At 69.8% G+C, this 113,061-nt stretch carries 107 protein-coding genes, 3 tRNA genes, 1 pseudogene and 1 riboswitch (1 of these 112 only partly in view); of the genes and pseudogenes, 48 read left to right on the top strand and 63 right to left on the bottom strand.

The window, feature by feature from the left end:
- Positions 1-588: the 3' end of a helix-turn-helix domain-containing protein gene (locus CLV71_RS25920; RefSeq protein ID WP_133905449.1), read on the top strand. The gene continues 1,395 nt to the left of window position 1, outside the view; 588 of the gene's 1,983 nt are visible here — the last part of the coding sequence; the start codon falls outside the window, past its left edge; the stop codon is at positions 586-588.
- Positions 589-596: 8 nt separating this feature from the next.
- Here the strand turns inward: CLV71_RS25920 and CLV71_RS25915 are convergent, their stop codons facing one another.
- Positions 597-830 carry a hypothetical protein gene (locus CLV71_RS25915; protein WP_133905448.1) on the bottom strand — a complete coding sequence of 78 codons (234 nt, stop codon included), beginning with the start codon at positions 828-830 and terminating at the stop codon, positions 597-599.
- A 9-nt stretch (positions 831-839) separates the two neighbouring features.
- On the opposite strand from CLV71_RS25915, the gene CLV71_RS25910 reads away from it, so the two are divergent.
- On the top strand, positions 840-2,003 hold the full coding sequence (locus CLV71_RS25910) for an MFS transporter (RefSeq protein WP_133905447.1): 1,164 nt from the start codon (positions 840-842) through the stop codon (positions 2,001-2,003).
- On the opposite strand, the gene CLV71_RS25905 is transcribed toward CLV71_RS25910, so the two are convergent.
- Positions 1,975-3,231: a 3-hydroxybutyrate oligomer hydrolase family protein gene (locus CLV71_RS25905; RefSeq protein WP_133905446.1), complete on the bottom strand. Its 1,257-nt coding sequence runs from the start codon at positions 3,229-3,231 to the stop codon at positions 1,975-1,977. The two genes, CLV71_RS25910 and CLV71_RS25905, sit on opposite strands and share 29 nt — an antisense overlap.
- A 161-nt stretch (positions 3,232-3,392) precedes the next feature.
- Here CLV71_RS25905 and CLV71_RS25900 point away from each other — a divergent pair, with 161 nt between their 5' ends.
- Entirely contained in the window at positions 3,393-4,277 is an 885-nt protein-coding gene (locus CLV71_RS25900) for an extracellular catalytic domain type 1 short-chain-length polyhydroxyalkanoate depolymerase (RefSeq protein ID WP_243866709.1), read from the top strand.
- Between the two features lie 51 nt (positions 4,278-4,328).
- Here CLV71_RS25900 and CLV71_RS25895 read toward each other — a convergent pair whose 3' ends face one another.
- The 4 genes from CLV71_RS25895 to CLV71_RS25880 all read right to left on the bottom strand — a co-directional run bounded on the left by CLV71_RS25895 (position 4,329) and on the right by CLV71_RS25880 (position 9,402).
- On the bottom strand, positions 4,329-6,644 hold the full coding sequence (locus CLV71_RS25895; protein ID WP_133905444.1) for an ABC transporter permease: 2,316 nt from the start codon (positions 6,642-6,644) through the stop codon (positions 4,329-4,331).
- A complete protein-coding gene (locus CLV71_RS25890; RefSeq protein ID WP_133905443.1) occupies positions 6,641-7,318 on the bottom strand; it encodes an ABC transporter ATP-binding protein in 678 nt (225 codons plus the stop codon). The genes CLV71_RS25895 and CLV71_RS25890 overlap by 4 nt, the downstream gene beginning before the upstream one ends.
- A gap of 184 nt (positions 7,319-7,502) precedes the next feature.
- Complete coding sequence (locus CLV71_RS25885; RefSeq protein WP_133905442.1) at positions 7,503-8,027, bottom strand: PadR family transcriptional regulator; 525 nt, start codon at positions 8,025-8,027, stop codon at positions 7,503-7,505.
- Positions 8,028-8,121: 94 nt separating this feature from the next.
- Entirely contained in the window at positions 8,122-9,402 is a 1,281-nt protein-coding gene (locus tag CLV71_RS25880) for a DUF445 domain-containing protein (protein WP_424923906.1), read from the bottom strand.
- Between the two features lie 29 nt (positions 9,403-9,431).
- Here CLV71_RS25880 and CLV71_RS25875 point away from each other — a divergent pair, with 29 nt between their 5' ends.
- The gene (locus CLV71_RS25875) at positions 9,432-10,598 is read left to right on the top strand and encodes a pyridoxal phosphate-dependent aminotransferase (RefSeq protein WP_133905441.1); all 1,167 of its coding nucleotides are present in this window, start codon (positions 9,432-9,434) and stop codon (positions 10,596-10,598) included.
- 61 nt (positions 10,599-10,659) lie between these two features.
- Here the strand turns inward: CLV71_RS25875 and CLV71_RS47915 are convergent, their stop codons facing one another.
- Together CLV71_RS47915 and CLV71_RS25870 are read right to left on the bottom strand one after the other, a co-directional pair.
- Positions 10,660-10,836 (bottom strand): hypothetical protein, encoded by a 177-nt coding sequence (locus tag CLV71_RS47915; protein ID WP_166664255.1) that lies wholly within the window; start codon positions 10,834-10,836, stop codon positions 10,660-10,662.
- Positions 10,833-11,384: an RNA polymerase sigma factor gene (locus CLV71_RS25870; protein ID WP_133905440.1), complete on the bottom strand. Its 552-nt coding sequence runs from the start codon at positions 11,382-11,384 to the stop codon at positions 10,833-10,835. The genes CLV71_RS47915 and CLV71_RS25870 overlap by 4 nt, the downstream gene beginning before the upstream one ends.
- 238 nt (positions 11,385-11,622) lie before the next feature.
- Between CLV71_RS25870 and CLV71_RS25865 the strand changes: the two genes are divergently transcribed.
- A complete protein-coding gene (locus CLV71_RS25865; RefSeq protein WP_133905439.1) occupies positions 11,623-12,405 on the top strand; it encodes a hypothetical protein in 783 nt (260 codons plus the stop codon).
- 361 nt (positions 12,406-12,766) lie between these two features.
- Here the strand turns inward: CLV71_RS25865 and yczR are convergent, their stop codons facing one another.
- Positions 12,767-14,182, bottom strand: coding sequence for a MocR-like transcription factor YczR (yczR, locus tag CLV71_RS25860; RefSeq protein WP_133905438.1), 1,416 nt, complete (start codon positions 14,180-14,182; stop codon positions 12,767-12,769).
- 61 nt (positions 14,183-14,243) lie between these two features.
- On the opposite strand from yczR, the gene yczE reads away from it, so the two are divergent.
- On the top strand, positions 14,244-14,867 hold the full coding sequence (gene yczE / locus CLV71_RS25855) for a membrane protein YczE (protein WP_133905437.1): 624 nt from the start codon (positions 14,244-14,246) through the stop codon (positions 14,865-14,867).
- Positions 14,864-15,277, top strand: coding sequence for a DUF5655 domain-containing protein (locus CLV71_RS25850; protein ID WP_133905436.1), 414 nt, complete (start codon positions 14,864-14,866; stop codon positions 15,275-15,277). Before yczE ends, CLV71_RS25850 begins: the two co-directional genes overlap by 4 nt.
- Here the strand turns inward: CLV71_RS25850 and CLV71_RS25845 are convergent.
- Positions 15,256-16,104 carry a SpoIIE family protein phosphatase gene (locus tag CLV71_RS25845; protein ID WP_133905435.1) on the bottom strand — a complete coding sequence of 283 codons (849 nt, stop codon included), beginning with the start codon at positions 16,102-16,104 and terminating at the stop codon, positions 15,256-15,258. The genes CLV71_RS25850 and CLV71_RS25845 overlap by 22 nt on opposite strands.
- 64 nt (positions 16,105-16,168) lie before the next feature.
- On the opposite strand from CLV71_RS25845, the gene CLV71_RS25840 reads away from it, so the two are divergent.
- Both CLV71_RS25840 and CLV71_RS25835 read left to right on the top strand, forming a co-directional pair.
- Positions 16,169-16,378, top strand: a complete 210-nt coding sequence (locus tag CLV71_RS25840; protein ID WP_133905434.1) for a helix-turn-helix domain-containing protein — start codon at positions 16,169-16,171, stop codon at positions 16,376-16,378.
- Complete coding sequence (locus CLV71_RS25835; RefSeq protein ID WP_133905433.1) at positions 16,378-16,887, top strand: Clp protease N-terminal domain-containing protein; 510 nt, start codon at positions 16,378-16,380, stop codon at positions 16,885-16,887. Before CLV71_RS25840 ends, CLV71_RS25835 begins: the two co-directional genes overlap by 1 nt.
- Before the next feature lie 66 nt (positions 16,888-16,953).
- Here CLV71_RS25835 and CLV71_RS25830 read toward each other — a convergent pair whose 3' ends face one another.
- The gene (locus CLV71_RS25830) at positions 16,954-18,258 is read right to left on the bottom strand and encodes a UDP-glucose dehydrogenase family protein (RefSeq protein ID WP_133905432.1); all 1,305 of its coding nucleotides are present in this window, start codon (positions 18,256-18,258) and stop codon (positions 16,954-16,956) included.
- Between the two features lie 192 nt (positions 18,259-18,450).
- On the opposite strand from CLV71_RS25830, the gene CLV71_RS25825 reads away from it, so the two are divergent.
- The 12 genes from CLV71_RS25825 to CLV71_RS25770 all read left to right on the top strand — a co-directional run bounded on the left by CLV71_RS25825 (position 18,451) and on the right by CLV71_RS25770 (position 35,935).
- Positions 18,451-19,767 (top strand): nucleotide sugar dehydrogenase, encoded by a 1,317-nt coding sequence (locus CLV71_RS25825; RefSeq protein ID WP_133905431.1) that lies wholly within the window; start codon positions 18,451-18,453, stop codon positions 19,765-19,767.
- On the top strand, positions 19,757-20,935 hold the full coding sequence (locus CLV71_RS25820; protein WP_133905430.1) for a glycosyltransferase family 4 protein: 1,179 nt from the start codon (positions 19,757-19,759) through the stop codon (positions 20,933-20,935). The genes CLV71_RS25825 and CLV71_RS25820 overlap by 11 nt, the downstream gene beginning before the upstream one ends.
- Before the next feature lie 127 nt (positions 20,936-21,062).
- The gene (locus tag CLV71_RS25815) at positions 21,063-22,400 is read left to right on the top strand and encodes a YveK family protein (RefSeq protein WP_133905429.1); all 1,338 of its coding nucleotides are present in this window, start codon (positions 21,063-21,065) and stop codon (positions 22,398-22,400) included.
- A 2-nt stretch (positions 22,401-22,402) separates the two neighbouring features.
- The gene (locus CLV71_RS25810) at positions 22,403-23,956 is read left to right on the top strand and encodes a Wzz/FepE/Etk N-terminal domain-containing protein (protein WP_208297766.1); all 1,554 of its coding nucleotides are present in this window, start codon (positions 22,403-22,405) and stop codon (positions 23,954-23,956) included.
- A gap of 3 nt (positions 23,957-23,959) precedes the next feature.
- Positions 23,960-25,852: an asparagine synthase (glutamine-hydrolyzing) gene (gene asnB / locus CLV71_RS25805; RefSeq protein ID WP_133905427.1), complete on the top strand. Its 1,893-nt coding sequence runs from the start codon at positions 23,960-23,962 to the stop codon at positions 25,850-25,852.
- 12 nt (positions 25,853-25,864) lie between these two features.
- On the top strand, positions 25,865-28,069 hold the full coding sequence (locus CLV71_RS25800; RefSeq protein ID WP_133905426.1) for a bi-domain-containing oxidoreductase: 2,205 nt from the start codon (positions 25,865-25,867) through the stop codon (positions 28,067-28,069).
- A complete protein-coding gene (locus CLV71_RS25795; RefSeq protein WP_133905425.1) occupies positions 28,066-30,033 on the top strand; it encodes an alginate lyase family protein in 1,968 nt (655 codons plus the stop codon). Before CLV71_RS25800 ends, CLV71_RS25795 begins: the two co-directional genes overlap by 4 nt.
- The gene (locus tag CLV71_RS25790) at positions 30,033-31,541 is read left to right on the top strand and encodes a right-handed parallel beta-helix repeat-containing protein (protein ID WP_133905690.1); all 1,509 of its coding nucleotides are present in this window, start codon (positions 30,033-30,035) and stop codon (positions 31,539-31,541) included. The genes CLV71_RS25795 and CLV71_RS25790 overlap by 1 nt, the downstream gene beginning before the upstream one ends.
- A 42-nt stretch (positions 31,542-31,583) precedes the next feature.
- On the top strand, positions 31,584-32,441 hold the full coding sequence (locus CLV71_RS25785; RefSeq protein WP_133905424.1) for a class I SAM-dependent methyltransferase: 858 nt from the start codon (positions 31,584-31,586) through the stop codon (positions 32,439-32,441).
- Entirely contained in the window at positions 32,438-33,637 is a 1,200-nt protein-coding gene (locus tag CLV71_RS25780) for an O-antigen ligase domain-containing protein (protein WP_133905423.1), read from the top strand. Before CLV71_RS25785 ends, CLV71_RS25780 begins: the two co-directional genes overlap by 4 nt.
- Before the next feature lie 8 nt (positions 33,638-33,645).
- Entirely contained in the window at positions 33,646-34,842 is a 1,197-nt protein-coding gene (locus CLV71_RS25775) for a glycosyltransferase (RefSeq protein ID WP_133905689.1), read from the top strand.
- The gene (locus CLV71_RS25770) at positions 34,823-35,935 is read left to right on the top strand and encodes a nucleotidyltransferase family protein (RefSeq protein ID WP_133905422.1); all 1,113 of its coding nucleotides are present in this window, start codon (positions 34,823-34,825) and stop codon (positions 35,933-35,935) included. The genes CLV71_RS25775 and CLV71_RS25770 overlap by 20 nt, the downstream gene beginning before the upstream one ends.
- A gap of 90 nt (positions 35,936-36,025) precedes the next feature.
- On the opposite strand, the gene CLV71_RS25765 is transcribed toward CLV71_RS25770, so the two are convergent.
- Positions 36,026-37,162 carry an asparagine synthase-related protein gene (locus CLV71_RS25765; protein ID WP_133905421.1) on the bottom strand — a complete coding sequence of 379 codons (1,137 nt, stop codon included), beginning with the start codon at positions 37,160-37,162 and terminating at the stop codon, positions 36,026-36,028.
- Between the two features lie 52 nt (positions 37,163-37,214).
- Positions 37,215-37,355 (bottom strand): lasso RiPP family leader peptide-containing protein, encoded by a 141-nt coding sequence (locus tag CLV71_RS25760; protein ID WP_133905420.1) that lies wholly within the window; start codon positions 37,353-37,355, stop codon positions 37,215-37,217.
- Between the two features lie 100 nt (positions 37,356-37,455).
- Between CLV71_RS25760 and CLV71_RS25755 the strand changes: the two genes are divergently transcribed.
- Entirely contained in the window at positions 37,456-39,201 is a 1,746-nt protein-coding gene (locus CLV71_RS25755; RefSeq protein WP_133905419.1) for an ABC transporter ATP-binding protein, read from the top strand.
- A 94-nt stretch (positions 39,202-39,295) separates the two neighbouring features.
- Here the strand turns inward: CLV71_RS25755 and CLV71_RS25750 are convergent, their stop codons facing one another.
- Genes CLV71_RS25750 through CLV71_RS25740 form a run of 3 tightly spaced genes read right to left on the bottom strand, consistent with a single transcriptional unit; the run spans position 39,296 to position 40,895 of the window.
- Positions 39,296-40,216 carry a hypothetical protein gene (locus CLV71_RS25750; RefSeq protein WP_133905418.1) on the bottom strand — a complete coding sequence of 307 codons (921 nt, stop codon included), beginning with the start codon at positions 40,214-40,216 and terminating at the stop codon, positions 39,296-39,298.
- Positions 40,216-40,647 (bottom strand): lasso peptide biosynthesis B2 protein, encoded by a 432-nt coding sequence (locus CLV71_RS25745; RefSeq protein WP_243866708.1) that lies wholly within the window; start codon positions 40,645-40,647, stop codon positions 40,216-40,218. The genes CLV71_RS25750 and CLV71_RS25745 overlap by 1 nt, the downstream gene beginning before the upstream one ends.
- The gene (locus tag CLV71_RS25740) at positions 40,644-40,895 is read right to left on the bottom strand and encodes a PqqD family protein (protein WP_133905417.1); all 252 of its coding nucleotides are present in this window, start codon (positions 40,893-40,895) and stop codon (positions 40,644-40,646) included. Before CLV71_RS25740 ends, CLV71_RS25745 begins: the two co-directional genes overlap by 4 nt.
- Positions 40,896-41,015: 120 nt before the next feature.
- On the opposite strand from CLV71_RS25740, the gene CLV71_RS25735 reads away from it, so the two are divergent.
- Positions 41,016-41,639 (top strand): phosphatase PAP2 family protein, encoded by a 624-nt coding sequence (locus CLV71_RS25735; protein ID WP_133905416.1) that lies wholly within the window; start codon positions 41,016-41,018, stop codon positions 41,637-41,639.
- On the opposite strand, the gene CLV71_RS25730 is transcribed toward CLV71_RS25735, so the two are convergent.
- The 21 genes from CLV71_RS25730 to CLV71_RS25630 all read right to left on the bottom strand — a co-directional run bounded on the left by CLV71_RS25730 (position 41,636) and on the right by CLV71_RS25630 (position 59,811).
- Positions 41,636-42,934 carry a glutamate-1-semialdehyde 2,1-aminomutase gene (locus tag CLV71_RS25730; protein ID WP_133905415.1) on the bottom strand — a complete coding sequence of 433 codons (1,299 nt, stop codon included), beginning with the start codon at positions 42,932-42,934 and terminating at the stop codon, positions 41,636-41,638. The genes CLV71_RS25735 and CLV71_RS25730 overlap by 4 nt on opposite strands.
- A 6-nt stretch (positions 42,935-42,940) precedes the next feature.
- Complete coding sequence (locus tag CLV71_RS25725) at positions 42,941-43,486, bottom strand: dTDP-4-dehydrorhamnose 3,5-epimerase family protein (RefSeq protein ID WP_133905414.1); 546 nt, start codon at positions 43,484-43,486, stop codon at positions 42,941-42,943.
- A complete protein-coding gene (locus CLV71_RS25720) occupies positions 43,483-44,655 on the bottom strand; it encodes a polysaccharide pyruvyl transferase family protein (protein ID WP_133905413.1) in 1,173 nt (390 codons plus the stop codon). The genes CLV71_RS25725 and CLV71_RS25720 overlap by 4 nt, the downstream gene beginning before the upstream one ends.
- Positions 44,652-45,587 (bottom strand): glycosyltransferase family 2 protein, encoded by a 936-nt coding sequence (locus CLV71_RS25715; RefSeq protein WP_133905412.1) that lies wholly within the window; start codon positions 45,585-45,587, stop codon positions 44,652-44,654. The genes CLV71_RS25720 and CLV71_RS25715 overlap by 4 nt, the downstream gene beginning before the upstream one ends.
- Entirely contained in the window at positions 45,584-46,879 is a 1,296-nt protein-coding gene (locus tag CLV71_RS25710; RefSeq protein ID WP_133905411.1) for an MATE family efflux transporter, read from the bottom strand. Before CLV71_RS25710 ends, CLV71_RS25715 begins: the two co-directional genes overlap by 4 nt.
- 3 nt (positions 46,880-46,882) lie before the next feature.
- A complete protein-coding gene (locus tag CLV71_RS25705; protein ID WP_208297765.1) occupies positions 46,883-48,142 on the bottom strand; it encodes a DUF4910 domain-containing protein in 1,260 nt (419 codons plus the stop codon).
- Complete coding sequence (locus CLV71_RS25700; protein ID WP_133905410.1) at positions 48,142-49,164, bottom strand: NAD-dependent epimerase/dehydratase family protein; 1,023 nt, start codon at positions 49,162-49,164, stop codon at positions 48,142-48,144. The genes CLV71_RS25705 and CLV71_RS25700 overlap by 1 nt, the downstream gene beginning before the upstream one ends.
- A gap of 4 nt (positions 49,165-49,168) precedes the next feature.
- A complete protein-coding gene (locus tag CLV71_RS25695; RefSeq protein ID WP_133905409.1) occupies positions 49,169-49,813 on the bottom strand; it encodes a PIG-L deacetylase family protein in 645 nt (214 codons plus the stop codon).
- On the bottom strand, positions 49,810-50,592 hold the full coding sequence (locus CLV71_RS25690; RefSeq protein WP_133905408.1) for a sugar phosphate nucleotidyltransferase: 783 nt from the start codon (positions 50,590-50,592) through the stop codon (positions 49,810-49,812). The genes CLV71_RS25695 and CLV71_RS25690 overlap by 4 nt, the downstream gene beginning before the upstream one ends.
- A 58-nt stretch (positions 50,593-50,650) precedes the next feature.
- Positions 50,651-51,877 (bottom strand): class I SAM-dependent methyltransferase, encoded by a 1,227-nt coding sequence (locus CLV71_RS25685; RefSeq protein WP_133905407.1) that lies wholly within the window; start codon positions 51,875-51,877, stop codon positions 50,651-50,653.
- Positions 51,878-53,368, bottom strand: coding sequence for a sugar transferase (locus CLV71_RS25680; protein ID WP_133905406.1), 1,491 nt, complete (start codon positions 53,366-53,368; stop codon positions 51,878-51,880).
- Between the two features lie 434 nt (positions 53,369-53,802).
- Positions 53,803-54,705, bottom strand: coding sequence for a hypothetical protein (locus CLV71_RS25675; protein ID WP_133905405.1), 903 nt, complete (start codon positions 54,703-54,705; stop codon positions 53,803-53,805).
- Positions 54,706-54,824: 119 nt separating this feature from the next.
- Positions 54,825-54,898 (bottom strand) — tRNA-Phe (locus CLV71_RS25670).
- 61 nt (positions 54,899-54,959) lie between these two features.
- Positions 54,960-55,033 (bottom strand) — tRNA-Asp (locus CLV71_RS25665).
- A gap of 87 nt (positions 55,034-55,120) precedes the next feature.
- The gene (locus CLV71_RS25660; protein WP_133905404.1) at positions 55,121-56,131 is read right to left on the bottom strand and encodes a serine hydrolase domain-containing protein; all 1,011 of its coding nucleotides are present in this window, start codon (positions 56,129-56,131) and stop codon (positions 55,121-55,123) included.
- Entirely contained in the window at positions 56,128-57,051 is a 924-nt protein-coding gene (locus tag CLV71_RS25655) for a DUF6895 family protein (protein ID WP_133905403.1), read from the bottom strand. Before CLV71_RS25655 ends, CLV71_RS25660 begins: the two co-directional genes overlap by 4 nt.
- On the bottom strand, positions 57,048-57,968 hold the full coding sequence (locus CLV71_RS25650; protein WP_133905402.1) for a DUF6895 family protein: 921 nt from the start codon (positions 57,966-57,968) through the stop codon (positions 57,048-57,050). Before CLV71_RS25650 ends, CLV71_RS25655 begins: the two co-directional genes overlap by 4 nt.
- Positions 57,965-58,630, bottom strand: a complete 666-nt coding sequence (locus tag CLV71_RS25645; protein WP_133905401.1) for a hypothetical protein — start codon at positions 58,628-58,630, stop codon at positions 57,965-57,967. Before CLV71_RS25645 ends, CLV71_RS25650 begins: the two co-directional genes overlap by 4 nt.
- A gap of 2 nt (positions 58,631-58,632) precedes the next feature.
- Positions 58,633-58,818, bottom strand: coding sequence for a hypothetical protein (locus CLV71_RS25640; protein WP_133905400.1), 186 nt, complete (start codon positions 58,816-58,818; stop codon positions 58,633-58,635).
- A 540-nt stretch (positions 58,819-59,358) separates the two neighbouring features.
- Positions 59,359-59,431 (bottom strand) — tRNA-Glu (locus tag CLV71_RS25635).
- 131 nt (positions 59,432-59,562) lie between these two features.
- Complete coding sequence (locus CLV71_RS25630) at positions 59,563-59,811, bottom strand: hypothetical protein (protein ID WP_133905399.1); 249 nt, start codon at positions 59,809-59,811, stop codon at positions 59,563-59,565.
- Between the two features lie 1,317 nt (positions 59,812-61,128).
- Here CLV71_RS25630 and CLV71_RS25625 point away from each other — a divergent pair.
- The gene (locus CLV71_RS25625; protein WP_243866707.1) at positions 61,129-61,380 is read left to right on the top strand and encodes a hypothetical protein; all 252 of its coding nucleotides are present in this window, start codon (positions 61,129-61,131) and stop codon (positions 61,378-61,380) included.
- 78 nt (positions 61,381-61,458) lie between these two features.
- On the opposite strand, the gene CLV71_RS25620 is transcribed toward CLV71_RS25625, so the two are convergent.
- Positions 61,459-61,662 carry a cold-shock protein gene (locus CLV71_RS25620; RefSeq protein ID WP_133905397.1) on the bottom strand — a complete coding sequence of 68 codons (204 nt, stop codon included), beginning with the start codon at positions 61,660-61,662 and terminating at the stop codon, positions 61,459-61,461.
- Positions 61,663-62,012: 350 nt separating this feature from the next.
- Here CLV71_RS25620 and CLV71_RS25615 point away from each other — a divergent pair, with 350 nt between their 5' ends.
- From CLV71_RS25615 to CLV71_RS25605, 3 genes are all read left to right on the top strand, one after another.
- Entirely contained in the window at positions 62,013-63,215 is a 1,203-nt protein-coding gene (locus tag CLV71_RS25615; RefSeq protein WP_208297764.1) for a L,D-transpeptidase, read from the top strand.
- 88 nt (positions 63,216-63,303) lie between these two features.
- Complete coding sequence (locus CLV71_RS25610) at positions 63,304-63,852, top strand: PaaI family thioesterase (RefSeq protein WP_133905396.1); 549 nt, start codon at positions 63,304-63,306, stop codon at positions 63,850-63,852.
- An 8-nt stretch (positions 63,853-63,860) separates the two neighbouring features.
- Positions 63,861-65,057 carry a metallophosphoesterase gene (locus CLV71_RS25605; protein ID WP_341771669.1) on the top strand — a complete coding sequence of 399 codons (1,197 nt, stop codon included), beginning with the start codon at positions 63,861-63,863 and terminating at the stop codon, positions 65,055-65,057.
- A gap of 2 nt (positions 65,058-65,059) precedes the next feature.
- On the opposite strand, the gene CLV71_RS49475 is transcribed toward CLV71_RS25605, so the two are convergent.
- The 4 genes from CLV71_RS49475 to CLV71_RS25585 all read right to left on the bottom strand — a co-directional run bounded on the left by CLV71_RS49475 (position 65,060) and on the right by CLV71_RS25585 (position 72,196).
- Positions 65,060-67,336, bottom strand: coding sequence for a serine/threonine-protein kinase (locus tag CLV71_RS49475; RefSeq protein ID WP_243866706.1), 2,277 nt, complete (start codon positions 67,334-67,336; stop codon positions 65,060-65,062).
- Between the two features lie 1,735 nt (positions 67,337-69,071).
- Positions 69,072-70,052 (bottom strand): glutamate ABC transporter substrate-binding protein, encoded by a 981-nt coding sequence (locus tag CLV71_RS25595; protein ID WP_133905394.1) that lies wholly within the window; start codon positions 70,050-70,052, stop codon positions 69,072-69,074.
- Positions 70,049-71,407, bottom strand: a complete 1,359-nt coding sequence (locus CLV71_RS25590; RefSeq protein ID WP_133905393.1) for a hypothetical protein — start codon at positions 71,405-71,407, stop codon at positions 70,049-70,051. Before CLV71_RS25590 ends, CLV71_RS25595 begins: the two co-directional genes overlap by 4 nt.
- Before the next feature lie 186 nt (positions 71,408-71,593).
- A complete protein-coding gene (locus CLV71_RS25585; protein WP_133905392.1) occupies positions 71,594-72,196 on the bottom strand; it encodes a PadR family transcriptional regulator in 603 nt (200 codons plus the stop codon).
- 54 nt (positions 72,197-72,250) lie between these two features.
- Here CLV71_RS25585 and CLV71_RS25580 point away from each other — a divergent pair, with 54 nt between their 5' ends.
- The 3 genes from CLV71_RS25580 (at position 72,251) to CLV71_RS25570 (ending at position 74,773) form a co-directional block, all read left to right on the top strand.
- Positions 72,251-73,435 carry an FAD-dependent oxidoreductase gene (locus tag CLV71_RS25580; protein WP_133905391.1) on the top strand — a complete coding sequence of 395 codons (1,185 nt, stop codon included), beginning with the start codon at positions 72,251-72,253 and terminating at the stop codon, positions 73,433-73,435.
- 119 nt (positions 73,436-73,554) lie between these two features.
- Positions 73,555-74,010 carry a hypothetical protein gene (locus CLV71_RS25575; protein ID WP_133905390.1) on the top strand — a complete coding sequence of 152 codons (456 nt, stop codon included), beginning with the start codon at positions 73,555-73,557 and terminating at the stop codon, positions 74,008-74,010.
- 130 nt (positions 74,011-74,140) lie between these two features.
- Positions 74,141-74,773 (top strand): hypothetical protein, encoded by a 633-nt coding sequence (locus tag CLV71_RS25570; RefSeq protein ID WP_133905389.1) that lies wholly within the window; start codon positions 74,141-74,143, stop codon positions 74,771-74,773.
- Positions 74,774-74,793: 20 nt separating this feature from the next.
- On the opposite strand, the gene CLV71_RS47910 is transcribed toward CLV71_RS25570, so the two are convergent.
- The gene (locus CLV71_RS47910; RefSeq protein ID WP_166664253.1) at positions 74,794-74,946 is read right to left on the bottom strand and encodes a hypothetical protein; all 153 of its coding nucleotides are present in this window, start codon (positions 74,944-74,946) and stop codon (positions 74,794-74,796) included.
- Between the two features lie 61 nt (positions 74,947-75,007).
- Between CLV71_RS47910 and CLV71_RS25565 the strand changes: the two genes are divergently transcribed.
- The gene (locus tag CLV71_RS25565; RefSeq protein ID WP_133905388.1) at positions 75,008-75,598 is read left to right on the top strand and encodes a phosphoribosylanthranilate isomerase; all 591 of its coding nucleotides are present in this window, start codon (positions 75,008-75,010) and stop codon (positions 75,596-75,598) included.
- 17 nt (positions 75,599-75,615) lie between these two features.
- Here the strand turns inward: CLV71_RS25565 and CLV71_RS25560 are convergent, their stop codons facing one another.
- Complete coding sequence (locus tag CLV71_RS25560; RefSeq protein ID WP_133905387.1) at positions 75,616-76,284, bottom strand: response regulator transcription factor; 669 nt, start codon at positions 76,282-76,284, stop codon at positions 75,616-75,618.
- On the bottom strand, positions 76,281-77,429 hold the full coding sequence (locus tag CLV71_RS25555; protein ID WP_133905386.1) for a sensor histidine kinase: 1,149 nt from the start codon (positions 77,427-77,429) through the stop codon (positions 76,281-76,283). Before CLV71_RS25555 ends, CLV71_RS25560 begins: the two co-directional genes overlap by 4 nt.
- Positions 77,430-77,582: 153 nt before the next feature.
- On the opposite strand from CLV71_RS25555, the gene CLV71_RS25550 reads away from it, so the two are divergent.
- From CLV71_RS25550 to CLV71_RS25540, 3 genes are read left to right on the top strand one after another with little or no spacing between them, the layout of a single operon-like run.
- The gene (locus tag CLV71_RS25550) at positions 77,583-77,999 is read left to right on the top strand and encodes a DUF1707 SHOCT-like domain-containing protein (RefSeq protein ID WP_133905385.1); all 417 of its coding nucleotides are present in this window, start codon (positions 77,583-77,585) and stop codon (positions 77,997-77,999) included.
- Positions 77,996-78,766 (top strand): ABC transporter ATP-binding protein, encoded by a 771-nt coding sequence (locus CLV71_RS25545; protein ID WP_133905384.1) that lies wholly within the window; start codon positions 77,996-77,998, stop codon positions 78,764-78,766. Before CLV71_RS25550 ends, CLV71_RS25545 begins: the two co-directional genes overlap by 4 nt.
- Positions 78,766-81,351, top strand: coding sequence for an FtsX-like permease family protein (locus CLV71_RS25540; RefSeq protein WP_133905383.1), 2,586 nt, complete (start codon positions 78,766-78,768; stop codon positions 81,349-81,351). Before CLV71_RS25545 ends, CLV71_RS25540 begins: the two co-directional genes overlap by 1 nt.
- On the opposite strand, the gene CLV71_RS25535 is transcribed toward CLV71_RS25540, so the two are convergent.
- Positions 81,342-82,445, bottom strand: a complete 1,104-nt coding sequence (locus CLV71_RS25535) for an alpha/beta hydrolase family protein (protein WP_133905382.1) — start codon at positions 82,443-82,445, stop codon at positions 81,342-81,344. The genes CLV71_RS25540 and CLV71_RS25535 overlap by 10 nt on opposite strands.
- Positions 82,446-82,563: 118 nt before the next feature.
- Between CLV71_RS25535 and CLV71_RS25530 the strand changes: the two genes are divergently transcribed.
- Positions 82,564-83,634: a sensor histidine kinase gene (locus CLV71_RS25530; protein WP_208297760.1), complete on the top strand. Its 1,071-nt coding sequence runs from the start codon at positions 82,564-82,566 to the stop codon at positions 83,632-83,634.
- The gene (locus CLV71_RS25525; protein WP_133905381.1) at positions 83,631-84,263 is read left to right on the top strand and encodes a response regulator; all 633 of its coding nucleotides are present in this window, start codon (positions 83,631-83,633) and stop codon (positions 84,261-84,263) included. The genes CLV71_RS25530 and CLV71_RS25525 overlap by 4 nt, the downstream gene beginning before the upstream one ends.
- 3 nt (positions 84,264-84,266) lie before the next feature.
- On the opposite strand, the gene CLV71_RS25520 is transcribed toward CLV71_RS25525, so the two are convergent.
- On the bottom strand, positions 84,267-84,908 hold the full coding sequence (locus tag CLV71_RS25520) for a TetR/AcrR family transcriptional regulator (protein WP_208297759.1): 642 nt from the start codon (positions 84,906-84,908) through the stop codon (positions 84,267-84,269).
- A gap of 54 nt (positions 84,909-84,962) precedes the next feature.
- On the opposite strand from CLV71_RS25520, the gene CLV71_RS25515 reads away from it, so the two are divergent.
- Complete coding sequence (locus CLV71_RS25515; RefSeq protein ID WP_133905379.1) at positions 84,963-85,406, top strand: VOC family protein; 444 nt, start codon at positions 84,963-84,965, stop codon at positions 85,404-85,406.
- A gap of 3 nt (positions 85,407-85,409) precedes the next feature.
- Entirely contained in the window at positions 85,410-85,604 is a 195-nt protein-coding gene (locus tag CLV71_RS25510) for a hypothetical protein (RefSeq protein ID WP_133905378.1), read from the top strand.
- Here CLV71_RS25510 and CLV71_RS25505 read toward each other — a convergent pair.
- The 3 genes from CLV71_RS25505 to CLV71_RS25495 all read right to left on the bottom strand — a co-directional run bounded on the left by CLV71_RS25505 (position 85,581) and on the right by CLV71_RS25495 (position 88,478).
- Entirely contained in the window at positions 85,581-86,219 is a 639-nt protein-coding gene (locus CLV71_RS25505) for an RloB family protein (RefSeq protein WP_133905377.1), read from the bottom strand. The two genes, CLV71_RS25510 and CLV71_RS25505, sit on opposite strands and share 24 nt — an antisense overlap.
- A gap of 5 nt (positions 86,220-86,224) precedes the next feature.
- Entirely contained in the window at positions 86,225-87,481 is a 1,257-nt protein-coding gene (locus CLV71_RS25500) for an AAA family ATPase (RefSeq protein ID WP_133905683.1), read from the bottom strand.
- Positions 87,482-87,587: 106 nt separating this feature from the next.
- The gene (locus CLV71_RS25495; protein WP_133905376.1) at positions 87,588-88,478 is read right to left on the bottom strand and encodes a LysR family transcriptional regulator; all 891 of its coding nucleotides are present in this window, start codon (positions 88,476-88,478) and stop codon (positions 87,588-87,590) included.
- Positions 88,479-88,538: 60 nt separating this feature from the next.
- Between CLV71_RS25495 and CLV71_RS25490 the strand changes: the two genes are divergently transcribed.
- A complete protein-coding gene (locus CLV71_RS25490) occupies positions 88,539-88,886 on the top strand; it encodes a DoxX family protein (RefSeq protein ID WP_133905375.1) in 348 nt (115 codons plus the stop codon).
- A gap of 33 nt (positions 88,887-88,919) precedes the next feature.
- Entirely contained in the window at positions 88,920-90,059 is a 1,140-nt protein-coding gene (locus tag CLV71_RS25485; protein ID WP_133905374.1) for a trans-sulfuration enzyme family protein, read from the top strand.
- A gap of 3 nt (positions 90,060-90,062) precedes the next feature.
- On the opposite strand, the gene CLV71_RS25480 is transcribed toward CLV71_RS25485, so the two are convergent.
- The 10 genes and pseudogenes from CLV71_RS25480 to CLV71_RS49465 form a co-directional block, all read right to left on the bottom strand.
- The gene (locus tag CLV71_RS25480; RefSeq protein ID WP_133905373.1) at positions 90,063-90,554 is read right to left on the bottom strand and encodes a response regulator; all 492 of its coding nucleotides are present in this window, start codon (positions 90,552-90,554) and stop codon (positions 90,063-90,065) included.
- Positions 90,555-90,670: 116 nt separating this feature from the next.
- Positions 90,671-95,560: a DNA repair ATPase gene (locus tag CLV71_RS25475; protein WP_133905372.1), complete on the bottom strand. Its 4,890-nt coding sequence runs from the start codon at positions 95,558-95,560 to the stop codon at positions 90,671-90,673.
- On the bottom strand, positions 95,557-97,623 hold the full coding sequence (locus CLV71_RS25470) for an SPFH domain-containing protein (protein WP_133905371.1): 2,067 nt from the start codon (positions 97,621-97,623) through the stop codon (positions 95,557-95,559). The genes CLV71_RS25475 and CLV71_RS25470 overlap by 4 nt, the downstream gene beginning before the upstream one ends.
- Positions 97,624-97,634: 11 nt before the next feature.
- Complete coding sequence (locus tag CLV71_RS25465; RefSeq protein WP_133905370.1) at positions 97,635-98,207, bottom strand: hypothetical protein; 573 nt, start codon at positions 98,205-98,207, stop codon at positions 97,635-97,637.
- Positions 98,208-98,304: 97 nt separating this feature from the next.
- A complete protein-coding gene (locus CLV71_RS25460; RefSeq protein ID WP_133905369.1) occupies positions 98,305-98,577 on the bottom strand; it encodes a GlsB/YeaQ/YmgE family stress response membrane protein in 273 nt (90 codons plus the stop codon).
- A gap of 116 nt (positions 98,578-98,693) precedes the next feature.
- Positions 98,694-99,008: a DMT family transporter gene (locus tag CLV71_RS25455; RefSeq protein ID WP_133905368.1), complete on the bottom strand. Its 315-nt coding sequence runs from the start codon at positions 99,006-99,008 to the stop codon at positions 98,694-98,696.
- A 30-nt stretch (positions 99,009-99,038) separates the two neighbouring features.
- Positions 99,039-99,096: riboswitch (guanidine-III (ykkC-III) riboswitch) on the bottom strand.
- Positions 99,097-99,107: 11 nt separating this feature from the next.
- Positions 99,108-100,325, bottom strand: coding sequence for an MFS transporter (locus CLV71_RS25450; RefSeq protein ID WP_133905367.1), 1,218 nt, complete (start codon positions 100,323-100,325; stop codon positions 99,108-99,110).
- Positions 100,322-101,665, bottom strand: a complete 1,344-nt coding sequence (locus CLV71_RS25445) for a GH1 family beta-glucosidase (protein ID WP_133905366.1) — start codon at positions 101,663-101,665, stop codon at positions 100,322-100,324. Before CLV71_RS25445 ends, CLV71_RS25450 begins: the two co-directional genes overlap by 4 nt.
- Before the next feature lie 97 nt (positions 101,666-101,762).
- Positions 101,763-102,401, bottom strand: coding sequence for an MFS transporter (locus CLV71_RS49470; protein ID WP_243866705.1), 639 nt, complete (start codon positions 102,399-102,401; stop codon positions 101,763-101,765).
- A gap of 79 nt (positions 102,402-102,480) precedes the next feature.
- A pseudogene (locus CLV71_RS49465) lies at positions 102,481-102,924 on the bottom strand (MFS transporter); the annotation flags it as partial.
- A 127-nt stretch (positions 102,925-103,051) separates the two neighbouring features.
- Here CLV71_RS49465 and CLV71_RS25435 point away from each other — a divergent pair.
- Complete coding sequence (locus tag CLV71_RS25435; RefSeq protein ID WP_133905365.1) at positions 103,052-103,438, top strand: winged helix-turn-helix transcriptional regulator; 387 nt, start codon at positions 103,052-103,054, stop codon at positions 103,436-103,438.
- On the opposite strand, the gene CLV71_RS25430 is transcribed toward CLV71_RS25435, so the two are convergent.
- Positions 103,425-103,973 (bottom strand): GNAT family N-acetyltransferase, encoded by a 549-nt coding sequence (locus CLV71_RS25430; RefSeq protein ID WP_133905364.1) that lies wholly within the window; start codon positions 103,971-103,973, stop codon positions 103,425-103,427. The genes CLV71_RS25435 and CLV71_RS25430 overlap by 14 nt on opposite strands.
- 43 nt (positions 103,974-104,016) lie before the next feature.
- Between CLV71_RS25430 and CLV71_RS25425 the strand changes: the two genes are divergently transcribed.
- Positions 104,017-104,607 (top strand): TetR/AcrR family transcriptional regulator, encoded by a 591-nt coding sequence (locus CLV71_RS25425; protein ID WP_208297758.1) that lies wholly within the window; start codon positions 104,017-104,019, stop codon positions 104,605-104,607.
- Here CLV71_RS25425 and CLV71_RS25420 read toward each other — a convergent pair.
- Complete coding sequence (locus CLV71_RS25420; RefSeq protein ID WP_243866704.1) at positions 104,564-105,091, bottom strand: hypothetical protein; 528 nt, start codon at positions 105,089-105,091, stop codon at positions 104,564-104,566. The genes CLV71_RS25425 and CLV71_RS25420 overlap by 44 nt on opposite strands.
- Positions 105,092-105,161: 70 nt before the next feature.
- Here CLV71_RS25420 and CLV71_RS25415 point away from each other — a divergent pair, with 70 nt between their 5' ends.
- Positions 105,162-106,007 (top strand): LysR family transcriptional regulator, encoded by an 846-nt coding sequence (locus tag CLV71_RS25415; protein ID WP_133905362.1) that lies wholly within the window; start codon positions 105,162-105,164, stop codon positions 106,005-106,007.
- Here the strand turns inward: CLV71_RS25415 and CLV71_RS25410 are convergent.
- Entirely contained in the window at positions 106,004-106,633 is a 630-nt protein-coding gene (locus CLV71_RS25410; RefSeq protein WP_133905361.1) for a siderophore-interacting protein, read from the bottom strand. The genes CLV71_RS25415 and CLV71_RS25410 overlap by 4 nt on opposite strands.
- Before the next feature lie 27 nt (positions 106,634-106,660).
- Between CLV71_RS25410 and CLV71_RS25405 the strand changes: the two genes are divergently transcribed.
- The 5 genes from CLV71_RS25405 to CLV71_RS25385 all read left to right on the top strand — a co-directional run bounded on the left by CLV71_RS25405 (position 106,661) and on the right by CLV71_RS25385 (position 111,567).
- Complete coding sequence (locus tag CLV71_RS25405; protein ID WP_133905360.1) at positions 106,661-107,086, top strand: MerR family transcriptional regulator; 426 nt, start codon at positions 106,661-106,663, stop codon at positions 107,084-107,086.
- Positions 107,087-107,112: 26 nt separating this feature from the next.
- Positions 107,113-107,685: a hypothetical protein gene (locus CLV71_RS25400; protein ID WP_133905359.1), complete on the top strand. Its 573-nt coding sequence runs from the start codon at positions 107,113-107,115 to the stop codon at positions 107,683-107,685.
- Positions 107,686-107,700: 15 nt separating this feature from the next.
- On the top strand, positions 107,701-108,771 hold the full coding sequence (locus tag CLV71_RS25395; RefSeq protein ID WP_208297757.1) for a histidine kinase: 1,071 nt from the start codon (positions 107,701-107,703) through the stop codon (positions 108,769-108,771).
- A complete protein-coding gene (locus tag CLV71_RS25390; protein WP_133905357.1) occupies positions 108,768-109,421 on the top strand; it encodes a response regulator in 654 nt (217 codons plus the stop codon). Before CLV71_RS25395 ends, CLV71_RS25390 begins: the two co-directional genes overlap by 4 nt.
- A 109-nt stretch (positions 109,422-109,530) precedes the next feature.
- A complete protein-coding gene (locus tag CLV71_RS25385) occupies positions 109,531-111,567 on the top strand; it encodes a hypothetical protein (RefSeq protein ID WP_133905356.1) in 2,037 nt (678 codons plus the stop codon).
- Positions 111,568-113,061: the final 1,494 nt, after the last annotated feature.

Raw genomic sequence — 113,061 nt, 5'->3', positions numbered from 1 at the left:
GTCGACGGCGTCCCTCGCAGGCGGTTGGCCATGGCCTGCGGGCGGCACGCCACCCTCGTGGGCCTGCACGCCGAACAGGTGGTGCTGCTGGCCCTGGACAGTGATCCGGTCGAGCTGGCCCCACGGCTGGCGGCTGTGCTGACGTCGGCGGTCGATGCCCCGGTGACGGTCGGCGCGTCCGGTCCCGCGGCCGGTCCCGACGCACTGGCCGCCGCGTTCGACGAGGCCCGCCGCTGTGTCCGGTCGCTGCTGGCCCTGGGGCGAACGGGCCACGGCGCGGCGCTGTCCGAGCTGGGTTTCGTCGGCCAGCTGATCGGCGACCGCACCGACCTGCCCGGCTACGTACACGCGACGCTCGGGCCGGTCCTCGACTACGACGACCGCCGCGGTACCGACCTGGTGGCCACCCTCCGCGCGTACTTCGAGTGCGGCACGAACCTGACCCGCGCGAAGGACGTGCTGCACGTCCACGTCAACACGGTCGTCCAACGCCTGGACCGCATCGCCTCCCTGCTCGGCGACGACTGGCAGTCCCCGGCCCGCGCGCTCGAGATCCAGATCGCCCTGCGCCTGCACCAGCTCCGCTGAGTGGCCGGTCAGGCCCGGGGTGCCGCGACAACCATCGGGGACGCGAGCAGCGCCGGCGGCCTCCCCCGGTCGGCGCCGACGCCGAGCACCGTCCAGACCGGCGAGGCGGTGCGTGTCGTGTCCATCGTGCCCTCGGGGGGTTCGACGATCCGGGGCAACGCCACGAACATGGCGTCCCCCGGCAGGTCAGCCGCCAGCGGACGATTCGGGTAGCTCGCACGCGGAACGGCGACCGATGACACAGTCGCGACATGGTCTTCCTGTTGGTGGCGCTCGGCATCGACAACGTCGGGTCCGGGTTGTTCCTGCCCATGACCATCGTCTATGCGACGCGGGTCGTCGGGCTGCCGCTCGCGGCGGCCGGGGTGACCGTCACCGTGGGGACGCTGGTCGGGCTGCTCGTGCCGCCACTCGCCGGGCGGCTCGTCGACCGGGTCGGTCCCCGGCCGGTGGTGATCGCCTCGCAGGTCCTGCAGGCCTGCGGGGCGCTCGGGTTCGTCGGTGCTGGCGGCGCGGGTGGGCTCGCCCTCACCGTGTGCCTGCTCGCCGCCGGGCAGCAGCTCTTCTACAGTTCCTTGTTCGCACTGCTTTCCGACGTCGTCGGGGACCGGCCCAAGGACCGTCCGTTCGCCGTGGTCGCCATGGTGCGGTCGGCCTGTTTCGGGCTCGGCGGGTTGCTCGCCGCGTGGTTGCTGTCCGTGGGGGCACTGCGTGTCGCGCCCCTTGTCAACGTGGTCAGTTTCGTGGTCTGCGCCGTGATCCTGGCGGTGTTCGTGCGTGCTCCGCACGCGGTCGTCGAGGCCGACCGCGGCGGTCGGGTGTCCGGGCAGTTCCTGAGGCTCGTCCTTCTCACCGGGCTGGTCGCGGTCGGGCTCGACTTCTTTCTCGTCGGCATCCCGGTCTTCGTGTTGGGACTCGGCGCACCCTCGTGGCTGCCTGGGGTGATCCTCGCGCTGAACACGGTCGTCACGAGCACATGTGGGACGCTGGCCGTGCGGCTCACGCAACGGTTCGCACGCACCACCGCCCTTGCCGTCGCGGCGGTGTTCCTCGTTGCGTGGTGCGGGTTGTGCCTTGCCGCGACCGCCGTGCCCCTCGGGTGGCGGCCTGCCTGGCTGCTCGGATCCGCTCTCGTGGTGGCGGTCAGCGGGGTGTTGTTCGGTTCTCGGGTCAACGCGTTGGCCGTCGCGCTCGCGCCTGCCGCGACGCGGGGCAGGCACCTCGCCGCGTTCCAGTACGCGTTCACCGTGGCAGGCGTGCTCGCGCCGGCCGTGGTCGCGTTGTTCGATCTCGGGGTCTGGGCGCCGTGGGTGGTCGTCGCCCTGTGCGCTTCCGTTGGGGCGTTCGGGCTTCAGGCCTTCGGGAGAGGACTGCCGGACGAGGTGGTCAGGCCGTCCACCGTGCCAGCTCGGTGACCGCCTTCTGGAACTCCGGCGCGAGCGGCACCAGGCGGTCCGGGTAGACGTCCACCAGGCCGTCCGTGTGGTTGCCGTTCACGATGCGGTGGTAGCGGTGCAGGTACGACCTGCCGCTCGCGTCGACCATCGCCGCGTACGCGTCACCACTGCGGCTGATGGGGAGCAATGTGTCCAGGGTGCCCTGCAACGTGATCAGCGGTCTGCCGATGCGGCCCGTCAGTCCGATCCCGCTCACCGCCCGTTTCACCTCCCGGGGGCGGGTGCCGTAGTCGTAGTCGGCGTCGCAGTTCGGTGTTCCGCTTGCGCAGTAGGGGATTCCCGCGTCGAGGTCGCCGTCGTACCCCGGGTCGAACTCCTCCCGGTACGTACGCTGGGTCGCGTCCCAGTACACCTGGTCGTGGTAGGGCCACAGGAACTCCGAGCCCGGCGCGAAGCCGGCGGCCAGCATGCGTTGGTGTGCCTGCTCGTCGCCCGCGGCGTAGGCGGGGTAGTCACGCAGCGCTGTCGGGAGGAACGTGAACAGGTTGGGGCCGTTCGTGCGCCACAGCGTGCCTTCCCAGTCCACACCGCCGTCGTACAGCCACGGACGGTTCTCCAGCTGCCAGCGCACCAGATAGCCGCCGTTCGAGATGCCTGCCGCGACCGTGTGCATCGGAAGGCGGCCGTAGCGTTGTGCCACCACGGTTTTCGCCGCGACGGTCAGCTGGGTCAGCCGGTGGTTCCACTCCGCGACGGCGTCACCGGGGTGGCGGCCGTCCCGGTAGAAGGTGGGGCCGGCGTTGCCTTTGTCGGTGGCCGCGAAGGCATAGCCCTGTGACAGCACGAAGTCCGCGACGGCTCGGTCGTTCGCGTACTGGCGCCGGTTGCCGGGGGAACCGGACACGACGAGGCCGCCGTTCCAGTGGTCGGGAAGGCGCAGGACGAACTGGGCGTCGTGGTTCCAGCCGTGGTTCGTGTTCGTGGTCGACGTGTCCGGGAAGTAGCCGTCGATCTGGATGCCAGGCACACCACTGGGTTGCGGCAGGCTCGCCTGGGTGAGCCCGGTCCAGTCGGCGGTGACCGTGTGTCCCGATGCGACCGTGCCCGCGGTGGTCAGCTCGGTCAGGCAGGACACCTCCTGATGTGCCGCCAACGGCACCAGAAGGTGTGCGCAGGCGGGGGTCGCCCCGGCCACGGCAGGAGTGAGCGCGGCGGCGAGCGCGAGAATGGTTGCCCTGACGAACATGCGTCGACGTTAGGAGTCGCGGCCCGTCGCTGGCCATGCGTTCCGCCGACACAATCCGGTCGGCGAATGTGGTGGCCCGCACCCTCCTGTGCGGTGTGCGGCGGTGTTTACCGTCGAAGGAAACAGCGAGCACGATGAGGTGCGGCATGTTTCGACTGGCCATGGCAATTGTGTTGACGCTCGTGGGTCCCGTTGCGGACAACCCGGGGAACCTCGGGATGGTGCGGTATGTGCCGTCCGGACTGCCTTCGGGCCGCCCGGTGGTGCTGGCGCTCCATGGCTGCACGCAGACGTCGGCGTACGGCACCGCGGCAGGGTGGCGTGAGTTGGCGGACCGCATGCGGTTCACGGTGTTGATGCCGGAACAGAAGACGGCGAACAACATCAACCGGTGCTTCAACTGGTTCGAACGCGGCGACACGACACGCGGCCAGGGTGAGGCCGAGTCGGTGGCGCAGATGGTGCGCCAGACGGTCGCGGACACGGGCGCGGACCCGAAACGGGTGTACGTGACCGGTCTGTCGGCCGGCGGCGCGATGACAGCCGTCATGCTGGCGACGTACCCGGAGCTGTTCGCGGGCGGCGGTGTCGTCGCGGGCCTCGCCTACCGTTGCGCGGCAAGCATGATCGACGCGTTCTCCTGTATGTACCCCGGGAAGAACCTGTCACCCGCCGCGCTGGGTGACGCCGTCCGGTCGGCGAACTCGTACACGGGCCCGTGGCCGACGGTGAGCGTGTGGCAGGGCAGCGCGGACTACACGGTGGCACCGGCGAACGCGACCGAACTGGTCGAACAGTGGACGAACGTGCACGGCATCCCGGCGACCCCCACGCGAACGGACACGGTCGCCGGCTATCCGCACGCGGTGTACGAGACGGGAGGCCGAGTGGCGGTCGAGCGGTACACGATCACCGGGATGGGACACGGGCAACCGGTCGACCCCGGCGCGGGCCCCTCCCAGTGCGGGCAGGCCGGCGCGTTCGTGCTCGATGTGAACGTCTGCGCCGCGTGGTACATGGCCACGGCCTGGCACCTGTCCGACTGACACGGACCTCGGCCCGGCGACTCGGAACACGTCGCCGGGCCGACCGCTGTCCTATTCCGTGCGGATCGTCGTCAGGCGGGTGGCGCTGTTCAGGAACGGCAGGGTCATCGCGCTCACCAGCAGACTCAGCGCGAGGGCGCCGCCGCAGAGCACGGTCACGCCCGGCCAGTCGATGGTCAGCGTCTCGTCCGTCAGGCGCATCATCATCGCCGCCAGACCGATGCCCGTCGCCAGGGCCATCACCACCCCCAGACCTATCGGCAGAGCCACCTGCCACAGCAGTGACCGGGCCAGCACGGCCCTGGGCACGCCACTCGCCGCCAGAATCGCCAGTGGGCGGCGGCGCTCCCTGATGTGTTCCAACGCCAGCACCAGCAGGCTCACCCCGGCCAGCAGCAACGTGAACACCGAGCCCGCGTAGAGGCCCGTGCGAATTGCCACGAAGGTCTTCTGGTCCGCGTTCAGCTCCGGAGTCGTGTTGTACGAGAACACCCGGCTCTGCCAGCGGTAGTCGGCCGCCGCGTTGCGGACCTCCTCCAGCTGGGTCGCTGTCACCTTCTTGCCCACCAGGGCTACCACGGTGCTCGTGCCGTCTACTTCCGCGTCCTTCATCGCTCCCGGGGTCGCGTAGGTCGCGGCGTACAGTCCGGCGGTGTACTCGGCCGCGTCCATGGCTTTCACCGTGGCCGGGACGGTCCAGCGGGACGTCACCTCGTAGCTGGCTGGATCGTGTTCCGCACCTGTGTCGCCGAAATCGCGGAACTCCAGCTCGGTTCCGGGGGCCGGCACCGGCTGGTACTGCCTCTCCGTCTGGAAGACGTCGCCGTCCGTGCACGTCTCCACATGCGCCAGTTGTCTCAGTGCTGTGCAGTCCAGTACGGCCAGGCTGAAGGCGGTGTACTCGTCGCCCACCTTGTACGCCGCCGTGTTGCGCACCACCGGAGCCGCTTCCACACCGTCGACGTTCCTCAGGTTCTCCTGGAGCTTCGGGGCCACGTCAGGCGACACCGTCATCTCCACCACGCCCGGGTCGGCGTTCGTCTGGCCGGGCAGGTCCAGTGCGCCGTCCACAGACAACAGGATCGTCTGCAGCGCGATCATGCCTGCCAGCACCACCGCGACCCCACCGATGACCCTCGCCGACGTGCCGCTGTCCAGCTGCAGCCGGCGGATGGCCAGCACCCACGACGGCGGGCCGCCCGAGATGCGGTTTGCCACCCGTTCCACGAGCCACGGCAACAGAACGAGCATGCCGACCAGCAGCAGCGTCGCGCCCGCCGAGATCGCGACCGCCCACGTGTCGGTGCCCTCCTGCGCGCCGAGCTGGGTGGTCATCATGACCACGCCCAGCGCCACAAGGGCCAGGCGCCACCAGCCCCTACGGCGGATCGGCCTGCTCTGGCGGACCACGCCCAGCGGTTCGATGATGGTGCGGCGTAGCGCGAACAACGCGGTCAGCACGGACAGCACGGGTACCAGAATCAACACCAGTACCGCGAGGACCGGGTCCGGCACCACGTCGGACGGGTACACACCAACGCCGAACAGGGGGAAGCTGTCCGCGTACTGCCGGCCCACCACGAAGAGCGCCGCGCCTGCCGCCAGGCCCACCACGGCACTCACCAGGGACTCGGCCGCGGCGATCCTGCGCACCTGCCATGAGCCGGCGCCCACCAGCCGCAACGCCGACAGCCTGCGGTCCCGTTCCGCGCCGGCTATCCGGCTCGCCGTGGTGATGAACGTGAAGATCGGCAGCAGCAGCACCACCGAGCCGACCAGTATCAGTGTGAGCAGGCGGTCGTCCATGGCGCCCGTGTCGGTCGGCTCGTCGAAGCCGTAGACCGGCGCCCCGTACTTCGAGTCCGCCAGCGAGCTGTCCGCGCCAACCCATGCTGTCAGGTCACCCGGGGTGATCACCAGGTCCTGGTCCAGGGTGGCAACGATCTTCTCCGGCAGGCGTGGGCGCAGGAGCCTGCCCTCGTCGGAGCGCAGCAGGTCGGCCAGCGCGGGTGACACGTACATCTCGCCGGTCTTCGGCAATGACGGCAGTGCGTTCGGCTTCACGGAGTCCGGCTGGTCCGACCACAGGTAGGTCACCATCACGTCGTCGTTGCCGAACTCGGTCGACGCGCGGTAGAAGTAGGTCGGAGTCACTCCCGCGATCGGCTCCGTGTGGGCCATGCTCGCGGCCAGACGGTGCGTGCGGTGGTCGGACATGGTGCCGACGCACGCGGCGATCAGCAGCACCGCCGACGCGATCGCGATCCCCAGTGCGCTGAGCGCGAGCCTCGCCATGGAGGTCCGGCCACCCCCGACGGCCAGCCGGACCCCCACGGAGAGATCACTCGCCCACCCCCGGACGTTCACGCGAACTCCACCTGCCTCGTGTGCCCGTCGCGCACGACCACCTCGCGGTCGGAGTACGCCGCGACCCTGGGCTCGTGCGTCACCAGGATCACCGCGGCGCCCGTGTCCTTCGCGGCGCTCGTGAGCAGGCGCATCACGTGCTCGCCGTTGAGCGAGTCGAGTGCGCCGGTCGGCTCGTCGGCGAACACCACGCTCGGGCCCGTCACCAGCGCACGGGCGACCGCGACGCGCTGGCCCTGCCCGCCGGACACCTCGCCGGGACGCTTGTCCGCGACGTCGCCGACCTCCAGACGGTCCAGCCACTCGCGTGCCTTGGCGTCGGCGACCTTCCTGCGGGTACCGCCGAGCCGCATGGGCAGCGCGACGTTCTCCAGGCACGTCAGCTCGGGCACCAGCTGCCCGAACTGGAACACGAAACCGAAGTCGGTGCGGCGCAGCGCGCTGCGCGGACCGTCCGGCATGGCGGACAGCTCCTGGCCCGCGTAGGTCACCGTGCCGGAGTCCGGCTGGATGATGCCCGCGATGCAGTGCAGCAGGGTCGACTTGCCGGACCCGGACGGCCCCATCACGGCCACGACCTCGCCACGACGGACGGACATGGAGGCGCCGTCCAGCGCCTTGGTCGGGCCGAACGACTTCACGACGTCGGTGGCGACGAGCAGGGGCTCGGTCATGCCGCCACCCCGCGGGCTCCGTGGCGCCGCTGCCCTCGACGGTTCGCTTCGCAAGCTCCGCTCACGGCCCCGCAGGCTCCGAGGCGGCCTGGACATCGATTGTTCACTCCGGAAGCTCCGCTCATCGGGAGCCGTCCGGTGGATCGAGTGGTGGTCATGGTCGTCGTCCTCGCGTCAGGGATGGTCAGGGCGTCACGCGTGTGCGCAGGTCGGCGAGCCGGGCCGCGGTCAGCTCGAGCCAGCGCAGGTCGGCCTCGAGGTGGAACAGCGCGTGGTCGCAGATCAGCTGGTCGGCCAGGTCGCCTGCCGTCTTGCGCGTGGTCAGCTCACGCATGGCGCGCAGGTGCGCGTGCCGTTGGGTGTCGAGCACGTCCTCGGCGTCACGCGCGGACATGAGCGCGATGATGACCTTCGTGTAGAGCGTGCTCTGCATGTACAGCTCGGGCTTCTCCGGCGTGGCGAGCCACTTCTCGACGTCGGTGACGCCCTCCGCGGTGACCGCGTAGCGCTTGCGGTCCGGCCCGCCGCCCTGCTCGACGCCCGTCTCCTCGATGAGGCCGTGCTTCAGCAGGCGCGACAGCGTCGCGTAGACCTGGCCGTACGCCAGCGGCCGGTCGTGCCCGAAGTGCTCGTCGTACGCCCGCTTGAGGTCGTAGCCGTGTCTCGGCCCGCGCTCAAGCAGGCCCAGGAGGGTGTGCCCGATTGACATGCCGACGACTGTACACGGGGTGTATAGAACGAGTCTATACATCCCGAGAATAGGCGCCTGAGCTGCACCGACTGGCCCGTAGAAGGATCTCGGGTCAGAAGAGCAGCTGGGCGACCGTGTAGATGAGCAGGCCGGCGAGCGAGCCGACGACCGTGCCGTTGATCCGGATGAACTGGAGGTCGCGGCCGACCTGGAGCTCGATCTTGCGGGAGGTCTCCTCCGCGTCCCAGCGCTGCACGGTGTCGGTGATCAGCGTGGTGATCTCGTCGCGGTAGTTGAGCACGACGTAGGCGGCCGCGCCCTCGACCCAGCTGTCCACCTTCTCACGCAGGCTGTCGTCCTCGGCCAGCTTGCGGCCGAGCGACGTCAGGCCGTCGTGGACACGCCTGCGCAGCTCGGAGGACGGGTCCTCGGCAGCGTCGAGCAGCAGCCGCTTGGCCGTCGTCCAGGTCGCGCCGATCACGTTCTGGACCTCGGGGTGCTCCAGGACCTGCTGCTTCACGGCCTCGGCACGCGCCATCGTGGCCGGGTCGGTCTGCATGTCGGAGGCGAACTCGGCGAGGAACTTGTCGACGGCGAGCCGCATCGGGTGGTTCGGGTCGGTCTTCACCAGCCACGCGAACGAGAGCACCTCGCCGTACACCTTGTCGGCGACCATCGAGTCGACGAACTTCGGCGACCAGGTCGGCGAACGGTCCGACACCACGCGCAGCACGGTCGTGTGGTTGTCCTTCACCCACTCGTAGGCGCGGTCGCACATGAGGTCGACGAGCTTGTGGTGCGAGCCGTCCGCGAACACGCCTGCCATCAGCTTGCCGAGCGGCGGCCCCCACGGCACCGCGAGCACACGCTTGACCACGGCCTGCTCCATGACCGCCTGGACGTCCTCGTCCCGGAGCACCGCCACCAGGCCGCGTACGACGGTCGCCAGTTCGGCGGTCACCCGATCGGCGTTCGCGGGCTCGGCCAGCCAGCCGCCGAGCCTGGACGCGACGCCGACCCGGCGTAACCGGTCCCGGACGACCTGCTCGGACAGGAAGTTGGCGCCGACGAACTCGCCGAGGCTGTCCCCGAGCGCGTCCTTGCGGGTCGGGATGATCGCCGTGTGCGGGATCGGGAGGCCCAGCGGATGGCGGAACAGGGCCGTCACCGCGAACCAGTCGGCCAGCGCGCCGACCATCCCCGCCTCGGCGGCGGCCTTCACGTAACCCGTCCAGGCGGGTGTGCCCGGCCACAGTGACATCACCAGGAAGACCACCGCAGCGCCCACCAGGAACGACAGGGCTACCAGCTTCATCTTGCGCAGAGCGCGCTTCTTCTCCGCTTCACCCGGGATGGGCGAGCTCATGGCCTTGCTCTCGGTCAGTTGCCGCACCCCACCATTGTCCGCGAGGATCGCTTCCCGTGCGCCGTCCTCCGCTCGTGTCCCGCCTGACCCCGTTCACCTCGACGATCTTCGCGGAGATGACCGCGCTCGCGACCAGGACCGGGGCGGTGAACCTCGGGCAGGGCTTCCCCGACACGGACGGCCCGGCAGACATGCTCGAGGCGGCCCAGCGGGCCATCGCGGAGGGCGTCAACCAGTACCCGCCGGGTCCCGGCCGCCAGGAGCTGCGGGAGGCCGTGGCCACGCAGCGTGCCCGTTACGGGGTGACGTTCGACCCGGACACCGAGGTCCTGGTGACGGTCGGGGCGACCGAGGCGATCGCGGCCACCCTGCTCGCGCTGGTCGAGCCGGGCGACGAGGTGATCCTGCTCGAGCCGTACTACGACTCCTACGCGGCGTCGGTCGCGCTCGCGGGCGCCACCCGGCGGGTCGTCCCGCTGGTGGACGGAGAACGTTTCAGTGTCGACCTCGACGCCGTGAAAGCAGCTGTCACACCCAAAACGCGAGCAATTCTCGTAAATTCGCCGCACAATCCGACCGGCACGGTATTCACGCACGACGAGCTGGCCGGAATTGCCGCGATCTGCGTCGAGCACGACCTGATCGCCATCACCGACGAGGTGTACGAGGCGATGACCTACGACGGCGTGGCGCACACGCCGCTGTGCACGTTCCCCGGCATGGCCGAGCGGACCGTCACGATCTCCAGCGCGGGCAAGATGTTCAACTGCACCGGCTGGAAGATCGGCTGGGTGTGCGCGCAGGCGCCGCTGGTCTCGGCAGTGCGCGCGGCCAAGCAGTTCCTCACCTTCGTCGGCGGCGCGCCGTTCCAGCCCGCGGTGGCGTACGCGCTGGACAACGAGGCGGCGTGGGTCTCCCGGCTGCGGGAGGACCTCGCGGCGAAGCGGGACCGGTTGTCCGCCGGGCTGGCCGCGGCCGGCTTCGGGGTGCGGCCCAGCGCCGGGACCTACTTCGTGTGCGCGGACGTGCGTCCGCTCGGCTTCGCGGACGGGGCCGAGCTGTGCTGGGCGCTGCCGGAGCGGATCGGCGTCGCGGCCGTGCCGGTGCAGGTGTTCACGGACAACCCGGACCGGTGGCGGCACATCGTCCGGTTCGCGTTCTGCAAGAAGGACGAGGTCATCGACGAGGCCGTGGAACGGCTGCACAAGCTCTCCCGAGACTAGTGCCGCGTCCAGGCGAGGAGGGCACGTTTCTCCGCGGCCCAGGCGGCCGCTGGACACGGCACTAGACGGGCACGAGCCACGCCGCGTCGAGCGCGTCGGCCAGGCGTGGCTCGCCCCGGGTCAGCCGGAGTCCCGCGGCCGCGGCGTCGGCGAGCACCTCGGGTGGCACCGGGTCGGCCCTGCCGAGGAGGTTCGCGAGTTCGCCGAGCAGGCGCAGGTCGGCGGCGGTGTGGGTCACCTCGGGTCGCCTCCCATGACGGCCAGCTTGTGGCGCAGCTGGTCCAGGCAGCGGCCCCGCGTCCGGCGGATGCTGTCGACCTTGATGCCGAGTGCCCTGGCGACCTGCACGTAGGTCAGGTCAGGGGCGTGGACGAACAGGCTGAGCAGCTCGCGGCACCGTTGCGGCAGCTGCCTGAGCGCCTCCCACAGCAGGGGCTCGCCGCAGGCGTGGAACTCGGGTGGGTCCTCGGTGATCTCGACGGTGTCGGCGAGGACCTCGCGGCGGGAGCCCCGCAGGACACGCAGGCACTCGCGGCGTGCGGTCGTGGCGAGCCACGCGGGAAGGCGGTCCGGCCTTCGCAGTCCGGCGATGTGCTGGGCCAGGGCGATCCAGGTGTTCTGCACGACGTCGTCGGCGTCGGCCTCGCGGAGGCGGTGCGCCCTGACCACGGCCCACACGACGGCGTTGTGCCGGTCGACGAGCTCGCGCCACGCGTCGCCGTCGCCCGCGCGGGCGCGGGTGACAAGTTGGGAGATCGGCATGCCGGTGTGACGGAGCGCGGACACGGCCGGACCCGGTGAACGCTCGAATTGAGTAGGACTACCGACAACCGGCGCAAAGAATCACCTGAAGTGATCAACATTGGCCCATCCGGCCGACACAGTGCGCCTTTCCAGTCTTTCCGGGTGGAATCGCCGCCATTGGGGTGCCATTGTCGGTGTCGTGCTAGATAGTGTGCACGTGCATGTCGGCACGGGAGGAACGTGTCGACGCCTACTGCGTTGACGAACGGTGGTGGTCGCGGTGGAGTCTTCCCGCCTGCTGCGCCGCGGGCTGCTCGTCGCCGCCGTCGCTTCCGCCGGTTGGCTACTGAGCGTGGTCTTCGCCGGGGTGGCAAGCGCGGAGGAGGCGCAGGCCGACCAGACGGTGGACGAGCCTCAGGCGCAGACGCTGAGGGATCCGTCCGGCGGGCTGCTCGGCGACCTCCTCGGTGGGCTGACCGACACGCTCGGCGGCGTCGCGGACAAGGTCGGGGACTTCACGGGGTCACTGGTCGACACTTCCGCGGACTTCCTGTCCCCGAGCCTGACCGCACCACAGGGACACGCACCCATCCTGGACGTGCCTTCGCTGCCGTCCTCCGGGTCGGCGGCCGACGGCTCGACCACCGACGAGAGCGACGGTTCGCTGCCGCGCGTCGACGTCGTCACCACGACCGCGCCGGCCGCACCGCCCGAACTGCCGCCTCCGCCGCTCCTGGTGATCCCGGACGCCCAACCGTTCCCGGTGACGCAGCCTGCCGTCGCGCAGGCCGCGGCACCCGGCCCGGCCGCCCAGCACACCGCTTCCGAACAGGCAGGCTCCGGCGACCACGAGCCCGCGCCGGTCAAGACACCCGCCGCGCCCTGTGGGACGGGCACGGCCGTGTCCGCTTCGCACGACAACCCGGGCAACGCCCGCGGCACGCACGGCGTGCTGCCGACGCAGGACACGCTCCACCCGGCCGACGCGGGCTTCACCACGCGGGGTCTCGCGGGTGGCGCCGCCGGACGGGTCGCCGGACTACCGGCGTCCTCGCCCGACTGAACGACCACCTTCCCGGCGGACACGTGTGTCCGCACCCGGTCCGACGTGGCCCGACCGGTTGAGACCGTTGGTCTGATCGACCGCCCTGGCATCCCCCGAACACCTCAACAGCTACCCGACCTGCCGACCGCGCCCGGTCAGGTCGGGACCTGGCCCCGGCGCCGCGATGCCCCCGCGGCGCCGGGGCTCCTCCTCTGGCAGCTCGTCCGGTCGGCACAACGAGGGGCTGTGCCGGCAGGCCCCTGCCGAGCGTCCAGAGGCGAACAGTGCGCTGGATGGCTTCGTCCCGACCAATCGGCCGACAGTGGACTAGGCCATCCAGCGCACTGCTTTTTACCTCGTGGACCGTCGACCGGTCCAGTCACGTGACCGGAATGAGGCCGTTGTCCGCGATCGGGGCGCCACATTCAGCCACTGACGCAGCCGCAGCCGCCAACCTGCGGGTCGCCTCCCGCAAAATGTCGCCTGGATGGGTGAACGGGACGCGCAGCCACCGTTCCATTCCCCCGTGTGGGGTAAAAAACGAGCCTGGCGCCACCCGAACACCGTAGTTCTGCGCGACGGCGGCGATGCGGCTGCTGACCGGTTGCGGCAGCAGGCACCACAGGCTCGTCCCGCCGTCCGGCACCGTGAACGTCCAGTCCGGGCAGCGGGCCCGCAGCTCCGTGACCAGCACGTCCCGCTGCCCGGCGAACAACGCGCGGCGTTCGAGCAGTGGCTCGGGCGGCCCGTCGAGCAGCTGGGCGAGGACGAGCTGCTCGAACACCGGCGAGCCGAGATCCATGCCGCGGCGGCCGACCACCAGTCGGGTGATGATGTCGGAAGGGGCGCGGATCCAGCCGAGACGCAGGCCGCCCCAGTGCGACTTGCTGGCCGAGCCCGCGGCGAGCACGACATCGCCGTGGAAGGCGCCGAACGGCAGCGGCGCGTTCGCGGCGTCGAAGTCCAGCTCGACGTGCGTCTCGTCCACCACCACCGGGGTGCGGGCGCGCCGGAACGCGGCGGCGAGCCGCTGTCGGCCGGGTTCGTCGAGTCGGTGGCCGGTGGGGTTCTGGAAGTCGACGATGAGGTACGCGAGCCGGGGCGCGGACTGGCGCAGCGCGGCCTCGACGCCCTCGACGTCCCACCCGTCGTCGACCATGGCGACCGGCACCGGGATGGTGTGTGCGGCACGGATGGCCTCGAGCGCGTTCGGGTACGTCGGCTGCTCGATCAGCACCCGGTCGCCGGGGCCGGTGAACAGCCGCAGCGCCATGGCGAAGGCGGCGTGTCCGCCGCTGGTGACGAGGATCTGGTCGGGCGTGGTGGCCAGGCCGCGCTCGGTGTAGCGGCGCGCGAGACGTTCACGCAGCTCAGGGTGGCCCTGTTCGTAGTAGCCGTGCGTGCCCAGCTCGGCCGCGAGGCGGGGCAGCGCGGCCTCCGCGGCGGCGGTGAGGCCGGGGAGCGCGTGGGACGCGGCGCGCGCGAGGTCGATCGTGGCCGCGTCCTCGGGCGGTTCCCTCGGCGTGACCCCGGCGGGGATGGCTGCCCACGAGCCCGCCCCGCGACGGCTGACCACCAGGCCGTCGGCCCTGAGCCGTTCCCAGGCCGCGGCGACCATGGTGCGGCTGACGTCGAGGGCGGCGGCCAGCTCGCGTTCGGGCGGGAGCGCGTCGCCAGCGGGGATGCGGCCGTCGAGGATCAGTAGACGAATGCCCGCGGCGAGGTCGACCGCGCCTTGACGGGCGCCATGACGACGCCAGTTTCCCAGCAGTTGTGTCACACGTCGCGCGTTCATGAAGCCAATTCTTGCAGATTGGCTCTTGATGCCAGGCCAATGTGGCCCGGAGCATGGACACATGGCCGTTCTCGATCTCCGTCCGGTGCCCGTCACGACGTCCCCCGTGCGCAGGCTGCCGCAGTTGCTCGGCGGGCTGGCGCTGTACGGCGTGAGCATGGGGCTGATGATCAGGTCCGGGCTCGGGCTGGACCCGTGGGACGTGCTGCACGACGCGCTGTCGAGGCGGACTGGCCTGTCGTTCGGCACGATCACGGCGATCGTCGGCGCACTGGTGCTGCTGTGCTGGATCCCCATCCGGCAGCGGCCCGGCGTGGGGACCGTGGCGAACATCGTGGTGATCGCGGTGGCCGTGGACGCGACACTGGCGCTGGTGACGCAGCCGTCCGCCCTGGCGCTGCGGATCCTGTCGCTGGTGGCCGGGGTGGTGCTGAACGGGCTCGCGACCGCGGCCTACATCGGGGTACGGCTGGGTCCCGGGCCGAGGGACGGGCTGATGACGGGTTTCACCACGCGGACCGGGTGGTCGATCCGGTTGGTGCGGACCGGGATCGAGATCACCGTGCTGGCCACGGGGTGGCTGCTCGGCGGGACGGTCGGGCTCGGCACGGTCGTGTACGCGCTGGCGATCGGACCGCTGACGCAGGCGTTCCTGCCGCTCGTGGTGTGGAAGATGAGGGCATGACGTGGACGTGTCCCCACTGCGCGCGCCGGTTCGGGCGGCGTAACCAGTCGCACGAGTGCGCGCCCGCGCTGACCGTCGAGGAGTACTTCTCGACCGGACCCGCCTTCGAGCGGCCGATCTTCGAGGTGGTGCGGGAGCACCTGGAGTCGCTCGGTCCGGTGGTGGTGGAGCCGGTGCAGGTGGGGGTGTTCTTCAAGCGCTCGCGGATGTTCGCCGAGCTGCGGCCGAGGACGCGGTGGGTGGTGCTGTCGTTCGTCGTGCCGGGGGTCGTGTCGTCCGACCGGGTCACCAGGCGGATGGCGGTGTCGTCGAACCGGACCTACCACCTGACGAGGCTGCGCTCGCCGTCCGATGTGGACGAGGAAGTGCGGTCGTGGCTGACCGAGGCCTACCTGTCCTCGCCGGTGTAGTCGACGCTGTAGTCGATCACCACGAGAGCCTGGTCGTCGTGGGGTTTGGGGCGGGGCCAGCGGGTGCCTGCCGGGTCGTCCAGCTCGGCGGCGCGGACCTGGTCGAGGACGGACTCCGGTCCGGAGGTGGTGGCGAGGTCGCGGAGGGCCTGCCAGTCGGCGAAGACGCCGTAGGGATCGATACCGCAGGTGACGCCGTCGGTGGCCATGAGGACGGTGGTCACGGTGTCGCGGGGCCATGTCGTGCGTTCTGCCTGGTGGGCGGCGTCGGGGTCGGCCTCCGCGACCCAGAAGCCGCCCTCGACGTTGCGACGTCTCGCCGTGGTCTGTCCCGCCTGTCTCAGCGCGATGACGTGGCGCTCGCCGTAGCCGCCGCCGGATCTCAGCTGGTCGCGGTAGCCGGAGCCGCGGGGTAACCGTTCGATGCGGGTGTCCGCGAGGAGCGACGGGCCTTCGCGGGTGAACGCCACGATCGGGCTGTCGGCGAGGACGAGTCCCTCGACGACGGTGTCGGTCCAGCGCAGGAGCGCGACCGTGCTCGACGGCGACCTGCCGGGCACGAGCCCGTTGTCCCGTGCGACGGACTTGATCGCACCGGCGAGCAGGTCGGCGAGGTCGGTGTCGGGGTAGCCGGCGAGGCGACCGGCCAGCTCGCCCGCGAGACGGGAGGCGTACCAGCCCCCGCTCGGCAGGCTGGGGTCCAAAGAGGTCGCGCCGTCGAGAAGCACGACCGCGTTCGGCAGTACGACGACGACGTCTTCGCTGGGCCGGATGGCCCCGTCCAGGCCCACTCCGGCCCGTTCGGCCACCTCGATGCGCGGCGTCATGATCGAGGATCATAGACCGTCAACCAAGGTTGACAAGCCCTTCGCGTCAACCTATGTTGACACCATGACGGAAGCGACGCAGCTCGCGGCGGCTGCCGGGGATCGGGACCCACGTGTCGGTCTGCAGGCGGTGGCCGCGTTACGGAAGCTCCTGGAGCGGCTGGAGGCCGTTCAGGTGCGCAACGCGAGGGCCAGGGGTTGGTCCTGGCAGGACATAGCGGCCGAGCTGGGGATCTCCCGGCAGGCGGTGCACAAGAAGCATGGGAGAGCGTGATGTTCGAGCGGTTCACGCCCGGTGCGCGGGCGGTGGTGGTGACGGCGGCGCGGTCGGCGTCACCGGTGACGGACGAGCACCTGTTGCTGGCGTTGGCCGGTCATGGGTCCTCGACGGCCGCCTGGCTGCGGTCGGCCGGAGTGAACGCCGAGGTGGTCTCGTCGGCGTTCCGCGCGGCGGAGCGGCGGGCAGGGTTGTCGGACGCGGAGGCCGCGGTGCTGTCACAGTCGTTCGGGATCGACCTCGACGACGTGGTGGCGCGGGTGGAGTCGGCGCTCGGGGAGAACGCGCTCGTGTCCCGCGGTTCCTCGCGTGGGTCGTTCTCGGTGGTGGCGAAGGAGATCCTGCGGGGAGCGCTCGACCAGGCTCGCGCGCTGCGACACCGGGAGCTTCGGGAGGAGCACCTGTTGTTGGCGTTGGCCGCCCACGAGGGAGTGGCCGGACAGTTGCTCGCCGCACACGGGATGGGATACCTGGAAGTCCGCGCGTCACTGGCCAAGGCGAGTTGAGTCGCGTTGGGACGGTCCGGTCCGGAGCGGTCGCGAGTCGACTGTCCGGACCGGACACGGGAAACGTCAGCGGCGGCCCAGGCCTGCCCAGGTGAAGCCGGCGCGGCGGAGGACGTCCGGGTCGAGGAGGTTGCGGGTGTCCACCACGACAGGGTTGGCCACCACGCCGGCGAGCTTCGACCAGTCGAGGCCCCTGAACTCGGGCCACTCGGTCAGCACCACCAGCGCCTCGGCGCCCTCGGCGGCACGGTACGGGTCGTCGACCACCGTGATGCCGTCCAGGTCCGGGCGGGTGTCGCCGGAGCGCAGGGCCGGGTCGTAGGCCACCAGCTTCGCGCCCGCCTGACGCAGCAGCGCCGACACCGCGAGAGCGGGCGAGTCACGCAGGTCGTCCGTGCCCGCCTTGAACGTCAGGCCGAGCACGCCCAAGCGCACCTTCGACAGCGAGCCGCCCCGCTTGCCGGTCACCGCGAGGCGCACCTTCTCCACCATGCGCTGGCGCTGGCGGTAGTTCGTGTCGATCGTGGCGCGGATCAGCCTGAACTCGAAGTCGGCCGCGTCGGCCAACTGCAGCATCGCCGAGGTGTCCTTCGGCAGGCACGAGCCGCCCCAGCCTGGGCCCGGCTGCAGGAAGGCCTGACCGATTCGCTTGTCGTAGCCCATTCCCTCCGTGACGTCCGAGATGTCGGCGCCGAGGCGGTCGCACAGCTCGGCGACGGCGTTCACGTACGAGAGCTTCATCGCCAGGAAGCAGTTCGCCGCGTACTTCACGAGTTCCGCGGACGCCGCGTCGGTCAGCACGGTAGGCGCGCCCAGGCGCGCGTACAGCGCCGCCACCCGTTCGGCCGCATCTTGCTTGTCGCAACCCACGACGATCCGGTCCGGGTTCAGGAAGTCGTGCACGGCCGAGCCCTCGCGCAGGAACTCGGGGTTGCTCACCACCGCCACGTCGTCGCGCTCCAGTAGCTCGGCCGTGCGCTGGGCGGTGCCGACGGGCACCGTCGACTTGTTGACCACCACGGAGCCGGCCGGCAGCAGTTCGCGGACCTCCTCCACCACCGACTCCACGACCGAGAGGTCCGCCACGCCGCCGACACCCATCGGCGTCGGGACGCACAGGAACACGACCTCGCTGCCCTCGACCGCCGCGGCCGCGCCGAGGACGAAGTGCAGCCGTCCCGCCGCGAGACCGCCTGCCACCAGGTCCGCGAGGCCCGGCTCCAGGATGTCCACCTCGCCGGCGGTGAGCCGTTTCACCTTCTCCGCGTCGACGTCGGCGCACACCACGTGGTGGCCGAGTGACGCGAGACACGCTCCCGTGGTGAGGCCGACATATCCGGTCCCCACTACCGCAATCCGCCGTACGAACACCGGTCGGACTCCCCTCCGCAGACAAGACAGGTCCAGCTTGAACCTACATGCGTCGTAACGGGAAGCACCCGACGGCCGACTGTCTCATCGGACAAGGTGCGGATTCCAGGGTTCCGCGCGGCAAAAAATCCAGGTTAGGAAAGGCGTGGTAATGACACGCTTCTTTTGTGCTGCCCTCAGGCGGGCCCCCAGATGAGGATCAGCGTCTTCGGCCTCGGCTACGTCGGCTGTGTCTCCGCCGCCTGCCTCGCCTCCCGCGGCAACGACGTCATCGGCGTCGACGTCAACCCCACCAAGGTCGACCTGATCATGGGTGGCAACGCGCCCGTCGTCGAGGAGCGCATCGGTGACCTCACGAAGGAGGTCGTGACCAGCGGAAAGCTGCGGGCGACCACCGACGTGCGCCACGCCGTGGACAACTCCGACGTGTCGCTGGTCTGTGTCGGCACGCCCTCGGCGCCCAACGGCAGCCTGTCCACCGCCTACCTGGAGCGCGTCGCCGAGGAGATCGGCGAGGCCATCGCCGCGCGCGACACGCGTCACACGATCGTCTTCCGCAGCACCATGCTGCCGGGCACCTGCCTGAACCTGCTGGTCCCGATCCTGGAGAAGGCGTCGGGGAAGACCGCGGGCGTGGACTTCGGCGTCGCGGTCAACCCGGAGTTCCTGCGCGAGGGCACCAGCGTCCGCGACTTCTTCGACCCGCCCAAGACCGTCATCGGCGAGCTGGACGAGGCGAGCGGCGACGTCGTCGCGGCGTTGTACGAGGACCTGCCGGGCGACGTGTTCCGCGTGCCGATCCCGGTGGCCGAGATCACCAAGTACGCCGACAACTCCTTCCACGCCTTGAAGATCGGCTTCGCGAACGAGCTCGGCGCGATCTGCGGCGCACTCGGTCTCGACTCGCACCGCGTGATGGACGTGTTCCTCGCCGACCGCAAGCTCAACATCAGCCCCGCCTACCTCAGGCCCGGCTTCGCGTTCGGCGGGTCGTGCCTGCCGAAGGACCTGCGCGGGCTGGTGCACGCCGCCCACCGCGCCGACGTCACCGTGCCGATCCTCAGCCACGTCCTGCCCTCCAACGAGGAGCACCTGAAGCGTGCGTTCGAGCTGGTCGTGCGCACGGGCAGGCGCAGGGTCGGGCTGTTCGGGCTGTCGTTCAAGCCCGGCACGGACGACCTGCGCGAGAGCCCGATGGTCGAGCTGGCGGAGCGGCTGCTCGGCAAGGGCTACGACCTGCGGATCTACGACGCGAACGTGAGCATGTCGCGGCTGCTCGGCGCGAACCGCGAGTACATCGAGCAGCGGCTGCCGCACCTCGGTCAGCTCCTCGCGGGCTCGGTCGCCGAGGTGCTCGACCACGCCGAGGTGTGCCTGGTGGCGTCGGCGGACCCGGACGTGCTCGCGGCGATCCCCCCGGGCGCCGACCGGACGCTCATCGACCTGATCCGCCTCCCCGACGCCGAGATCCGCCGGAACGACAGGGGGTACGTCGGCCTTGCCTGGTAAAGCGCTCATCCTCGTCGAGAACCTGTCCGTGCCGTTCGACCGTCGTGTCTGGCAGGAGAGCACGACGCTGCGGGACGCGGGCTGGGACGTGCACGTGATCTGTCCACAGGGGACGAAACGGGACCGCGAGTCCTACGTGGAGCTCGACGGTGTGAAGATCCACCGCTACCCGCTGACCGCGGCGACCGGTGGCCCGCGCGGCTACGTCAAGGAGTACGGCACCGCGCTGTGGCACACCTACCGGCTCGCGCGCAGGATCGGGCCGGTCGACGTCGTGCACGCCTGCAACCCGCCCGACCTGCTGTACCTGGTGGCCAAGCGGCTGAAGCGCCAGGGCGCGAAGTTCGTCTTCGACCAGCACGACCTGTGCCCGGAGCTGTACCTGTCGCGCTTCGCCGGCCGGGGCGAGGACTTCCTGTACCGGCAGGTGTGCAGGCTGGAGCGGGCCACCTACCGGGCCGCGGACGTGGTGATCGCCACCAACGAGAGCTACCGCAACGCCGCGGTCACCCGGGGGAACATGCCTGCGGACAAGGTGTTCGTGGTCCGCAGCGCGCCGGTGATCGAGCGGTTCAGGCAGGTGCCCGCCGAGCCGGAGCTGAAGAAGGGCAAGCCCCACCTGCTCTGCTACCTGGGCGTGATGGGCCCGCAGGACGGCGTGGACTACGCGTTGCGGTCGCTGGCCCTGCTGCGTGAGGAACGCGAGGACTGGCACGCGGTGTTCGTCGGCTCCGGCGACACGTTCGACGACATGGTGGCGCTCTCGAAGAAGCTCGGCCTCGACGACCTCGTCGAGTTCACCGGCCGCATCCCGGACGAGGACCTGGTCAGGTATCTGTCCACTGCGGACGTCTGCCTCTCGCCGGACCCGTACAACCCGCTGAACGACGTGTCGACGATGAACAAGGTCATGGAGTACATGGCCATGAGCCGTCCGATCGTGTCGTTCGAGCTGCGGGAGGCACGCGTGTCCGCGGGCGACGCCGCGGTGTACGCGTCGGACAACGACGAGGCCGAGTTCGCGCGGCTCACATCGCGCCTGCTCGACGACCCGGAGGAGCGGGCGCGGATGGGCAAGCTCGGCAAGGAGCGCGTCGAGGGTCCGCTCGCGTGGGGGAACTCACAGAAGGCGTTGCTCGCAGCCTATGCGGCGGCCAAAGAAACGTAAAACGACGAGTACCAGTTCGACTAAGAGTCACCGTCGGGGTGTAACCAAAAGCAGGCCGGCCGCGACGGGACTCGTGAGGTACGGCCCCATCGAGGTGCCGAAACGCCTCGAAAGGGGGTCCGACGCGGTGAACGATGACACGGCAAGACTGGCCGTCGTCTGGCATGTACTGCGCCAGCGGTGGCGGCTACTCATCGTGATCGCCGTGTTGGGTGGGTTGGTCGGTGTCGGCGCCTCGCTGGTGTTCTCGCCCGGCTACAAGACGTCGGCGAGCGTGCTCCTGCAGGGCGCCCGCGACCCGGACCAGTTGCTGACCGAGGCGCAGGTGGCCAAGAGCTCCGTGGTGCTCGACCACGCCGCCGCCGCGCTGAAGTGGGGCGTGTCCGGCGCTGACCTGACGCCGCAGGTGTCGGCAGCGGTGGCCGAGGGCAACATCATCGCGATCACGGCGACGGCGGACACGCCGGAGCGCGCGCAGCAGCTCGCGGACCGGGTGGCGCAGGAGTACGTGACGTACTCCACACAGCTCCTGGCGACGACGGCGGACGCGTCCGCGCAGGTGTCGCAGGAACAGCAGCAGACGCTGCGCCAGCAGATCATCGAGACGAACCAGAAGATCTCCGACCTGCACAACTCGGCAGGCCAGGGCCAGACGATCGACAGCGTCGGCGTGCGCACGGAGCTGGAGCAGCTGCGGACGGCCCTGTCGCAGGCGACGTCGAAGCTCGACGAGCTGGACACGGCCACCGGGCAGGCGAAGATGGTCGTGATGGGCCCGTCGGAGCGCCCGACCTCGCCCGCCGCGCCGACGATGACGGACTTCGTCGCGGGCGGGGCGGCGGTGTTCTTCCTGCTCGGGCTGTTCGGGCACCTGTTCGCGGCGCGGTCGGACAAGCGCCTGCGTGACGAGGCGAGCATCGTGTCCGCCCTCGGCTCCGGGGTGCTCGGCGGGCTGGACGTGCCGCTGGTCGCCTCCCCGGTCGCCAGGACGGGTCTGACCGGGCGGGTGCGGACGTTCTTCCTCGGGGACCGGCCGTGGCACGTGGCCACGCTGGCGCCGCCCGCCGACGAGGCGGGGCTGGAGATCCGGTACCGGCGGGTGCTGTCGAAGCTGCGGGACCACCTGCCACCAGGCCCGGGACGGGTCCTGGTGGTGGTCGCCGCGGACGACCCGGAGGCCGCACGCGTCGCGGCCCGCCTCGGTGAGTTCTCGAAGGAGGACCGTCTCGAGCTGACGGTCTGGGAGACCGACCCCGCGCGGCCGACGGTGCCGGACGAGCCGGTGCCCGGCGTGCTCGCGGTGGTGACGGCGGGCACCAGGACGGGCTGGGAGCTGGTCGGGATCGCCGAGGCCTGCGCGGACGCCGGCCACGAGATCCTCGGCGTGGTGGTCGCGCACCTGACGCAGCCGGTCGAGGAGGAGGAGCAACACGACGAGGAGCCCGCGCTGGTAGGTGCCGGATGACCATGAAGCCGGAAACCTCGCAACCCCAACACCTTCTCGACTTCACCCGCCTGTGGACCGCGATCCGTCGCGGCAGGCGGCTGTGGGTCGCCTTCGCACTGCTCGGGTTCCTCGGCGGCGGCGTGCTCACCGTGCTGGTGCCGCCCGCGCCGACCGCCGTCGTGCAGATCCTCGTCGTGCACGAGGAGGACAGCCCCGCCGACGGCGGCAGTCTCATCCGGACGGACGTCTCGCTGCTGATGACGAGCCGGATCGCCGGGCTGGCCGCGAAACGGCTGAAGATCGACGAGCAGCCGGAGGACTTCCTCAAGGACTACGAGGGTGTCGCGGTCACCAACAGCATCCTCCAGATCACCGTCAAGGCACCGAGCGGCGCCGAGGCCGCGCGGCGGGCCAAGGGGCTCGCCGAGGCGTTCATCGCCGACCACGTCGGGCGGGTCCAGGCCGGGGCGACGGCCGAGGCCAAGGCTTACACCGACCAGCAGGCGCAGGTCCAGAAGGACCTCGACGGGGTCAACGCGCAGATCTCCGGTGCGGAGGCCGCGCAGAACAACAGGAACAACAACGACGACGACGAGGACAACGCGGACGCCCCGCAGCCCAACGCGGCCAACCTCGACACCCTCTACGCGCGTCGCGCCGAGCTGTCCAACCAGATCACGCAGCTGACCCAGCAGGCACAGCAGGCGGGTCTCGGCGCGCCGAGGGTCGCCGCGGGGACGCAGATCGTGGACGAGCCGCGGCCGGTACGGGTATCGCTCAAGACCACCGGGGCCACCAACGGCGGCATCGGCCTGGTGCTGGGGCTCGTGGTCGGCGTCGCGATCGCCGCGGTCGGCGGGGTGGTGCGGGACAAGCCCGTGCTGCGCAGGGACATCGCCGAGAACCTCGGTGCGTCGGTCATCGCCGAGCTGCCTCGCAGGCAGCGCAGGTTCCTGCCCGGCAAGAAGCTCACGCAGACACGCAAGCGCGTGGCGGCGACGCTGGTTCGGCTCGCGAAGGACGGGTCCGCGCCGGTGTCCGTGCTCGAGCTGGGAGCCGCGCCGCTCGCCACGGCACTCGCCTCGGACATCGCGGCCGAGCTTGCCGCGGAGAAGCCGGTCGCGCTCGTCGCCGACCTGGAGATCACGAACCCGCCCACCGAGACCGCGCACCCCGTACGGGTCATCGGCGGCGACGACACCAGCGCGCCGCAGTCGGGTGAGGCACGCATCGGGGTCGGGTCCGTCGCGCCGGGGACGGCGTGGACCGACCTGCCGCACCTCGGGTCGGAGACGGTGCTGGTCGTCAAGGCCGGGTACGCGAACACGGCCTGGCTGCACACGGTCGGGCGCCAGCTCGCCGACGCGGGCATTCCCATCGTCGGTGTCGTGCTCGCCGACCCGGACCGGCGGGACAAGTCGGACGGCACGTTGTGGGACGGGCTGCACACCGCGCTGCGGGGTCGGCAGAAGCACAAGAGCGCCAACAACGGCCACACCACCAACGGCACGAACGTGCACGACCTCCCCACGAAACGGTTCGCACCGGTGCGTCCCGCCGAGAAGAAAGGCTGAGACATGTGCGGCATCGCAGGCGCGTACCTGTGGCCCGACGGCGGGCCGGTCACCGACCGGCTCACCAAGACGCTCGCGCACCGCGGGCCGGACGGGTCCGGCCGCTACAGCCACGCCGCGGGCACCGGTGACGTCCACCTCGGCCACCGCAGGCTGTCGATCATCGACCTGAGCGAGACCGGCGCCCAGCCCATGGTCGCCGAGGGCCTCTCGCTGACCTACAACGGCGAGCTGTACAACGCGCCGGAGCTGCGCCGCGAGCTGGAGGCCGCGGGTGAGCGCTTCCGTGGCACGTCGGACACCGAGGTGCTGCTGCGGGCGTGGCGGGTCTGGGGCGTGGACTGCCTGCCGAAGCTGCGCGGGATGTTCGCGTTCGGCGTGTTCGACGAGCGCACCGGAGAGCTGACGCTCGCGCGTGACCAGCTCGGCATCAAGCCGCTGTTCTACGTGCGGCGCGGCGGCGGGCTCGTGTTCGCCTCCGAGCTGAAGGCGCTCGCGAACGAGCTGGGCGACCTGACCGTCAACGACGCCGCCCTCGTCGCGTCGCTGCTGTACTACTGGGTGCCGGACAGCCGCTGCGCCTACCGGGAGGCCGCGAAGCTGCCGCCGGGGAGCTGGCTGTCGATCAAGCCGAACGGCGAGGTCGAGCAGGGCACGTACTGGTCGCTGCGTGACGTGGCGGCGCAGGCCCAGCACGCGCCGGAGCCGGACCTCGCCGCGGTCGTCGAGGAGTCCACGCGGGCGCACATGCTCGCGGACGTGCCGGTCGCGACGTTCCTGTCCGGCGGGCTCGACTCCAGCTACCTCACCGCGCTCGCCGCGAAGCACAGCCCGGGGATCTCCGCGTACACCATCGGTTTCCGTGCCGAGGACGCGAAGTTCGAGGCGATGCCGGACGACCTGAAGTACGCGCGGATCGTGGCGCAGAAGTTCGGCGTCGACCTCAAGGAGATCGAGATCGCGCCGCAGGTGCTCGACCTGCTGCCGAAGATGACCTATCACCTCGACGAGCCGATCGGCGACCCCGCGGCCATCAACACGTTCCTCATCTGCACCGCCGCGCGCGAGGCGGGGGTGAAGGTGATGCTGTCCGGGATGGGTGCCGACGAGCTGTTCGCCGGCTACCGCAAGCACCTCGCGAACACCCTCGCGGTGCGCTACCAGAAGGTGCCCGGGGCGTTGCGCACCCCGGTGAAGTCCGTTGTGGACAGACTGCCGGTCGCGACGTCCAAGCGCGGCTACCGGTCCGTGCGGTTCGCCAAGCGGTTCCTGTCGTTCGCGGAGATGCCGGAGGAGACCGCCTTCCGGCGCAGCTACACGATGTACGACCACGCGGAGCTGACCGGGCTGCTGAGCCCCGACCTGCGTGCCACGGTCGACGACGTGCTGACCGAGCACGCGGACACCTACCACGACAACACGCTGTCGGACTTCGTGAACCGCATGTGCCTCGCGGACTCCAGGATGTTCCTGCCCGGCCTGAACCTCGCGTACACGGACCGGTCGTCGATGGCCGCGTCCACCGAGGTGCGGGTGCCGTTCGTGGACGTCGAGGTCGTGAAGGCGGCGTTCGCGCTGCCCGGCTCGGCGAAGATCGCGGGCAGGCAGGGAAAGGTCGCGCTGAAGAAGGCCGCGACCTCGATCCTGCCCGACGAGATCGTCTACCGCCCCAAGGGCCTCTTCTCCGCGCCGCTGCGTGCGTGGATGAGCCGCGACCTCGCACCGCTGGTCCGCGAGGTCGTCAATGACGGCCTGCTGGTGCGCAGCGGCTTCCTGCGACGTGAGGCGCTGCAGCGGCTGGTCGCCGAGGACGCGAGCGGGCAACAGGACCGGTCGAAGCACCTCTGGCACGTACTGACCCTCGAGCACTGGTACCGCGCGGCTACCGACAAGTAGAAGGAAATCGCCTTGAAGCAGGTTGTGCAGAACTACAAGAGCGGTGAGCTCGCGCTCCTGGACGTGCCGGAGCCGGCGTGCAAGCCGGGTGGTGTCCTGGTGCGGACCCTGTACTCGCTGATCTCGACCGGTACCGAGCTGATGAAGGTCAGCGAGGCGAGCAAGTCGTTGCTGGGCAAGGCGAAGGCGCGCCCGGACCAGGTCGCGAAGGTCATGCAGAGCGTCGCGACGAACGGCCTGTCGGCGACCTACCGCAAGGTGACCAGCAAGCTCGACTCGTACACGCCGCTCGGGTACTCGCTGTGCGGCGTGGTGACGGCGGTCGGCGCGGGGACCGACGACGTGGCGGTCGGCGACCTGGTGTCGTGCGCCGGCAACGAGCACGCACTGCACGCCGAGGTGAACTGGGTACCGAAGAACCTGTACGTGCGGGTCCCCGCGACGCTCGACCCCAGGCACGCCGCGTTCGGCACGGTCGGCTCGATCGCCATGCAGGGTGTGCGACGCGGTGAGCCCGCGCTCGGCGACGTCGCGCTGGTGATCGGCCTCGGGCTCATCGGCCAGCTCGTGGTGCAGCTGCTGGTGGCGTCCGGCGTGAAGGTGATCGGCGCGGACCCGGACCCGTCGCGCTGCGCGCTGGCGGAGTCGGTGGGTGCGGCGGTGTGCGCGGCACCGGGTTCGTCCGTGGTCGAGACGGCGGTGGCGGAGCTGACCGGCGGGTTCGGCGTGGACCAGGTGTACCTGGCTGCGGGCGGCAGCACGAACCAGCCGGTCGAGCTGGCGGCGAAGCTGGCCCGTGACCGGGGGACGGTCGTGGACATCGGCAAGTGCAGCCTGGACCTGCCGTGGAACGCCTACTACGAGAAGGAGCTGGACGTCCGGTTCTCGCGCTCCTACGGACCGGGCCGGTACGACCCGTCCTACGAGCTGGAGGGCCGCGACTACCCGATCGGGTACGTCCGGTGGACCGAGCGCCGCAACATCGAGTGCTTCCTCGACCTGGCGGCCCGCGACAAGATCGACGTGTCGCCGCTGATCACCCACGTGGCCGGGTTCGACGACGCCGTGGAGACCTACCGCGCCCTGAACGAGGGCGAGCTGAAGGCGGTCGCGGTCCTCTTCGACTACCCGCAACCGGAAGACACGGAACTGTCGGTCCCCACTGATAGCGTGGAAATCGGGGGACCCCCTGCCGCACGAGTGGGACTCTCGCTCGGGGATCAGTCGGTCAGGGTACGGAAGTCCACTCTTCGGGTGGGGTTCGTCGGCGCGGGCAACTACGCCTCGTCGATGCTGCTGCCGCATCTGGTGGAGGACGAGTCCGTCGACCTCTACCGGGTGGTCACCACGTCGGCGCTGTCCGCCACCAACGCGAAGCGCAAGTTCGGCTTCGGCGACGCGTCCACCGATCTCGACGAGCTGATCGAGGACGACTCCGTCGACGCGATCTTCGTCGTCACCCGGCACAGCACCCACGCCGACCTCACCATCCGCGCGCTGGAGGCAGGCAAGGCCGTCTTCGTCGAGAAGCCGCTCGCGCTCGGCACCGACGAGCTGACCCGCATCCTCGAGACCGTCGAGAAGACCGGCAACGACCGGCTCCAGGTCGGGTTCAACCGGCGGTTCGCGCCGCTGCTGAACGAGGCACGCCAGCGGTTCGGCAGGCGCATCGGGCCCGCCTCCGTGCGGTACCTCGTCAACGCGGGCAGGCTCGACGGTGGCTCCTGGTACAACCAGGACTCCGAGGGCACCCGGTTCGTCGGCGAGGGCGGCCACTTCATCGACACCGTCTCCTGGTTGCTCGGGGACGACCCGGTCTCCGTCTACGCCGCGGCCACGCCCGGCCAGAAGGACCTCCAGGCCGTCCTGCGCTACCCCGACGGGTCGACCGCCACGATCACCTACGCCACCAACGGCTCGTCGCAGTTCCAGAAGGAGACCATCGACCTCACAGCCGACGGCAAGGTCCTCCGGTTCGACGACTTCGCCCGCGCCTCGGTGTTCGGGCAGAAGAAGTGGGCCAGCACGCGGCTGCCCAAGGGCCGCGACAAGGGGCAGGCCCGCCAGGTCGCCTCCTTCGTCGAGGCCGTCAAGACCGGCGCGCCCATGCCCGTCCCGCTCGAGTCCCTCGCCGCGACCACCCTAGCTACGCTGGCCGTCGAGACCAGCCTGAACACCGGTGGGCCGGTGCGGGTCGAAACCGAGCCGACGACATGAGACCGACCTGGTACCTGCGCCGCCTCTCCAGGATGGGGCCGCGCGAGATGGCCACCCGGGCGGTCGTCGCGGCCCGCATACACCGATGGCGGCGCGTGCTCGAGGAGGCGAACACCGCCGGGGCGATGACCGCCGTGTGGCTGCCCAACCGGCGGTTCCGGCCCGTGCTGCCCGACCAGGCCCTCGCGGCCGTCTCTCCCACCGCGAAGGACCGGCTCGTCCGCACCGCCGACGAGCTGATGGCCGGGCACGCCACCTACTTCGGCGTCACCCGCGACGACATGGTCGACCCCGACTGGTCGTGGGACCCCAGGACGGACCGGCGCGCACCGGCCGACCGCTACGCCTTCGACATCCCCTACCGCGACGAGAACGCCGTCGGGGACATCAAGCAGCTGTGGGAGCCCTCGCGCCACCAGCACCTCACGGTCCTCGCGGCCGCGTACGCGCTCACCGGTGAGGAGCGGTACGCCGAACGCGTCGCCGAGCACCTCCGCTCCTGGTGGGCGACCAACCAGCCGCTGCGCGGGGTGCACTGGGTCAGCGGCATCGAGCTGGGCATCCGGCTCATCTCGTGGGTGTGGGTCCGGCGGCTGCTCGACCGGTGGTCGGGTGCGAAGGCGTTGTTCGAGGACAACCCCGACGCGCTGCACCAGATCTGGCACCACCAGCGCTGGCTCGCCTCGCTCGGCAGCCACGGGTCCTCCGCCAACAACCACGTCATCGCCGAGGCCGCGGGACAGCTCGCCGCCGCGTGCGCGTTCGACTGGTTCCCGGAGACGCCGACCTGGCGCGGCAGCGCACTGCGGCTGCTCGACGAGCAGCTGCACCGCAACACGTTCGCGTCGGGCCTCAACCGGGAGCTCGCGACCGAGTACCACGGGCTCGTGCTGGAGCTGGGTCTCGCGGCGGCCGTCGAGGCGGACGCGGCGGGGGTCACCGTGCCGGACACGACGTGGCTCGTGCTCATGCGGATGTGCGACGCGCTCGCCGCGATCGTCGACGTCCACGTCAATCCGCCCCGGCAGGGCGACGCGGACGACGGACACGGCCTGATCGTCGACGGCGCGGGCGCCCACCGCTGGTCGAGCCTGCTGCACACCGGCGACGCGCTGTTCGGCAGGCAGCGCTGGTGGCCGCTGGTGGCCGTCGACGACGTGCGGACGCCGCTGCTCACCTCGCTGTCCAACGGCGCACGCTCCGACGCCGTCCGCCCGTCGGAACGGCCGACCCACCTCTCGGACGCGGGCATGACGATCCTGCGCACCGCCAACACGCTCGGCGAGATCTGGTGCCGCTGCGACGGCGGGCCGCACGGGTTCCTGTCCATCGCGGCGCACGCGCACGCGGACGCGCTGTCGGTCGAGGTCCGCCACGACGGCGTCGACATCCTCGCCGACCCGGGAACCTACTGCTACCACGGGCAACCGGAGTGGCGCGGCTACTTCCGGGGCACGCTCGGCCACAACACCCTCCAGCTGGACGGGCGCGACCAGTCGCAGTCCGGCGGCCCGTTCATGTGGACGCGGCACGCCCGCACGAACGTCCTCGTCGCCAACGGTGCCAAGTGGACGGCCGAGCACGACGGTTACTCGCGTGGCCGCGAACCCGCCGCCCACCGCAGGACCGTGCACCTCGACCGGGATCGGCGCGAGGTGACCGTGCACGACGAGGTCCGTGCGCCGACCCCCCGTGACTGCCGGCTCGCGTTCCACCTCGGCCCCGAGGTCGACGTCGTCCTCGAAGGGCACTCGGCGGTGCTGTCGTGGCGGGACCAGACGGCGTCACTGCGACTGGCGGAGGGTCTGACATGGACGTCACACCGCGGCGAGGAGAACCCGCCACTGGGCTGGTACTCCACCGAGTTCGGCCACCGCACGCCCACGACAACGCTCGTCGGCACCGGCCGGGCAGGTGGGCCGGGGCAGGAACCGTTCGTCACCCGACTCCAGTTCGACTCATGATGTCGCGAACCCTGAGGGCACTGGCGCTGTTCGGGGTGCTGGTCGTCGCCGGGTGCACGGCAAGCCCGGCGGCGGAACAACAGAGCGGCACCACTCCGGCCCCGGCGACCGGTTCCAGTAGCGGGACGGCGGTGTGCGGCCACACCAAGCCCGGCCCCTCGGAGGCTCCCGCGGGTGCCGTCAAGATCGACCCGTCCGTCGACGGCGACCTGACGAGGAAGTCCGAGGAAAACCCGCCCGGCACGACGTTCTGGCTCGCGCCTGGCACGCACACGCTCGGCAACGACCAGTACGGCTCGGTCACCCCGAAGGACGGCGACGTCTATCTCGGGGCCCCCGGCGCGATCCTCGACGGCAAGCGGGTCAACAAGTACGCGTTCGTGTTCGACGCCAAGAACGTGACGATCCGGGGACTCACCGTCCGGGGGTTCGTGCCGCCGCCCGACGAGGGCGTGGTCAACCACGACTCCGGCGACGGCTGGACCATCGAGGACAGCACGATCGAGAACAACGACGGCGCCGGGCTGATGGCGGGCTCGAACCAGACGGTGCGCGGGAACTGCCTGAAGGACAACGGGCAGTACGGCATGAACGCGTACAAGAACGGCACCCTCACCAACCTCGTGCTGGAGGGCAACGAGATCACCGGCAACAACACCGGTGACTGGGAGAACAAGATCGACGGCTGCGGCTGCACCGGCGGCGTGAAGTTCTGGGCCGTCAACAAGGCCGACATCCGGAACAACTGGGTGCACGACAACCGCGGCACCGGGCTGTGGGCGGACACCAACAACAACGACTTCCTCATCGAGCACAACGTCATCGAGGACAACGACGGCTCGGCGATCATCTACGAGATCAGCTACAACGCGGTGATCCGGGACAACACGTTCCGGCGCAACAACATCGTGGAGGGGCGCAAGTTCGCCGACCGTGGCGAGACCTTCCCGTCCGCGTCGATCTACCTCTCCGAGTCCGGTGGCGAGCCGAGGATCCCGGCCCGTACCGGCAAGCTCGAGTTCTACGGCAACGTGATGGAGAACAACTGGTCGGGCGTCACCCTGTGGGAGAACGCGGACCGGTTCTGCAACAGCGCGGCCAACACCTCGGGTGGCTGCACACTGCTGGTCAAGGACATCAACCGCTGCGTGCAGCCCGACATCGCGAAGAAACCGCTCTACGACGACTGTCGGTGGAAGACCCAGAACGTCGACATCCACGACAACCAGTTCACCGTCGACCCCAAGGCGATCGGCTGCAACGCGCTGTGCGCGCGGATGGCGGTCATCTCCAACTACGGCACGTATCCCGACTGGTCACCGTACCGGGGAGACGTCGTGCAGCAGGCGATCACGTTCGCCCAGCACAACTCGTGGCACGACAACCACTACTCCGGGCCGTGGACCTTCATGACACAGGACACCGAGCGGGTCGTGCACTCGTCGCAGTGGCAGTCGGCGCCCTTCTCGCAGGACCAGCGCAGCACCTTCGTCCAGTCCGGCGGCTGAGGAGCGCACGGCGCGGACATCGACACAGCAGTGGAGTTTTGCATGAACGAGACCGAGGTCCAGACGTTCTGGAACGCACACCCGTGCGGCGACCACATCGTCGGCGGGCTGCGCCAGGAGTTCGCCGACGACTACGAGCGGTTCTTCACCGCCTACGACAAGTGGCGCTACCAGCAGGAGGGCCACATCCCCGCCTGCCTCGACCGGTTCGACTGGCGGCACAAGAAGGTCCTCGAGATCGGCCTCGGCCAGGGTGCGGAGTCCGAGCAGCTGATCCGGCGGGGCGCGCACTGGTCGGGCCTGGACCTGACGGCCGAGTCGGTCGCGCGGGTCGGCGCACGCCTCTCCCTGCGGGACCTGCCCCACGACGACCTCAAGCAGGGTTCCGCGCTGGAGATCCCGTACCCGACCGGCAGCTTCGACCACGTGTTCAGCCACGGCGTGCTGCACCACATCCCGGACATCCTGACCGCGCAGAAGGAGATCAGGCGCGTGCTCAAGCCGGGTGGCACGCTGGTCGCGATGCTGTACGCGCGGAACTCGCTGAACTTCCAGCTGAGCATCAGGGTCGTGCGCCGCGCGGTGCTCGCGGGTGCCTACCCGCTGCGGAACGTGGTGCCGTTCAAGGGCATGCTGCGCCAGCACCTCGACAACGCCGAGGTGGTCGGGTTGCGGTCCTATCTGGACATCGACACCTTCACCCACCGCAACACCGACGGGCCGCTCAACCCGTTCGCACGCGTGTACTCGCCGCAGGAGGTGGCGCGCGACTTCCCGGACTTCGAGCTGGTGGACACCTTCCAGCGGTACATGCACGCGCCGCCGCTGCCCGTGCACGGCATGCCGGGTGGTGACCGGCTCGGCTGGCACCTCTGGGTCACGCTGCGGGCGCGCGCGTGACCGTCGCGGCGCAGCGTCCTCTCGCGACGGTCGAGGCGCCTACCGCGCCTCGGCTGCTGTGGCTGGTGTGGGCCCTGCTCGTGACCAACACCCTGGGTTCCCAGGGTGCGGTCACGCTCGTGCCGATCCCGCGGCCGGTGGCGCAGATGGTCACCATGGGGGCGGTCGTCGCCGCGTTCGTGTTCGCGTTGATGCTCAACCCGCGGGTGCGGCTGCGGCCGAGCGCGTACCTGCTGATCCTGTCGTTCCTCGTCGTCGTCAGCATCGTGTCGAGCATGCGGCTGGAATCCGGTTACGGGGCGCTGTTCCGCTGCTTCCGGTACACGATGTTCGTCGGCACGCTGTGGTTGCTGACCGCGTTCTGGGACGACTGGCTCGCGTTCGTGAAGACCCACGTGCGCACGATGGCCGCCGTGCTCGGCACGGTCGCGCTCGGGCTCGTGGTGTCGCCGGGCACGGCGATGCCGGGTCTCTACGGCGGCAGGCTGGTCGGCGCGATCTGGCCGCTGACCCCGCCGCAGGTCGGCTTCTACTCGGCGACCGTGGCGGGGCTGGTGATCCTGCTGTGGCTCGGCCGCAAGACGACCGGCATCAGCGTGTTCGTGATCGCGTTGCCCGCCATCGCGTTGCTGTTGCTGAGCCACACCCGCACCGCCCTGCTCGGGCTGGTCGGCGGGCTCGTCCTCGCGATCGTGTCCCTGTTGACGACGTCGACGAGAGCCCGCAGGGCGATCACCACGACCGTCATCGTCGGTGGCGCCACCGCGCTGCTCGCCGGCGCGGCGATCCAGACGTGGTTCGCGCGTGGGCAGACCGACCTGTCCGAGCTGACCGGGCGGCAGAAGGTGTGGGACGCGCTGCTGGCCGCGCCCCGCACGCTCAGCGAACAGCTCTTCGGCGTCGGTCTGACGAACAAGTCGTTCGACGGCCTGCCCATCGACTCGAGCTGGCTCGCGGTCTACCAGGAGCAGGGCCTGATCGGGCTGGCGCTCGTCGCCGCGTTCCTGCTGACGCTGTTCGGCGTCGCCGCGCTGCGGCCGCCATCGCTGACCAGGGCCCTCGCGTTGTTCCTGATCGTGTACTCGGTGATCGCGTCGTACACGGAGGCCGGTCTCGGCGACGCGTCGCCGTACCTGCTCAACCTCGCCATCGCCGCGGTGCTGCTGACCGTGGTGCGACCTGGAGCGTCCGAATGACCGAAACCCTGCGGATTCTCGTGGTGCACAACCGGTACCGCAGCGAGCAGCCGAGCGGCGAGGACAACGTCGTCGACCAGGAGGTCGCGCTGCTGCGCGAGGCGGGTCACCAGGTGGACCTGTTCGAGCGCCGCAGTGACGACATCGCGGACATGTCCCTGCCACGCAAGGCACTCGTTCCCCTCGGCGTGCCGTACAACGCGGCCGCCCGCGCGGCGATGGCCACCCGGCTGCGGCGGGACCGGCCGGACGTCGTCCACGTGCACAACACCTTCCCGCTGCTGTCGGCGTCCGTCGTGGACGCCTGCCGGTCCGCGCGGGTGCCGGTCGTCGCCACGCTGCACAACTACACGCAGGTCTGTCCATCCGGGACGCTCTACCGCGACGGAACCGCGTGCACCTCGTGTGTGGGCAGGCTGCCGATCCCGGCCGTGCGGCACGGGTGCTACCGCGGGTCGTCGGCGGCGACCGTGCCGCTGGCGTTGAGCTTCATGGCCAACCGGCGGCGCTGGTGGTCGTCGGTGTCCCGGTTCCTGTGCATCTCGGAGGCGCAGCGGCAGACGCTGATCGCGAACGGCATGCCCGCGGACCAGCTCGCGGTGAAGTACAACTTCGTGTCCGACACCGACGTCCGGCGCACCGCCCCCGGCGAGCACCTGCTCTACCTCGGGCGGCTGACCGAGGAGAAGGGCGTGCGACTGCTGATGGCCGCGTGGGACGAGGTCGCGGCCTCCGGCGGACTCGGCGTGCCACTGGTGATCGCGGGTGCGGGCCCGCTCGCCGACGAGGTGTCGCGGTGGGCCTCGGGCAGGCACGACACCCGGTTCGTCGGCCGCCTCGACGCGACCGGGAGCCGCGCGGCGATCGCGCGCTCGGTCGCGGTCGTGGTGCCGTCGCAGTGGATGGAGACGTTCGGCCTCGTGGTGGTGGAGGCCATGGCGGCCGGGGTGCCCGCGGTGGCGGCCGGGCACGGCTCGCTGGCCGAGCTGGTCACCGACGGTGTCACCGGTCTCCTGCACACACCGGGAGATGCGTCGTCGCTGGCGGACGCGCTCGGCAGGGTCGTGCGGGCACCCAGTTCCATCGGCAACGCCGCACGCGAACGGTACGAACACGAGTTCACCCGCTCGGTCGGCCTCACGAACCTCGTCGCCCACTACAGAAGCGTCATCGAGAGGGCTCGCCGTGCGCAGACTGTGCCATGAGTCGTCCTACCCGTCGGCGCTGCTGGCGGTGGCCGGACACCGGTTGGACGGGGCGATCCGCCCGTTCCCGGACACGCCGCTCGTGCCGGAGGCCTGGTCCGGGCTGGTGGCGGCCGCGGCGAGCCACCGCCTCACCGGTCTCCTGAGGTCCAGTGTGGACGGTGGACGGCTGCCCGCTACCGACGCGCAGCGCGCCGAGGTGCGGAACACGCACCGGATGACGTTGCTGCGCGTCCTGTCGCTGGAGCAGCACCTCGTGTCGATGGTGTCACGGCTCGCGGCGGCGGATGTCGAGACCCGCGTGCTGAAGGGCAGCGCGTACGCGCACCTCGACTACCCGGATCCCGCGCTGCGGTCGTTCATCGACCTGGACCTGCTGTTCCGGCCGGACGACATCGCGAAGGCCGTGGCGGTGCTGGAGTCGGCAGGCCTCACCAGGATCCTCGCCGAGCCGCGCCCCGGCTTCGACCGGCGGTTCGACAAGGGCACCACGCTGCGCGGCCCGGACTTCGAGATCGACCTGCACCGCACGTTCGTGCTGGGGCCGTGGGGCCTGCGGCTCGACCTCGACGCGCTGTGGTCGGACGCCGAGCCGTTCACCATCGGCGGCCACCCGCTGTACGCACTGTCGGCACAGAACCGGTTCCTGCACGCCTGCTACCACGCGGCGCTCGGCGACTGGCCACTGCGGCTTGGCTCGCTGCGTGACGTGGCGGAGCTGCACCCGGCGGACGAGCGCGGCGCGATCACGCAGGCGACCGAGTGGGGCGTGCAGGCCGTGGTCGCCGCCGCGGTGGCCGACTCGACGCGCCTGCTCGGCCTGCCGGTGTCCGGCGAGCTGCGGACGTGGGCGGCGGCGTACGTCCCCACGCGCCGCGAGGAGAGCTGGCTGGGCCTGCACACGCAGGAGAACAAGACCTTTGCCGCGCAGGCGATCGCGACGCTGCCCGCGCTGCCCGGCCTGCGCGACAAGGCCGCGTACCTTCGTGCGCTGCTGCTGCCGGACGCCGGCTACACCGCCGACCGCCACACGTCCACGCTGTCGCGCATCCGCTTCGGCGTCCGCGAGGCGCTCAAGGGCCGGGGTAGGTGAGGAGCAGCTCGAAGGCCACCCCCGGCCCATCGTGTGCGCCCGCCGTTACGAAGGCGTCCTTCAGTGCGCCCAGCGTTACGAAGGCGTCCTTCAGTGCATCCGGTGGGCCGCGAGCCAGGCCTGTTGCAGCAGCGACATCGACGGGGCGTGCGGGTCCTGCGAGAGCCACGTCTCACGCAGGGCACCCGCGTCGACGAGGTCACCGTCCACTCCGGACCCGTGCCACGTGCGCGCGAACTCCCGCGTGTAGCGCGTGAAGATGGCGTTGGCGAACAACGCCTTGGTACGACGCTCGAGGACCTCACGCGGGAGCAGGTCGCCGAACAGGTCACGCATGGTGGCCGTGCGGCCCGTCCAGCCGAGGAAACCGCCCTGCGCGGCGACCGACGCCACGAGTGCCGGTTCGGCGAACGCCTGCACGTAGGTCACGTCCATCTCGTCGCCGAGCACACGCATCGTCTCGTAGGCGATGCGCGCGGTACGGCGGGTGGCGAACTGCCAGGTGTTGCGGGCGGCGCTCAACGCGAACGCGGCCAGGTCCGCCGCGTCCCGGCGCGCCAGCTCGTGCTCGACGTCCGGGCGCAGCCACGGGCGCCGGTAGCGGCCACGCAGCGCGGCGTGGCGGCGCATGAACGCGGGCCGCAGCGCGCCGAGCACGTCGCCGTACACGCCGGGTGACGCGAGTCCCCTGCGGGACAACAGGTTCTTCAACGGCGTGACACGTTTCAAGCCGAACGACTCGTCGCCGCCCTCGCCCGTCAGCAGGGTGCCACCCCTGGCCATGGTCATCATGCGGATCGTCGGTGCGAAGTTGGGCGGCCAGACCAGTCCGTGCCGTCGCAGCACGGGCGTGGCCACCGGGCCGAGGGGGTCGTGCTCGTCGTGGACGGTGAGCACGATCCGGTCCCGGATGCCGAGGTGGTCCAGGACCGCGGTCTGCCAACGGGACTCGTCGGCGTCCGGGGCGTCCGGATAGGACAGGGTGATCGGTACGGGCAGCGGAAGCCGTTCACGGCGCGCGACGGCTACCGCTGCCGACAGGAGGACCGAGGAGTCCCTACCACCGGAGAACGCCACCAGGCATGGCGATCGCCGAAGGTGGGCCGGCAACATCCGGTCGAGTACAACGCGCGGCGAGTCGTGTGGTCCCGGGGGCAGCGGAACCGGGTCGAAGCCGTTGACCCATCCGCCGGCTATCTCCAGCGGATCCGGTGTGTACAGTCCCATACGGACTCCTTGTGGGTTGGTGACGGAGTTACTCCGCCACCGCCCGCACAGCTCACGAGTAGCGGTTGTTGTCGCCGAGGATCGGGATGATCCAGGTCAGGTTGTCGCTCGACTTCCCGAACAGGTTCGCCTGGGTCAGATCCGTGAGCGAACCGAGCTCGATGATCTCCGGGGCTTCGTATGGCTGGCGCAATGTGTCACCTCCTCCCATTTTCATGGGGTACGTCGCCCGATCGGAGGATTCATTACCAGATCGCTGTAACAAAGACTGTGCGTAGCTGGACGTATTACACATGCGACGGTTGGCGAGGACACCGAGGCTGATCATGGCCGCGGCAGGGGAAGTCTGGCGTGCCGACCGGGGCGGCACCGTACTCGCGGCGATGTACCAGTTGCTCGGCGCGGTGGCGGCACTCGGTGTCGTGGCGGCGGGCAAGTTCACGTTCGACGCACTGCTGACACCGGACAACTCGGCATTCGGTCTGACGACGGCACTTCTGCTGCTCGCGCTCGCGACCGCGGTGTCCGGCTCGACCGGTCCACTTCAGACACAGCAGCACCGTCTGCTCGGCGAGCGGGTGTCACAGCGCGTGTGGGACCGGTTGCTGGACACGACCGCACGCGCCGATCTCGTTACCTACGAGTCGACCGGCTTCGGGACGGAACTGGAACGGATACGGCAGCACGCGCTGGAGCACCCGTTCGCCGTGACCGCCGCTTTGCTCGGTATGTCGGGAAGTCTGGTCGGCGTTGGCACGATGTCGGTGGTGCTGATAGCGGTCGAGCCACTGCTGCTGCCACTGCTGCTGGCCGCGGGCATCCCGGCGGTGTTGCTGTCGAGGTGGGCGAGCCGCACGGAGTTCGCGTTCGCGCACCGGCTGACCGGTCTGTTCCGCCGCAGGCACTATCTGCGCGAGCTGCTGACGCAACGCCCGTACGCGGCGGAGGTGAGAGCGTTCGACGCGTTCGCCCCGCTGCGGTCCCGCCACGAGGAGCTGAACAGGGCCGCGAACGTCGCGCTGCGCCAACAGGTCCGCCGCCGCCAGGTGATCGCCGGTCTGACCACCATAGGTGTGGCAGGCGCGCTGACGGGTGCGTTGCTGGCCATCGTCGCGCTGGTGCGCAACGGCCGGATCGACCTGGCGGAGGCCGGCGCGGCGGCGATAGCGGTGCGGTTGCTGAGCGGACAGCTGGGCGTGCTGTTCGGCTCGATCGGCGGCCTGCTGGAGTCGGCCCCGTTCCTGGCCGACCTGGCACGGTTCGTCTCGAGTGGACCGCCGCCGTCGCCACGCGGCCACAAACGCGCGCTGGTCGACGGCGTCGCGCTGCGGGACGTGCGGTTCAGCTACCCCGGCCAGGACCGCGCGGCGGTGGACGGCGTGGACCTGGAGATCCGCGCGGGCGAGGTCGTGGCGCTGGTCGGCGAGAACGGCTCGGGCAAGACGACACTGGCGAAACTCGTGGCGGGACTGTACGACCCGGCGGCAGGCTCCCGTTGGTGGGACGGCACGTCGTTGCCTGCCGCGGACATCCGCGCGTCGGTGACGGTGATCTTCCAGGACTTCGTGCGGTACCAGATGACGTTGCGGGAGAACATCACGATCAGCGCGCCGACAGGCGACGCGGTGGCGGCTGCTTCGTCGGCGGGCCTGACGAGGACGCTGGGTGCGTTGCCGGAGGGCATGGACACGATGCTGGGCCGGGACCTCGACGAGGGCGTGGACCTGTCTGGTGGGCAGTGGCAGCGGGTCGCGCTGGCGAGGGCGCTGTACCGGGACACGCCACTGATCGTGCTGGACGAGCCTGCGGCGGCGCTGGACCCGCGGGCGGAGCACGAGCTGTTCACGAACGTGCGCGCGACACTGGGCGGCCGCGCGGCACTGCTGATCTCCCACCGCTTCTCGAGCACGAGGATGGCCGACCGGATCTACGTGATGGACGCCGGCCGGGTGGTCGAATGCGGTACCCACGACGAACTGATGGCGGCGGCGGGCCAGTACGCCGAGCTGTACCGCCTCCAGTCGGCGGCCTACCGCTGACGAGTTGTCCACAGGCGGCCCGGCGTTTCAGCACGGTTATCCACAGCTGGAACGACGTTGTCCACATGTTGATCCACAGCACTGCACGGACTACCTATGCGGTTCGCGCGCCGCATTCCTCGGCGACTGCCGACACCAGGGAGTCGAGCGAGTCCGGTGCGAACGGCGGCCCCCAGGGCACGTCGGCCTCCAGGACAGGAACACGCTCCACCAGGTCGGCCAGCGACTGGAACGCCGACGCCTTGGTCGTCGGGTCCGTCCAGCCCAGCACCCTCGGGTAGCCGCTCAGCCGCAGCAACGCCTCCACGGGACCAAGGCGGCGCGTCCGCACCTCGGTCACGTCCCGGCTCGGTCTGGGGATCACGCACGCCGCCAGTGGCAGCGGTCCGGCCACCAGGTCGGCCGGACGCGTGGCCAGCCGCCCGTCCGCCGTCTCGTAGCCGTCCTCGCCCGCCAGGGCACGCGCGTTCGGCCGTAGCCGGGTCTCCGTCGCCCCCGGGTAGACCATCAGCGACTTGTCCACGCGCAGCAGGTCATCCGAGACCAGTGCGTGCCCCAGTGCACACAGCGCCGTCGCCAGCGTCGACTTCCCCATGCCCGACTTGCCGACGAACGCCACCGCCGCATCCCCGGTCTGGACGGCACTCGCGTGCAGCACCAGCTCGTTCCGCAGCATCAGGTGCATCGCCATCAGCGCGCCGGCGATCAGCACCGGCAGCAGACCCTCGTCCGCGCCGGGGTGCAGATGTATGGCGATCTCCGCGAAACCGGCGTCGCCCACGAAGTCGCACAGGCCGGGGTACCGCAGCACCACGTCCTCGTGCCTGGCCAGCGTGTAGAAGATCGTGTGGTCCGGGCGGCCCACCTCGGCCAGCCGCTCGCCCCGGGGGCGTTCGTGCGGCACCTCGCGGTTCTCGGCCCGGAACAGCACCAGGTCGGGCGGACCCGCCGGCGCCAGTGGCAGCGGCAACCGCACGTCGCTCGCGATCAGGAGGCCGTGGGCGCGGTAGTGCATCACAGGTTCCCCAGGGTCGCGTACTGCGCCGACGTCGTGTCCAGCGTGCGGCCGCCGATCTCCAGCCAGGAGTGGACGACCAGCTCGCCCTCCCTGCGGACACCTATGCGCAGCACCGGGTCCAGCGTGCGCAGACGGCGCCCCATGACCAGGCAGCGGCGCAGGCACGTGCCCCCCATCGGCCAGCGGGCGACCGCGTACGCACACGCAAGCACCGCCGTCCTGGTGCGGCGTGGCAGCACCACCTGGTCGGTGGCGGGCGGGTCGGCGCTGCGGAGGTCGCACTCGATGCCCAGCTTCGCGCACACGTCCGGCAGGGTCCTGCGGCGCAGGGCCAGCTCGATACGGGTCAGCCACCACACGGCGCGGGTCAGCTCGAAGGTGAAGCGGACACGGCGTCTGAACGTCATCGGCGGGGCCACGGCGGTCACGCCAGCAGCTGCGCCTGGCGCAGCCTCTCCACGAACGCCTCGACGTCGGCGCGGGCGGTCGGCGCGTCGACGGCGTACTCGTCGACGATCGTCGCCACCAGGTCGTCGAGCGTGTGTTCCTCGGCAAGCAGCTGGACCACGCGGCTGCCGACGCCGGTGATCGCGAAGTACTGCGAGCTCGGCAGGTCCAAGACGATGGTCTCGCCACCGATCGTGCGGGCGGAGATGTCCGCGGTGCGAAGGCGCATGGGTTGTCCCTTCCTCCATTGTGGATTCGGGGGTACGCACCCGGCCGTTACCATGATCATGGACCGCGAAACAATTGTGACCTCGCAAGCGACTGTCTTGTTATGGGGATCGATACAGAGATGAGACGCGACGTGCGTGCGTTGCCCGGTCGGTTGGGCATGCCGCTCGGCGCCGTGTCCCTTCTGGCCGCTGTCGTCCTCGTGGTGCTGGGGTTCGTCTTCGCCGGACAGGACGTCGGCGCCCCGGTCGACATCGGGATCCGGGCCTACCTGCGGTCACTCGACCAGCCGTGGCACTCGATCGCGCTCGTCATCGACTGGACGGGGGAACCCGTCGGCGCGGTGGTCGTGCTCGCCATCCTCGTCATCGTGTTCCTGCGCAAGGGGAATCGGCGCGCGGCCCTGTTCGCCGTCGCCGGGCCCGCCGCGGCCGTCGTCGTCACGTCCGGCATGAAACCCCTGGTGGGCCGGACGATCAACGACGGCTTCCTGTCGTTTCCCAGTGGTCACACCGCGTCCGCGACCGCCTACGCACTCGTCGTGATGCTGGTGGTCTGCCGCAGGCTCTGGCTGACGCTGCTCGTCGCGCTCGTGGCCGCGGCCGTCATGGCGTGGGCCCAGGTGTTGCTGAACGCCCACTACCCGACCGACACGTTCGGCGGCTTCTGCGCCGCACTGGCGATCGTGCCGGTCGTGGCGTGGGCGATCGACTACCTCTGGGATCGCTTGCTCACCAGGAGCTAGGCGAAGCGGCGGAACACCGGCTTCACGGGACGCCCACCCAACCACGCGGTCGGGTCGCCCGCGTCGAGCGCCTGCCGGTACACGACACACGCCTCCCGCACCGCGTCGAGCGTCTGCTCGAGGTCCTCGTCCGTCAGCGCGCTGCTGACCACGAACGACGGGCCGATCACGCCGTGGGTGATGAGCTGACGCAGGAACAACGTCCGGTATTCCTGGGACGGTTTGCCGTCGCCGTCGAGCGTCGCGAACACCAGGTTGCTCGGCCTGCCACGGACCACGACGTGCTCGCCGACACCCGCCTCCGCCGCCACCTCGCGAACACCCGCCGCAAGGCGTGAGCCCAGCTCGTACAGCCGCGCCGCGATGCCTTCCTCGACGTACGTGTCCATCACGGCCATCGCCGCCGCCAGGGAGTGTGTCTCCGCGCCATGTGTGGTCGACAGCAGGAACACCCGCTCCCGCGAGTCCCGCAGGCCGCCCAGCTCCATCAGCTCGCGGCGGCCTGCCAGCGCCGACACCGCGAAGCCGTTGCCCAGTGCCTTGCCGAACGTCGACAGGTCCGGCGTCACGCCGTAGAGACCCTGCGCGCCGGCCTCCGACCAGCGGAAGCCGGTGATCATCTCGTCGAAGACGAGCACCACACCGTGGGTCGTGCACAGGTCACGCAGACCCTGCAGGTACCCGGGCGGCGGATCGGTCTGGGTGGCCGCCTCCAGCACGACGCACGCCACGTCACGTGAGCTGAACAGCTCCTCGACGGCCGCGAGGTCGCCGTACGGGAACGTGACCACCAGGTCCTGGTCCGGAATGCCCGCGTTCATCGCGGTCGTGCCGATGAACCAGTCGTCGGTGGAGAAGAACGGCTGGTCCCGGCACAGCGCGATGGTCTGCCTGCCGGTGGCCGCGCGGGCCAGCCGCACGGCCGCGGTCGTCACGTCCGAGCCGTTCTTGGCGAACTTGACCATCTCGGCGGTCGGCACGGTGGCGAGGAACCTGGCCGCCGCCTCCAGCTCCAGCGAGCTCGGCCGCACGAAGTTGCTGCCGAGGCCAAGCTGCTGCCGCACGGCCTCGACGACACGCGGGTGCGCGTGCCCGAGGCTCACCGACCGCAGGCCCGACCCGTACTCGACGTAGGAGTTGCCGTCCACGTCCCACACGCGCGCGCCGAGGCCGCGTGCGATCACCGGCGCCATGCCTGCCGGGTACTGGTCCTCGCCCTTGGCGTACGTGTGCGCGCCGCCGGGCACCATGTCGTGGAGTCGCTTGTTCGCCTCGTTCGAGGCGGTGAAGTCCATGTGGGTCTAGGTCCTTCCCAACGCCACCGCGAGCGACGGCGCCACTCTGTCCCTTTCGGACATACGCTCCGGCGGGAACGGCCACGGGATGGCCAGTTCCGGGTCGTCGAACGCGATCGTCACGTCCTCGGCCGGGTCGTGGGCCCGGTCGATCCGGTACGACACGTCGGCCGGGTCGGTCAGCGACTGGAAGCCGTGCGCGCAACCTGCCGGCACGTACAGGGTCACCTGAGAATCGCCGGAAAGCTCGAGGTGTTTCTGGTTGCGGTAGGTGGGCGAGCCTGCCCGGAGGTCGACGATGACGTCGAACACGCGACCGTAGGAGCAGCGGACCAGCTTGGCCTCGCCACGACCGGATCGCAGGTGCATGCCGCGCAGGACCCCGAACGCCGACCGCGACACGCTGTCCTGCAGGAAGGCGTCGGGGTCGATACCGACCGAGGCCACGACGTCCTTGTCGAACGTGCGGCAGAAGAAGCCTCGGTCGTCGACGTGCGGCACCGGCTCGAACAGGTAGGCGCCCTCGATCTCGGGCACCGGTATGGCCTTCATCCACGTTCCCCTCGAAGAATCGCCGACAGCTCGAACAGCTGCCGCTCGACCCGTCCCGTCATCTCCGCGTTGCGCCTGGCGAGCACGGCACGCAGCTCCGCGTCCCGCTCGACCGCCAGCGTGAACTGCTTCACCAGCCGGTCGACGTCGAGGTCGCGGATGGACTGGCAGAACTCGCCGAGCCCCATCTCCGCCATGAGCGCGTCGCTCTTGGCCGCGTAGCCGACCGCGACCGTCGGCTTGCCGAGCTTCAGCGCGGCGAGCACGTTGTGGTAGCGGGACGCGACGACCGCGTCCACCCTGGCCATCTCACGCAACAGCTCGTCCAGAGAGGACGTGTGGACGACCGACACCGCCGGGGAGCCGACGGCCGCGATGATCCGCTCCGCCACGCCCTCGTCGACGTGGTCGCCGACGAAGAGCCGCACCACGCGGCCGTCCTCGACGAGCCACCGCACGAACTCGGTCATGCGCGACACGTAGTCGCGGTGGATGCGGCCCGCACGCGCCCGGTCGGTGTTGCTGCCGTGGTAGTCCATCACGCCGACGCCCACGACCCCCGCGTCCACCGGAGGCGTCGGGTTCGGCAGCGCGAACGCGAGATCGGTGTGCACCGGGTCGTGGGACGTGTCGAGACCCATGGCGGACAGGGCGTCCCGCGACACCTCGTCGCGGTAGGAGCGGTAGTAGGCGAGGCGCGCGGCACCGACGAGCAGCGTGCGGTTGGCCCGGTCGGCCACCGTGCCCGCGCCGACCGCGAGGAACACCACCTTGGTGCGTACCAGCTTCCCGGTGAACGACAGCAGGAACAGCGAGTACGGCCAGCCCCACGGGCGCAGCGGCAGCGTGGTCTCCAGCACGCCCATGCCAGGCACGACGACCACGTCCTGCCTGCGGACCCAGTCGGCTGTGCGGACGATGTCGACGAGCTTGCCGAGTCCTTTTCGGACGATCGAGGAGAGCCGGGACGCCGTGGCGTACTCGTCGCGGTACCAGTTCATCCGGACGGCGGGCACACCGTGTCGTGCCATCACGTCCTCGGGGCCCGAGCAGAACACCTCGATGCGCGCCTGGGGATGCCGCTCACGCAGATGGGCGAGCACCGCGGCGAGCGACCCGTCGTTGCCGAGGTTGCCGGTGCCGAGCAGCCCGAAGAGTCCCACCTTCATGAAATCACGCGCCTGCGTGGGACGATCCCGTCGATCGACAACACCTGTTCCTTCGGCGCCACCGCGGGCCTGCTGTCGGCGCTGACGACCCGGCGGGTCGCGCGGCTCGACAGGTACTCGGTGAGGTAGCGGAAGCACCTGCGCTTCTCCGCGCCGCTGATGGGCGCGCGGTTGATGAGGTCGACGTAGCCCCAGGCGTACTCGGCGAGCAGTCGCGCGGTCGGGTTGAAGCCCTTGGCACGCTTGGGGTCCAGGTTCGCGCACCGGCTGCGCACGCTCGGGTTCGCCCGCTCGGCACGGGTCTCGTGGTCGCGGCGGAAGTACAGCAGCTCCGGCACCTGGTGGAAGCGGCCCTGCATGGCCAGGTCCATCACGAACGTGCGGTCGGCGTGGTGGTAGCTGTCATGTGGCTTCACGTTGCGCAGCGAGGCCGACCGGATGACACCGTAGAAGTCGTCGCCGCCCGGTGCGTGCAGCAGGCCGCGGAAGCGTTCCGCCGCGGACGGCGAGTCGGTGGGGATGCGGTAGTCGTACGGCTCGATGATCTTGCCGCTGCTGTCGATCGTCGCGTTGTAGGAGTGCGCGAGGACGAAGTCCGGACGCTCGTCCAGCGCCTCGACGCAACGTTCGAGCAGGGTGCGGCCGTAGAGGTCGTCGTGCGACGCCCACTTGAACAGCTCGCCGCTCGCCAGCGTGAACACGTGGTTGTGGTTGCCCGCCGCGCCGATGTTCTTCGGCAGGCGGTGGTAGGCGATGCGGGAGTCCGCTGCCGCGTAGCGCTTGCAGATGCTCGCGGTGCCGTCGGTCGACGCGTTGTCCGTGATGATCAGCTCGAAGTCCTCGTAGGACTGGCCGAGCAACGCGTCGAGCGACTCCGCGAGGTACTCCTCACCGTTGTAGACCGGCAGCCCGATGGTGAGTCGAGGGGTCATGGCGTGCTCACTTCCTCGATGGTCGACGCGTCGTCGACGCCGGCCATGACATGTTCCGGAACGGAGGGGACGTGGTCGCGCAACGCTGCGCGCAGTTGCAGCCACCAGAGGACCGCGCAGCACCACATGGCCGCGGTGGAGCCCCAGCTCATGCCCGCCGCACCACCGAGTGCGGCACCAGCGAGGCCGAACCCGAGGTACCCGGCGGACTGGACCAGCTGTGAACGCAGGCTCCTGCGGGCCGCGCCGAGGGCACGCAGGCCCGCGGCGGCACCCGTGATGACACCGGCGGCCGTGACCGACAGCGAGACGGGCAGGATCAGGTGGCTCGCCGGGGCCCACACGTCCGCGATCAGGAGCCGGCCGAGCGAGTCCGGCACCAGCAACAGCAGGAACAGACCCCACAGGGCCGCCGCTGCCGCCTGCGCGCCACCGATGACGAGGCAGAACCGGATCAGCTTCTCCGGTGCCCTGCGCAGCACCCGCGCGGCCTCCGGCACCGCGAACAGGCTGACACCCATGAGCAGCGCGAGGAACGGGCCGAGGAGCAGTTCCGCGCCGCGGACCGACCCGACGTCGGCGAGACCGGCGATCGCGCCGAGGCCGTACATGCGCAGCTGTGCCGCGCCGCTGTTGGTGACGTTCTCGATCATGTAGCGCGAGCCGAGGTCCCGGTGCCTGTGCAGCCAGTCCCGCACCCCGTTGAAGTGCGGCACGACGCGGCTCTGCTGCCACCCGTAGCCCGCCGCGACCAGTGCCGCCCCACCCCACGCGAGCATGAAGCCCCAGACCGTGCTGTGGATCGCGGCCAGTGCCAGCAACGGGATGCTGGCGAGTGCCCACACGGTGTCGTTGAGGAACGCCTTGTGCCCCTGACCCGCGGCGAAGAACGCGAACCGCCAGGCGTCCTGCAGCAGCAGCGCGGGCGTCACGACCGCGAGCGCGAGGAAGGCGTCGCCGATCATGCCGCCCATGAACAACCCGACCAGTGCGGACACCCCACCGAACGCGACGCCGACGACCAGGGAGGTGCCCGTGGCACGGGACGTCGCCGCCCGCCAGTCCTCAGTGGACGCACCGGAGTAGCGCACCACCAGCGGATCGGTGGAAAGGCCTCGGGAGATGTTGAGGATCACGCCGTAGGTGACCCACGCCAGGCTGAACACGCCGAAGGCGGCCACCCCGAGCTCGCGGGCGACCACCAGGCCGACCACGAAGTTGGACATGCTCGACACCGCCTGGTCGCCGAGTCCCCAGGACAGGCGCCGCGCGATCCCCCGAATCCCGACCATGTGCTAGTCCTTCAGCAGTCCCGCGGCGTGCAGCGCGTCCGCGGCGGCGGCGACCGCCGCGAAGGGCAGGCGCGCCCGATCGGCGATGGTGAGCAGGTCGTTGGTCCCGTCGGACAGGTTCAGCACCCACAGCATGGCGAGCTGCGCGTCCTTCGCGTCACTGCGGCCCCCGAGCGACTCGTAGAGGCCACGCTTGCCCAGCTGCGGCTCACCGTACGGGCTGAGGTTGACGTACGTGCGGTTGCGGTCGAGGACCTCGACCGCCTCCCGGCACACCGCCAGCGTGTCCACAAGGGACTCCGGGGTGACGAAGTCCGGGTTGTCGCCGGAGGTGTGGTACTCAGGGTAGCCCGCGTACGGGGTGCGGGTGAGCGAGCCGACGCCGAGGTTGAAGCCGGGCGAGCAGTACTGGCGCTCGTCGTAGCCGTACGGGGAGAACTCGCGGATCTCGTGTGGACGGTCACGCAGCACGTGCGCCATGACCCGGTCGATGTCCGCGTCGCCCCGGCGGCTCTGCTTGTAGGTCAACGAACCCCGGTCGCCCGCGCAGGCCAGGACGATGCCGTGCTTCACCCGGTCGACCCGGTCACGGTTGCGGGCGAGCCACGTGATCGCGCCGATCGTGCCTGGCGCGAAGATGAACCGGTAGGTGTAGTACGGGTTCACCAGTGACTTCGCCAGCTCGACCGCGACGGCGACACCCGCCATGTTGTCGTTGGCGAGCGACGGGTGGCAGACGTGGCAGGAGACGATGACCTCGTCGTCGACCTGGCCCCGCACGACGTGTTCCGCGTAGGTCAGCGAGCCGTTCGCGAGCGTGGCGTCGATCCGGACCTCGTAGTCGCCTTCGGGCATCTCGTCCAAAGTGGACTGGGCGAGGCAGAAGCCCCAGGTCGGTGCGTAGTAGGACGTCCGGTACGGCACGAGGTCCGGCTGGTCGGGCAGCGTGTGCAGGTGGCCGCGCAGCTCCTCCAGCGGCATCGTGCGCTCCACCGGCACGCTGTAGCCGACGACGTGCAGGTTCAGCCGCTGGAAGTCCACGACCCGCTCGCCGTCGCGGGCGATGTAGGCGTCGCGGATGTTCCACTCCTGCGGCACCGTCCAGTCGAGCACCTGCGCACCGGTCGGCACCTCGTGCACGTGCAGGTCGAGGTGCTCGCCGATGATCCGCAGGGTGTCCCGCACGCCGTTGCCGGTGATGCTCCGGCACAGCGGGTAGAGACGCCGCACCAGAGCGTGCATCCCGTCGCCGAGAGCCGACATCAGGTGTGCCGCAACGTCTCGTCGACCGTGCCTGCCTTCGACCGGTCCTGGAGCCACGCCAGCCTGGTGAACCGGCGCTCGAACGTCTCGCGGGTCAGACCGTGCCGCTGGTACGCGTCGGCCAGCTCCAGCGCGCCGTCCTTGATCGACCACTCGCAGTCGAAGCCGGGGACGGCGGCGCGGAAGCGGGAGAAGTCGACGCGGTAGGAGCGCGGGTCGGACCCGGCCTCACCGGTGATCCGCAGTGTCGAGCCGGGCACGGCCTCGACGACCTCGTTCGCGATCTCGGCCACCGTCACGTTGTTCCGCTCGGTGCCGATGTTGAACGCCTTGTCGTGCACGGCGCCCTTCGGCGCGACCAGTGCGGCGGCGAAGGCCCGCGCGATGTCGCCTGCGTGCACGAGCGGCCGCCACGGTGTGCCGTCGGACAGCACCAGCACCTCGCCGGACAGATAGGCGTGGCCGACCAGGTTGTTCAGCACGATGTCCGCGCGAAGTCGCGGCGAGAAGCCGAACGCCGTGGCGTTGCGCAGGTAGACGGGCGTGAAGTCGTCGTCTGCCAGGCGGTTCAGGTCGTCCTCGACGCGGACCTTCGACTCGGCGTACGGGGTGACCGGGCGCAGCGGCGCGTTCTCGTCGACCAGGCCGTCGCCGCCGGAAGCGCCGTAGACCGAGCACGTGGAGGCGTACAGGAAACGCTTGACGCCCGCGTCGCGTGCCAGCCGGGCGAGCCGCGTCGACGCCCGGTGGTTGATGTCGTAGGTGAGCTGCGGCGCCAGCGCGCCGAGCGGGTCGTTCGACAACGCGGCGAGGTGGATGACCGCGTCGAAACCCTCCAGGTGCGACAGCTGCACGTCGCGGAGGTCGACGTGCACGCCGGGCGGGTCGTTCGGCTCCGGACCGAGCAGGCACTGGTCGAACAGCCCGGAGTCGAGCCCGGCCACCTCGTGTCCTGCCGCCGTGAGCACGGGCGCCATGACCGTGCCCAGGTATCCTTTGTGGCCAGTGAGCAGCACCTTCATGGCTTCAGACCTCCAGACCGAGCGTCATCTTGGTCACGTGGAACGCCTCCGCGTAGCGGCTCTGGCACTCGATGCCACGGATCCGCGCCAACCCGAGGAACGCTTCCTTGTCGTACCAAGGACGGTGTCGCTGCGAAGGGTAGTGCTGTTGCAGCAGTGCGACCTTTTTCTCGGCCCGTTCCGAGGACAACGGCTGGTAGGTGTTGGGGCTCCCGAGGTCGCCGTCCCACTTGACGATCTCGTAGCCAAGCGTGAGATGGCCCCGGAACACCGTCGGCACCAGCTTCGCGAGGCCCCGGTGGTCCTGGTGCGCGTCCCCCCTGTGCGGCGCGATGACCAGGTCGGGATCGGTTCGGGACCGCAGGTCCTCGAGGGCGTTCTTGGCCTCGTCCCAGTGCGCGGGCAGACGGCCGTCCGGTAGCTTGTGGACGGTCACGTCCAGCTCGGCGGCCGGGCAGAACGCCCGCAGCGCCGCACGTTCCTCGTCCTCCCGGTCGGTGCCACCGCCGGACAGCACGAGTGCGTCGACCCGCAGGCCGATGTTCGCCTCGCACAGGGCCAGCAGCGTGCCGCCCGCGCCGATCGCGATGTCGTCGCAGTGCGCGCCGAGAACCACGACAGAGCGAACATTCCCCCCTAGCGAGATCACGCCGGGACCCTCTCCCACAGCGCCCAGGGCCGCACGCCGCGCGTGTAGCCGTCGTCCAGCATGGTCCGCTCCTTGACCGTGTCGGTCGGCTGCCAGAACCCCCGGTACGGGTAGGCGAGCAGGCGCCCGCGCTTGGCCAGCTCGGTGCACCCGTCGGCGACGAGGTCACCGCCCTCGGGGATGTGGTCGAAGACCTCCTGCCGCAGCACGAAGTAACCGCCGTTCTCCCACATCGGCATCTCGCTGACCGCGGTGATCGAGCCGACCCTGTTGTCCTCGCCCATCTCCACGCAGTGGAACGACGACTGCGGCGGCACGACCATCATCGAGGCACCCGCCTCGGTGTTCTCGAACCGCTCGATCATCGTCTGCAGCGGCGCGTCGGTCAGCACGTCCGCGTAGTTGGCGAGGAACATCTCGTCACCGTCGAGGTACGGGCGGACCCGGCGCAGTCGCTCGCCGATGGCCGACTCGATGCCGGTCTGCACGAACGTGATCTTCCAGTCGGCGATGTCCGTGGTCAGGAGCTGCGGGACGCCGTTCTGGAGCACGAAGTCGTTCGACGTGGTCTCCTCGTACTCGAGGAAGAACCGCTTGATGTGGTGTGCGCCGTAGCCCAGGCACAGTATGAACTCCGTGTGTCCGAAGTGGGCGTAGTAACGCATGACGTGCCAGATGAGCGGTCTGGGGCCGACCATGGCCATGGGCTTGGGGACGTCGTCCGCTGTGCCGTTGCGCATGCGCATGCCGTAGCCGCCGCAGAACAGTACGACCTTCATGATGCCTCCTCGCAGGCTCCGAGGCATCTCTGCGTCGATGATTCGCTCGCAAGCTCGCTCATGATTTCTTGACCTCGACGATCTCGAGATGCGGGATGGGGAAAACGAGCTTTCCGCCCCATTCGCCCACATAGGACAGTTGCGCGGTCAGCTCCGCGCGCAGGTTCCACGGCAGCACCAGCACGTAGTCCGGCCTGTCGACGGCGATCTGCTCCGGCGGCAGGATCGGGATCCTGGTGCCAGGCGTGAACCGGCCGTGCTTGTACGGGTTCCGGTCCACTGTGTACGCCATCAGGTCCGACCGGATGCCACAGTGGTTGAGCAGCGTGTTGCCCTTGCCCGGCGCGCCGTAGCCGACGACCGAGCGACCACGTGCGGCCGCGTCGACGAGGAAGCGCAGCAGGTCGCGGCGCACGCCTGCGACACGACGCGCGAACTCCGCGTAGCCGGCCAGCTCGTGCAGACCCGCGGCCTTCTCCCTGGCCAGCACGTCGGCGACCCGCTGTGTCGGCTCGCCCGCGTTCTCGGTCGGCTGGGCGAGCAGGCGGATCGAGCCGCCGTGCGTCGGCACCAGCTCGACGTCCACAAGGGACAAACCGCCGCTCGCGAGCGCCTTCTGCGCCGAAGCGACCGTGTAGTACTGGAAGTGCTCGTGGTAGATCGTGTCGTACTGGTTCTGCTCGATCAGGGTGAGCAGGTGCTGCACCTCGATCGACACCCAGCCGTCGTCGGCGACGAGCGCCCGCAGGCCCCGGGTGAAGCCGACCACGTCCGGGATGTGGGCGTAGACGTTGTTGGCCACGACCAGGTCGGCGGGGCCGTGCTCCTCGCGGACGGCCTGACCGGTGCGCGGCGAGAGGAACTCGGTGAGCGTCGGCACACCCTTGTCGCGTGCCGCGGCGCCGACGTTGACCGACGGCTCGATGCCGAGGCAGCGGATGCCGCGCTCGACGACGTGCTGCAGCAGGTAGCCGTCGTTCGACGCCACCTCGACGACGAACTTCGGGTCGATCCGTTCGACCTGCGCGTCGACGAAGTCCTTCGCGTGCCGCACCCAGGAGTCGGAGTACGAGGAGAAGTACGCGTACTCGGTGAACGTCTCCTCGGGGGTGATCAGGGGCGGCAGCTGGGCCAGCAGGCAGTCCGTGCACAGGCGCAGGTGCAGCGGGTATGTCATCTCGGGCTGGTCGACCTGCTCGGCCGACAGGAAGAGCTCACACGGTGGTGTGGCGCCGAGATCGACAACGCTGGCGAGGTTCGTCGAGCCACAGAGTCGGCAGTTCATCTAGTAAGCCCCCTGACCACCGAGCACCGCCCGGAAGGTCTTCCACAGGATCATCGCGTCCATCGCGAGTGACCAGTCCTCCACGTATCGCAGGTCCAGCCGGACCGCTTCCTCCCACGACAGGTCGCTCCGTCCGCTGACCTGCCACAACCCGGTCAGACCGGGCCGCACGAGCAGCCGCCGCCGCACGTCCTCCTCGTAGCGCGCGCTCTCCTCCGGCAGCGGCGGCCGCGGCCCGACGAGTGACATCGAGCCGGTGAGCACGTTGAACAGCTGCGGCAGCTCGTCGATCGAGTAGCGCCGCAGCACCGAGCCGACCCGGGTGATCCTCGGGTCCTTGCGCATCTTGAACAGCACGCCCGCGCCCTCGTTGGCGGCGGCGAGCTGCTGTTTCAGCCGGTCGGCGTCCCGCACCATGGTGCGGAACTTGAGGATCGTGAACTCCCCGCCGTCCTTGCCGACGCGACGCTGCGTGTAGAACACACCGCCCCGGCTGTCGACGGCGATGGCGACGGCCGCGAGCACCAGGAGCGGCAGGCTCAGGGTGATCAGCACGAGCGCGCCGACCCGGTCCATGACGCCCTTGACCACGCGGCGCATGCCGGTGAACACGGGTGCGCTGACCCGCAGCAGCGGCATGCCGAGCACGCCGCTGACGTGCAGCCGCGGCCCGGCGACCTCCATGAGCATCGGCGCGACGACCATCTCGGCGCCGCTGCCCTCCAGCTGCCAGGCGAGGCGCTGCAGGCGGCGGGGGGACCAGTAGGAGTCGGCGGTGACCGCGACGATGCGGTAGCCGCCGCGCCGGACGTGGTCGGCCAGGTCGTCGAGGGTGCCGACGACCGACACGCCCTCGACCTCCATGCCGGCCTCACCCTCGCCGTCCACGGTGCAGATGGCGTCGACGCGCCACCCGACGTGTGGCGCGTCCTTGGTGCGTTTGATGAGGTCACGGACGGTGTCGACGTTGCCGGCGGCCATCACCGGCAGCAGGCACTCGCCTTCGTACCGTGCCCGGTGCAGCACCTGGCGCAGCAAGTAGCGGAAAGCGAGCGCGAGGACGGCGGCCGACGGTATGACAATGAACACCCATGGGCGTGCCGTCACCACACCGGTGGCGAGGCCGGCGAGGCCGAGCGCGACGGACGCGGAGAACATGCCGCGTCCGAGACGCACGTACTCGTCGGCGCCCTGGCCGAGCACGGTGGGGTGCCAGGCGCGGTTCATGGCGAGCGAGCAGATGACGGTGATCACAGTCAGGAAGCCGAGGGTGAGGTCCTTGAAGAGGGCTGCCCCGCCGACGCTGATCAGTCCGCCGACGCCGACACACGTGAGCAGCGTGACCAGCACATCGCTCGTGATGACGTAGTGGCGATAACGCGATTCCCAGCCGTTGACCGGCGGATTCGCCGGCGGCTGCGGGAGTCGTCGGTTAAGGCCCCGCCGTATAACCGATCTTCGCCGCGGAGCGCGTAGCTGTTGGTCACGCATCGTGGTCCCCCCACGCTGTGCGCGCAGGCGCGTACAGCGGGTTGTTGGGCGTCCCCCACTGCCCAAGAAATGGACGAATTCGTTGCGACCCAACGAATCGGATTGCCCCTGCCGTTCCGTGGCCGCGTGAAGGGATTCGCTTCGGGATGGGTCGCCGTTACACGGACAGTGAGTCATCCCGTTGTGTGACATCCGAGGTCACAGGGGGTCATCGGACCGGTAACGGCTGTTACCAGCTCAGTCCTACAATTGGTCCGAGATCACCCGTTGATCGAATAGTCCGTTTGCGCCATCGCGTACCACTCTTCTGCCGCAACGCCCGATCTTTCCGCATACGGAAGGTTATGTTCGGCATGTTGCGAGCGGCAATGTCCGCACATACGTCGGCCCGGCTGTACACAGAGGACAGCCGGGCCGATCCGACGGACATACTCTCAGTAGTCGCCGCCGTAGTCCCCTCGGAATGGCCGCTGCCGAGGAGCCGCCGCCCGCCGCGACCGAGCGGCCGTGAGCCGTCGGGACTCCGCCGACGCGATGAACGCCCCGGCGACGACCGCGACCCCACCGACCGCGCACACGATCCAGGCGATGGTCATGACCTGGTTGGAGAGCGCGTCGTAGAAGGACCCGGCGAGCTCGGGCTGCGAGCTGCGCGCGGTGACGTCGCTCCGCGCGAGGAACAGGGCCAGCACGAGCAGCAGCATCATCACGACGAGCCCGATACCGCCGACGACCATGGCCCGCCCGTGCCGCGCCGAGATGATGACCCCGCCGACGAGCAGGATGACGACGACGATGGGCAGGATGACGGAGAGGTTCTCCAGCTGGTGGAAGACGGGCACGATCTGGCGGACCGCAGGCCGGGAGATCAGCTGGACCTTGGCGTCGATGGCCGGGATCTGATCGGCGAGGGGCACGCCCTCGCTGATCATCCGCTGCTTGAGCCGCTCGGCGACGTCACCGAGATCGAGGACGATGGAGTCGCCCTGGACGCTGAGGCTGCCGGAGTCCTCACCACGCAGCATGGAGACCAGCTGCGGTTGGGCCTCCTTGTTGACGGAGACCCACAGCTCCTTGAAGTCCGGACTGGTGACGAACGAGTCGACGCTCTTCCGGACCAGCGGCTGCGCCGACTCGGGCAGCCCCTTGTCCGAGAGCGCCGAGGTGACCTGACTGGCGACGGACTGCTGGACCCCCGGGTCGTCGGCGAGCGGGGTCACGGCGTCGAGGTAGGCCTGTTGGTCGGTGACCTCCCCCACGAGCGCGAACGCGGCGACAGCAGGCGCGGCGAGCAGAAACCCGAGAACGACGAGGATGGTGCCAATCGCGGTACGCACGGGCCGCACCCTAGGGCATCCGACCCACCCCATGGGGATTGTCCGACGAGATATCGTTCCGGACGCGGTGGTGACCAACGAAAAAGACCCCGATCGATACCGACCGGGGCCAAAAGGAGTGGCCAGGGGCGGGATCGAACCGCCGACCTACCGCTTTTCAGGCGGTCGCTCATACCAACTGAGCTACCTGGCCGGACCACGTTGAGTCGGAAACACACCGTGGGGATCGGGGGTGTCAAACCCCAAAAGAAACGCGACCCTGACGGGACTCGAACCCGCGACCTTCGCCGTGACAGGGCGACGCGCTAACCAACTGCGCCACAGGGCCATGCTGTTGTCCGTCCTGGAACAACATGGGGAACTCTAGCAGACCCCCACCCCATGATTTTCGGGGCCTCCACCGGGGCAGCCCGCTTCAGGTGAGCAGCTCGTACGCGCGCTGTCCGAGGCCACTGCTGACCCGGTACCGGCGGGTGCCCAGCGCGACCACCGCGGTCCCGGTGGACGGGCGGAAGCCCAGGAACGCCTCCTGTCCCGGCGTGGCACCCGCGTGGAAGAAGATCGAGCCGTCGGCGTACGGGTGCTCGAACCAGGCGAGGGTGTGGGTGTGCTGGTGGCGGAACCCCCGCCGCACCGCGGTTCTGCGCACTGTTCGCAGTGCCTCGCTCAGCGGCAGGACCCTGTTCGGGTTCAGGTGTGCCTCGAGGTAGGTGAGCAGGTCGCCGGGGGTCGCCCGGACGGCACCCGCCGCAGCGAAGGCGCCCGCGTCGAACGGGGGGACCGTCCGGTGGGTGCGGTAGCCGTGGCCGACGGCGTCGTACGCGGGTCCCCACGGTGACAGGGCCGTGCCGGCCAGGCCCAGCGGCCCCAGGATCTCCCTGGACAGCAGCTGGTCGAACGGGGTGGCGGTGGTGTAGGCGAGAGCGGCCCCCAGCAGTGCGACACCGAAGTTCGAGTAGTGCCAGCGTCTTCCCGGCTCGCCGCTCGGACGCGTGCCTGCGAACGCGGTGATCAACTGCTCGGTCGTGTAGCCCGCGTAGGGGTTCGTGAACCAGCGCGGCAGGCCGTGCCGGTAGAGGTCACGCGGCAGCCTCGGCAGACCGGAGGTGTGCGTGATCAGGTGGAACAGTGTGATGGCGTCGCGGTGGGCGTGTCCTTGCCGGAGTCGCAGATGCCACGTGAGCGGGTCGGCGAGCCCCAGCACACCCAGGTGGGTGAGGCGGGCCAGCAGCAGCCCGGTGAAGGTCTTGGAGGCCGAGCCGATCTCGTAGTGCAGGTTCGCCAGCATGACCGGGTCCCGCCTGGCTGTGCCGCCGATGGCGATCATTCGCTCCCCGCGCCGTGAGCAGGCGATCACGACGTCCGGGGCGTTGATCTGGCCCAGGACGCCCGCCAGCCGGTGCTGGTCGAGCCGTGCCGCGGTCATGTGCTCAGCTCGGCGAGTGCGCGCGAGGTGGCCATCGTCGCGGCAAAGGCTGCCACGATGGTGGGGTGGTGCACGAGGTCGAAGACCTCGTGCGGTGCTCCGGTCGGCATCGCGCCCCGTGCCGGCATGGCGCCCTCCGGGGTCTGCGCCTCGGCGAAGCGCCGCCAGACGTCCTCGTCCAGTGCGGGTTCCGGCAGGCACGCGTCGACGACGAGCAGCTCGCCGAGCAGGTCCCAGTCGCCTTCCGCCGCCCACTCGTCGATCCACGCGGGCAGCCACAGTGCCAGGTACTCGGCCACCTCGTCTGGCAGGTTGTCCGGGTGCCGACCCCAGTCGGTGAGGTGGAACACGGTGTGGGTGACCGCGTAGGCGAGGTTGTAGTCCACCGTCCACGGTTCCGGTGTCTGCCCCAGCCACGTGTTCCGTGCCGCATCGCCGACGTCGGCGCAGACCGGCAGGTCCGCCCTGGCGGAGAAGCGGCTCAGGCCCAACCGCCGGTGCGGGATGGCCTCCAGTGCCCGCCAGCTCCCGGTGCGGCTCACCAGCCGCAGGTGGTTCTCGATGCCCGGGTGACTCCTGCCCATCTCCCGGAACGGCACGTACACCTCCATCGGGATCGGGCTGAGCGGCTCCTCACGCTGCATCCAGAACAGCAGGTCCCCTCCGTCGAGCACCTCCTGCCAGACGAAGTCGAGCAGCCGGGACACCTGCTTGGCCTGCCGCGAACCCGCGACGCCCTCGCGCAGCAGGACCCCGCTGATGAGCACCAGCTCGCCGACGGGCTTCAGGCGCTCCTTGACCTCGAAGTCGGAGACGCCGGCACCCCGCGCCCGGAACTGCTCGCGGTTGGCGGTGAGCCAGTCCAGCGCGGCGACGCCGACCTGGTGCGACACCTTCGGCGACACCCTCCTCCCGGTCATGACCGGTCCTGCTCGTCGAGTGACCGCCGCGCGGTCAGTGCGGCGCTGAACGCCATCACCAGCGTGGAGTGGTAGCGGTGGTGGAAGTCCGCGTCGTCGTGGTTCCACTCGGCGGTCTCGGCCACGGCGCCGTCGGCGCACTGGGCCGAGGCCAACGCCGTCCACGCCAGCACCACGTCGACGGGTTCCGGCAGGACTGCGGCCACCGCCAGCAGCTCGCCGGTCAGGTCCCAGTGGCCCGCCTCGACCGAGCAGGCCAGCCACGCCGGCAGCCACAACCGCAGGTGCTCACGCAGCGCGGCGGACAGCCCGCCAGGGTCGGTGCACCAGTCGGTGAGGTGGAAGACGGTGTGCGTCGCCGCGTAGCCGGCCGCCGCGGTGAACGACCACGGCTCGGCGCCGCCGCCGAGCCAGGTGTCCGGCAGCACCGCCAGCGGCTCGCGGTGCTGTGTCAGCCCGGCGTCCCGCTCGGCCGCCAACACGGCCAGGGTCCGGGTCGCGTCGCGCTCCGCTGTCCGCCACATCCTCGTCCCGGTGATGTGCCGGAGCTGTGCGTCGAGGCCGTGGTGGCGCAGTCCCGCCCGCGCGAACACCGCGTAGAGCTCAAGGGGGTAGGTGGCGAAGGGCTCGCGGTGGGCGATCGTGGCCAGCACCTCGCCGCGTCCGGTCTCCCGCCAGGCGAAGTCGAACAGCTCGGCGGTGAGCCGTCGGCCCTCCTCGCCCAGCGCGTCCTGTCGCGCCACGACGTGGGTCAGTCGCGCCAGCTCTCCCAGCGGACGCAGTGTCCGGTCCCGGTCGTGCCTGGACTCCAGCGACGCGTCGGGCAGCCGGAACTCCGCCCGGTGTTCGCCGAGCCAACGCAGCGCCGCCAGCGCCACGTCGGTGACCTCTCCGCACCACACCTTCGTGCCGGTCACCGGAACCGCCTCCGCCGCAGTGCCTGCGCGACTCGCACGTGCAGTGCGACCTGCGCATCACCGGCACCCATCAGCTCCACGAACTCCAGTCCGGCGTCCAGCCCGAGCGACGGCGGAACCCCGTTCACCGCAGCGAGCCATCGACCGGTCCCCGCGGCCTGCGGCCAGTCGCCGCGGCGCACGGCGCGGACGAACCCCCGCGAAAGGTCCTCGACCCGGCGCTGGGCGACCGTGGTCAGCGCCGAGGGTGGGAGTGCGGCCAACATCGCCAGCCCGGCGAGCTGGTGGGTGAGCCGGGGCCAGTGCTCGTCGGCCAACCAGCACGTGTCCGGTTCGCTCATCCCCGGGATCGCCTCGCCCAGCGCGACCCGTGCTCCCCAGTGCGTCCACAGGCTGGCCGGCGAGTCCGACCGGGGCGGAAAGGCACGCACCGCACCGGTCAGCAACGCCAGCTCCGATTCCGTCGAGGCACGCCCCGACAGGGTGCTCGGGGCGAGTACGTCCGCCCCGAGCACCCGTGCGGCTGCCAACAACACCGGATCGTCCGTGCCCGTCACCACGTCAAGAGGTGCCTCGCTGTCGAGGGCACAGACCACCGCACGTGCCAGCACCTGCACGCCCTCGGCCACTGCGCGGGCCGGCGTGTCCAGCCGCTCGGACATGGTCAGCGCTTGCGTCGCGGCGTCGGCGGCGACAGCAGCAGCTGCCCCTGCGCGAGCAGAAGCGCGGCGCACTTCTCCGTCTCGCGGTAGACGCCCTCGAGCTCGGGCTGGGCCAGCAGCGCCTCGACGTCTTCGGTCAGTTCCGGAGTACGTGTCGTCCCGCGGGTCGACATTTCAACGACAGACATACGATCAGCTCCCTTGCTGGTGTTTGCCTTGCGCTAACAGGAGTTCACGCGACGCAGCCCCCAAAACCCGATCTCTTTCGCATTGTCACGAGTTCCCACTGAGGAGTGACGAGCACCCACCGGACGGAACGCTGCGTGATCACTTGCGACACCGCTGACCTGGAGTGGAGGTGACCTGACCTGCGAATGCCAGCTGGACCTGGCGCGCGGATGAAGAAGTTCCGAATCACTTTCGTGGCGCGACGAAACTGTGCGCTACCAATTCGCCTGCGAATGCATTTCGCAATGCGCGCGAGGGCGACGTGAGCACCTTTTTGACATAACGGCGACGGCCGGCTGGATCGGACAGGCCGCGACTCGGTGGTGAGTCCGGGCCGGATGCAGGGATGCGCCGCCGTACGAGAAGGGGAGCACGAGAAGGGGAGCACGAGATGCGGGCCGGTCGCCGCCAGCCGAGCCGTACCGACGCGCTCGTCGCGGGTCCGCGTCGTGTCGATGTCCACTCGGGATGCCGGTGACGGGTTGCCGCTGGTGGGGTTGTGCTCCCAACGGGATTCGAACCCGCGCTGCCGCCTTGAAAGGGCGGAGTCCTAGGCCGCTAGACGATGGGAGCCCCGGGTTGCCCGCTCTGGAGCACCGGAAGCATAAAGCACGTTCCCCCGACCCCGGCAAGCGGGTATCGGGGGAGCTGCGTCCACGTCGGCGGACCCGGGGTCACCGCTCGGCGACCCGAAGCCTCCTCTGTCAGCGGCGGACTGGCGGTACGCCGTCGTCGCCGGGCACCAGGCCCAGCATGTCCAGGAGCTCTCGACAGTCCTCGACGCTGTTCGCGGAGCGGGCGACGGCCAGCTGGGCCCGTCGTACCTGCTCCTCGGACACACGTGAGGACTCGCCGGTTCGTTGGGCCGGTACACCGCCGTTACCGAAGTTGAGTGCGGTGTCCCGGGTGTCGTGCTGCAAGAGGAAGTCCCGAACTTCGACTGGGCCGCTCATGTCGCCTCCCCGACCATCAGGTTTCGGGGAAGGCTATGAGACGGGAGGGGCCTACCACAGCCCCCCGAGGAGTGAATCCGGTGCCCACTCATAGTAGTCGCGGTCGGGTGTGCGAACCGTCGTACCGGCGGGTTCCCCCAGGTGACACCGTGATCCGGCCACTCGAATGGCCGCATTCGGCCACGATGGACAGCTGGCGATCTCCTCTGAGTAGTGGCTCTCGTCGAGTGGCACCCGCCCGGAGCCTGACCACGGCCTGACGTGACGGGTCTCGCGGACGTCGATAGCAATCGCCTAACGGTTGTCCACAAAGGCGCCCGGGAGGCGGGGCGACGGCGGAACCGTTGATCGCCCCATCAGACGTCCGCGCTGGTCGGCGGCCTCCAGGGTGGAGAGTTCATCGTGATCTCGGACACTCGGTGAATAGTTCTCTAGATTTTTTCACCTTTGCCCTCTCGCACGAGGCGCGTGCGCGTGCAACAATCGACTCGCTGACACACCCCCGGTCAGCGCCTGTGGAGATCCCCTCCGGCCCCCGCGTTCCTCCCCCTGGCGCGGGGGCCTCTCCATACTCCCCCGAACTGTGTTCGCGGGATGCGCTCACCTTGTCGTATGGCGATTCTTTGGGGGTGCAACCCCCACGCCCCGCCCGGCGGGGCTTCGCCCCCCGGACCCCCTCCCACTGGTCTGCCGTTCTGCCAGGCTCGGCTTCGTCGTTGGTTGCTTGGGTTCCTTGCTCGTGGCTTTGCCACTTGCTCCTCGGGGGGTTCGGCTGACGCCTCACCGCTCTGCTTTCGGCCTTCGCAACCTTGCGGGTTGTTGCTGGGCCTCGTGGCTCCGCCACTTCGTCATTGGCGGTTCCACGCTCACTGGGTGGGTTGCGCACCGTTTGCTTCACTGCCGGTGCTGACTCGCGCTGGTGGTCGAGTCGGCTTCGGGTCGCTTCGTCCTCCGTGTTCCTACTGCGCCACCCCGTTGCTCCTCGGCGGTCTCGGGGACCGGGGCTTGGTTGGTGGTTGTTGGACTGGTTGTCTGGTGGGTCGCCGGTGAAGGTTCGGCGCTCTGCTGTTGGGTGCTGGCGCGCTGTTACCGGGGGTTGGCGTGTCGGGGTGTGGTTGTGGGCACACCTACCCTTTCCCAGCTGGGACTTTACGGAGTGTGACGCGACACTTAGGGGTGAAGTTGGTTGCCTTGCTGGTCACACCGCAACCCGTTCGTTATCCTCCTATGGTGCTTTTCACCGGACGTAGTCGACCTAGCGCCAAACCGGCGGCGGATGCCGCCGACGCTGGCCGCCATCGCACCGAGGCGGAGCCTGTGGAGCAGGATCGTCCTGACCACGAGCTCGAGTCCTACCTGGCCGCCCTCTCTCCCGAGGGTGACCCGGAGAGCACCGGCTCCGGCCGGCGCTTCGGTGGGTCGCAGGTCTACCAGCTGCGCCTCTCGCTGATGGCGAACGAGCAGCTGCGTGAGATCGCGGCGCACAACCAGACCTCGCCGCTCGCGCTCGCCCAGGAGTGGGTCATGCAGCGCCTGGAGTGGGAGGCTCAGCAGCTCCCGCGCCGCTGACGCGGACGAGGACAACCACCACCGACAAACGCGAATGGCCCCGGTCGCACCCGACCGGGGCCATTCTGCGTGAGCTACCTACAGTGCGCGCACGTTCGTGGCCTGGGGGCCCTTCGTGCCCTGCCCTACCTCGAACTCGACGCGCTGGTTCTCCTCCAGGGTTCGGAAGCCCTTGCCCTGGATCTCCGAGTAGTGCACGAAGACGTCGTCGCCGCCTTCGTCTACGGCAATGAAGCCGAAGCCCTTCTCGGAGTTGAACCACTTCACAGTGCCCTGTGCCATCCGCCTGCCTCCATACGCCGGATCAGCATGGGTTGCACCGTGCAACCCTGGCAGCCCCTCGGGCGAACCTCCGCCGATCTCAGCGGAACAGCGGCACGCCCGCGTTTTCGTTCCGCGAGCGTGTAAAGCACGAACACAGAAACTACGGCCTGCGCGGCAGAGCGTAGCGCGACAACCACTCCCAGCACTACTACTTGCACACGGTTGATTACACGACTGGTTCGATCTCCGCTGGCTGAGGCCGGGTGACCTACTGTGATCTGCCTCACAGGCCATGGAGCCAACGCGGATCGACCCAAAGGCGTCGAATCACATGTGAGCATCGCGCGGCGGGTCTGTAGGGGGCAGTAATGGGTGAAAAGCGGTCACGGCGGGTGCCGATGGCCCTGCTGGCGGCGGGGATCGTTGCGGTTCTCGGCCTTACGGCGTGCACCTCGAGTGGGGACGAGGACGCCGCCACCAACGGAAAGCCGGACTCCACGCAGAGCCCGTCCGGTCAGGCGGCACCGAAGCCGCCTGCCAAGATCACGGTCGAGCCGGCCTCCGGCGCCGCCGACGTCTCGCCGTCCGCGCCGATCAGGGTCACGGTCGCCGACGGCACGATCCAGCAGCTGACGCTGACCAACCAGACCGGCAAGCAGGTGGCGGGCAACCTGTCGCCGGACGGCACCACCTGGACCCTCGGCGAGCCGCTGGGGTACAGCAAGACCTACACGTGGGCGGGCACCGCGAAGGGCACCGACGGCAAGACGGCGCCCATCTCCGGCTCCTTCACCACCGTGACGCCCACCCGCACCGTCGACGCCTCGCTGAACGTGGGGGACGGCAAGACCTACGGCGTCGCGATGCCCATCGCCATCACGTTCGACCGCGACGTCACCGACAAGGCCGGCGTCCAGAAGATGCTCACCGTCAACACGTCCGTCCCCGTCGAGGGCTCGTGGGCGTGGCTGTCCGATCGCCAGGTGCACTGGCGGCCCAAGGACTACTGGCCGCCGAACACGCAGGTCAGCCTGGTGGCGAAGCTGTACGGCACCTCGCTCGGCGACGGCAGGTACGGCGCCGAGGACCGGACCGCGAACTTCACGATCGGGCGATCGCAGGTCGTGCGGGCGAACACGCAGACGCACCGCCTGCAGGTGTTCGTCAACAACCAGATGACGGCGGACTTCCCGGCGAGCTTCGGGCTGGAGTCCGACCCGGGCCGCGTCACGAACAGCGGCACGCACGTGGTCATGTCCAAGCACGACACGTACTCGATGTCCAACCCGAAGTACCACTACGAGAACGTGGTCGTGCCGTGGGCCGTGCGGATCTCGAACAACGGCGAGTTCATCCACGGGTACGCGCCGTCGATCCCCGACCAGGGCAAGCGGAACGTCTCGCACGGCTGCGCGAACCTGTCGCCCGCCAACGCCAAGATCTACTTCGACAGCGCGATGACCGGCGACCCGGTGGAGATCGCGGGCAGCACGAACCAGCTCGGCCCCGAGGACGGCGACTACTACGACTGGGCCGTGCCGTGGGACCAGTGGCTGGCGAAGTCCGCCTGACGTAGAAGCATGTGACATGGGTCCCCCGGCGGTGTCGGGGGACCCGGTCTTTTCCGGCAGTCACCCGGTCAGGCTCTACGCTGATCGAGTGAGTCGCGTACCCGTGAGATGGCCGCCGGTCGAGGTCGTCATGCCGCCGCCGCACCCCGACGCCCCCGAGCCGGGCACCCGGCTCGGCCCGCACTACCACCAGTGCTTCGGCTGCGGTGACGAGGTGGAGGGCGGCCTGCGCCTGCACGCCGAGGTCGGCAAGGACTCGACGATCCTCGCCGAGTTCACCGTCACCGAGGCGCACCAGGGCGCGCCGGGCCTCGCGCACGGCGGGCTGCTGGCCGTCGCGTTCGACGAGGCGCTCGGCAACACCGTCGGCCAGATGCTCCGCGAGCCCGCGGTGACCGGCAGGCTGGAGACCGACTTCCTGCGCCCCGTGCCGGTCGGCTCGACACTGCACATCGTCGGCAAGCTCGACGGTGTCGCCGGGCGCAAGGTGTACGCGAGCGCGGACGGCCGCCTCAACGACCCGGACGGGCCGCTCGCGCTGCGGGCCAGGGCACTGTTCGTCCTCGTCGACTTCAGCCACTTCACCACCCACGGCACCGCCGACCCTCGGGACGTGCACCCGGACATCAACCCGTAAGGACCCGCATGGTGTTCGGCCTGCTGCTCAGCCTGCTCCTCGGGTTGCTGCACTTCTACCTGTGGAAACGCCTGGTCAAGGACACGACACGGCCCGGCGTCGTGCGTCGCGTGCTCACGTGGGCGCTCGTGCTGCTGACGTTGCTGCTCGTGGCGACGCTGGTGCTGCCCCGGGTGATCGGGCCCGCGGCGTCCGAGTGGTTCGCGTGGCCGGGGTACGTCTGGTTCGCGCTGGTCGTCTACCTGTTCCTGATCCTCGCCGTGCTCGAGCTGCCCCGGCTCGCCCTGCGGGGCTGGGTCCGGCGCAAGCCACTGGAGGCGACCGCGGCCGCCCCGGCGACGGTCGTCGAGCCGCCGCCCACTCCCGAGGTGAACCGGCGGCTGTTCCTGGCGCGGGCGAGTGCCGTGGTGGCCGGGGCCGCCTCGGCAGGCGTGGTCGGCGTGGGCATGGCGAACGCGCTCGGGCCGCCGGACCTGCTGCGCGTACCGATCACGCTGCGTGGGCTCGACCCGTCGATGAACGGCTTCCGGATCGCGGTGGTGTCGGACATCCACCTCGGTCCGCTGTCGGGCCGCGCGCACACCGAGCGCATCGTCCGCATGATCAACGAGACGTCGCCGGACCTGGTCGCGATCGTGGGCGACCTCGTCGACGGGACGGTCGAGGAGCTCGGTCCGGCCGCGGAACCGTTGCGGGACCTGGTATCCCGCGAGGGTGCGTTCTTCGTCACCGGCAACCACGAGTACTTCGTCGAGGACCCGCTGGCGTGGCTACGTGAGCTGGAGAAGCTGGGCGTGCAGCCGCTGCGCAACGAGAGCACGGTGATCCGCCGTGGCCTCGGCGCCTTCGACCTGGCCGGTGTCAACGACATCTCGGGCAGCTCCATCCACGACGGACCCGACTTCGACCGCGCGCTGTCCGGGGTGAACTCGTCGCGGCCGACGATACTCATGGCGCACCAACCGGTTCAGGTGTCGGAGGCGGCGTTCCGCGGGGTGGCGTTGCAGCTGTCCGGGCACACGCACGGCGGCCAGCTGTGGCCGTTCCACTACGTCGTCGGGTTGCAGCAGGGCGCTGTGTCCGGACTGTCTACTGTGAACAACACGCAGCTGTACGTGACGCGGGGCGCGGGTTTCTGGGGACCGCCGGTGCGGGTCGGCGCGCCGCCGGACATCACCGTGCTGTCACTGCGAAGCGAGGACTGACGTCACGTCAGAGTTCGTGGGCGGATGGCGTTCGCCTTGTCCACCAGCTCGTGTCGTCGTTCCTGTGTGCTCGCCAGGCGCGCCAGCACGCGGTAGCAGCGCTCCAGGCCGAAGCGCAGGTCGCGTTCCGTCAGCCGGCAGCCGAGGACGACCTGGTTGGCCGAGTCCTGGCTGCCCGACGGGCGGCCGGCACGCACCCACTCGTGTGCCGCCTCGAGGACCTCCGCCGACAGGATCGTGCGGCGTTCCGCGTCGAGGGCCGCAAGCCGCTCCAGCTTGCGGGACGCGTCCTGCAGGTCCTGTTCAGTCGCCTTGGCCGCGTCGTCGGCCCTGGCCTTGATCCTGATGGCGGCCACCTGCGCGGCGAGGTGATGGCTCGACGTGTCCGGAACGGCCTCCAGGACCTCGATGGCCCCGGCCCTCGCGCCCTGGGCCAGGTAGACACGTGCCAGGCCGAACGCGGCGCTCACCCACGCGCGGTCCGTCCGCCACACCAGCTCGTAGTACCTGGCGGCCTGGAAGTGGTTGCCCGCGTACTCCGCCGCGACCGCCAGCGCCAGCTTCGGCGGGATCTCGCCGGGGACCGCGTCGTAGACACGTTCGAACGCGGCCGTCGCGTCGGCCGGTTCGCGGGTCGCGATGGCGATCAGGCCCTGGTACCAGTCCGGGCGCCAGTCGGCCGGGTCCATCGCCACGCGGCGGGCCGCCTCCAGCTCGCCTTTCGCGGCACGGAGCTCGCCAAGCTCCAGCCGCGCGCGGACCATGCGCAGGCGAACCTCGATCGAGTCCTGCGGAGCGGACTGCAGGGCGGTCACCAACTCGGCGGGCTCCGTCGCGGTGATGCTCGCGAGGGTGCTGGCCGCGTGGTCGTGGGTGTCGACCATGGGCAGCGGGAGGACCGACGCGACCTCCAGCGGGTCGGGGTTCGGCAGTGAGCCGCGCTCGCCGATCACCATGCCGGAGCCGAACGTCCTCGTCTCCAGCGCGAAGACGTTCGACGTGCCGGGCCGAGGGCGGTTCGTGCCGAGCGCCATGACCTCGCGGAGCACGCCGGTCAGCTGGTCGGCCATGTCCTCGGCCGACGCGAAGCGCTGCAGCGGGTCCGTGTGCGTCGCGCGCTTCAGGACCCGGTGGTAGGAACCGAAGAGCGCGAACAGCGGCTCCTCGTCCGGGCCGGGCAGCGTGTACTTGTGGCGCGTCGTGTAGCCGGCGAACTCGATCGACAGGACGGCCAGCGTGCGACCCACCGTGTAGATGTCGCTCGCCACGGACGCGCCTTCGGTGGGCAGTTCCGGCGCGGAGTAGCCGAGGGTGAAGAACAGCGGCGAGTCCCAGTCGTCGATCTTGCGGACCGCGCCGAGGTCGATGAGCTTGAGCTGCTCGCCGGACTGGATCACGTTGTCGGGCTTGAGGTCGCAGTACAGCATGTCGATGCTGTGCAGGTAGCCGATGGCGGGCAGGATCTCCAGGCCGTACGCGATGACCTGGCCGATCGGCAGCGGCTCGGCCTTGCCCGTCTCGCGGTGGTGCTCGAGGGCCAGCTGCCGCAACGACTGGCCGCCGACGTACTCCATCACGATGTAGCCGACGAGGTTGCCGGTCTTGGGGTCCGGGTGCTGCACGAAGTTGTAGATCCGGACGACGTTCGGGTGCTCGACCTCGGCGAGGAACCGGCGCTCGGCGACCGCGGACGCCATGGATGTCGGGTCGCCGGTGTCGATCATGCCCTTGAGCACGACCCAGCGGTCGCTGACGTTGTGGTCCTTGGCGAGGTAGATCCAGCCGAGGCCGCCGTACGCGAGGCAGCCGAGGACCTCGTACTGCCCGGCGACGAGGTCGCCGCGGAACAGGCGGGGGCGGAAGTTGAAGTAGGTGCCGCAGGCCGCGCACTCGCCCTCGGTCTCGCCGGGACGTCCGTCGCGGGCGCGGCCGACCTCGGCGCCGCAGTTGCCGCAGAACCGTTTGTTCTCGCTGACGACCGGGTCCTCGAGCACCGCGGACGCCGGGTCCTTGACCGGCACGACGGGCACGTCGACGAGGCCCGCGCCCAACCGCCCACGCCCGGACGTTCGCGAGCCGGTGCGTCGGCCCGTGTGGGGGAACGAGCTGGAGCCGGTGGTGTGCGGGCTGTCCGGCTTGTCGCCGCCGGGTTGGGTGGACGGCAGCGAGTCGAGCGGGCGGGCCGGTGTGGCGGGCGCGTCGACGCTGAGGGTGATGGGCGTCTCGTCGAGGACGCTGGTGGGCAGCGGTTCGTCGGGGGCGAGGGCCGTGGGGGGCATGACACCCGGCTGGCGCGGGGCGACGTTCGGGACGGGAACGCCTGGGGCCCACTGCATGCCGGGCTGGGGTGCTGGGCGGGCGCCGGTGGTCGGCCGTGGTGGGGCGTAGCCGAGCTGCGCCTCGCGGAGGGGTGAGCCCTGGGGTGGGGTCGCCGGCCGGGACTGTGCTGGTGGTGCCCATGGTGAGGGCGGCGCGTTGTGGGAGGCGGTCGGTCGTCCCGGCTGGTTCGGCCACGCCTGGCCCGGTTGCTGCGGACCCGACTGCCACTGGCCAGGTTGCGCCTGCCCTGGGTGCGGCTGGTTCGGCTGAGGTTGGCCCGGCTGCTGCCCCGAACCCGACTCCTGCCACCCTGCCTGCGACTGGCTCGGCTGCCGGTGGCCTGATTGCTCGCCCGACTGCCGAGTACTCGGCTCCTGAGCATTCGGCTGCTGCCATCCCGGCGGCTGGTCCGGCTGCCGGTGTCCGGGTTGCTCGACTGATTGCCGCGAACCCTGCTCTTGCGCATTCGGTTGCTGCCAGCCCGGCAGGGGTTGGGGGTGACCCGATTGAGGCGCAGCCGTTTGGTGCCCCGAAGGCCACGAACCCGGCTGCGAGTGCGGCTCCTGACCGGGCTGCGGCCGGCTCGGCTGCCGCTGACCGGGTTGCGGCGAACCCGGCTGCTGCCCTGGCTGCGGCTGGGGTTGGCCCGGTTGAGGCGCGGCTGTTTGCTGTGCCGACCGCCGCGAATCCGGCTCCTGCGACCCCGGCTCCCGGCCTAACTGTGGCTGGCTCGGTTGCCGCTGAGCCAGTGGCGACTGGCCCGAGTGCGGCTCTGCCGGCTGCTGACCCGAGGGCGGCGAACTCGGCTCCTGCCGGCCCGACTGCGGCTGAGGTGGTTGCGGCTGGCCCTGATACGCGTGCCAGGGCTGAGCGGCCTGACCTTGGGGACCGGGATAACCGCCCGTCGAGACGGGCTGAGGACCGCCGTAGCCACCGGCCTGGTTGGACGGCCTCGGATAACCGCCGGTCTGGTTCGGCTGCCCCTGAGGATTGGGGTTGCCGCCGGACTGGCCTTGCCAGGACGGCGGTCCGGACTGGCCCTGATGAGCACCGGACGCCTGACCGGCCCATGCCTGGGCTGGCTGCGCGGACTCTGTCGGCCTGGGTGGCGCAGCCGGGCCGCCCGTCCGAGGAACACCCGGGTGGCCCGGCTGGGAGCCTGCGGCCTGCTCCGGCGGCTGCGCCGACGTGCTCGGCTGGGACTGGCTCGGCTGGGCCGTGAACGCCTGCGCGTCAGGCGCCTCAGCGGCACCCGAGCCGTGCGGCCGGCCCGGGTGGGCAGGGTGCGGCGGCGGGGCCTCGCGTTGGCTTGGCTGGGACCGGGTTGGCTCGGCGCTCACCGGTTGGGCTCCTGGCTGCTCGGTGGCTGGTTGGCCGGCACCTGACTGTCCGTTCCACGTCGGGTGGGACGGTGAGCCCGGCTGGGCCTTGGGCTCTGCCGGTTTGCGGTGGGCGCCGCCGCTCTTCGGGGCGTCCTCGCCGTTCAGGGTCTCCGGGGAGGCGAACCAACCCGTGCCTTCCTCCTCGCCCGGCGGCGGGGTCAGGTTGGCGGCCCTGTCCTCGGCCTCCCTGCGCAGGCGTTCGGCTGCCTGCTCGGCCGTCTCCGCCACCGCGATGCCGCAGGCCTGGCAGTTCCCGTTGACGACCTCGCCCGGGCAGCCAGGGCGGGGACACGACAGCGCCATCACCAGCCCCCTAGTCCAGGTACGCCGGGGTCGGGGGCGTCCCGGGCTCGCCGGTGCGGCCCAGCCATCTGTTGTAGCTGTCCTGCCAGGCGCCGTCCGCTATCGACTTCGCCAGGACGGCGTTCACGAAGCGGACCATGTCGACGTTGTTCTTCGGGATGCCGATGCCGTACGGCTCCTCGGTGAACCTGGGGCCGACCATCTTGACGTTCGGGTCCTGGGCGACCATGCCCGACAGGATGGTGTCGTCGGTCGACACCGCGGAGACCTGGCCCTGCTGCAGCATGATCAGGCAGTCCGACCAGTTGTCGACCTGGACCGGGACCAGCTTCGCCGGGTGCTGCTTGATCGTCGAGATCGACGTCGAGCCCTTGGCCGCGCAGACCTTCTTGCCGCCGAGCTGGTCGAGGGTCGTCACGTCCGACGTGCGGTCGACCAGGAGGCGCTGGCCCGCCGTGTAGTAGGTCACCGAGAAGTTGATCTGCTGCCAGCGCTCGCAGTTCGCGGTCATCGTGCGCACGACCACGTCCACGTCGCCGTCCTGCAGCGCCTTGACACGGTCGTTGGACGTCACGACCTTGAACTGCACCTTGTTCGGGTCGCCGAAGATGGCCGCCGCGAGCTCGTGCACGCGGTCGATGTCGAAGCCCTCCAGCGCGCCGGTCGTCGGGTTGCGGAAGCCGAAGAGGAACGTGTTCTGGTCGACGCCCGCGATCAGCTTGCCCCGGTCCTGGATGGCCTTCATGGTCCCGCCCGGCATCTGGCCCGGCTGCGGCAGCGAGCCGTTCGGGCGGTAGCTCGCGCGCGGGTCACACGGCGGGGCCTGGGTCGTCGAGGTCGTCGACGTCTCCGGGTTCTCCTCGGCACCGACCGGCGTCGGCTGGGCGACAGAGGTCACGTTGGCGAGGTCGACCGGTCGCCCGCCGCCCGCGCACGCGGTCACGGCGAGCACCAACACCACGAACACGAGGCTCGCTCGGACAGCCCTCACCGGTACTCCTGCAGTCGGTCCCTTATCCCCATTGTCACCCCTGCGGCCGCGACCAGTGCCAGTACGCCGACCCCCGGCGTCAGCCCCGTCATCGTCCTGCTCGCGCCGCTGGTCCTGTCCGCGAACCGCTCCCTCGCGTCCCGCAGCGACTTCAGCAGGTTGTCGTCGAGGCTGGTGAACATGTTCGCGGCGCTCGTCTTCGCGTCGGGACTGATCGCGAGCGACACCGCCTCCTGGTAGGAGCCGTCGTCGTCGAGCCGGCGGATCTTCTCGTGCGCGGCGAGCCAGTCGCCGACGTTCTTCTGCGCGGCCGCGAGCAGGTCCCGCGCCTCGTCGGTGTCGGCCAGCCCCCTGGCCTGGTTGAGCAGGTTGCCCTGCCCGTCGCCGGTGAGCTGCTCCGAGAGCTTCTTGAACTCGTCCTCGTACTCGCCGCCGTCGCCGCGGGCGACCAGGGTCAGCGTCTCGTTGGCCCGCATCTTCAGCGCCACGATCCGCGCCTGGACGATCACCTCGCTCTGCCCGCTGCCGTGCTCACGCCCGGCGGACACCTGTGACGACTCGATCAGCAACGCCACCGTGCCCCAGATCAGCGCGACGACCACGGCACCCGTCGCGACCACGAGACCCACGTTGAGCAGGCGGTTCGTCCGCCGCGTCAGGTACAGCTGTGCGGCGACCAACGCGCCGAGCAGCACCACCGCGAGTCCCAGCGAGAACCACGGCACCGAGGTGGCCGCGACCTGCGAGTCGGCGAGGCGGGCGGAGTCGATCTCGTACAGCTCGTTCGCGGCGGGCAGCAGCTTCGCGCGCATGAGGCCGGACGCCTCGCGCAGGTACGCGGCGCCGGACGGGTAACCCTGCCGGTTGTACGCGCGGGCGACCTCGACCAGCCCGGTGTAGACGGGCAGCTGCTGTGCCAGCTCGTTGACCTGCTTCTCCGCCTCCGGCACGCCGCTGACGTCGGCGGATGCCTTCGCGAGGTTCGCCCCGGCCGTCGCGATGTCCAGGTCGTAGCGGTCACGCAGCTCGGTGGGCGTGGTGCCGCCCGCGAGGAACGCGCTGGCGGCGGTCGCGTCGGCGTCGGACAGGGACCGGTAGATCTGCTGCGAGGCGGCGGCCACCGGCTCGCGGTGGGCGACGAGGTTGTCGATCGTGCTCTGCTTCTGCTGCATCGCGAGTGCGCCGACGACGCCGGTGAGCAGCGCGAGCACCACGAGACCGACGCCGACGAGGAACAGCCGGCCCGGCGTGCTGGCCGCCGACTTGCGCACACTGCGTACGGCGGTCGCGGGCAGGCTGAGGACACGGCGGGCCCCGGGTACCGCGTGCTCCTCCGCCACGGGAGTGGTCACCATCGGTGATCCGTGCGACCACTCATGACGTCAGTTCCCCCCTCGCGGTTACCTGGCCGTGGTTCGGAACTTAGCCCAGCGGCGACGTGGACTGCCACCGAATCGATGACGAATGGGTGACGTCCGGTACGGACGTGTGACAGCAGCAAGGGAGTGCGCACGGAACGTGATTTCGATCTCGTGTCGCGGCTAGGCGAACCTCTCGGCCACCTCGCGGATCCACGCCGCGGACCACGTCAGCTCACCCGAACGCAGCGCCGCCAGCACGCCCTCCACCCACGCCAGCTCCGCCTCGCGGACGGCGATCGAGTACTCCTCGTCCAGCAGGAACAGGCGCGGCAGGTCGGGCACCACGGTCATGGCCTCGCGGTCCGCCGCCATGGCGGTGCGCAGGTCGGCGGCTCTTCTCTCCAGCCGGGCCGTGACGTCCTCCGGGGCCAGGACCATGACCGAGGCCAGCGCCGCGGGGAACTCCGGGTACTCCCGCGCGGGGGCCGAGAGCATGTCGGCCGTCCACTCACGCAGGGCGGCCCAGCCGGTGTCGGTGATCTCGTAGACCGTGCGTTCCGGGCGGCGCTCGTCGCGGGCGGTCTCCCGCACGGCGATCAGCTCGGCACGCACCAGGCGGTCGATCGTCTGGTAGACGCTGTTGCGCGCGCCTACGTTCGCGATCTTGTCCTTGCCGCGTTCCTTGATCATCTCGTGCATCCGGTACGGGTGCATCGGCTCCTCGGCCAGCAACGACAGGAGCACGAGCGCCAGCACTGACCGCCGATGGGTACTTCTCGCCACGGCACCGACCTTAGTGCCCCTTGCCGATGGAGTCATATTATGTATAGTCATAGTATGACTTCAGCAATCATCGTCGGCGGCGGCGTGGCCGGTCCGGTCACCGCGATCGCACTCCAGAAGGCCGGCATCGACGCGACCGTCCACGAGGCCTACGACCGAGGGGCGGACGGCGTCGGGGCGTTCCTGACCCTCGCCGTCAACGGGATCGCCGCGCTCGGCACCCTCGACCTGCACCACCTGGTGCGGGACAAGGGGTTCGCGACGCGGAAGATGTCGATCGGCATGGGCGCCGGGCACAAGCCCATGGCGGAGTTCGGCTTCGGCGCCGCCCTGCCGGACGGGACCGGCACCCTGTCCATCCGGCGGGCCGACCTGTACGGCGCGCTCCGCGACGAGGCCGCGCGCCGGGGCATCCGCGTCGAGTACGGCAAGCGCCTGGTGTCCGCGACACCGGACCGGCAGGGCGTGACCGCGACCTTCGCCGACGGCACTACCGCACGAGCCGACCTGATCGTCGGCGCCGACGGGCTGCGCTCGGCCGTACGCACGATCATCGACCCGAACGCGCCGGCACCGAGGTACGTGCCGCTGCTCAACGTGGGCGGCTACGCGAAGGGGCTGCGGCTCGACAGCGCGCCCGGCCACATGCACATGATCTTCGGGCGGGAGGTCTTCTACTCCTACGTCGTGCACCCGGACGGCGACGTGTGGTGGTTCGCGAACCCCCGCCAGCCCAGGGAGCTGAGCCGCGAGGAGCTGGCGGCGGTGTCGTGGCGCGACCGGATGCGCGAGCTGTTCGCGAAGGAGGACGACCTGGCCGGCGCGTTGGTCGACGCCTCCCCGGAGTTCTTCGCGGGCTGGAACACCTACGACTTCCCGAAGGTGCCGGTCTGGCACCGCGACCGGATGGTCGTCATCGGCGACGCGGCGCACGCCACGTCACCGGCGTCCGGCCAGGGCGCGTCGATGGCGATCGAGGACGCGGTGACCCTCGCGCGGTGCCTGCGCGACGGGGCCGATGTGCCCGACGCGTTCGCCAGGTACGAGTCGCTGCGGCGGACCCGGGTCGAACGTGTTGTGGCGCAGGGAAAGCGCAACGGCGACGGCAAGTCGCTCGGACCGGTCATGCGGCGCGTGCTGCCGCTGTTCTTCAAGCTGTACCGGCCGAGCGAGAAGAGCATGGACTGGCTGTACGGCCACCGCATCGACTGGGACGCGCCGGTTCCGGCGGTGGGATGAGGCCAGGATCGACGGACTGCAACCGTTCTGCAGACGAGAGGTGCCAGTCTTCGCCGCGTTCGAAGTTGTCGGCGGTCGCGCTCCCGCGGCGCCGACGTGATCGCGACGAGAGGTGAACGATGACAAGCCATCGATGGTCGCGCCGGTGGAAAGTCCTGGTCGTGCCGGTGTTGATGGTGGGGCTCGCGGTCGTGCCGGCGCAGGCCTCGGCCACCACGGCGCGGACCACCGGCTCCACGGCGTCGCAACAGTCCGAGCCGAGACCCTCGACACCGCAGAACCTGCGAGGTGACTACCGCGACGGCGTCCTCGAGAGCATCAGCTGGGACGCGTCGACGATGCCGGACCTGGAGTACAGCATCTGGTACGACATCCACCTGCACGAGAGCAACGGCGCCTCCCACCTCACCATGAGCTTCCCCACCACAGTCACGATCCGCGAGCTGCTCGACTCGCTGTACCTCGAGCCAGGGCACACCTACACCATCTGGATCGTCGCGTGGGGGCACAGCGCGGGGAAGAACCGTTCCTCCGACGCCAGTGCTCCCCTGTCCGTGACCTTCCCCGACGCCTGAGGGGTCGTCGAGTAGGCAGCCGTCACGCGACCGGGGGGTTCGTACGTGAAGGCTGCCTATTCTGTACGGCCTGCACGTGGTGGCACCTCAGCACGGTTTGGCTCGTCGGACGGCTGGTTAGGCTTCGGTCATGGATCTCGAGAACCCGGTCGTGAAGCTGTGTGCGCAGGGCATGCAGGCGGAGTCGGAAGGCCGAGGTGACGACGCACGGGCGTTGTTCAGCGAGGCCTGGGACGCGGCGACCGACGACTACGAGGCGTGCGTCGCGGCGCACTACCTCGCCCGGCACCAGAACACGCCCGAGGACACGTTGCGGTGGAACCAGGAGTGCCTGGAGCGCGCCGACCGCGTCGGGGACGAGCGTGTGCGCGGGTTCTACCCGTCACTGCACCTGAACATCGCGCGTGCGCACGAGGAGCTGGGCAGTCCCGAGAAGGCCCGCACACACTTCCAGCACGCGGCCGAGTGCCTCGACGACGCGCCGGCCGGGCCCTACCGGGAAGGGATCCGTTTCGCCGTCGCCGCAGGCCTGCGCACGTCCGGCCTCCTGCGTTCGAAGGCCCTGCCCGAGCTGCTGGACCGCCTGTGTGCCAGAGCGGACCTCACCGCGCTCGGCCTGCTGCTGCCGCCCTACCTCGGCGACCTCGGCACCCCGCAGGACCGCATCGTGTTGCTGACGGCTTTGCAGATGGTGCACGCCAACCGGTCGCTGCCGGAGGAGGAGCAGACCGTGCTCCGACGTGCGATCGACGACCTGACGTGACCGTGCCGGGGTGCGCGGACCTAGGCGGCGGACCGGCGTAACTCGGCCAACCGCGCGACCGCGCGTTCCTCGAGGAGATCCAGCTTCTCGCGACGGCGGTTCAGCTCGAGGGTGAGCTCAAGAGCCTCCTCCTCGGTGAGGCTTTCGATGAAGGTGGAGAGCATTTCGACCATGCGTTCGACTCTACATGGGAGGGAGAGGGGTCGCCAGTGGGCGGCGGCGTAGGGTTTTCGCATGGCTCCATTCGTGAAGATCTGCGGCGTGCGGACCGCCGGGGACGTCGCCGCCGCGGTGTCGGCCGGGGCAGACGCCGTGGGCTTCGTGTTCGCGGCCAGCCCTCGGCGAGTGGACGTCAAGACCGCCCTCGAGCTGGGCGAACTCGCCGGAGACCTGCTCACCGTCGGGGTCTTCCTCGGCATGCCGGCCGGCGAGGTCAGGGCCATCGCCACCGCGGCGAAGCTGCGGGCCGTGCAGCTCCACGGCGACTACGACAAGGATACCTTCACCGCTCTGGCCGACCCCGCCTGGCAGCTCGTCCGGGCCGTGCCCTCCTCGGCCCCCGACCTGCGCGTCGGCGCCTACGGCGAGGACCTCCTGCTCGTGGACGCGCCGAAGGCCGGTTCGGGTGAGTCATGGGACTACCACTCGGTCGCGGGTCTGCCCGGGCAGTGGATCCTCGCGGGCGGGCTGACGCCGGAGAACGCCGCCGCCGCCCGCGACACCGCCGGGGCCTGGGGTGTCGACGTCTCCAGTGGCGTCGAGTCGAGCCGGGGAGTCAAGGACGCCACCCTCATCGCCAGGTTCGTCGAGGCCGTCAAGGGATAGCCGAGATCGGCTCGGTGTCACTCGGCCCAGCCGGGGCGGACCAGACCCGACTCGTACGCCAGCACCACGAGCTGCGCGCGGTCCCGGGCGTTCAGCTTGATCATCGCGCGGGACACGTGGGTCTTCGCCGTCGCCGGGCTCACCACCAGGCGCGCGGCGATCTCGTCGTTGGTCAGGCCCTCCCCGACCAGGCCGACCACCTCGCGTTCCCGTTCGGTCAGCACGTCCAGGGTGGTGGGGGCGAAGACCTTCTTGGCCTTGGTCGCGAACTCGGCGATCAGGCGGCGTGTGACGCCCGGCGACAGCAGCGCGTCGCCCCGGGCCACGACCCTGACCGCGTGCAGCAGCTCCTCCGGCTCGGTGTCCTTCACGAGGAAACCGCTTGCCCCCACCCGGATCGCCTCGAAGACGTACTCGTCCTCCTCGAACGTCGTCAGGATGAGGATGTGCACGCCGGCGAGCGCCGTGTCGGCCGAGATCGTGCGGGTGGCGACCAGACCGTCCGTGCCGGGCATCCGGATGTCCATGAGGATCACGTCCGGCCGGTGCTCACGCGCGACCCTGACCGCCTCCTCGCCGTCCGCCGCCTCAGCGACCACCTCGACGTCGGCCTGCGCGTTCAGCAACGCGCGGAAACCCGCCCGTACCAACGCCTGGTCGTCGGCCAGCGCCACTCGAATCGTCATTCGTCCCCACCTGTCGGAAATGTCGCCATCACGCGGAACCCGCCCCCCGGCCGGGGACCCGCCTCGAACGTGCCCGCCAGCGCCTCGGCGCGTTGGCGCATGCCGGTCAGGCCGCTGCCCGTGCCGACGCTCGCGCCGCCGGGCTCGGCGCGGCCCTCGTCGTCGACCTGGACGGTGAGCGAGCCGGGGAGGTAGCTGAGCGTGACCGTCGCGGACGTCGGCCCCGCGTGCCGGTAGGTGTTCGTGAGCGCTTCCTGCACGATCCGCAACGCCGCCGCGTCCACGCCCTTCGGCACGGGACGCTGCTCGCCCTCGACCGTCAGCTCGACCGGCAGGCCCGCGGTGCGCATGCGCTCGAGCAGGCGGTCGAGCTGGTCGAGGCTCGCCACCGGGTGCCGGGGCGCGGCGCGGTCCACGTCCCGCAGGACGCCGAGGATGTTCCGCAGCTCGACCAGCACCTCCTTCGACGACTGCTTGATCGCGGTCAGTGCCTCACGGACCTGCTCCGGCTGCGTGTCGATCAGGTGCAGCGCCACCCCGGACTGGACGTTGATCAGCGAGACGTGGTGCGCGAGCACGTCGTGCACCTCGCGGGCGATGCGCAGCCGCTCCTCGCTCGCCTGCCTCCGGTCCAGCTCGGCCTGGGTGGCGGCGGCCTGCGCGACCCGTTCGCGGCGGGACCTGGCCAGCTCGCCGAGGCCCATGACCAGCGAGACCCACGCGAACACGGCGCCGGCGGCCGCCCAGTTGCCGGGGAAGTCGCCGTGGGTCATGGCCATGACCACGTACATCACGACGCCGCCCCCGTACCCGGTCGCCCATGCGGGCACGCGGGGTCCGTTGGCCACGGCGTTGAACAGCGCGACAGCGACGCTGATGAGGATCGGGCCGTACGGGAAGCTCAGTGCGAAGTAGGTGATGACCAGCGCGTACACCGCGCCGAGCGTCACGAGCGGATGGCTGCGCCGCCACGTCAGCGCGCCTGCCGCCGCCAGCGCGATGAGGACCGTGAACGCGTTGAGGCGGTCGAGCTGGTGCTGGCCCGCCGCGGCGCCGAAGGTGAAGACGACCTGTACGAACGCGACGGGCACGACGAGGACGAGCGGGTGCAGCTGTCCGAACCAGAACGCGCGTTGTGTCGACATCACACCCCCTCTCACCTGTCACGAAGCGTACTTGTGCACGCCGTGTACTACCGGGGGCGCAGACGGAGGCGCTTCGGCGTCTCCACCCGCGGTACCCGAAGTGCCGTCCCGAGCCCGACGATTTCGCGGACCGAGGAGACGACATTGGTCACCATGAACGAGCGACAGGACTTCGAGAAGGCGGTGCGTGCCTCGGACACCGAACGGGAACGCGTCGCGAAGCTGGTCAGTGCGGCGGCCGGCGAGGGCCGCCTCTCCATCGCCGAGGCGGACGAGCGCCTCGAACGTATCTATACCACCAGGTTTCGCCACGAGCTAGCGGAGTTCGTCGACGACCTGCCGGACGACACGCGTCGAACGGCCCCCGCGCGGTTCCCCGTCAGGCTGCGGGTGCACGCGGCCGTCGCCATGGTCGTGTCGGTGATGCTGATCCTCCGGTGGGTCGCGATGGACGTCCCGTTCTTCTGGCCGGCCGGGCCGATGTTCGTGCTGTGGGGCAGTTTCCTGCTGCACGCCCTCTTCGTCCGCGCGGGCGGCGTGCCGCCGTGGGCCCGTCGGGAGTCGTCATGACCACCGTCGCCTCAGCCACCGTCACCGGTCTCGCGGCCCGGGCGGTCGGCGTGTCCAGGAGGTACGGCACGGGTGCCACGGCCGTCACCGCACTCGACGACATCTCCGTGGACATCCGCCGCGGCCGGTTCACGGCCATCATGGGTCCGTCCGGCTCCGGCAAGTCCACCCTCATGCACGCGCTCGCCGGACTGGACACAGTGGACTCCGGTGAGGTGTGGATCGGCGAGACGCGGCTGACGACACTGTCCGACCGGGGGCTCGCGGACCTGCGGCGCGACCGGGTCGGGTTCGTCTTCCAGCAGTTCAACCTGCTGCCGACGCTGTCGGCCGAGGAGAACATCACCCTGCCGCTGGCCATCGCGAAGCGCAGGCCGGACGCGGCGTGGTTCGACCGGGTCGTGTCGGCCGTCGGGCTGGCGGACCGGCTGACGCACCGGCCAAGCGAGCTGTCCGGTGGGCAGCAGCAGCGGGTCGCGTGTGCGCGTGCCCTGCTGCCGAAGCCGGACGTCATCTTCGCGGACGAGCCGACCGGCAACCTCGACTCCCGTTCCAGCGGCGAGATCCTGCGTTTCCTGCGCCAGTCCGTCGACGAGTTCGGCCAGACGATCGTCATGGTCACGCACGACGCCAATGCCGCCGCGTACGCGGACCGGGTGGTGTTCCTGTTGGACGGCAAGCTGGTGCACGAGGTGCTGGAGCCGGACGCCGACGAGGTGCTGGACACGATGAAGCGGCTGGACTCCTTCGAGGGCGGCGGTTCGTGATGTTGAGGGCGACGTTGCGCGGGCTGCTCGCCCGCAAGCTGCGGTTGGCGCTGGCCGGTCTCGCCGTCGTCCTCGGCGTGATGGCGGTCTCGGCGGCCATGGTCACCACCACGACGGTCGGCGCGGGGTTCGACTCGATCTTCGCCACGGCCACGTCCGGGATCGACGTGTCAGTGACCGGCAGGTCCGATGTGGACGCCGAGATGGGCGGGAAGGCTTTCACGCCACCGGTTCCGTCCTCGGTGGTGCCCGAGGTCGCGGCCGTCGACGGGGTGCGCTCGGCGGTCGGCACGGTGTCGGCGGACGGCGCCCGCCCGGTGGGCAAGGACGGCAAGGTGATCGCCGTGCAGGGCCCGCCACGCAGTGGTGTGGCGTGGCGCGGGGAGACCGGGATGGTGCGGCTGTGGTCGGGTCGCGGGCCGAAGGCCGACGACGAGGTCGCGATCAACGCGGGCCTCGCCGACCGAGGGCAGTTCCACGTCGGGGACTCCATCGACGTGCTGACGCTGGCGCCGAGGCAGACGTTCAGGATCGTGGGCATCTACGGCTTCAGCAACGGGCGCGGCACGCTCGGCGGCGACACCCAGGTGGCGTTCGTCGAGCCGGTGGCGCAGAAGTTGATGCTGGGCCAGGTCGGGACGTACAGCTCGGTCACGGTGACCGCCGACCCGGGCGTGTCGCGGGCCGAGCTGAAGGAGCGGATCGCGTCGGCGCTCGGTTCCGGGTACACCGTGCGGACCGGCGACGAGCTGGCCGCGTCGACGGCAGCCGCTGGCAAGGCGTTCGGCGACATCGTGCGGATGATCCTGCTCGGGTTCTCCGGGCTGTCGCTGCTGGTCGGGATCTTCCTGATCCTCAACACTTTCTCGATCCTGGTGGCGCAGCGGACCGGTGAGCTGGCCCTGATGGCCGCACTCGGCGCGCGGCGACGACAGCTCGTCGGGGCCGTGCTGGTGGAGGCGTCGCTCGTCGGGGTGGTCGCCTCCGCCGTCGGGATCGGGCTCGGCATCGGGATCTCGAAGCTGCTGACGCTGGTGATGGAGTCGCAGAGCGGGACAGCGCTGCCGGTCGGGTTGATGGTGCCGGTGTGGGACATGGTGTGGGCGTTCCTGATCGGGGTCGGGGTGACGCTGGTGGCGGCACTGGCTCCCGCGGTGCGGGCGTCGCGGGTGCCACCGGTGGCCGCGATGGTGGCGTCGGCGGCCGAACAGCGGTCGCTGACGAGGATCACGCTGTTCGGCGCGGTGCCTGCCACGGTCGGTGTCGCGGGTGTGCTCGCGGCGGTGCTGTTCGACCTGGGGTCGTTCCGGTGGGTCGCGCTGGCGGGCGGGATCGTGTTGGGGCTGCTGGGGTTGGCGTTGCTGACGCCGATCGCGTCGCGGACGCTGCTGCCCGTGCTCGGGCGGGTGACGGGGTGGTCGATGCCGTCGAAGCTGGGGCGCCGCAACGCGGCCCGCAATCCTCGTCGCACGGCCATCACGGTGGCGACCCTGGTGGTCACGCTCGGGCTCGTCGGCGGGGTCGGTGTGGTCGCGCAGTCGTTGCGGGCGGATCTCAGCAGGAGTGCGACGCAGGGGCTCGGCGCCGACCTCGTGATCAGCGGGGACGGGGTGAGCGCACGGGCCGGTGGTCAGGGCGGTGGTCCGCCCACGGCGGCCGACGGGCGGATCATGCCGACGTTCTCGGCGTCCGTGCTCGACAGGGCCGGTGAGGTGGCCGGGGTGTCCCGCGCCGTTGGGCAGTACGTGGACTCCGTGCAGCTGCGGGGTGCGCACGGGACGGTGCCGTCGTCCGCGGCTGCCGGGGACGTGCGGGCACTGGCGTCGGTGCTCGACATCGGGCCGGTGCGGGCGCCGGGTGACGGTGAGGTCGTGGTGGACACCGCGACGTTGTCGGCGCAGGGGCTGCGCGTCGGTGGCACGGTCGGCATCGCGACGCAGCGGGCCGGGTGGCGGGACTACCGGATCGTCGGGTCGTACGAGCCGAGCTACCTGTTGCGTGGACCGGTGTTCGCCACGTCCGCGGCGGCGTCGCTGTTCGTGACGCGGTCGCCCGCGATCGGGTACGTGACGCTGGCCGCCGGTGCGGACGCCACGGCCGTGACCCGGTCGGTCGCCGGGCTGCTCGCGGACAACCCCGAGGTGTCGGTGCAGGACCAGACGCAGCTCGGCGACGACGCGGCGAGCCAGGTCGACATCGCGGAGACCATGCTGTACGTGCTGCTGGGACTGTCCGTGGTGATCGGCATCCTGGGGATCGTGAACACGATGGCACTGTCCATTCTGGAGCGGACCCGGGAGCTGGGCCTGCTGCGGGCGATCGGGCTGCGGCGGTCGCACCTGGTACGGATGGTAGTGTCGGAGTCGCTGGTGATGGCGGTGTTCGGCGCCCTGCTCGGTCTCCTGGCAGGCGGGGCGGCGGGTGCGGCAGCGGCCCGCGTGATGGGGTTGTCGTCGCTGGAGATCCCCTGGACGTCCATGGCGTTGTTCCTGGGACTCGCGGTGGTCGCCGGACTGCTCGCCGCCCTGATGCCATCGACCAGGGCGGCGAAGGTGAACGTCCTCTCGGCGATCGCCTACGAGTAGCAGTCGGAAGTGCTGACCTCGGGGTAGCTCGCGGCCGGTCGCGCCAGGGGCGGTTGCGGCCGGTCGCGCAGGTGCAGGTCGAGGAACGCGGCGACGTACGCGCGGACTATCTCCACCGAGCGCGTGCCGGCCAGGCTGCTGCCGAGGTCGACGCCGATCTGCCTGCCCAGCATGTCGTAGTCCGTGAAGGACGCGTGCACCGAACCGCTGATGCGCAGCCACTGCTTCGGGCCGGTCAGGTGCGCCCAGTCCCGGACCCACGTGGGGTCGCACAGGTCCTCGCTGAAGAACAGGAACGGTCGGGACAGCCCGCTTTCCGGCAGCGGCTTGAACATCGTGCCGTCGAGGTTGACACCGGCGCGGATCCTCGGGTCCGTGAGCGCGGTCTCGGCGACGCTCGCCCCGCCGAGCGAACTGCCCGCCATCGCGATCCGGGACGGGTCGATCAACGTGCCGCCGCGCCACTTCGGATGTGGCCCGGTCAGCTCGTCGAGCACGAAGGAGACGTCCTTCGCCCGGCTCTCCACCGCGGCCGTGCCGAAGTCGTCCACGTCCAGCTCGCACGCAGCGCAGGTGACGAACCGTCCGCCCGGGAAGGTCATGCCGAAGTTCTCGTAGGTGTGGTCGATCCCCGCCACCACGTAACCGCGGCTCGCCAGCTCCTCGGCGAGTGCGGTGAGCGAGCTGCGCGGCCACGTGAACCCCGGCGAGAGCACCACGAGCGGCAACGAGTGGCGGCCACCGGACGGTGTCGTGTCGAGGTAGGCGTTGGTGCGCGTGCGGCTCAGCGCGTCGTAGGGCACGCCGGTGACGCCCGTGCCACGCAGGACGGCCTCCGACTCGGCGGGGCTCATGTACGGCGCCCGCCGCGCACCTCGTGACGTCGCCGGGTACCACAGGGAGACCATCAGCTCCCGCGCTCCCGCCTCGGGCACCCAGGGGTCCTGGCGGGACTCGTCCTCCAGGTACAGGGAGGTGGTGCCGACGGGGTGGTGCCCGGTCGGCGCCGGGAGGTGGGGCGGGTCGACGGCGTGGGCCGGAGCGGCGGTGAGCAGTCCGGCGAGGACCGCGAGACCGAGTGCCTTGTTCAGCATGGACCCACGTTCGGGGGTCCCGGCGGCGCCGGGTACCGGTCCGAAGAACCGTTTCGGCGCGCACAACAGTACTTTCGGCCGATTCGGCGGACGGGTGACACTTTCGTAGCCTCACCACGTGGACATTCGGGAGGTGTCGGCCGCCGCCGGGTTCGCCGGGGCGCTGGCGCTCCAGGCGGTCGCGGTCGCGGGCAGCTGGGGAGGCCACTACTGGGTGTTCGGCTGTGCGGCAGGCGCGGTGGTGTGCGGGCTCGCGCTCCTGCGTCGGCGGGGGTGGGCCGCGGGCGCGGGGCTCGCGGTCGCGGCAGGCGCGGTGCTGGTCACTCGGTTCGCCCACCTGCCGGTCGAACCGAGTCCCGCCATGGCACTCGGGCTGGCTGTGCTGGTCGCCGCCGAGGTGCGGGTACGTCCGTTGCCACGCGCCGGTGCCGTCGTCGCGGGCGGGTTCGCCGTGCTGCTGGCGGGCTGGCTCGCCGCGCCTGGCGTTCTGCCGGCCGTGCCGACGCTGAACGTCCTCGGCTGGGTCGGCGCCGTCGCGTGTGGACTCGGCCTGCGGCTGCTCGACGCCCGCGGCGAGGCGGCCGCCGAGGCGGTCCGCCACGACGAACGGCTGGCGCTCGCACGGGAGCTGCACGACGTCGTCGCCCACCACGTCACCGGGATCGTGCTCCACGCACAGGCCGCCAGGCGGCGGAGCCCGCCCGACCTGGCCGAGTCGCTCGCCGGCATCGAGACCGCGAGCACGGACGCGCTGACCGCGATGCGCCGGGTCGTCGGCGTGCTGCGGGACACCCGCGACGCGCCGGTCGCCGCGAGGTTCGAGCCGTTGACAGAGCTGGTCGCCCGCTTCGACGGCCCCTCGGTGCGGCTGCGGCTCCCCGACGGCGAGGACGGGTGGTCGAACGAGGTGCGCGGCACCGTGTACCGGATCGTCCAGGAGTCGCTCACCAACGTCGCCAGGCACGCGCCGCGGGCCCGTTCGGTCACGGTCGACGTCACACAGGACGGGCAGGCCGTCACCGTGGACGTCGTGGACGACGGTCCGCCCGGCCGGCCCCACCGTGGCGGGTACGGCCTGGTCGGCATGCGTGAACGTGTCGAGGCACTCGGCGGAGCGCTGGTCGCGGGCCCGCGACCGGGCCACGGCTGGGCGGTACGCGCGACGCTGCCGCTGCGCGAGTCGCGATGACCATCCGCGTCCTGCTGGCCGACGACCAGGCCATGGTCCGCAGCGGCCTGCGGCTGCTCCTGTCCGGTGAACCCGACATCGAGGTGGTCGCCGAGGCCGAGGACGGGGTCACGGCGGTCGAGCTGGCGCGGCGGCTGCGGCCGGACGTGTGCCTGGTGGACATCCGGATGCCGGGGCTCGACGGCGTCGAGGTCACCCGCGCGCTGGCGGGCCCGGCCGTCACCGACCCGCTGCGCGTGGTCGTGGTGACCACCTTCGACGACGACGAGTACGTGTACGGCGCGCTGCGTGGCGGCGCGGTCGGCTTCGTCCTGAAGGACGCGGGCCCGGCACTGCTGGTCGAGGCGGTCCGCGCCGCGCACACGGGCGGCACGCTCGTCTCGCCGTCCATCACCCCGCGCCTGCTGCGCCGCGTGCGGCGGGGATCGTCGACGCGGCCACTGTCCGAACGGGAGCTGGAGGTCGTGCTGGCCATCTCGAGGGGCAGGACGAACCAGGAGATCGCCGCCGCGCTGTTCATCTCGCTGAGCACGGTCAAGGGTCACGTGGCTGGTGTGCAACGCAAGCTGGGTCTGCGCAACCGCGTCGAGATCGCGGCGTGGGCCTGGGAGAACGACGTCGTGCCGTGAGGCTCAGCTCAGCATCGTCGTGGTGATCGTCGTGATCACCCAGGTCCGGTACCGCTCGACCGACCAGCCCTGGCGCCGCCGCAGTAGGTGGTGGACGTGTGGCGAGCTGAGTGCGTACATGGCGGCGCCTGCCTCGTCCGCGGTGAGGTCGTCGCGGAGGAAGCCGGCGTCCTTCCACGCCTGGGCGACCGCGTTGATGTTCTTCGAGGTCTCGTCCGACGCGCGGGTGGACCACTCGCGCATGTCCGGATCCGCACCGGACGACTCGATGGCCGCCATGATCAGGTCGCCGACCCGTTCGAGCAACGCGCAGCCGAAGTCCACGAACTGCCGCACGGCCTCGTGCGGGTCGGGCTCGGACTGGGACGCGGTGAACTCGGCGCGGTCGGACACCGGGACGGGCAGCTCGTCCCCGACCGTCCTGATGTCCATGACCTCGTGGAAGAGCGCGATCTTCGACGGGAAGGCCGTGTAGACGGTGCGTTCGGCGACGCCGGCCTCGGCGGCGATCTGGCGCATGGTGGTCACGGTGATGCCCTGCTCGACGAACAGCCGGAACGCCGCGTCACGGATCAGCTGACGGGTCTGGCGAGCCGCCTCCGCACGTCGGGGCGACCGGTAGGCGCGGTTGACATCACTGCTCATGCGATGCATTCTAGCATCGTTCATTGCAGTGTTACTGCATTCAAGGGAGTCGCCATGACAGACGCCGTGATCACCGGCATCCACCACGTCAAGTTCCCGGTGCGCGACATCGCCACCAGCATCGACTGGTACGAGCGGGTCTTCGGGTTCACGTTCGAGCTCGAGTTCCCGGACGAGGACGGCGTCGTGCGCGGCGTCGCGGGAACGATCCCCGGCCTCGGCGACGCGGGCATCGCGTTGCGGGAGAACCCGCGGGCGGCCGAGGGCTTCGCGGGTTTCGACCCGGTCAGCTTCGGCATCGCGGACCGGGAGGCCGCGGAGGCCTGGGTCATCCGCCTCGACGAGCTGGGCGTCGAGCACTCACCGGTGATCAACGCGAGCATCGGCTGGATCGTCAGCTTCCACGACCCGGACGGCACGGAGATCCGGCTCTACAGCTTCGCCGCGCACGGCCTCGACACCAGCGGGCTGGCGGGACACGCACGCCCACGTGCGTGAGCCATGCCGGACCCCACCGACGCGGAACGCTGGCTGACCGGCGTAGTCGGCCGAGCCGCGTTGCTCGCCACCGAGATCGCACAGCTCACCGACTACCTCGAACTGCACAGAACCGCCGAGCCTGCGTCTGTCATCGACGCACACGCGAGGATTCTCGAGGAACAGCTCCGCCGACTAGACAGTGCCGCGAACGAATGACGTCGTGCCTGGCTCGATCGCGGCGAGGAGGTCGCACATCGACGAGGAGGGATTGTCTCGCGGGAACGACGTGGCGTTCTTTTCGTGAAGCTGGGTGAGCCGCAGGGCCCGCTTCGCGGCGACGGCACGGAGTGGCATGTACGTGTCGCCGTCGATCCGCTTGCCAGTCCGCCCGTCCAGCTTGCGACTCCTGCGCTCGGCTTCGTCCGTGTTCAGGAAGGCGGTCTGGTCCTCGAAGTGAAGAATCAGCCACACCTCGAAGCACGGGTTCGAGATCGCGAGCCTGATGCCGTGCTCTTCGGCCAGACGGACGGCCTCCTTCAGGTTGGGGTGATGCCGTGGCCACTCGACGTCGAAGACGCACCAGCATTCGTCGACCTCGTCGTCACGCGCCCGGTCGACAGCCCGGCGCACCAGTGTCAACGGCACACCTCGCTCCGTGGCAACCTCGATGTTGATCGAGGCACTGCCACGGACGCCTGACAACCGTTTCAACGCGTTGACGTAGTCCGGTTCCGATGCCTCGCCCTCACAGAACACGACGACCGTCTTGCGCTCCGGGCGGTTCGCGGTCTTTCGCCTGAGGTCTTTCGCGCGAGTCCTTCGTGGTGCCATCAGGGTCAGCCGATCAGACCAAGCGCACGGAGTATCTCCGTTCTGTCCACGTCCGGCAGCGCACCGAACCGACCGTGCAGGTATGCCTTTTCGAGGTTCTGCGATCTGCGTACCCGTTCTCCGGCGAACTCGGCCAACGCACCGAGCCGCGTCGCACCGTCCTCCAGTTTCTCGGTGAACCAGACCTCGTCGCGGTTGAGGTGGTTGAGCAGGCTCGTATCGTGCGAGGTGAAGATCAGCTGAGCACCCCTTGGGTTGGTCGCCGGGTCGTGGAACAGGCGAATCAGGTGCATCGACAGCGTGGGGTGCAGGCTCGCGTCGAGCTCGTCGAACAGGAACAACGAGCCTTCCCTGAGTGCACTGAGAACCGGACCGATCAGATCGAACCACGTACGAGTGCCTTCGGACTCGGCCGAAAAGTCGAGCGGCCTTGTCCCATCTTCGGTCCGGTGCACGAGGCGAACTCGTTGCGTCCGTCGATCCCGCTCGACCAGAACGTCGACGATGCCGAGATCAGCCATTCGCAGCAGGGCCAGGACCTGCCTCCGATCCTTCTCCAGGGGATCATCCACACCAAGAAGTGTCTCCTGGCCGTTGTCGTCGAGCCTCTCGAACAGCTGACGGGTCGAGGTGACATGGGAACGTCGTGCCCACCGGTCTCCGCGCGGGTACTCAGGCACGGAAGCTCGAGGTCCGAGTGCTTGTGTGTCGATCAGGTAGTTCGCGAAGTCCGCGACCAACGGCTCGTCGAACCGCCGCGCGATGGACAGCGCCAAGGCACGACTCGTCAGCAGCTCGCGGGTGCCGGACAGGCTTCCGAGTCCGCGCTGCAGGGTGAACTCGGTTCCCTCGCGTTCGAAGATTCGTCGGCGCTTCTTCTCCGGGTAGTGGAACAGGCCCTCGTAGTGAACGGCCTCACGATCCAGTTCGACCACGTACTCGAACCGCACGCCGGAGACGACGGCCTCGACCGTGAACTGCGACGGTCCAGGACTGTCCACAAAGGCGAACAGCTCGACGGGGATCTCGTCGTCCCAGAATCGAAGGGAGTCACGAATCCCCGTTCGAAGCCAGTTCAGCGCTGCGAGGATGTTGGACTTCCCGGAGGCGTTGGGACCGAAGACGGCCGCGACCGTGAGCAGATGCTCGCCGAGGTTGGGCGCGGGCCGTGACTCGACCCGATCCCGGTCGACAGCGACCATCGACAGCTCGACGGGTTGACGTATCGAACGGAAATTCGATACCTCGAATCGAACCAGCATGGTCACCTCCCGACCGTCATCGCGTGCACACAGCGCCTCTTTCGTCGAAAACCTACGACAATCTATCCTTTTCGACGCTCTGGATGCCAACTCGGACTGCCACTCGTCACCTTCTGAGCTCCAGGCAGCACTGCACGAAGTCCTGGATGACGAGGTTGTCATCGTCGGCCGGGGCCCACGCGACCGCTACCTGGCTGGGACTGATGCCGGTCACCGGGCGGTAGGTGATGCCCGGGCGGTTGTAGAAGCGGGCGGCGGACTCGGGGGCGAGCGCCACGCCGTAACCGTTGGCTATCGCGGTGAGCCAGGCGTCCGGCTGGTCTGTCACGGCGCCTATCAGGGGCTCTCTGCCCTGCCGGGCGTCGGTGGCAAGCCAGTAGTCGCGCCACGCGCCGGTTTCCGGTGGTGCCGCCACGAACGGCTCCTCCCACAGGGCCCCGAAGGCGATCTCGGGGGCGGACGCCAGCGGGTGGGCACTCGACAGGGCGACCCAGCGGGGTTCCGTCAGGAGCGGCTCCACCCGCAGGTTTTCCTGACCCGGGAAGGGGAGGCGCAGCAGTCCGGCGTCCACGTCACCCGCCGACAGACCCGCGGTCGGGTTCCCCCACGAGCCCTGACGCATCTCCACCCGCCAGCCGGGGCGGCTGGCCGTGAACGCGGCGATGATGTCCTGCGTCGCCTCGTTCACGGCGCTGCCCAGAAAACCGATTCGCAGCACCCGTGACGCCCGGCTCGCGGCGCCCCTCGTCTCCCGCAGGACGCTGTCCCACGACGCCAGCAGCGTCGGCACGCGGGCCGCCAACGCCGCACCCGGTTCCGTCAGCGTCATGCCGGTGTGGGAGCGGGTGAACAACCGGACACCCAGCTGCGACTCCAGCTGCCTCACCTGTTTGGTCAGCGCAGGCTGCGACACGAACAGCCGCTCGGCCGCCCGGGTCAGGTTGCCCTCCTCGGCGACCGCGGCGAAGTACCGCAGCAGGCGGGTGTCGACGTCCATGCCGCCAGGTTATCGACGCAGGTATTGGCCATGGCGCCGGAACGCGGGTCGACTGGGCGCATGTCCCTCTACCTCGTCGTCGCGGGTGTGACGATCGTGTTCAACCTGGCCGCGGCCGTTGCCGACCTCACCCGCGCGCGGTTCGTGCTCGACAACTCGGCCGAGCTCGGCATCCCACCGCGCTGGGTCGTGCCGCTCGGGTTGCTCAAGGCGGCCGGTGCGGTAGGACTCGTCGTCGGTCTGGCCATGGACGTGGTCGGTTTGGCCGCCGCGGTCGGGCTCGTGCTGTTCTTCGCGGGCGCGCTGGCCGTGCACGCCCGCGCCCGCGTCTTCCACAACATCGCCTACCCCGGGGTGTTCTTCGCGCTGGCCGTCGCCACGCTCGTGCTCGGGATGGGCCGGACGTAGGCTCGGCTCGGAGACGATCAGGAGGAGGTCCACATGCGATTCGACACACTCGCGGTGCACGGGGGCGAGCGGGTGCCGGGGCCGGAGGGCTCTGTCGTGTTCCCGATCTTCCAGGGCACGGTGTTCACGAGTGAGCCCGGCGAGGGCTACCACGACATCAAGTACCACCGGCTGAACTCGACGCCGTCGCAGACCTACCTGCACGACAAGCTCGCCGCGCTCGAGGGTGCGGAGGCGGCCGTGGCCACGTCGTCGGGCATGGCCGCGGTCACGACGATCCTGCACACGCTCCTCGGCGCGGGTGACCACCTCCTGGTCAGCGACGTCCTCTACGGGGGCACCTACGACTTCGTCACCGCCCACGCCGCACGGTTGGGCTGGGAGTACACGGCGATCGACCCGCAGGACCCCTCGTCCTGGGCCGTGCGGGACAACACGAAGGCAGTGCTGGTCGAGACCATCACCAACCCCCTGATGCGCGTTGCCCGGCTGCGTGAGGTCGTGGCCTTCGCCAGGGAGCACGGGATCGTCAGCGTGGTGGACAACACCTTCGCCTCACCGGTCAACTTCCGGCCCGTCGTCGCGGGCTTCGACCTCGTGTTCAACAGTGCCACCAAGTACCTGAACGGCCACTCCGACCTGGTCGCCGGCTCCGTCGCGGGATCGGGCGAGCTGGTCGAGCGGGTTCGCCACACGCTCAACCTCTACGGCGGCAGCCTCGACCCGCACGCCGGCTACCTCCTTGCCCGCAGCCTCAAGACGCTGGGGGTGCGGGTCCGTCAGCAGAACGCGAACGCCCTGGCGCTCGCGTCGTTCCTGTCGTCGTCCCCGAAGGTGGTGGCCGTGAACTACGCGGGGCTGCCCGACCATCCCGACCACGCCCACGCGGGCGAGTTGCTGAACGGCTTCGGCGGGATGCTGAGCTTCCGGCTGGCGGGCGGGGTCGAGGCCACCGAGGAGTTCTTCGCCGCACTGACCCTGCCTGCCGTGGCACCCAGCCTCGGCGGGGTGGAGACGTTGATCACGAGGCCTGCCGCGACGTCGCACGCCGGCATGACGCCGGAGGACCGTGCCGCGACCGGCATCACGGACGACCTGGTCCGCCTGTCCGTGGGCATCGAGGACGCGGAGGACCTGCTGGCGGACTTCGGCCAGGCGTTGGACAAGGTGTAGTCGTTATGGCAGGAGGTGAACCGCCCGCAGCCATTCCTTGATCTCCGCCTCCGAGGAGACGACCGCACGGTCGCTGTACAGCTCGGAAGTTTCGGTGAAGGGACTGAAGATGACGACCGGCGCCTGGCGGCTCGCCCGCTCCAGCTCACGCAGAACCGTGTCGCCGTCCTCGATGCGGCTCATGTCCGAGACGATGATCGCGTAGGTGTGCTCGCGGAGGCGGTCGACCGCCTCCGCGGTGCTGCACGCCACGTCGAGCCGAACTCCCTGGCCACGCAGGCTGTTGAGCAGCCGCGCGTTGTGGTCCGGCCGGTCGTCCACCCACAGCGCGCCGGACGACGGCGGCCCGTCCTCGCAAGGTGCTCGCAGTAGGCGGTCGAGCAGCCGTTCGATCGGTTGCTGGAACAACACGGCCACGGCGACCAGAGCGAGCGCGACCACGATCAGCAGTGCGGTGATCACCGGATGGCTGTCGGCGAAGTCCTTCGCCAGCATGACTCACCTGTCTCGGTTTTGCGACTCCCCTTCACATACTTTATCGGCCGACAGGTTACGCGTGTCGAGCACGTCCACCGGAATATCTACGGATTGCCGCACAGTCGGGCACGGTGTCAACCAATTCGTTGACTTGCCCTGGTAATCGCCGATTCCACCGCGGCCACCCGGTCCGCGAGCAGGCCGACCGCACCGACCGCACGCACCATCGGATCGTCCTCCGCGCCGCCCAACGCCTTGTCCCGCAGGTAAGCCGCCTTGACGTCCGTCCAGCGCGCGGCCATCTCGGGGGTCAGGCTGCCACGCAGCTCGGCCAGCTTCAGCAGGTTGGCTTCCGCGCCTGATGTCAACGTCTGCGCCTCGCCCGCGTAGTGGTCGTCGATCGCCGCTTCCAATTCCTGATCATTCATCGCGGGCACAATGCGCTCGGCCAGCTTGTTCATGTTTCGGTACGAACCCTGCAGCAGGAACGGCGGCTCGGTGCGTGACGAGTCCGCCTGCGCCGCCGAGGCGATGTAGGCCTTGTTGTTGGCCAGCACGACCTCCTGCACCCGCAGCAGCTTGCGCAGCACGGAGGTGAGCTGGTCCAGCTCCACCGCCGAGTACGGGTGCGACAGCCGGTCGGACCGGACCTCCTCGCCACGCGCGAGCCTGAGGAGCAGCTCCAGATCTCCTCTGTCGCGTGTGGACAGTGGGGACAGCACCTGGTTGGACGTCAGCGAGTTCTCCAGGTAGCTCAACGCGAACTCGTCCTCGCGGCCGGACAGCACGTCACCGAGGTTCCACACGTCCGCGCGGTTGGCCAGCATGTCGGGAATGCGGAACCGTTTGCCTGCCTCGGTGTACGGGTTGCCCGCCATGCACACCGCGAACCGCTTGCCGCGCAGGTCGTAGGTCCTGGTGCGGCCCTCCCACACACCCTCCATCCTGCGCTGCGCGTCACACAGCGAGATGAACTTCTGCAGCAGCTCCGGTGACGTGTGCTGGATGTCGTCCAGGTACAACAACACGTTGTTGCCCAGCTCCAGCGCGAACGAGATCTTCTCGACCTCCTGGCGCGCGGTCGCGTTGGGTGCGTCGGCCGGGTCGAGCGACGTGACGTCGTGGCCGAGCGCGGGGCCGTTGACCTTGACGAACACCAGCCCGAGCCGGTTCGCGACGTACTCCATGAGCGTCGTCTTGCCGTAGCCGGGCGGGGAGATGAGCAGCAGCAGGCCCATCTGATCGGTGCGCTTCGCCTCACCGACCGCGCCGAGCTGCTTGGCGAGGTTGTCGCCGATCAGCGGCAGGTAGACCTCGTCGAGCAGCTTGTTGCGCACGAACGCGCTCATGACCTTCGGCGCGAACTCCTCCAGCCGCAGCCTGGCGCGCTCCCTGGTCAGCAGCTCGTTGCGGTGCTTCTGGTACGCCCGGAACGCAGGCACCCGGTCGAGCCGGAACGTCCTGGTCCTGGCCAGGATCTCGTCGAGCCGCACGGTCATGCGGCCACCCACCACACGGGGATGTGCGCCGAGCAGCCCCTCGACCGTGGCGGTCACGGCCGCGGACGAGTCGTGCCTCGGCAGGTCGCACAGCAGCAGCGCCACGGCCTCCGGCAGCTCGTCGGCAGGCAGCTCGTCCTGTGTGGACACGAAGGCGGACAGCCACGCGGTGGCGAGCTGGTACCTCGCCTCGAGGTCGTCGAGGGCACGCAGGTCGTCGTCGAACTCGCGGCGGCCGCCCAACGCGCGGCGGAACCGCTCGACGAGGGTCCGCGCACCCGCGCTGGTCACGAAACCGAGCGGGGTGGCACCCAGCTCCTCGAACAGGTACTCGGCGGCCAGTGCGGAATTCCCGGTCGCCAGAGGGAACCGGTCGATCGCGACGGCCAGCTCCGCGCACAGCGAGGCGATCGCCGGGACCGGGCCGAACGCCTTCCGTGCTCGCGCCAGCGAACCCGCACGGGTCGACCACACCTTGCGGACATCGTCGGAGACGCCGTGCGCCCAGAACAGCTGCGCCAGCGCGCGTTCCGCGGCCGGGTAACGCAGCAGACCGGCGCCCGCAAGCAACCGCTGGAGCACCTCGAGGATTGCCGCGGCATCGTGGTCGTGCACGCCGCGCTCGTAGCCCTCGTCGTAGCGGGACTCGGCCGCGCGGCGGACCACGTCGAGCACGTCCGCGTCGTCCGCGACACCCTCGGCCAGCACCGAGGTCGCGAGGTACTCGGCCCGGTACACGTCAGCCGTCTCCGACACCAGGAACTGGTCCCAGAAATCCTTCGTCGAGCCGAACTCGGCATCCCGCACCACCGTGCGGAAGTCGGTACCGGTGACGGCCAGCGCCATCTCGCCGTCCTTCGGCACCAGCGTCAGGTCGACGGCCTGCGTGTTCACGGCGAACCGGTGCCGACCGAGACGAACCGTCTCGCCGCCGTCACCGAACAGGTCCGCACGGTCCCGCAGCGAGCGGGCCGCCTCCTGGCGGGCCGCCTTGAGCCTGCCGTCCAGTTCCTCCGCGCGCACGGTGTCGTCGAGGGCACGCAGGTCGTCGGCGACCGACCGCACCTTCGCGACCATGGGGTCGGACGCGAAGTACGTGTTGATATCGTCCACTGTGGACAATGTGGCCACGCGGCGGGTGATGCTGGTCAGGATCCGGGAGGCCGAGTCGACCAGCCGGTCGGCACGCCGGGCCTGTTCGTCGACCAGTGCCTGCTTGCGTGACGAGAACGCCTCGTAGACGTCGGTGCGCTTCGCGGTCAGCTCGACGAGGAAGTCGTCGAACTCGCTGAACCGCGATTCGAGGTTCTCCAGCTGGAGCAGCAGCCTGCCGAGCTGCTCGTCGCACTTGCGTGGCGTGTCCGCGACCGCGAGCGCGCCCGTGATCGACTGTCCGAGCAACGCGAACTCGGCCGCGAACGCCGCCCGACCCTCCGTCGCGAGCAGCTCGCGGCGCCGACCGTCCACGGTGGCCCGCGCACGGTTGACCCCGCCGAGCACCTCGCCGACGCGTTCCAGGATCTTCGTGCGCACGGTCGCGTCGCCGATGTCCAGCGAGCCGACGACCTCGGTGACGATCTCCAGCCCGGCGGCCTGCTCGGCGAGCCGCGAGGTGACCGGTCCGGCCTCGGCGACGGTCCTGATGGCCGACGCCTCGGTGACGAGCGCCTCGACCTTCTCGTGGTAGCCGGTGAACGCGTCCTCGCCCTGCAGGAACTCGACGGCCCGCTGCGCGGCACTGTCCAGTTCGGAACTCAGAGTCTCCGCGTGTGCGTCGATCCGAGCCGTGTCCACGTAACGCAGCTCGCGCAGGGTCTCCAAGCGTCCCTGCGCACGCCGCAGCTCCGCCAACTGGCCGACCCACTCGTCCGCGGACCTCGGCGACTCGCCCCGCACCCGCCGCACGAGCGATGCGACGTCCTCCCCGGTCTTCGCCAGCTCCGCCGCCGCGGTGTCGGTGAGTGCCTTGACGTTCTCGAACTCGGCGAGCACCTGCTCGGCAGTCGCGCGGACGTCGGTGAGCGCACCACGCAGGTCACCAAGCTCCTGCTCACCCAGCCAGTGATAGCTGTCGAACGCCCTGGCACAGGCGGCGATCAGCCCTTCGAACACAGGCGTCGACGGCGCCATCTCCTCGACCATCCGCGTCACGGAGAGGCAGTCGGAGATGCCGCGCACGAGGTCCGCGTTGCCGATCCGTGCCAGCGGCCCGGTGCCGACCGGCTGGGCGGCGGCGAAGGAGTCCGTCACGTACGGCGTCTGCCACACCTGCATCGGGTGCACCCGCGTCGGTTCCTCCGACGTGGCGCGGAACGCGACCAGCGTGCCGTCCTCGAACAGCGAGTACCCGTGACAGGGCAGCGGGTTCGCGACCTCCTTGCGGATCACGTTGTACGGCAGGAGAAGCGACCGGCCTTCGCGACGCGCGTGGAAGACGTACAGCACGTCCTCGCCGTTGGGCGACCGGATGACCCGCTCGAACTCGAGGTCGTCGGTCTCCGTGTCGAACGTGCGGGACACGCCGGTGGCAAGGTAGTAGCCGCCGGGGAAGATGATGCCCTGGTCCTCGGGCAGCCGCTGGCACGCCTGGCCGATGCCGTCGAGCCGCACGACCGTCTTCGTCCTGGTGTTGAACACCAGGTACCGGTAGGTCTTCTCGTTGTACGGCAGGATCTTCAGCAGGATCAACGGTCCGACCCGCGCGTACCGAACGTCCGCGTCCGCGAGGCTCTGCAGCGGCTCGTCCACCGGCTCGCGGTAGATGCCCTCGCCGACCTCGGTGTTGTTCTCGATCTTGACGGTCAGGTCGCCGCCGACCGTCTCGATGAACAGCTCGTCCTCGACGGAGATGTGCGGGTGGCGGCCGAGCACGTGGTGGTCACGCGTGGTCTCGGTCCACTCGAAGTCGTGCGCGGCCGGGAACACGTGGTCACGCTCACCCACGTTGTCCAGATAGGACAGTGTGCCGTCCGCGCCGACCGCCCAGCGCAGCACCTTGATGTCCTCGGTGCGCGGACCGGTCTGGAACACCGCCAGCAGCTTGCCCTCCACCGGCCGCAGCTGCATGAGCCGCGTCTCCCGGTAGTACCGGTACAGCTCGGTGAACTCGCACCGGAACCGCTCGTCGGCGAGCAGCTCCGGACGCTCGCCACCGGCGTCCTCGAACCGGAACGCCTCGCCGTCGCGGGTGAAGCGGTGCAGCGAGAAGACGTCGTCGACGGTAGTCTCCGGCCGAAGCCCGATGAAGACGTTGTAGCCGAACAACATCAGCCCACTGGCGTCGCCGTCACCGTCCGGGATGGACACGATGTCACGCGGCACGCAGTTGTGCTCGGTACGGATCCGCTCGTTGCCGACGAGCCGCAGCACGGTGGCGCCGAACGCCTCGAGCCGCCGGGTGTTGAGGGTCTCGGCACGCCGGGCCAGCTCCTTGGCCTGGTCGGCGAGCCGAGCCCGCAGCACCTCGTACGTACGTGCGTCGAGCCCGTCCTGGACCGTCGCGGGCGCGGTGACCGTGGCGGTCACGGCTTGGTGGAGATGACGCCGGCAGGAGAGTCAGGCACCCGCTCCACCACGGGCAGGCCGCCCGCGAGCAGCTCCTGGATCCGTGACGCCTGCGGACCGCCGTCCTTCATCATCTTCATCAGCATCGCCGACATGGACAGGTTCTTCACGTCGTCGGTCCCCAGCGAGGACAGGATCTGCTTGATGTCCTCGGCCAGGTTCGCGTCCCCGTTGAGGTACGGGCCCGCGACCGCCCTCGCCACGTCGGAGTTCTGCACGAACCCGTCGACGCTCTTGCCGAGCGCGATCGACCCCATGAGCTTGTCGAAGAACATGCTCTCGCCGCCGACGATGTCGATGTCGGCCTTCTCCAGCCCGGCCGCCAGCACCATGGCCTGCGACTCGGCGACCTCGCGCTGCGCCTGGATGCCCGCGAGCCGCAGCTCCTTCTCCGACTCCAGCCGCAGCCGGAACTCCTCGTGGCCACGGGACGCGTCGTCGAGTGCGGCCATCGCGGCGGCCTTCTCGGTGAGGCCCTCCGCCTCGCCCTTCAGCCTTTCGCGCAGCGCGTCGGCGCCGGCGAGCGCCTTCTCACGGTCCGCGACGGCCTCGGCGCGACCGACCTTCTCGATGCCCTCCGCGTTGGCGAGCGCCTTCTCCCTGACCACGACGGCTTCCGCGCGGCCGACCTTCTCGACGGCCTCGGCGTCACGCTCCCTGACCAGCACGTCGGCGAGACCCGCCGCTGCCGCTTCGGCCTGGATGCCTTCCGCCAGGCGGATCTTGGCGCGGGCGTCGAGGTCCGCGGTCTGCTGCCGCGCCTCGGCGAGGGTCAGCTCCTCGCGTGCCTTGTGCTTGGCCGCGGCCTCCGCCGCCTCGGCCGCCTTGATGTCCTTGACGAGGTTCTCCTGCGCCTCCGCCTCCGCGGCGATGATGACCGCCTGACGAGTGCGCTCTGCCTCCTCGACCGCGCGGAGGCGCTTGATGTTCTCCTCCTGCTCGGCGACGGTCTTGTCGACGGCGATGCGCTCCCGGACGACCTCGGCGACCGAGCGCTTCTCGACCTCGACCTCCTTGTCCTTGGCGGCGTTGGCGAGCGCGATCTCCCGGTCGCGCGCCACGACCTCCAGCAGGCGGTCCTTCTCGATGCGCTCGGACTCGATCGCGATGACCCGCTCGCGGTTCTTCTCCGCGACGGCGACCTCGCGGGCCCGGTTCTGGTCCTGGATGCCGAGCTGCTCGTCGGTGCGCAGCTGCGCGGACTGCGACTTGAGCCGCTCCTCCGCCTGCACCTTCTGGGTCTCGGCCTCCTCGCGGGCCTTCATCGTCTCGATCTCCCGGCGCTGCCGGTTCTCCGCGTCGGCCTGCCTGCGTTCCAGCTCGAGGATCGCCTCGCGGGCGTCCACGTTCTGCTTGGTGATCTCCTTCTCCTCGTTGCGCTGGAACTCGTTGGTCCGCACGTGCTCGATCGCCGTCAGCTCGGTGATCTTGCGGATGCCCTGCGCGTCGAGGATGTTGCTGGCGTCGAGCTGCGCCATCGGGGTCTGCTCGAGGTAGTCGATGGCCGCGTCCTCGAGGCTGTAGCCGTTGAGGTCGGTGCCGATCACCGAGAGGATGCGATCGCGGAACTCGTTGCGCTTGGTGTAGAGGTCGACGAAGTCGAGGTGCTTGCCGACAGTCTTGAGCGCCTCGGAGAACTTGGCGTCGAACAGCTCCTGGAGCGTGCGCTGGTCGCTGGCGCGGGCCGTGCCGATCGCCTGCGCGACCTTGATGACGTCCTCGCTGGTCTTGTTGACCCGCACGAAGAACGTGATGCGGATGTCGGCGCGGATGTTGTCCTGGCAGATCAGGCCGTCCTGGCCGGTGCGCTGGATGTGGATGGTCTTGACGGAGATGTCCATCATCTCGGCCTTGTGCAGCACCGGGAGCACGACTCCGCCGGTGAACGTGACGTAGGCGCTGCGCACCTTGTTGACGATCAACGCCTGGCCCTGCTCCACCTTGCGGTACAGGCGGCTGATGGCGATCAGCACGAGCAGCAGCACGACGACGACCACGCCGCCCGCTATCAGGATTGCTTCCATTGTTTTCCCCTTCAGGCGGGCGCGACCCAGAAGAACTCGCCGTCGATGTCGTAGTCGAAGATCAGTGCGCGGTGTCCGTTGGCCAGCTCGTGCTCGCCGGTCTGCCGCACCTGGACGATCGCGGACGAGCCGTCGGCGGCGGCCACCTCGGCCTGCCCGAAGTCACCGGTGACCCGGCCGGTGCGGATCACGCACACGCGGCCGACGAAGTCGCCCCGGGAGGCCTCCCCACCGGGGACGTAGAGCCTGCGCAGCGGCGGGGCGGCGAGCCGGGCCGCGACGAGCCCGGCGGCGACCGCGACCAGGAGCACGAACATGCCCATGATCACGTCGAGTGGCGAACCGAGGCCGTCGATCAGCACGGTGCCGGTGAGCCCGACGAACCAGGCGACGACGGTCAGTATCGACACGGTGACCGTGACCGGCACACCGCCGAGTCCGAACCCGAGGTCGACGTCGGCGTCACCGAGCTCGACGTCGAGCGTGCCGACCAGGACGAGCAGCCAGTAGAGAACGACCACCACGAGCAGGGCGGTGAGGATGACGGCGGGATAGGAGAGCGCGGCACCAACGAAGTCGCCCATGCGCGTATGCCCCTCCCACCTCGGCATTTCCCCCGGTTGCGGGGACTATACCCAGGTAGAAGGGGCACTTACGGGCGAAACTGACCAAATTGCGTGCTTACTTCGCGTTGGTGCGCTGTCGCACGCCACTCAGCAACGAGACGGCCCCGCCCGCGAAGATCACTTGGAGCGCCAGCTCGGTCCAGTCGATGCCACTGGTGTCCGCGACGCCGATCAGCTCGGCAACCCCCGTGCCTGCCACCGCCGCCACTATGCCGACCAGAATGGTCACCAGCAGTGACATCTCGTGCCGCCCCGGCACGATCGCTCGCCCCAAACCCCCGATGATCGCGCCGAACACTATGGCCGTGACGAGCCCGGTGATCTCCATGTACCCGCTCCTTTTCTCCCTGCCACGGAGTCTGCTGGCCGGCACGCGGTTCGGAATCCGGCGATCTCCCTGGTTCGACCCTGAGACGTGTCTCAGGGTGTGGTCCCGGTGCGGGGTCAGTGGAGGACCTTGAGTCCCGCCACGCCCGCGACGATCAGCACGAGGCACGTGATCCGGCCCGCGGTGGCCGGATCACCCAGTACCGCCATGCCGTAGGCGGCCGTGCCGACCGCACCGACGCCGACCCACACGGCATATCCCGTGCCGACCGGCACACTCCGCAGCGCGTAGCCGAGTCCGGCCATGCTGATCACGAGTGCGACCCCGAAGATGACGCTGGGCAGGGGTTTCGACAACCCGCGCGACACCCCGAGCGCCGCAGCCCATACCGTCTCGAACAGACCGGACACGACAAGCGCGAGCCACGCCATGACGAACCTCCGCAGCAATGTGACCACACCACTGCGTCGTCTTCGCATGACCGGGTACGACGCGCTCGTCCGGGGCTTTCGCCGCCACCAACGGTAGCACTAGTCCACGGAACGGATCCGGAACACCAGGACGGAGCCAACGACACCGACGACCGCGGACAGTACGTAGAGGACCGGATAGCCGCCCAGGTACGTGACGATCGGCGCGGCCAGTGCCGGGGCGATCACCTGCGGCAGCGAGTTCGCGACGTTGATCACGCCGAGGTCCTTGCCCCGGTCGCCCGCCGCGGGCAGGACCTCGGTCATCAACGCGAAGTCCACCGACAGGTACACGCCGAAACCCAGTCCCAGCACGGCCGCGGCCGTGATCGCACCGGTCCACGTCGGCCAGAACCCCAGCAGCAGCGAGGCCAGCGACATCACGATCCCGGCCCAGCACACGAAGACGCGCCTGCGTGACGTGCGGTCCGACCACACACCGCCCGCGACCACGGTCAACAACAGCGTCACCGCGTACACGGCGGTCAGGATGAACACGCCGCTGTCGGGCTCGGGGTAACCCACGACGTCCTGCAGGTAGTACAGCAGGTACACGATCGCGATCGCGTTGCTCAGGTTCAGCAGGGCCCGCGTCAGCCACGCCCACCCGAAGTCGGGGTGCTGCCTCGGGCTGATCCAGAAGTCCTTGACGGACAGACGCGGCCGCTCGACGATCTCGGTCACGGTGTTCCTGCGCAGCAGCAGGTGCGGGATCGTCGCGACGACCAGGAACCCCGCGCACACGAGGTATCCGGCCGCGATACCGCCGGTCTCGGCGGCGAGCAGCGAGCCGACCACGATGCCGAGCGTCTGACCGACGCCGAGCCAGCCGCCGACCATGCCGCGCTGCCGGTGCGGCACCTCGTCCGGCACCGCCGCGAACATGGCGGCCTGCATGGCGTTGAGCGTGAACTGCGCCGCGCACCAGCCGATGATCATGACCAGCACGGTCGGCGCCCCGGACAGGAGCGCGAGGCTCGCGACGGCGCCGAGCATGCCGATGACCGTCCACGGCTTCCGCCTGCCCGCACGCCACGTCGTGCGGTCGGAGATCGCGCCGAACAACGGGTTCGCCACCACGGAGAACGCGGCGCCGAGACCGGAGACGAGCCCGAGCACGATCTCCTTGTCGTCCGGTGCCAGCGCCTTCGCCTGCTCGGCCAGCAGTACCTGGATGGGTCCGTAGAACGCCGTGAACAACCCGAGGGTCGCGAGCGCGAGGAAACCGGTCCAGCGCGCGGGTACCGGCGTGGTCGGCTCGGTGACGACCTGGGTCACCGCTGCGCCCTGATCATGTCGCGGTACCAGTAGAACGAGTCCTTCGGGGTGCGGTCGAGCGTGTCGTAGTCGACGTGCACCAGGCCGAAGCGCTGCGAGTAGCCCGCCGCCCACTCGAAGTTGTCCACAATGGACCACACGAAGTAGCCGCGCACGTCGATGTCGTCCTCGACGGCCCTGTGCAGTGCCCGCAGGTGACCGTCGAGGTACTCGACGCGCCGGTCGTCGTGCCGCTCGTCGTCGTAGGAGCAGCCGCCCTCGGTGATGTAGATCGGCGGCATGTCCGGGTACCGGTCGACGAGCATGCGCAGCACTTCGTGCAGGCCCTCCGGGACGACCGGCCAGCCGAAGTCGGTCATGGGGTAGCCCTCGACCACGGGGAAGTCGAACGGCAGCCCGGCAGGCATCTCGAGGCGGTCGATCATCGTCGGCGCCGACGACGCGCTGGGCGCGGCGACCAGGCTGGGCATGTAGTAGTTGACGCCGTACCAGTCGAGTGGCGTCGAGATGATCTTCAGGTCCTCGGCGACGGGACCCGGCATGGCGGCGGCCAGCTCACCCGTCGGGTACCGGCCCGCGAGGATCGGCGCGGCGAACAGCTCGTTGACGAGCCCGTCGTAGAGGGTCGCGGCACTGCGGTCACCCGGTTTGTCCGACGCGGGCCAGACGGGCACGTGGTGGTTGGCGATGCCGATGTTGGACGCGCCCACCGCCCGCAGCGCGGTGGTCGCGAGACCGTGGGCGAGCAGCTGGTGGTGGGCCACCGGAAGCGCCTCGAACAGCAGTTCGAGGCCCGGCGCGTGCACCCCGACCGCGTGCCCGAAGATCGTCACGACCATGGGCTCGTTGAGCGGCATCCACATCGCCACCCGGTCCGCGAGCCGCTCGCCGACGATCGCCGCGTAGTCTGCGAACCGGTAGGCGGTGTCGCGTTCGAGCCAGCCGCCCGCGTCCTCGATCCGCTGCGGCGTGTCCCAGTGGAAGAGCGTCACGGCCGGCGCGATGCCGTTCGCGCACAGCTCGTCGACGAGCCGGTCGTAGAAGTCGAGCCCCGCCTTGTTGACCTCGCCGTGCCCCTCCGGCAGGACCCGGGGCCACGCGACGGAGAATCGGTAGGAGTCGACACCCAGCTCCCGCATGAGCCCGACGTCCTCGCGATAGCGGTGGTAGTGGTCGGTGGCCGTCTTCCCGGTGTCCCCGCCGAGCACCTTGCCGGAGCCGGCCGCGAAAGTGTCCCAGGTGGACGGTCCGCGTCCGTCCTCGTCCGCCGCCCCCTCCACCTGGTAGGCCGAGCTCGACACACCCCAGAGAAATCCTTCGGGAAACTTGGGCAGCGCCATAAGTCTTTATCGTCCTTCACCTGGAACAGGGACCCCGAGCGCGAGACAGCTTGAACGTAATTCACCACCTGGTCAAGTCCCGGGGATCGACGCGCTCTCACGATCGATAATTGATGAGCGACCTGCTCCCGCGCAACACCAACGCGGTGGTGACCGCCGCGCCTGCCACGAGTGCCCCCGCCAGGGCGAAGGCCTGTGCATAGCCGGTCGTCACCGCGACCAGCACCGCGAGACCCAGCGCGCCACCGAGCTGCTGGCTGGTGTTGAGGACACCGGAGAGCAGTCCGGCGTCCGCCTCCGTCGCGGTGGACATGCCGAGCGCCATCAGCGCAGGCATCGCCGCCCCGAAGCCGACACCGAGCACGACCGTGGCCGGGACGACCCATGCGGGCGGCGCGGCGGCGATCACCACCAGCGCTGACACGATCAGACCCAGCCCGGCCAGCAGGACAGGGCGTTCGCCGAACCTCGTGTTGAGGCGGGCGGACAGCAGCAGTGACACGGCGCCGATCGAGACCGCGGTCGGCACCATCGCCAGGCCCGTCTCCAGCGGGGAGTACCCGACGGACACCAGGTACAGCACCACGAAGAAAAGGAACGCGAACATGGCCGCGGCCAGCAGTGCCAGCACGGCGTTCACCCCGGCCACGCGGCGGACCACCGGCAGGGGCAGCAGTGGTGCGGTCGTCCGCGACTCCCGCAGGACGAACGCGCCCAGCAGCGCCACCGCGGCCACGCCCGCGGGCCACTCCTCGGTCGGCCGTCAGGCGCAGCGCGAAGAACAGGGCCACGACGCCGATGGGCAGGTTCAGGTAGAAGATCCACGGCCACGACACCGTCTGGGTGATCACCCCACCGAGCAGCGAGCCGATCGAGCCGCCGGACGCCTGCACGAAGCTGTGCCCGCCGAGTGCCTTCGCGCGCTCGGCGGGCACGGGGAACAGCGCGACGACCATGCCCAGTGCGACGCCGGACACCATCGCGCCGCTGACGCCCTGCAGGAAGCGCGCGGCCACCAGGAGACCGGCCGTCGGCGCGAGCCCGCACAGCAGTGACGCCACCGTGAACACGGCCATGCCCGCGACGAACATCCTCCTGCGGCCCAACAGATCACCGAGGCGGCCCGCCGGCAACAGCAGGCCCCCGAAGGGGATCACGTACGCGTTCACCACCCAGGCCAGGCCCGTCCCGGAAAAGCCCAGGTCAGCGCGTATCGCAGGCAGGGCGACGCTGACGACGGTCTGGTCGACGACGATCATCAGTGTGCCGGCGCTCAACACGGCCAACGCATACCACCGAGACATTCCCCTGCGCCTCCAAAGGTGCACCACTTGTAACAGGAGAAATGATCTGTGACTATTGCTGTCGACGGAAGGAGGCACTTCTATGTCCCGGAGTAACACCGATGTGTCCGCCGAGGTAGAGGCAGAGGCGTGTCCGGTGCAGGAGGTGCTCGACCGGGTGGCCGGCAAGTGGAGCATCCTCGTGATGGTCGCCGCCACGCGTGGGCCGATCCGCTTCACCGAGCTGGAACGCGCGATTCCCAGTGTCAGCAGGCGCATGCTGACACTGACGCTGCGCAACCTCGAGCGCGACGGGCTGATGACCCGAACGGTGTTCCCGACGGTGCCGCCGCGTGTCGAGTACGAGCTGACCCCGATGGCCCGCGAGCTGCGCACGGCGTTCCTGACGCTGACCGAGTGGGCCGAGCACCACCGCGGCGCGATCGTGGACGCGCGCCACGCCTACGACGAGCGCGTCACCGCGTCGTAGGCCATTCCGTCGCGAGGACCGACCACACCTCGACGTCGTGCCGCTTGTCGTTGAGGCAGAACGCCTGCCGCAGGGTCCCCTCCAGCGTCATGCCGAGGCGCTGGGCGGCCCGTCGGCTCGGCTCGTTGGCCGAGGAGCAGCGCCACTCGACGCGGTGCATGCCACGCACGTGGATCGCCCAGTCGAGCATCTCGGTGACCGCCCTGGTGATGAGGCCGCGGCCGGTGACCTCCGGCGCGAGCCACACGCCGACCTCGCACAGGTCGTTGACCTTGTCCCAGACGCGGAACAGGGTGCCGCCGGAGAGCTTGCCGTCGACCCAGATGCCGAAGATGCGGCCCTCGCCCCGCGCCTGCTGGTCGGCGTAGCGCTGGAGCAGCGCCGCCGCACCGATGGGGGTGTTCGCGGTGCGGCCCCAGGGCAGCCACTCGCCGAGGTGCTCCTCGGCGGCCGCCACGTGCCTGGCGAACTCGTCCGCGTGCCACGGTTCCAGCGCGCGAAGCTCCGCGTCGTCGGTGAGCCGCAGTGACAGCATGGGTCGACCTCCGTACAAAACGTTTGTTATGTACCCTACCAGCATGCCTGCGAAGGGTGACCACGAGGCACGGCGCGCGGACGTCGCGGCGGCCGTGTGGCGCGTGCTGGCTGCCGAGGGCTTCGGCGGCCTCACGATGCGCGCGGTGGCGGCAGAGCTCGACGCGTCCACCGGCATGCTGACGCACTACTTCACCGGCAAGGACGAGCTGGTCAGGTACGCGCACTCGGTCGCGGCGGACCGGACGGACTCGCGGCCCATGCTGCGTGCGGAGGCGCCGGGCCTCGCGGCGTTGCGGGTCGCGCTGGTGAACGTCCTGCCGACGACGCCGGAGAACGTGGCGATGAGCCGCGTGTGGGTGAGCTTCTGGGACGCGGCACTCGGCGACGCGTCGCTGTCGAGTGCGCAGCGGGAGCGGTACGTGCGCTGGCGGGAGCGGCTGCGGGTGTGCGTGGTGGACGCGCAGGAGCGCGGGGAGCTGGCCGCGTCGGACGACGCGGAGGACGTCGCGGTGTCGGCGGCCGCGTTCGCGCACGGCCTGGTGGTGCAGGCGCTCTTCGACCCGCAGCGCCTGCCGCCCGCACGACAGCTCAGCCTCGTCGACGACTTCCTCGCTGGGCTTCGAGGTCGCTGACGATCGCGTCGCGGAGGTCGGCCCAGGTCGGCGTGTGGTGCACCCAGTCGGGCGCGGGGCCCTTCTGTCGGCCGAACAGGTAGCGGTACGGCACGGTGTCCAGCAGGGCGCGGTGCACGTCGATGCGGTCGTCGACCATGTGGGTGATCCCCAGCCTGGCGCAATGGCCCGCCTTCTCCTCCCGCCTGCGGCAGAAGCGGACGTTGCCGAGGGGGATGCCGGTGCGGCCGTGGAAGTCGTGGTGGTCCAGCCACGCGAGGGTGCGCCGCTGGATGCGGGGTCCGCACTTGGAGATCACCCAGACGCGGCCGTCGAAGCGGGACACGAGGTCGGGCAGCACCTCGAAGGCGCCTGCCGTCGCCGGGGAGACGAGGGCCTCCTCGTCGGTGCCGCGGAGGAAGACCGTGTCCTCCGGCCCGTCCGGGGCCGCCGCGCCGTGGATCACCCGGCCGAAGTCGACCCCCAGTCCTGGTCGTCTGTTCACGTCCTCCACGGTGATCGATCCTGGACTCGAAGAGAACTATTGACCGGCGGCCGAGCTATAGTCTCTGGCTATGATCCAGACGGACGCGCTGGCGGCGTTCGCCGTGTTCGCGGACCATCTCAACTTCACGCGTGCCGCGGCCGCGCTGCACCTCTCCCAACCCGCGCTGCACGTGAAGGTCGCCAAGCTGGCGGCCACCGTCGGTCGCCCGCTCTACCAGCGCAGCGGCAGGACCCTGACCCTCACCCCGGAGGGCGAAGCCGTCGCACGCTTCGCACGCGACCTCGACGCGCGGATGGCCGCGTTCCTCACCGAGGTCCGCGACGCCGAGGCGGTGCGACCCCTCACGCTGGCCGCGGGCGAAGGCGCCTACCTGTACCTGCTCGGCGAGGTCGTCCGCACGTTCCGCCCGCTCAGGCTGGTCAACCGCGACAGTGCCCGCATGCTCGCCTCGGTGCGGGCCGGGCGGGTGGACCTCGGCATCGGCGTCCTGGAGGTCCTGCCGGACGACGTCACCACCGTGCTGCTCGCCTCCTACCCGCAGACGCTCGTGCTGCCCGTCGACCACCCGCTCGCCGGCCACGCCGAGCTGACCCTGCGCGACCTGGCCGGGGTCTCCCTGGTGCTGCCGCCCGCCAACCGTCCCCACCGGCGGACCGTCGAGCGGGCGCTGCGGGCGGCCGAGGTCGACTGGGCGCTCGCCATCGAGGCCGAGGGCTGGCCACTGACGCTGCACTTCGTCACGCTGGGCGTCGGACTGTCCATTGTGAACGGTTGTGTCCGGCCGCCTGCCGGCTTCACCGCGCGGGAGATCACCGACCTGCCCCGGGTGCCCTACTACGCCGTCCATCTCCCGTCCCGCGCCGACGACGCGCGGCTGGCCGAGTTGCTGAGCGCGGTCCGCCTGGCGATCTAGTCCATGCCACGCTTCCCCGGTGTCCAGAAGGGTTTCACGACCGCCGACCGGCGTGGCCAGCCGCGGTCCTGGACGAGGTGGCGACGCGCGGCCTGGCACGCCTTCGCCTCGCCCGCGAGGTAGGCGACGCCCGGCTCGTCGGGCAGGTCGAGTGCCGCGAGCGTGCCGAGCAGGTCGTCCGTCCAGGTCAGCTCGCGCGGCAGGGTGAGACGATCCGCCGCCTCGACGACCCCGTACACGCGGGCGTCGGTTGGCAGTGCGCGCAGCATGGCACCGAACGCGACCGACGCGGTCGCGTCACCGACGAACAGGTGGTAGGGCGCGTCGTCACGGACCACGAACCGCCCGTCCGGCCTGGTGAACGAGACGCGCCCGCCGACCTCCACCTCGCGCGCCCAGCGGGCGCCGGGGCCTGCGCCGGGGTGGTCGAGGACGCACAGGTCGAGGTGGCCCGCGTAGTCCCAGATCGAGTACGTGCGCAGGGTGAGGGTGCCGACCCGCACGCGGACGTGCTGGCCGGGCGTCCAGCGCAGGTCCCGCAGCGAGTCCCCGGCGATGCGGATGCGGCGGATGCGGGGCGTGACATCCTCGACCTCGGCGACCGTGCCGGACAGGAAGAAGCTCATGGGACAACCGTGGGGGTTCAGGTACACATGATGTCAAGCATCGGCGAGGTGGCCGAGCGGTTCGGGGTGGCGCCGCACGTGCTGCGGCACTGGGAGAGCATGGGCGTGCTCAGCCCGGCCAGGGACGAGACCGGCAGGCGCCGCTACGACGACGCGGACCTGTCGCGTGTCGCGTTGATCCTGATGAGCAGGGAGGCGGGCCTCGGCCTGCGGCAGCTGCGTGAGTTCCTGTCGGGCGGCGACCAGAACGGCGTCCTGCGCAGGCACCTGGCCGTGCTGCGACGCCGCATAGCGCAGGCCGAGGCCGCGAAGGAACTGGTCGAGCACGCCCTGTCCTGCCCGGCGAGCTTCGAGGAGTGCCCGCACGCCCGCGAGCAGATCGCCGCGAGGATCCCGCCCGGCTCACCCGTGCGACGGAGTCGGGAGATCGCTCTCACCGGCGATCCCTCGTAGCCGCCGGGAAACCAGGCTTGTGCGGCATGAACGCACGCACAGTCTTCGTCGCGGCACCGCTGCTGACCTTCACCTACGGGGTGATCCGCATCCTCGACGGCCTGGACGGGGTCCGGGGACCCGGCCTGGCGTGGACCACCGGGCACCTGATCTTCATGGCCGCACTGGTGGCGTTCCAGCTCGTGTTCGTCCACCTGTGGCGGCTGGCGGGCCGGGACACGCTGGCCACGGCGACCGTCGTGATCGCGACGGTCGGCACGCTGTGCCTGTTCGTCCAGTTCGGCATCGACATCGTGAACGGGTTGCTGGCCGAGGACCACGCGGCCATGAGTGAGTTCGGCCGGGGCCTGAAGAGCAACACGTTCGTCTCGCTGGCCGTGTACGACGTCGGCCCGTACCTGTTCTACTTCGGACAGTTCGTACTGGTGGCCAGGCTCGCCCTCCTGCGCCGCATCCCGGCGTGGACGGCGGCGCTGCTGGTAGTCGACCTGGTGATGCCGCTGGTCAGCAAGGACCTGATCCCGGTCGGCGCGGCGGCCCTGATGGTGTCGTTCGTGTCGATCGCGAAGCGGATCCAGCGCGAGCCCGCACGCGTGTGAGCGAGGATGGACGGCGTGTCTCTTCGTGGCCGGATCCGCCCGCTGTGGCTCGACGTGGGCCTGACCGTGCTGGTGGTCGCGGTGCAGCTGTGGCCGTTCCTGGTTTCGGAGAGGACGTGGGACTGGCGGGGTTACGTGGTCGTGGTGGTGTCGGCGGTGCCGGTGCTGTGGCGTAGGCAGGCGCCGGTGACCGCGCTGCTGACGAGCCTGCTGGCGACGTCGCTGTACGACTTCACGGGCACGGTCCCCGACCAGCCGATCTGGTACGGCGGCCTGATCGCGGCGTACAGCGTCGCGGTGCGGTCGCCACGCTGGTTGCGCCTGTCGATGCTGGTGGCGACGGTAGGCGGGAGCCTGATCCTCAACTCGTCGCAGACGGCGCTGCGGGTGGCGGTCCTGTTCGTGGCGGTCTACGCGACGGGCCGAGCGGCAGCGACGTCCCGAGCGCACGCCGAACGCCTGGAGCACGAACGCGAGGTGGAGTCGGAGCGGGCGGCCGAGCGGGAGCGGGCGAGGATAGCCCGGGACATGCACGACATCCTGTCGCACGCGGTGAGCCTGATGGTGGTCCAGGCGGAGGCGGGCCCGGTGATGCTGAAGAGGGACCCGGCGAAGGCGGAGGCGGCGTTCGAGGCGATCGCGTCGGCAGGGCGGGACGCGATGGTCCAGCTGAGACGGATCCTGCAGGTGCTGCACACGGACGAGCAGCCACAAGCTGCCCCGCAACCCAGACTGGCGGACCTACCGACACTGGTGGCGGCCAGTGACATGCGGTTCGAGACGACCGGCCGACCGTTCCCGGTGGCGCCGGACGTGGAGCTGGCGGTGTACCGGATCACCCAGGAGGCCATCACGAACGTGATCAGACACGCGGCGGCAACCCGAGCCGAGATCCACCTGGGCTGGGAGACGGATGCGGTCACGATCGAGATCACCGACGACGGCACCGCACCGGACGTGGTCCGGAAGGGAAACGGCCTGATAGGCATACAGGAACGAGCCACGGCGTGCGGCGGGGTGGCGACGGCGGGCCCACGCACGGACGGCCCGGGTTTCCGCGTGACAGCGAGGTTCCCGACACGATGACGGTGCGCGTGGTGGTAGTCGACGACCAGGAGTTGGTGAGGGCGGGGTTCAGCATGATCCTGGACGCGCAGCCGGACATCGAGGTGGTGGCGGAGGCGGCCGACGGCGAGTCGGCGATCGAGGCCGTTCGTGTGCACGCGCCGGACGTGGTGTTGCTGGACATTCGCATGCCGGGGATGGACGGCATAGCGGCGGCGAAGGTGATCTGCGCGGAGACCAGTTGTCTGGCGATCATGCTGACCACGTTCGACCTCGATGAGTACGTGTACCAGGCGTTGAGGGTGGGGGCGAGCGGGTTCCTGTTGAAGGATGTCCGCAGGGATGACCTGGTGCACGCGGTGCGGGTGGTGGCGGCCGGGGAGGCGTTGCTGGCGCCGTCGATCACGAGGAAGCTGATCGCCCAGTTCAGTGGTCGGGCGGTGTCGGTGCCGTCGGCGGATCGCCTGGCGGTGTTGACGGCGAGGGAACAGGAGACGCTGCGCCTACTGTCCAGGGGCCTGACGAACGCGGAGATAGCCGAGGCGATGGTGGTGAGCGAGCACACGGTGAAGACGCATGTCAGCAACGTGCTGAGCAAGCTCGGGCTGAGGGATCGGGTGCAGGCGGTGATAGTGGCGTACGAGACCGGCTTGACGGTCCCGGGCTCGTGACGCGGCCCATGATCGGTAACGGCATTCGCCGGTAAATGCGACAGTTCGGTATCTGCAGCCAACACAAGAAATCTGTTACGTGCACCGGGCGCCCGTCGACACTAATCGTGTGACCAAGTCGACATTGGGCCAATTGAGCCCAATCGAGCTGTCGATCATCAATGCCGCACAACGCGGATCGAGGGCCGAGCCAGAAATCTCGGTTGGAGTAGAGGCGCTCGCGGTCACGAATGATCCACGACTCCTGGTGCGGGCAGAGCTGGTCCGAGACCTGTTGATGGGCAGGCAAGGCGAGCTGGACCCCCATGGTCTACGTATTCGCGGTGTTCGGGTGGTCGGCCAGCTAGATCTGGCCCATGTCAACGCCGTCGCGGGACTGCAGCTGCACGACTGCGTGCTGTCGGAGGGCGTCGTCTGTCATCACGCACGTCTGCGGGAGATGGACCTGGGTGGCAGTGTGACGTCGCGCCTTTCAGCCGAGGGTTTGCGTACCGAAAACAACCTGCTCCTGCGCGACATAACCGTCCGCGGCGAGGTTCGGCTTGGTAACGCTCACATCGGTGGCCGACTCGATCTCGGAGCCGGCAGAATCACCAACGACACGGGTCTTGCACTGCACGCCGACGGTCTGCGGACGGCCGGCGACGCGTCCTTCGGCGACGCGGTTGTCCGCGGCGCGTGCGAGGAAGGGACCATTCGGTTGGTCGGCGCCGATATCGGCGGCCAACTCGGGTTCGAAGGCTGCGTGGTGACCAACGAGGCCGGTCCAGCACTGGTCGCCCACAGCCTTCATGTCAAGGGCCGTGCGTCCCTGCGGAAGGCGATCATGCACGGAACGGGCGAAATGGGAACGGTGAGGCTGATCAGCGCCGACTTCGACGGTCAGCTCAGTTTCGAAGACGGCGTGATCACCAACGACGCCGGCCCCGCCATGGTCGCCGACGGTCTTCACACAGGTGGCCGGGTGTCACTGCGAAAGGTGACCGTGTGCGGCACCGGCGAGACCGGAGCGGTACGACTGACCAGCGCCAACATCGGCAGCCAGCTCAGCTTCGACGACGGCGTGGTCACCAACAGGTCCGGCCCGGCCCTGTACGCGGACAGGTTGCGCACCAGCGGCCGGCTGTCCCTGCGGAAGGTGAGCATGCATGGCACGGACGAGGACGGAACGATACGGCTGCGGGGTGCGCACATCGGTGGCCAGCTCGATCTGGAGTCCAGTGAGGTCACCAACGGCTCCGGCCCCGCACTGGGTGCTGACGGCCTGCGCGTCGACAGCGACGCGTTCCTACACAACGCCGTGTTCGGCGGGTCGGGCAAGCACGACACCATCCGTCTGGTCGGCGCACACATCGGTGGATGTGCGGACCTGACACTGAAGGAGCTGAGGCACAGCTCGGGCCGCTTGCTGGACCTCAGTCTGACCAATGTCGGAGAGGAGTTGGTTCTACCCGCACGAGTGATGTGCCCGGCGCGAAGTACACGGGTGACGCGGGAGCCTTGCACGGACCACGAGCGACAGCTGAACGCCAGGGGCCTGGTGTTCTCCGGCCTGGAGTCCGCGCCATGGCGAGAATGGTTGCATCTCCTCGTGCACCACACACCCGCGTACTCACCGCAGCCCTACCAGCAGTTGGCTGCGGTAGAGCGGGGGGCGGGGCACGACAACAACGCGCGCCAGATTCTCATCACCCAACAGGAAGACCTTCGGCGCCGTACGCCCGAGGCTCTCGGCGGCAGGGGTGGGCGTGCGCGGCACCGGCTGTGGGGTTGGCTGGGTCGGTACGGCTACCGCGCCCACCGCCTCGTCGCGGCCCTGGCGTTCGTCCTCGCCGTCGTCGGCGGACTGGGGTACGTAGCTGGCCAGGTCCCCACCCGCCCGGGCCACCATGCCGCCGAACACGTGCAGCCAGCCTCCGCCACGAATTCCGATACACGCTGCTCTACCGCCGAACTCATCGGTCTCGCGTTCGACCGCGGGCTCCCTCTCGGGACGACCGGCGTCCGCGCCAGGTGCGATCTCGACACCGGTACGCGGTGGGGGCAGACCTTCACGTACGCGATCTGGGCACTTCAGGCGTTGGTATGGGCACTGGCGACGCTCGCGGTGGCCGCATACACCGGGTTGGTCCGTAAGCCAAGCTGACGTTACCGGTGAGTTTTCGATAATTCGCACGCCAAGTGATCAATATCCGCGACGGCGCCACCGGGAAGCGGCGATAACCAGTGACTTTCTGGCGCGCTAACCCCGACACCAAGTCGAGGTGTTACTCAATAGTTATATAACGTTCGATATGAGATATACATCACAATGGAGCGCGGGAACTCCCCGGGAACATCAACATCGTCGCTGATCAACGCCGTCGACACGGATACGATCCAAAGGTGTCACGGGAGGCATAGTCCATGTCGAGTGGATGACTTGGCACGCCTCACTCTAGGCTGCTCCGCACTGCCTCTTCTCACACGGCGCCCCTCGCCCTGTCGGCCGGATAGGTATACCTCCGGCAGTTCGAGCATGGCGTCGGAGGTGACCCCAACAGAAGGTCAAAGAAGTGGCAGTATCCGAGATGGCTGGTACGGACGGCGATCCAGAAGACGGCGACAGCGCGAAGAAGCGCCCGAACCGTCGGATAGTTGGCCCGAGCGCTTCCAGTCGCTACGGTCGGATCGCCCTGCGAGTCTTCTAGGTGTTGACTGGCAGCAGGGTTGTCCACCCTAGGTAAGCCGGATCGGGAGAGTGGCCACTCTCCTGGTCCGGCCCCTAGTGGGTATCTCCACCCGGAACCGAACCGTTTCATCCGACCTATGTCGCTGATCCACAACCCACTACTACTTGTAGTCGGCCATTGCTAATCGTGAACCCGATGCGACGGCGGCAATTTCACCGCAGTACGTCAGCAAAGTCAACGCGTCGGACTTTCAGCAGGCCTCAACGTCGTCGCCTCAGGCTTTCAGCGCGCCTCGTATGGCCCGTGTAATTCACTCTTTTGGCTGGTCAAGGAGCGCTGCAGCGCCGTACGAGTACGTGACCAACATCACAGCGAGATGTTGGTCCGCAATTCGCCCAGCGCAGCCTTGAAGGCACCGACACCGGTTACGGAACGTACGTGATTCGCCACACGTATTTTTTGATTCATACTGGTAGAACCGCCGATGTTCACTTGATAGCAAGTCGCGGACACAAGATCGTCACTCTGTCAAGCGATACGGAGGAGCATAGGAGGGCATCGGCGCGGTCAGTACTACACAGAGTAGCTCTCCTTACAGCCGACTGATCGTCCTCACCCGATAGTTCAGCGCACCTACAGTTCCACGCGAACGGGTGACTCACGATTGATTAGAAGTCCGGATCGCGAATGTTCAGGCCACCTTGGCTCGAGACGCATGTCGAGCGTGGCCCTCGCAATACGCAGTCAGCTATATATTTCACGTTCAACATCCGACCACCAGTTCGAACCGGCGACCAGTGTCCACGAGATTCGACCAGAGCCCTTCGCATGGCGTGCCCTGGAACGCGGCACGCCGGGCTGAGAGGGCAACGGCTAGTACTACAGGGCTAGATCTCTTGTGTGTCGGTTCGTGATATCGGCTGGCGGTTGTGCCAGGGTTGGCGCGTGACCATTTCTTCTGCTGGCCA

It is taken from the genome of Actinophytocola oryzae (assembly GCF_004364325.1).
Lineage (GTDB): Bacteria > Actinomycetota > Actinomycetes > Mycobacteriales > Pseudonocardiaceae > Actinophytocola > Actinophytocola oryzae.
Note: the sequence above shows the minus strand (reverse complement) of the source record. Positions and strands in the feature narration are given on the sequence as shown.

Excerpts from the sequence above, each read along its gene's own strand:
- CLV71_RS25910 (WP_133905447.1), top strand. The coding sequence starts at position 840 with ATGGTCTTCCTGTTGGTGGCGCTCGGCATCGACAACGTCGGGTCCGGG.
- CLV71_RS25905 (WP_133905446.1), bottom strand. The coding sequence starts at position 3,231 with ATGTTCGTCAGGGCAACCATTCTCGCGCTCGCCGCCGCGCTCACTCCT.
- CLV71_RS25900 (WP_243866709.1), top strand. The coding sequence starts at position 3,393 with ATGGCAATTGTGTTGACGCTCGTGGGTCCCGTTGCGGACAACCCGGGG.
- CLV71_RS25890 (WP_133905443.1), bottom strand. The coding sequence starts at position 7,318 with ATGACCGAGCCCCTGCTCGTCGCCACCGACGTCGTGAAGTCGTTCGGC.
- CLV71_RS25885 (WP_133905442.1), bottom strand. The coding sequence starts at position 8,027 with ATGTCAATCGGGCACACCCTCCTGGGCCTGCTTGAGCGCGGGCCGAGA.
- yczR (WP_133905438.1), bottom strand. The coding sequence starts at position 14,182 with ATGAACGCGCGACGTGTGACACAACTGCTGGGAAACTGGCGTCGTCAT.
- yczE (WP_133905437.1), top strand. The coding sequence starts at position 14,244 with ATGGCCGTTCTCGATCTCCGTCCGGTGCCCGTCACGACGTCCCCCGTG.
- CLV71_RS25850 (WP_133905436.1), top strand. The coding sequence starts at position 14,864 with ATGACGTGGACGTGTCCCCACTGCGCGCGCCGGTTCGGGCGGCGTAAC.
- CLV71_RS25845 (WP_133905435.1), bottom strand. The coding sequence starts at position 16,104 with ATGACGCCGCGCATCGAGGTGGCCGAACGGGCCGGAGTGGGCCTGGAC.
- CLV71_RS25840 (WP_133905434.1), top strand. The coding sequence starts at position 16,169 with ATGACGGAAGCGACGCAGCTCGCGGCGGCTGCCGGGGATCGGGACCCA.
- CLV71_RS25835 (WP_133905433.1), top strand. The coding sequence starts at position 16,378 with ATGTTCGAGCGGTTCACGCCCGGTGCGCGGGCGGTGGTGGTGACGGCG.
- CLV71_RS25825 (WP_133905431.1), top strand. The coding sequence starts at position 18,451 with ATGAGGATCAGCGTCTTCGGCCTCGGCTACGTCGGCTGTGTCTCCGCC.
- CLV71_RS25810 (WP_208297766.1), top strand. The coding sequence starts at position 22,403 with ATGAAGCCGGAAACCTCGCAACCCCAACACCTTCTCGACTTCACCCGC.
- asnB (WP_133905427.1), top strand. The coding sequence starts at position 23,960 with ATGTGCGGCATCGCAGGCGCGTACCTGTGGCCCGACGGCGGGCCGGTC.
- CLV71_RS25795 (WP_133905425.1), top strand. The coding sequence starts at position 28,066 with ATGAGACCGACCTGGTACCTGCGCCGCCTCTCCAGGATGGGGCCGCGC.
- CLV71_RS25790 (WP_133905690.1), top strand. The coding sequence starts at position 30,033 with ATGTCGCGAACCCTGAGGGCACTGGCGCTGTTCGGGGTGCTGGTCGTC.
- CLV71_RS25785 (WP_133905424.1), top strand. The coding sequence starts at position 31,584 with ATGAACGAGACCGAGGTCCAGACGTTCTGGAACGCACACCCGTGCGGC.
- CLV71_RS25765 (WP_133905421.1), bottom strand. The coding sequence starts at position 37,162 with ATGGGACTGTACACACCGGATCCGCTGGAGATAGCCGGCGGATGGGTC.
- CLV71_RS25755 (WP_133905419.1), top strand. The coding sequence starts at position 37,456 with ATGCGACGGTTGGCGAGGACACCGAGGCTGATCATGGCCGCGGCAGGG.
- CLV71_RS25750 (WP_133905418.1), bottom strand. The coding sequence starts at position 40,216 with ATGCACTACCGCGCCCACGGCCTCCTGATCGCGAGCGACGTGCGGTTG.
- CLV71_RS25740 (WP_133905417.1), bottom strand. The coding sequence starts at position 40,895 with ATGCGCCTTCGCACCGCGGACATCTCCGCCCGCACGATCGGTGGCGAG.
- CLV71_RS25735 (WP_133905416.1), top strand. The coding sequence starts at position 41,016 with ATGAGACGCGACGTGCGTGCGTTGCCCGGTCGGTTGGGCATGCCGCTC.
- CLV71_RS25730 (WP_133905415.1), bottom strand. The coding sequence starts at position 42,934 with ATGGACTTCACCGCCTCGAACGAGGCGAACAAGCGACTCCACGACATG.
- CLV71_RS25725 (WP_133905414.1), bottom strand. The coding sequence starts at position 43,486 with ATGAAGGCCATACCGGTGCCCGAGATCGAGGGCGCCTACCTGTTCGAG.
- CLV71_RS25720 (WP_133905413.1), bottom strand. The coding sequence starts at position 44,655 with ATGAAGGTGGGACTCTTCGGGCTGCTCGGCACCGGCAACCTCGGCAAC.
- CLV71_RS25715 (WP_133905412.1), bottom strand. The coding sequence starts at position 45,587 with ATGACCCCTCGACTCACCATCGGGCTGCCGGTCTACAACGGTGAGGAG.
- CLV71_RS25710 (WP_133905411.1), bottom strand. The coding sequence starts at position 46,879 with ATGGTCGGGATTCGGGGGATCGCGCGGCGCCTGTCCTGGGGACTCGGC.
- CLV71_RS25705 (WP_208297765.1), bottom strand. The coding sequence starts at position 48,142 with ATGTCGGCTCTCGGCGACGGGATGCACGCTCTGGTGCGGCGTCTCTAC.
- CLV71_RS25700 (WP_133905410.1), bottom strand. The coding sequence starts at position 49,164 with ATGAAGGTGCTGCTCACTGGCCACAAAGGATACCTGGGCACGGTCATG.
- CLV71_RS25690 (WP_133905408.1), bottom strand. The coding sequence starts at position 50,592 with ATGAAGGTCGTACTGTTCTGCGGCGGCTACGGCATGCGCATGCGCAAC.
- CLV71_RS25685 (WP_133905407.1), bottom strand. The coding sequence starts at position 51,877 with ATGAACTGCCGACTCTGTGGCTCGACGAACCTCGCCAGCGTTGTCGAT.
- CLV71_RS25680 (WP_133905406.1), bottom strand. The coding sequence starts at position 53,368 with ATGCGTGACCAACAGCTACGCGCTCCGCGGCGAAGATCGGTTATACGG.
- CLV71_RS25660 (WP_133905404.1), bottom strand. The coding sequence starts at position 56,131 with ATGACCGCGGCACGGCTCGACCAGCACCGGCTGGCGGGCGTCCTGGGC.
- CLV71_RS25655 (WP_133905403.1), bottom strand. The coding sequence starts at position 57,051 with ATGACCGGGAGGAGGGTGTCGCCGAAGGTGTCGCACCAGGTCGGCGTC.
- CLV71_RS25645 (WP_133905401.1), bottom strand. The coding sequence starts at position 58,630 with ATGTCCGAGCGGCTGGACACGCCGGCCCGCGCAGTGGCCGAGGGCGTG.
- CLV71_RS25640 (WP_133905400.1), bottom strand. The coding sequence starts at position 58,818 with ATGTCTGTCGTTGAAATGTCGACCCGCGGGACGACACGTACTCCGGAA.
- CLV71_RS25630 (WP_133905399.1), bottom strand. The coding sequence starts at position 59,811 with ATGAGCGGCCCAGTCGAAGTTCGGGACTTCCTCTTGCAGCACGACACC.
- CLV71_RS25620 (WP_133905397.1), bottom strand. The coding sequence starts at position 61,662 with ATGGCACAGGGCACTGTGAAGTGGTTCAACTCCGAGAAGGGCTTCGGC.
- CLV71_RS25615 (WP_208297764.1), top strand. The coding sequence starts at position 62,013 with ATGGGTGAAAAGCGGTCACGGCGGGTGCCGATGGCCCTGCTGGCGGCG.
- CLV71_RS25605 (WP_341771669.1), top strand. The coding sequence starts at position 63,861 with ATGGTGTTCGGCCTGCTGCTCAGCCTGCTCCTCGGGTTGCTGCACTTC.
- CLV71_RS49475 (WP_243866706.1), bottom strand. The coding sequence starts at position 67,336 with ATGCCCCCCACGGCCCTCGCCCCCGACGAACCGCTGCCCACCAGCGTC.
- CLV71_RS25590 (WP_133905393.1), bottom strand. The coding sequence starts at position 71,407 with ATGGTGACCACTCCCGTGGCGGAGGAGCACGCGGTACCCGGGGCCCGC.
- CLV71_RS25580 (WP_133905391.1), top strand. The coding sequence starts at position 72,251 with ATGACTTCAGCAATCATCGTCGGCGGCGGCGTGGCCGGTCCGGTCACC.
- CLV71_RS25575 (WP_133905390.1), top strand. The coding sequence starts at position 73,555 with ATGACAAGCCATCGATGGTCGCGCCGGTGGAAAGTCCTGGTCGTGCCG.
- CLV71_RS25570 (WP_133905389.1), top strand. The coding sequence starts at position 74,141 with ATGGATCTCGAGAACCCGGTCGTGAAGCTGTGTGCGCAGGGCATGCAG.
- CLV71_RS47910 (WP_166664253.1), bottom strand. The coding sequence starts at position 74,946 with ATGGTCGAAATGCTCTCCACCTTCATCGAAAGCCTCACCGAGGAGGAG.
- CLV71_RS25565 (WP_133905388.1), top strand. The coding sequence starts at position 75,008 with ATGGCTCCATTCGTGAAGATCTGCGGCGTGCGGACCGCCGGGGACGTC.
- CLV71_RS25560 (WP_133905387.1), bottom strand. The coding sequence starts at position 76,284 with ATGACGATTCGAGTGGCGCTGGCCGACGACCAGGCGTTGGTACGGGCG.
- CLV71_RS25555 (WP_133905386.1), bottom strand. The coding sequence starts at position 77,429 with ATGTCGACACAACGCGCGTTCTGGTTCGGACAGCTGCACCCGCTCGTC.
- CLV71_RS25550 (WP_133905385.1), top strand. The coding sequence starts at position 77,583 with ATGAACGAGCGACAGGACTTCGAGAAGGCGGTGCGTGCCTCGGACACC.
- CLV71_RS25545 (WP_133905384.1), top strand. The coding sequence starts at position 77,996 with ATGACCACCGTCGCCTCAGCCACCGTCACCGGTCTCGCGGCCCGGGCG.
- CLV71_RS25540 (WP_133905383.1), top strand. The coding sequence starts at position 78,766 with ATGTTGAGGGCGACGTTGCGCGGGCTGCTCGCCCGCAAGCTGCGGTTG.
- CLV71_RS25535 (WP_133905382.1), bottom strand. The coding sequence starts at position 82,445 with ATGCTGAACAAGGCACTCGGTCTCGCGGTCCTCGCCGGACTGCTCACC.
- CLV71_RS25525 (WP_133905381.1), top strand. The coding sequence starts at position 83,631 with ATGACCATCCGCGTCCTGCTGGCCGACGACCAGGCCATGGTCCGCAGC.
- CLV71_RS25520 (WP_208297759.1), bottom strand. The coding sequence starts at position 84,908 with ATGAGCAGTGATGTCAACCGCGCCTACCGGTCGCCCCGACGTGCGGAG.
- CLV71_RS25515 (WP_133905379.1), top strand. The coding sequence starts at position 84,963 with ATGACAGACGCCGTGATCACCGGCATCCACCACGTCAAGTTCCCGGTG.
- CLV71_RS25510 (WP_133905378.1), top strand. The coding sequence starts at position 85,410 with ATGCCGGACCCCACCGACGCGGAACGCTGGCTGACCGGCGTAGTCGGC.
- CLV71_RS25505 (WP_133905377.1), bottom strand. The coding sequence starts at position 86,219 with ATGGCACCACGAAGGACTCGCGCGAAAGACCTCAGGCGAAAGACCGCG.
- CLV71_RS25500 (WP_133905683.1), bottom strand. The coding sequence starts at position 87,481 with ATGCTGGTTCGATTCGAGGTATCGAATTTCCGTTCGATACGTCAACCC.
- CLV71_RS25495 (WP_133905376.1), bottom strand. The coding sequence starts at position 88,478 with ATGGACGTCGACACCCGCCTGCTGCGGTACTTCGCCGCGGTCGCCGAG.
- CLV71_RS25490 (WP_133905375.1), top strand. The coding sequence starts at position 88,539 with ATGTCCCTCTACCTCGTCGTCGCGGGTGTGACGATCGTGTTCAACCTG.
- CLV71_RS25485 (WP_133905374.1), top strand. The coding sequence starts at position 88,920 with ATGCGATTCGACACACTCGCGGTGCACGGGGGCGAGCGGGTGCCGGGG.
- CLV71_RS25480 (WP_133905373.1), bottom strand. The coding sequence starts at position 90,554 with ATGCTGGCGAAGGACTTCGCCGACAGCCATCCGGTGATCACCGCACTG.
- CLV71_RS25470 (WP_133905371.1), bottom strand. The coding sequence starts at position 97,623 with ATGGAAGCAATCCTGATAGCGGGCGGCGTGGTCGTCGTCGTGCTGCTG.
- CLV71_RS25465 (WP_133905370.1), bottom strand. The coding sequence starts at position 98,207 with ATGGGCGACTTCGTTGGTGCCGCGCTCTCCTATCCCGCCGTCATCCTC.
- CLV71_RS25460 (WP_133905369.1), bottom strand. The coding sequence starts at position 98,577 with ATGGAGATCACCGGGCTCGTCACGGCCATAGTGTTCGGCGCGATCATC.
- CLV71_RS25455 (WP_133905368.1), bottom strand. The coding sequence starts at position 99,008 with ATGGCGTGGCTCGCGCTTGTCGTGTCCGGTCTGTTCGAGACGGTATGG.
- CLV71_RS25445 (WP_133905366.1), bottom strand. The coding sequence starts at position 101,665 with ATGGCGCTGCCCAAGTTTCCCGAAGGATTTCTCTGGGGTGTGTCGAGC.
- CLV71_RS25435 (WP_133905365.1), top strand. The coding sequence starts at position 103,052 with ATGTCCCGGAGTAACACCGATGTGTCCGCCGAGGTAGAGGCAGAGGCG.
- CLV71_RS25430 (WP_133905364.1), bottom strand. The coding sequence starts at position 103,973 with ATGCTGTCACTGCGGCTCACCGACGACGCGGAGCTTCGCGCGCTGGAA.
- CLV71_RS25425 (WP_208297758.1), top strand. The coding sequence starts at position 104,017 with ATGCCTGCGAAGGGTGACCACGAGGCACGGCGCGCGGACGTCGCGGCG.
- CLV71_RS25415 (WP_133905362.1), top strand. The coding sequence starts at position 105,162 with ATGATCCAGACGGACGCGCTGGCGGCGTTCGCCGTGTTCGCGGACCAT.
- CLV71_RS25410 (WP_133905361.1), bottom strand. The coding sequence starts at position 106,633 with ATGAGCTTCTTCCTGTCCGGCACGGTCGCCGAGGTCGAGGATGTCACG.
- CLV71_RS25405 (WP_133905360.1), top strand. The coding sequence starts at position 106,661 with ATGATGTCAAGCATCGGCGAGGTGGCCGAGCGGTTCGGGGTGGCGCCG.
- CLV71_RS25400 (WP_133905359.1), top strand. The coding sequence starts at position 107,113 with ATGAACGCACGCACAGTCTTCGTCGCGGCACCGCTGCTGACCTTCACC.
- CLV71_RS25390 (WP_133905357.1), top strand. The coding sequence starts at position 108,768 with ATGACGGTGCGCGTGGTGGTAGTCGACGACCAGGAGTTGGTGAGGGCG.